We start from the raw sequence: 113,915 nt of genomic DNA, 5'->3' as shown, positions 1-113,915 counted from the left end.
GTCGGTGTCGATCACCTCGGCCTTGGGCAGGAACATCGTCACGGTCTGCGGCACGAAGATCACGATGGCCACCAGCAGCAGCTGCATGATCACCCAGGGGATCGCGCCCATGTAGATGTCGCTGGACAGCACGGGCTTGGGAATGCGCCCCTCCTTGAACAGCGTGTTGGCGATGCCGCGCAGGTAGAACAGCGCAAAGCCGAAGGGCGGGTGCATGAAGCTCGTTTGCATGTTCACGCACAGCAGCACGCCGAACCAGATCAGGTCGATACCGAGCTTGTCGGCCACCGGGCCCAGCATCGGCAGGATGATGAACGCGATCTCGAAGAAGTCGAGGAAGAACGCCAGGAAGAAGATGAACAGGTTCACCGCGATCAGGAAGCCGACCTGGCCGCCGGGCAGGCCCGAGAGCATGTGCTCGACCCACTTGGCACCGTCCACGCCCTGGAACACCATCGAGAACACGCGGGCACCGATCAGGATGAACACCACCATGGCCGTGAGGCGCATCGTGCCCTGCATGGCTTCCCACATCAGCGACAGGCTCAGGCGCCGGTGGATAGCGGCCAGCAGCATGGCGCCGACCACACCCATGGCACCGGCTTCGGTGGGGGTGGCGATGGCAGTGTCGATACCGGGCAGGCCGCCCATGGAGCCCAGCACCGCAAAGATCAGCAGCGCCGACGGGATGATGCCGCGCAGGCACTTGAGCCAGAGCTTGGCGCCCGACATGGTGCGCGCTTCCTTCGGAATGCCTGGCAGGTAGTGCGGCTTGAACACACCCAGGAAGAACGTGTAGCCCGCGAAAATCACCACCTGCAGGATGGAGGGGCCCCAGGCGCCGCGGTACATGTCGCCCACCGAGCGGCCCAGCTGGTCGGCCATGACGATCAGCACCAGCGATGGCGGCACCAGCTGCGTGATGGTGCCCGAGGCGGCCAGCACGCCGGTGGCGTAGCGCATGTTGTAGCCGTAGCGGATCATCACGGGCAGCGAGATCAGCGCCATGGCGATCACCTGGCCGGCCACGGTGCCGGTGATGGCGCCGAGGATGAAGCCCACGATGATCACCGAGTAGCCCAGGCCGCCGCGCACGGTGCCGAAGAGCTGGCCCATCGAGTCGAGCATGTCTTCCGCCAGGCCGCACTTCTCCAGGATCGCGCCCATGAAGGTGAAGAACGGGATCGCCAGCAGCAGCTCGTTGGAGAGGATGCCGAAGATGTTGATGGGCAGGTTGGCCATGAAGACGGGCGGGAACCACCCCATCTCGATGGCGAAGAAGCCCGACGCCAGCCCCAGGGCGGCGAGTGAGAAGGCGACGGGGAAGCCGATCAGCATCACCACCACCAGCCCCGCGAACATGATCGGGGCGAAGTTTTCCATGTGCATTTTATTGTTCCTGAAATTCCGGGAGTGAGAGCGCGGCAGGCCGTCCTAGCAAGCGGGGCCGGGGTGCCGCGGGGTCTTCTTCATGGCGCGTCCTGGAGGGAGCGGCCGAAGGAGCGGGCTGCTTACTGCACCGGCTTTTCGTAGTGGGTGTTCATCTGGTAGATGCCGCGCAGGTAGGCCACGCGCTTGATGATTTCGGCCAGGCCCTGCAGGACCATCAGGGTGAAGCCGACGGGCATCAGGATGATGGCGGGCCAGCGGATCAGGCCGCCGGAGTTGCCCGACATCTCGCCCGACAGGAAGGCGCGCTCGAACAGGGGCCAGCTCAGGTACGCGATGAGCGCCATGGCGGGCAGCAGGAACAGCGCCAGGCCCATGATGTCCACATACACCTGCTTGTTGCCGCGCAGCTTGCCGTAGATGATGTCCACGCGCACATGCTCGTTGAGCATCAGCACGAAGGGCGCGCCCAGCATGACGGTGGCGGCAAACAGGTACCACTGGATCTCGAGCCAGGCGTTGGAGCTCATGTCGATGCCGTAGCGAACGAACGCGTTGCCGGCAGAGATGAGGGCGGCGGCGAGGACGGTCCAGGTGGCGATCTTGCTGAGCTTGCTGGAAATCCAGTCCATGCCCAAGGCCAATTTGAGAAGTGCTGACACGTTGTGTCTCCTGAGTATGAAAATGGGGCGGGCCCAATGCGCTGCCGGGCCCGAGGGTGTCTGAAAGTAACGCGCATCCTACTCCCCAAGCGCTGAAGAAAGCCTGACGCGCCGACATGGGGTTTTCCTCAGGGTCGGGCCCCTTCATCGGCGCATTCCGAGGCTTTGCGCACCGGTATCCCCACACCATTTTCCCTCTTGGCACCACCCCCGCATCATGCCCTTGTGCGGCATGCGCTGCCTGTATGCGTTCTCAAACCGCCTGGGCGCGGGAGGCGCGCTTGGGCTTGGCAAAGCGCCACCAGGGCAGCACCCGGCTCATCGCCAGCACCTCGCCGCAGCGCAGCGGCGTGTAGCCCGGCAGCCCGGCCATCTGCTGCAGCCAGTCGGGCGTCTGCAGCAGGGTGCGCAGGGCCAGGGTGGCGGGCTGGTCCAGGCTCGCCTTGAGGCAGGCCAGGTGGTAGCGCTCGCGCACCAGCGGCACAAAGCCCAGGCCGCGCGCCCGCGCCGCCAGCTCGATGCCCACGCCCACATCGGCCGCGCCGGCGGCCACGGCCTGCGCCACCGCGGTGTGCGATGGCTCGTCGGACGCATAGCCGGTCAGCGCGCCCGGTGCCAGCCCGTCCTGCGCCAGCAGCTCGTCGATGAGCACGCGCGTGCCGGAGCCCAGCGGCCGGTTCACGAACCGTGCCCCGGTGCGGGCCACGTCGGCCAGGGTGTTCAACTGCAGCGGGTTGCCCGGCGCGACGATGAGGCCCTGCGTGCGCTGGGCAAAGCCGATGACCTTGTGCAGGCCCGGCTGTAGCAGGGGCTGGTAGGTGCGCGCGGTCAGCGACTCGGCCTGGGCGTTCTCCACCGTGTGGAAACCCGCCAGCGTGCAGCGCCCTTCATTGAGCGCGCGGATCGCATCCACGCTGCCCGTAAAGCGGATGTCCAGGTGCAGCCCGCCGGTGCGGCCCGGCGTGGCGGCATGCGCCCGCAGTGCGGCCAGCGCGTCGTCGTGGCTGGCGTACAGCGTGAGCACGTGGGCCTGCGGGTCGAAGGCCACGGCGAACGCGCGCTCCAGGTCCGCATGCAGTGCCGCGATCTGCGGCGCCAGGCGGGCCTGGGCCTGCCGCTCGGCCCACAGCAGCTTGGTGCCGAACTCGCTGAGCTGGGCGGACTGCCCCTTGCCCCAGATGATGAGCTCGCCGCCCAACTGCTCTTCCCAGCGCTTGAGCGCACCCCAGACATGGCGGTAGGACAGGTCGAGCGCACGCGCCGCGCCCGAGATGGAGCCATGCTCGGCCACGGCCTGCAGCAGTTCCGGCAACGGGTTGCGAATGAGTGCAGTGCCCGCGTCGCGGCTCAGCGTGTAGTGGAGTTGGACCCTATGCACAGGATTTCATATGGCTGGATATTGGCAGGGTGCCTACGATAGCCCAATTCAATATATGTCCACGCTGACCGAAAGCGCGAGCACAGCGCTGCAACTCACCCTCTCCTTCGACCCGGTCCTGTGGGCCATCGTGGGCCGTTCGCTGTCGGTCAGCGCCACCGCCTGCCTGCTCGCTTGCGGCGTGGGGCTGGTGTTGGGCGCATGGCTCGGGGTGGCGCGGTTTGCGGGGCGCGGCGCGGTGCTGGCGGTGCTCAACACCCTGCTGGCCGTGCCGTCCGTGGTGGTGGGGCTGGTGGTGTATTTGCTGCTGTCGCGCAGCGGGCCGCTCGGGTCGCTGGGCTGGTTGTTCAGCTTCAAGGCCATGGTGCTGGCCCAGGCCATCCTGGTGCTGCCGGTGGTCACCGCGCTCACGCGGCAGGCGGTGGAAGACGCAGAGCGCGCGCACGGCGAGCAGCTGCGCTCCCTGGGCGCGGGCACGCTACTGCGCAGCCTGCTGCTGGCGTGGGACGAGCGCTACGCGCTGCTCACCGTGCTGATCGCATCGTTCGGGCGCGCCATCTCCGAGGTGGGCGCGGTGATGATCGTGGGCGGCAACATCGACGGCTTCACCCGCGTCATGACCACCGCCATCGCGCTGGAGACCAGCAAGGGCGACCTGCCGCTGGCGCTGGCGCTGGGCATGCTCCTGCTGGCCGTGGTGCTGGCGCTCAACGTGGTCATCGCCCTGGTACGCCGATGGCGCGAGCGGGTGGACGGCGCGGCCTCCGGCATGCCGGTGGGGGTGGCCGCATGAGCGCAGTGCACACCACCCAAGGCGTGGAGATGGCCGGCGCGCCAGGCCAGCCAGCCGCCAACGACGGCGCCCCGTGGGTGGACCTGCGCCACGTCTCGGTGCGCTATGGCGCCGTGGTGGCGCTGGCGAATGTCAGCCTGTGCATCGTGCCCGGCGAGCGCGTGGCCCTGGTGGGCGCCAACGGCAGCGGCAAGAGCACGCTGCTGCGCGTGCTGCACGGCCTGGCCGATGCCAACGGCGGCGGAGGCCTGCACTGCAACCGCACGCTGCGCCAGGCCATGCTGTTCCAGCGGCCGCACATGCTGCGCACCAGCGCCCTCAACAACGTGGCGCTGGCCCTGTGGCTGCGCGGCACGCGCTGGCGCGATGCCCGGTTGGACGCGCTCACTGCGCTGCAGCGCGTGGGTTTGCAGGGCATCGCCGCGCAGAACGCGCGCACCCTGTCGGGCGGGCAGCAGCAGCGGCTGGCGCTGGCGCGCGCCTGGGCACTGCGGCCCGATGTGCTGCTGCTCGACGAGCCCACTGCCAGCCTGGACCCGCACGCCAAGCGCGAGGTCGAGTCCCTGATGGCTGACTTCGCCGCCAGCCACGGCGCCGGTGGTCCCGCCCACCCGGTGACCATGGTGTTCAGCAGCCACAACCTGGGCCAGGTCAAGCGCCTGGCCAACCGGGTGATCTACATGGAGCATGGCCGCCTGGTGGCCGACTTGCCGGTGCATGACTTCTTCAACGGCCCCCTGCCCGAGGCCGCCCGTCTGTTTGTCAAAGGAGAACTGGTATGAAAAAAACCGCCCCCCACGCTCGCCACCCCGTGCCGTCGCTGTCGCCCGAGGGCTCCGCTTTCTCGTCCCGGGGTGGCCCGGCGGTGCAGAGTTTCAGGCTTTTGGGCCCTGTACCGCGCATTCAGCAAGCGCTGGTAGCTATTATTTTTGTAGCATCTGGCGTAGCGTCCGCGCAGAGCATCACGATGGCGTCCACCACCTCCACCGAGCAATCGGGGCTGTTTGGCCACCTGCTGCCCGAGTTCAAGAAGACCAGCGGCATCGACCTGAAGGTGGTGGCCCTGGGCACCGGCCAGGCGCTGGACATGGCGCGCCGGGGCGACGCCGACGTGCTGTTCGTGCACGACCAGGCAGCCGAGGAGAAATTCGTGGCCGATGGCTGGGGCGTCAAGCGCTACCCCGTCATGTACAACGACTTCATCCTCGTCGGCCCCAAGGACGACCCGGCAGGCACGCGCGGCAAGGACATCGTGCAGGCGCTGCAAAAGCTCGCGGCGGGCAACGGCAACTTCGTCTCGCGCGGCGACAAGAGCGGCACGCACGCTGCCGAGCTGCGCTACTGGAAGCTCGCGGGCGCCGACGCAGCCAAGGGCAGCGGCTACAAGGAATGCGGCTGCGGCATGGGCCCGGCGCTCAACATCGCGGCGTCGAGCAACGCCTATGTGCTGGCCGACCGCGGCACCTGGCTCAACTTCAAGAACCGCGCCGACCTGGCGGTGCTGGTGGAGGGCGACACCCAACTCTTCAACCAGTACGGCGTGATGGTGGTCAACCCCGCCAAGCACCCGCACGTGAAGGCACAGGACGCACAGAAATTCGTCGACTGGGTCGTGTCGCCCGCCGGCCAGCAGGTCATCGCCAGCTACAAGATCGGCGGCGAGCAGCTGTTCTTCCCGAACGCAGGAAAGTAATCCCCCCTGAGTCGCTGCGCGCCATCTCCCCTGGGGACGGCACCCGTGGCCCGGCGAAGCCGGCTCCACGGTGGCGCTGGATTGGGGCGCGCCGGTTGGCTAACCCCTGCGGGGTTGAAGCACCGTCCGATGGGGACTCAGCCCCACAGGCTCGGCTTGTTCACCATCAGGTAGAACACCACCACCATCGCCACGAACGCCGGGTAGCCCAGGGCCTCCCACCAGCGGGCGCAGCGCCAGTACTGCGGGGGCAGGGGGCTGCCTGTGCGCGCAGCCTCTGCCGCCATGTCGCGCATGCGCAGCTGCAGCCACACCACCGGCAGCCAGCAGGCGCCCGCCAGCACATACAGCCCCAGCGACAGCGTCAGCCACGGCGTTGTCAACGGCAGGCCCAGCATGTACGCCATGCCCAGCCCCGTGGCGGGCTGTACGAACACCGTGGGCGTGGTGAACCACCAGTCCGCCCGCACCACCAGCCGCGTGACCACGGCCTGCGCCTGAACGTTACCGCTGCGGTTGGTGAAGAACATGTAGAACGCCGAGCCCAGGCCCGTGCCCACCAGCAGCATGCTGGAGACGATGTGGATCCACTTGAGGATGAGGTACAGGCTCATGGTCGATCTGCGCGCGCGGCATGCGGCGCGTTGTGCAGCAGCACCCACAGGATGGCGGCGATGGGCAGGTTCTTGGTCAAGGGCCCCAGCGGGTGCAGCCACAGGTCGGGCTGGATCACGGTGGCCAGCACCGTCATGGTGGCCATCAGCAGCAGCGCGGCGGCATACGCGGCGCGGCCCGGGCGTAGCGCCATCCACACGCCCAGCACCGCATCGGCAGCGGCGCCGCCCAGAATGAGTGCCGTGGTCCAGCCGGGCGTCTGCAGCGCGGCCGGCAGGCCGGCCAGCAGGTCGCGGCTTTGACCGTGCAGCTCCCACACGCTGACGACAGCCGTGATGAGCCACACGGCCACGAGGCTGTAGCGCAGCAGGCGCAAGGTTGCTTGCGTGAACATCAGCGGGCTGGGGGCGTTGTGACAGCAGCGTGTACCGACACCACGGGCAGTTCGTGCCGACTTTGCTGCCACGTGTGGATATCGTTCGAATGGTGCTGCAAGAATTTCTCCAGGCGCTGGAAGCGATCACGCGTTTTGCGGATGAAAACCCAGTTCACCAGGGGTTCCATGAACCACCGCAAGAGCCTTGGACGGGTGCGGAATGTGTAGGTATATACCAGCTGCGAATGGCCGGAGCCCACGGGTTCGTGGCGCATCGATGCAGCCCAGTGCACAAACGGGAAAGAACGCCCGACCATGGTTGCCGCTGCCAGTAGGGGGCGGTCGTACTGTATGAAGCGGGTACGCATCGACAACGTGCGCAGAGCGCCTGCACCCGCGTTCTCCGTCATTGCGCCCACGCTGGGGCAGCTCGAACCATCCAGTACCTGCGTATCACGCACCAGAGAATCCCACTGAACTTTCCACTCATGGTAGTGAAATGCATCGAACACGATGTCTGCGCGTGCAGGCATAGGGAACGTCAACTTTCCGTGGGCCATTAGGCTTCTTCCACCACATCGTTCACCATGCCCCAGCGGTCGAATTCAGGCGCGAAGGATTCGAGTGCGAGCAGGCCCGTGCTGGTGTGCGCACCCAGCGGCAAGGGGTTGCCGGCCGCCAGGCGCCGCGCGAGCAGGATGGCGGCCATGCACGGGATCTCCGGGCCGTGGTCGTGGTCGGCCGCGATGTGCCAGGCGCGGCGGCGCGTGTGGCCGTGGGCATCCGTGCCGGCCACGCGCACCACCATGCCGCCCAGCGGCGTGCCCAGCACGTCCAGCACGCCGCCCGCGCGGTGCAGCAGCCCGGCCAGGCGCTCGGGGTGCGGCAGCAGGCCCCAGTGGCGCAGCGCGGCGATGGCGGCGAAGCTGCGCTGCGCCAGGCCCACCTCCAGCGCGGCTCGGAACACCACGCGGTCGCGCACCTGGTAGCGCTGGGGGAACAGCTCCAGGTCCGGGATGTCGCACACCGCGGCCAGGCGGGGGCGCAGCCGCTGGAAGTGCACCGGCACCGGCTCGGACCAGCCTCGCCGGGGCCGCCACTGGCCACCTTCCCACACCGGAATGGGCACGCCGCAGTAGCTCAGCACCGCCGCCAGCGTGGCCTGCCCGCGCGGTGCGCGCTGGGCGGGGGCGATACAGATGTCGATGCTGTCGATGTGGTGCCAGCCGGCGCACAGGCGGTCGATGACGGCGGACGACAGCGCGGGCACGGTGCTCGCGCCCGTGACGGCCGTGCGCTGTGCCGCAGCGAAGGTGCCGTGCACCGCCGCCGGGAAATCGCACACGAAGCGGCGACCGTCTGCCAGGTCGATGTAGTGCGCCCCGGCCTCGGCCGCTGCCTGCGCCACGGCGTAGGCCTGCGCCTGGAACGGGCCGGCCGTGTGGATGACCAGGCCCACGCCCCAGGCGCGCAACTGGTCGGCCAGGCCCGGGGCCTGGTGGTCCAGCGCCACGCCGCGTGCGCCGTGATGCAGCGTGGCTGCCAGCGCTTGCGCGCGGGCTGCATCGCGGCCTGCCACCAGCAGGGTCATGTGGTGGTTGCGGGCCGGGTCGCCCGCCAGGGCGCGGCAGATGCGCGCGCCGAAGTTGCCATAGCCGCCCAGGACCAGTGTGGTGAGAGTTGTCACGAATGAGAGGGATGAACGGAGTGCAGAAAGTCGGGCCCGGAGGCGCGCGACGCGGACAGCACCGGCGCCGCCGCAGCGCTGCCAGCGGCCGCCCGGGTGGTGTGGGAGAGCAGGGCCTGCAGTGCCTTGCGGCGCGGCTGCATCTCGTGGGCGTACCAGGCTGGCACGCTGGCCGATGCCATGGGCTTGCTGTACAGGTAGCCCTGGATGGCGTGCAGGCCCGCGGCCGCCACGGCTTGCAGTTCGCCCGCGGTCTCCACGCCCTCGACCACCACCGACAGGCCGAACTCGCGGGTCAGCGCGCCGATGTGCCGCAGCAGCGACTGCCTGCGCGCATCGCTGGCCAATTGCTGCACGAACAACCGGTCGCACTTGACGCCCGCGATCGGCAGGTCCGCCAGCATGCCCAGCGACGAGTAGCCGGTGCCGAAGTCGTCCATCACCACCGCGATGCCCAGCGTGCCCAGCGCCTGCAGCGCGTCCACCATGGGTGCACCCAGCGCGATCACGGCGTGCTCGGTCATCTCCAGCCGCAGCGCGTGGTGCGGCTGGGCGCGCTGCGCGAGTTCTGCGCGCAGCCAGTCGCAAAAGCCGGGCGCCAGCAGCGTGCTGGGTGCCACGTTCACGCTGATGGTGATCTGAAGCAGCCCCTGTTCGCGCCAGGCCGCCAGGCAGTCCAGCGCGTTGCGCAGGATCATGCGGTCCACATCGCCGGTGCGGCCCTGCAACTCGCAGGCCAGCAGAAAGATCTCGGGGTTGAGCGGGCCCAGGGCCGGGTCTTTCACGCGCAGCAGCGCCTCGAACTGCACGCCGGGCTGGCGCAGGTCCACGATGGGCTGAAAGTGCAGTGCCAGCCGGTCGGGCTGCAGCAGGTCGTGCAGCCGGTCGGCGATGAGCGACAGCTGCATGTCGCGCTCGGGGTTGTGCGCCATGTTGGACGCCCGCATCATCGACAGCCCGCGGCGCAGCAGCTGCTGGCGGCCTGCATCGAAGTGCATGTTGCGCAGCTGCTCCACGGCCAGCGCCGTGCCGAACACCAGCACGCAGACCAGCAGCGCGCTGTTGTGCGCCGTGTCGCCAGCCGGGACGCTGAGCAGGCCGAACGTGTTGACCAGCAGCCAGTGCAGCAGCAGGATGGCCGCGCCGCACACGGCTTTTTCTTCCCACGACCGGCGCAGCAGATGGGGTGTGAGGACGCTCATCTTCACCGCCCGGTGGCGAATGGATGTCCAGGTGGCCAGGCACAGCGCAATGGCAGCCGCCAGCACGATCGCCGTCCAGTTCACCGTGGCGAAGCTGCGCACCAGGTCCTGCGTGATGGTGAAGTGCGCCAGCAGCATGCCCGCCGCCAGGCAGGCCCCCGCCATCGCGATGTGCAGTTTGCGGGCGCTGGTGCTCAGCGTCGGTATGGTCAGGCGCGTGCTCACGGCCATGATGATGAGCCCGCTGAGTGCGGGCACCAGGTCGAGTGCCACCGCGTGGTGCGCCAGCTCTTCATAAAGAAAGAGGCCCACCACGTCCAGCGCCCACACGATGCAGCCGATGCCCAGCGATGCGTGCGATGCACTCACGCGCCGGCTGGGCGGGTCGGCCGAGAACGCCGTGTGCTCCACCAGGCGCTGGCACACGTGCACCACCAAAGACGCAGTCACCCAGAACAGCAGGCCCTGCAGCGGCGCAGGAAAACCCACCCCGAACGCCTGCGCGGCGTCATGCCAGATTGAAACCATGTTGCCCCACCCCCGTTGTAGGCGGTCATCATACGACCCGGGGACGGGCCCACTGTTGCGCTCAGTTGACGATGGCCACGCCCTTGATCTGTGCGTACACCGGCTTGCCCGCCACCAGGCCGAGCGCCTGGGCCGAACGCTCGGTCACCCGCGCCAACAGCCGCGTGGGCCCGGCGTCCAGCGCCACCATCAGCTGGCCCGGGCTGTCGTGCGCCACGTGGGCCACCGTGGCAGGCAGGATGTTGAGGATGCTCGTGCCTGCAGGCGGGGTGAGCGCAATGCTCACGTCCCGCGCCTGGATGCGCAGGCGGATCGGCGCGCCCACCGCATGCGCACCGGGGCTCACCAGCAGCAGCTGTCCGCCCGCGAAAGCCACCGTGGTCACCAGGTCGTGGTCGTCGTGCTGCGTGACGTGACCGTCGATCACCGTGGCGGCAGCGTCGCCATGGGCCAGGGGAAGGTCCAGCCGCACGAGCAGTTCGGCGGTGGGGCCGTGGGCGCGCACGCGGCCATCGTCCAGCAGCACCATGTGGGCGGCCAGCCGCGCCACTTCGTCGATGGCGTGGCTCACGTACAGCACCGGGATGTCCAGCGTGCGCTGCAGTGTATCGAGGTAAGGCAGGACCTCCGCCTTGCGCTGCGCATCCAGCGCGGCCAGGGGCTCGTCCATGAGCAGCAGGCGCGGGCTGGTGGCCAGGGCGCGTGCAATGGCCACGCGCTGGCGCTCGCCGCCCGACAGGGCCTGGGGCTTGCGGTCCATGAGGTGGCCGATGCCCAACAGGTCCACTGCTTGCTCCAGCGCCACCCGGCGGCGCGCGGGCGGCGTGCGCTTTTGGCCGTAGCCGATGTTGCCCTGCACCGTCAGGTGGTCGAACAAGCTCGCCTCCTGGAACACATAGCCCAGCGCGCGCTCGTGCGTAGCCCGCCAGACGTGCAGCGCGTCGTCCTGCCAGGTCTCGCCGTTGACCTGCACGCGCCCCGGCTGCGCACGCTCCAGGCCGGCGATGGCGCGCAGGCACGTGGTCTTGCCGCAGCCCGAGGGGCCGAACAGCGCGGTCACGCCGCGCCCGGGCAGGCGCAGGTCAACATCCAGCGTGAAGCCAGGGCGCGCCAGGTGCAGGCGGGCCTCGATCTGCTGAGAACTCGGTGGGTTGGCGCTCATCACGACACCATCGACGCCCGGCGCCGCGTGAGGTTCAGGCCCAGCAGCACCACGAAGGAAAACACCACCATGCCCCCGGCCAGCCAATGCGCCTGCGTGTACTCCAGCGCCTCCACATGGTCATAGATCTGCACAGACACCACGCGGGTGACACCCGGAATGTTGCCGCCCAGCATCAGCACCACGCCGAACTCGCCCACGGTGTGCGCAAAGCTCAGGATCGCCGCGGTGATGAAGCCCGGCCGGGCGAGCGGCAACGCCACGGTGAAGAACCGGTCCAGCGGCCCGGCGCCCAGCGTGGCCGCTGCCTCCAGCGGGCGTTGGCCAATGCTTTCAAAAGCGTGCTGCAGCGGCTGCACCGCGAACGGCAGCGAATAGATGAGCGAGCCCGCCACCAGCCCCCAGAAGGTAAACGGCAGCGTGCCCAGCCCCAGGCTCTGCGTGAACTGCCCGATGGGCCCATGCGGCCCCATCGTGACCAGCAGGTAAAAGCCGATCACCGTGGGCGGCAGCACCAGCGGCAGCGCTACCACAGCGGACACCGGCCCGCGCCAGCGCGACGGCGTGTGCGCCAGCCACCAGGCCAGCGGCGTGCATAGCACCAGCAGCAGCGCCATGGTGGTGCCGGCCAGGCGCAACGTCAGGCCGATGGCCGCCAGATCGGCGCTGGAAAAGGGCATGGAGCGTTGGAAAGGGTCTTGGGAGTCGAGAAACGGTGCCAGGCGATTTGCGCACGCGCCCTTCAGAAACTATAGCCGTAGGACTTGATGATGGCGCGGGCCTTGTCGCCGCGCAGGTACTGGAGCAGTGCCGTGGCCGCCGCGCTGTCCTTGCCCGGCGTGAGCAGCGCCGCATCCTGGCGGATGGGCTCGTGCAGATTCGCCGGCACCTGCCAGGCCGAGCCGCTGGTGATCTTGCCGTCGGCCATCACCTGCGACAGCGCCACGAAGCCCAGTTGCGCATTGCCCGTGGCGACGAACTGGTGCGTCTGGGCAATGTTCTCGCCCTGCACGAAGCGCGGCTGCAGCTGCGCGGTCACGCCCAGCTTGTCCATGGCCTGCATGGCGGCCAGGCCATAGGGCGCCAGCTTGGGATTGGCGATGGCCAGGTGCTTGAAGTCGCCGGTCTTGAGCACGGCACCCTGCGCATCCACATAGCCGGGCTGCGCGCTCCACAGCACCAGCGTGCCGATGGCGTAGGTGAAGCGCGAATTGGCCACGGCCTTGCCGTCCTTCTCCAGTTTGGCGGGCGTGGTGTCGTCGGCGGACAGCAGGATCTGGAACGGCGCACCATTCGTGATCTGCGCATAGAACTTGCCGGTGGCGCCAAACGACAGCTCGGCCTTGTGGCCCGTGTCGGCCTCGAAGGCGGTGGCGATCTTCTGCATGGGCGCCGTGAAGTTGGCGGCCACGGCGACCGACACGGTGTCGGCATGGGCCGACGGCAGCAGGGCGGCGAACAGTCCCGTGGACAGGCTGGTGGACCAGCCGATGGCAGTGAGGATGCGGGGCAGGGAGGCAAGGCGATGCAGCATGGCGGCGCGGCGCGGGTGGCGCTATTCATGAATTGAATAGCGCGAGTATATGCAGATCGCTGCGGTGTGCTGGTGGGGCCAGGCGACCCGGTGGCGCCGGTCAAGCCGATGGCGGCACATCATCTCCCCCGGCCGCTGTCGGCTGCGTTGTATGCTTTGGCGGATGCAAGAGCAAGAATTTCAGGCGCTGTGCAACGGCAGGGCGCTGCATGGAACGGTTTTTCAACGCACTTCGCCACAACCCCCGCGCATGCTGGCCCTGCACGGCGGCGGGCGCTCGTCGCGCCAGGGTTACAGGCCTCTGCTGACCTACCTGGCGGACCAAGGTCAATCTGCGGCGGCGTTCGATTTTGCGGGCCAGGGCGATAGCCCGGGACTGATGTCCGACTCCAGCCTGAACGACCGCGCGGCACAGGCACTGGCGGTGGTGGAGCGGCTGGGCCTGCAGCCGCCGGTGTCGCTCATCGCCAGCAGCATGGGCGGCCACATCGCGTGCAGCCTCATCCCGCGCCTGATGCCTGCGGCCATCGTGCTGTTCTGCCCGGCCGCGTACGAGGCCGCGGCGCAGCCGGTGGCTTTCGGGCCGGCATTCCAGCAGGTCATTCGCGCCACCACCGCCTTTGCGGCGTCGCCTGCATTCAGCGCGCTGGAACAATTCGAAGGCCGGCTGCTGATGGTGCTGGGCGAGCTCGACGCGGTGATCCCCCGGGAGGTCGAGCACGAATACATCACCCGGGCCACACGGGCGCGCGGCGTCGAGGTGATCCGTCTGGCCGGGGCAGGCCACCATCTGCATGCCTGGCTGCAGGACCACCCCGTGGAACGTGAGCGTGTGTTTGCCCGCGTCCTCGCCACGCTGCGCGGCTAGCGTGGTGCGACACTGCTGCCTCGTTGCAACAGCTTGGCTGCACTGCCCGGCCATCATCCTGAATCTTCCATGCCCTCATCGCTGTCCATTTCGTCCGCACTGACCCACGCCCTGACCGACAAGCGCATCGACATCCTGCGGCAGATCGGTGACACCGGCTCCATCTCGCAGGCGGCGCGCGTGGTGGGGGTGAGCTACAAGGCGGCGTGGCAGGCGGTGGACACGCTCACCAACCTGGCCGGTGCGGCGCTGGTGGTGCGGGCGGTGGGTGGTGCCGGCGGCGGGGGCGCGCGGCTGACCGAGGCGGGGCAGCAGTTGCTGGCGGCTGCGGATGCGATGACCCAGGCGCGGGGCGCCGTGCTCTCGCGCTGGCAGGCCACGCCGCATGCGGGGCCCGCGCTGGCGAGGCTGGCGGTGCGCACCAGCATGCGCAACCAGTGGCCCTGCGTGGTGCAGCGGCTGGAGGTGCTGGGGCAGATCGTGCGCGTGCACCTGGTGCTCGAGGCCGAGCTGGGCGATCTCGCGGGTGCGACGGTGCTCGCATCGCGCATCACCCGCGAGAGTGCGGAGCTGCTGGGCCTGCAGCCGGGGCTGGTGGTGCAGGCGCTGTGCAAAGCCACTGCGGTGCGGGTGGAGCGCAGGGCGGGTTCGCGCACCCATGCTGGCGCGCAGAGCGCTGCCACGGGCAGCTTTCGCCTGCCGGCCAAGGCCGTGCGCGTGGTGCGCGGCGAGTCGGGCGATGAGGTATCGGCCGAGTTGGCCGCGGGCGTGCAGATGGTGGGCTTTGCCGCGGCGGGCAGCGGACTGCGCGCAGGCAGCCAGGTGGAGCTGATCGTGGACGACAACGCGGTGGTGCTGGCGCTGGCGGAAGTCTGAAGGCGCCGCGGTCCGCCGTCCCCGTCGTGCGGCGCAGTCCACGCAGATGCTATGTATTTGATAGCTGGTGGCGCTTGTCTACCCAGCGGCAGGCCACTTTTTTATTCAAGAAATTTGCGTCCCTGCGGGCGTGGTCCCACCGCGCATGCCCACCGCGTGTGCCCGCCGCCTGCGCTCAATGCCCTTTGGGCACCCCCAGCTTGCGGTACACCGTGGCGCGGCTGATGCCCAGGGCGCGTGCAGCCTCGGCCACGTTGCCGCGCGCGTCCTGCACGGCCCGGCGGATGAGGGCGGTCTCGGCCTCGCGCAGCGGGGCGGGCGATGTGGCAATCGGCGCCATGGCCGCATGGCCTGCAGTCCAGCCGCTGCCGGGCGCAGCCTGGTGCGGGGCCTGGGCCAGGCCGGACAGCCGCAGGCCCGACCACAGCGGCAGGTCCAGCGGCGCGGGCGTGCCGCGCGAGCGGGCGGCATCGAAGAGCTGGGGCCAGGGCAGCGCCATCAGGTCGCTGCAGTGCCGCAGGCTGCCGGGCGGGCACAGCGGCAGGGGCAGCAGTTGCCGGGCCATGCTGTTGCAGCCCAGCACGTAGCCGTCGCCGTCCAGCACCAGCAGCCCGTCGGCTTCGCTGCCCAGCGTGCTGCCGGGCCAGTTCACGCGCAGCAGCAGGGCGTGGGGCAGTTGCAGCAGCAGCGCGTCTTCCATGGCGCGGGCGGACCGGGCCACCAGGTGGCGCAGTTCGGGGCGCTCGGGCACATCCACGCCGGTCAGGTCCAGCATGCCGATGCACTGCCCGTCGGGGCCGAAGAGCGGCGCGCCCGCGCAGCTGTAGCTGCCGTTGTCGTCGAAGAAATGCTCGCCCCGGTGCAGCCACACCGGCTGCAGCTCGGACAGCGCCGCGCCGATGGCGGTGGTGCCCACTGCGGCTTCCGACAGGTCGATGCCCACGCGGCCGATGGCGCTGGCGCGCGGGTCGTGGCGGTCGCACGGGCCCTGCACGTCCACCACGATGCCCTGTGCATTGGTCAGGATGGCGAAGTACCGCATGCCGGCAATCGCGCGGGTGAGCTGGTCCAGCACCGGGCGCGCCGCGCGCAGCAGGGCGTGGCTTTGCTCGCGGCTGCGGCGCTGGGCGGGCGCGCTCACCATGTCGAAGGCCACGCGCTGCGCGGGCTGCAGGCCCCGGTCCAGGCAGCGCTGCCACGACCGCGTGATCCACGGCTCCACCGCGGTGCGCGTGGTCAGCGCGCCCTCGTCCAGCAGTGCGCGGCGCGCCTGGGCGATCAGGGCGTGGCGGTCCTCGGCGGGTGATGGCGGTGCGGTGGCGAGCATCGGTATCCCGGGTGGATGGCGGGTGGCGGCGCTGCAGCAGGGGCGGCCGCAGCGGCGTGCCCCGCATGATGCTCCGGTGTGCGGCGCAACATGTTTCATTTTGAGAATTTCCGGCGCGCGCTGCCGGAAATTCAGGGTTCTCCCTAGGGATGGGGCCGGGGGGCGGGCAGAAGATGCAGCGGCTTAGGACAGGTTCACAGCCAAACTCTTCTAGGAGACAGCCAGATGCAAGTCCAGTTCACGGTCAACGGGCGCGCGGCCCGTGTTGACGTTCCACCCAACACCCTGCTGGTCCATGCGCTGCGAGAGCACCTGCTGCTCACCGGCACCCACGTGGGCTGCGACACCAGCCAGTGCGGCGCGTGCACGGTGCACGTCAACGGCCGCGCGGTCAAATCGTGCGCCATGCTGGCCGTGCAGGCCCAGGGCGCCGATGTGCAGACCATCGAGGGCCTGGCCGCGCCGGACGGCACCATGCACCCCATGCAGGCGGCCTTCAAGGAATGCCACGGCCTGCAGTGCGGCTTCTGCACCCCGGGCATGGTGATGAGCGCGGTGGACCTGTGCAACAGCCACCCGCACGCGAACGAAGGCGAGATCCGCGAGCTGCTCGAAGGCAACATCTGCCGCTGCACGGGTTACCAGAACATCGTGCGCGCTGTGCAGGTCGGCCAAAAAGCCATGGCCTCGGCATAACGGAAAACAAGGAGACAGACCATGGGTGCATCCGACTTCTCCAAGCTGCCGCACATCGGCGAATCGCTCCGGCGCAAAGAGGACTACCGCTTCCTCACCGGCGCGGGCCAGTACACCGACGACGTGGTGCTGGCTGCGCAAAGCCATGCGGTGTTCGTGCGCTCGCCGCATGCGCACGCGCGCATCAACAGCATCAACACCACCGCCGCCAAGGCCGCGCCGGGCGTGCTGGGCATCTTTGTGGGCACCGATGTGGCGGCCGACAACATCAACGGCCTGCCCTGCGGCTGGCTCATCACCAGCACTGATGGGCAACCGATGAAGGAGCCACCGCACCCCATCCTGGCGCAGGGCAAGGTGCGCTACGTGGGCGACCACGTGGCCGTGGTGGTGGCCCTCACGCAGCAGCAGGCGCGCGACGCGGCTGAGTTGGTGGAGGTGGACTACGACGTACTGCCCGCGGTGGTCAGCGTGGCCGATGCAGCGGCGGGCACGGTGGCCGGCGCAGGCCTGCACGACGCGGCGCCGGACAACCACTGCTACAAGTGGGCCATCGGCGACAAGGGCGCGGTGGATGCGGCCTTTGCCAACGCGGCGCATGTGACGCAGCTCGATCTGGTCAACAACCGGCTGATCCCCAACGCCATGGAGCCGCGCACGGCCATCGGCAGCTACAGCCGCGCCAACGACGAGTACACGCTGTACGTGAGCAACCAGAACCCGCACGTCGAACGGCTGCTCATGACGGCCTTCGTGATGGGCCTGCCCGAGCACAAGGTGCGCGTGATCGCGCCCGACGTGGGCGGCGGCTTCGGCTCCAAGATATTCTTGTATGCCGAGGACGTGTGCCTGACCTGGGCGGCCAAGAAGCTCAACCGCAACATCAAGTGGGTGGCCGACCGCAGCGAGTCCTTCGTGTCGGATGCGCATGGCCGCGACCATGTGAGCCATGCCGAGATGGCGATGGACAAGGATGGCAAGTTTCTGGCCATGCGCGTGCACACCGATGCCAACATGGGCGCCTACCTCAGCACCTTTGCCAGTGCGGTGCCCACCATCCTGTACGCCACGCTGCTGGCGGGCCAGTACACCACGCCGCAGATCTATGTCGAGGTGGACGCGTGGTTCACCAACACCGCGCCGGTCGATGCCTACCGCGGCGCGGGCCGGCCCGAGGCCACCTACCTGCTCGAGCGCCTGGTCTCGCGCTGCGGCTGGGAAATGAACCTGCCACAGGACGAGATCCGCAAGCGCAACTTCATCACCAGCTGGCCCTACCAGACGCCGGTGGCGCTGCAGTACGACGTGGGCGACTACCACGCGTGCATGACGCAGGCGCAGCAGCTGGCCGATGTGGCGGGCTTTGCGGCGCGCAAGGCGGCCAGCGAGGCCAAGGGCCTGAAACGCGGCATCGGCTACAGCAGCTACATCGAGGCCTGCGGCATCGCACCGTCCAACATCGCAGGCGCCCTGGGTGCGCGCGCGGGCCTGTTCGAATGCGGCGAGGTGCGCGTGCACCCCACCGGCAGCGTGACGGTGTTCACCGGCTCGCACAGCCACGGCCAGGGGCACGAAACCACCTTTGCGCAGGTGGTGGCCGCGCGCCTGGGTATCCCGGTGGAGAACGTGGACATCGTGCACGGCGACACGGGCCGCGTGCCGTTCGGCATGGGCACCTACGGGTCGCGCTCCATCAGCGTGGGCGGCGCGGCCATCATGAAGGCGCTGGACAAGATTGAGGCCAAGGCCAAGAAGATCGCGGCGCATTTGATGGAGGCGAGCGACGCCGACATCGACTTCAGCGGCGGCGAGTTCACCGTGCGCGGCACGGACAAAAAGATCCCGTTCGGCCAGGTGGCGCTCACGGCCTATGTGCCGCACAACTACCCGCTCGACAAGCTCGAACCCGGGCTCAACGAAACGGCGTTCTACGACCCGACCAACTTCACCTTCCCCGCAGGCACCTACATCTGCGAGGTCGAGGTAGACCCCGCCACCGGCAGCACGCGGGTGGACAAGTTCACCGCGGTGGACGACTTCGGCACCATCATCAACCCGATGATCGTGGAGGGCCAGGTGCACGGCGGCCTGGTGCAGGGTATCGGCCAGGCGCTGATGGAAAACTGCGTGTACGACCGCGAGACGGGCCAACTGCTGACGGGCAGCTTCATGGACTACGCCATGCCGCGCGCTGATGACTTCCCCGAGTTCAAGCTGGGCCATGTATGCACGCCCTGCACGCACAACCCGCTGGGCACCAAGGGCTGCGGCGAGGCGGGGGCGATCGGGTCGCCGCCCGCGGTGATCAACGCTCTGCTGGATGCGCTGCACCCACTGGGCGTGAAGGAGTTCGACATGCCCGCATCGCCGCACCGCGTGTGGGAAGCCATTCAAAAAGCCAAGGCCTGAGGAAATACACCATGTACGCCTTCACCTTTGAAAACCCATCGTCCACCGCAGCCGCCGCGCAGCTCATCGCCCAGGGCGGCAAGCTGCTGGCGGGCGGGCAGAGCCTGTTGCCGTCGATGCGCCTGCGGCTGGCCAATCCCGGGAAGATCGTCGACCTGAACAACATCGCCGAGCTGGCCGGCATCCGCCGCGAGGGCAACGCGCTGGTCATCGGTGCCATGACGCGCCACATGGACGTGGCGAACAGCGCAGAGGTTAAAAGCGCCATCCCGGCGCTCGCCGACCTGGCCGCCCACATCGGCGACCGGCAGGTGCGCGCGCGCGGCACGCTGGGCGGGTCCGTGGCCAACAACGACCCCGCGGCCTGCTACCCCAGCGCGGTGCTGGGCCTGGGGGCGACCGTCATCACGAACCAGCGCGAGGTCGCAGCCGATGATTTCTTCGTCGGCATGTACACCACCGCGCTGGAGGAGGGCGAGATCATCACCGCCATCCGCTTTCCGATTCCGAAGCGCGCGGTGTACCTCAAGTTCAAGCAGGCCGCGTCGCGCTTTTCGCTGGTGGGCGTGTTCGTAGCGCAGACGGACAGCGGCGTGCGCGTGGCCATCACCGGCGCGGCCAGCAGCGTGTTCCGGCATGCGGGGCTGGAGGCAGCGCTCAACCAGAGCTTCACGCCCGCATCGGCCGCTGGCGTGAAGATCGACGCGAGCGACCTGAACAGCGACATCCACGCGAGCGCCGCCTACCGCGCCAACCTGATCAGCGTGCAGACGCAACGTGCCGTGGCCCAGTTGGTGGGATAAGCGAGGAGGGGAGTTGGGTGACCCACCACGGGGCCGAGTGTTCTGTGGTGGGCAGGTATTGGATAAGAATGGCCGCTACCGCTGGTTAGGCAAGCGCTAGAAGCTATCAATTAAATAGCAATGAATCCACAAATCCCTCACGTTGCACACCACCCGGCGTCCGCCTCCGTGGACGGGCTGCTGCAGGCCCTGCAGGGCGTGGGCTACTTTGCCGACCGGCGCCTCGCCACGTCGGTGTTCCTGGCCCTGCAACTGCAGCGCCCCCTGCTGCTGGAGGGCGAGCCCGGCGTGGGCAAGACCGCGCTGGCCCGGGCCCTGAGCGCGGTGCTCTCTCGCAGCCTGATCCGCCTGCAGTGCTACGACGGGCTGGAGCAGCGCGAGGCACTGTACGAGTGGAACTATGCCGCCCAGCTGCTGCACATGCGCCTGGCGGAAGGCAAGGCCAACGCCGACATGGCGCAGGTCGAGCGCGAGGTCTACCAGGACCGCTACCTCATCCGCCGCCCCCTGCTGCAGGCCCTGCAGGCCCCCGCGCCCGGCGCTGTTTTGCTCATTGACGAAGTGGACCGCGCCGACGAGCCCTTCGAGGCCTTCCTGCTCGAATACCTGGGCGAGTACCAGGTCAGCATCCCCGAAATCGGCACGGTGCGCGCCAGCGCCACGCCCGTCACCTTGCTCACCAGCAACCGCACGCGCGATTTGCACGACGCCGTCAAGCGCCGCTGCCTGTACCACTGGCTGGACTACCCCGACCGCGACCGCGAACTGGCCATCGTGCGCGCACAGGTGCCGGGCGCCAGTGCGGCGCTGGCGCAGCAGGTCGCAGACTTCGTGGGCCGGCTGCGCAGCCAGCCCTTCGCCAACGCCTTCCAGCGCGCGCCCGGCATTGCCGAAAGCGTGGAATGGGCCAAGGCGCTGGTGGCGCTGGACACCATCGTGGTGGACCCCGAAGTGGTGTCCGACACGGCCGGCATTTTGTTCAAGCAGCGCGAGGACGTGGCGGCGCTGACGAGCGACATGGCGGTGCAGCTGTTGCAGCCTGCCGACGCGTGATGCCAAGCGGCCTTCCAAAATACGCAGCCGTTCACGCTGAGCTTGTCCAAGCGCTGCGCGAGGCTTCGACAGGCTCAGCCCGAACGGCCTGGAATGATCGAATGCGTATCCGTCACCTGTGTGGGAACCTGTGAGGGTGCGACCATGGCGGGAGGCACACCCATCTCTCAACTCGGCGACGCTCGCACCGGCAAGCTGGCCGACAACCTCACCGGCTTTGGCCGCACCCTGCGCCGCGCCGGGGTGCCGGTGGATGCCGCCCGCATGGCGCTGGCGCAGCAGGCCGTGATGCTGGTGGGCGTGGAGCGCGCCGACTTTGGCGCCGCGCTGGAGTCGGTGCTGATCAGCCGCGAGCAGGACCGCCTGGTGTTCCGCGAGCTGTTCGACGCCTACTTCAAGAACCCGAACATTGCGCAGAAGCTGCTCGCCCAGATGCTGCCCAGCGCCGAGACCAAGGCCGAGCCCGCCAAGCGCCGTCCGCGCGTGAGCGAGGCCCTGGCGCCGGTGCACGCCGCGCGCAACGCCCCGCCGGTGCGGGAGGACGAAAAAATCGACCTTGACGCCGCCATGACCGCCAGCGACCGGCAGCGCCTGCACCATGCGGACTTCCACCAGCTGTCGGCCAGCGAATACCTGCTGGTGGAACGCCTGGCCCGGGACATCGCACTGCCCTTGCCGCACTACGCGGCCCGCCGCACCCGCCCCGGCGTGCGCGGCAGCCGCCCGCACTGGCCCGGCGCCATGCAGCAGGCCGCGCGCACCGGCGGCGAGCTGCTGACCCTGCCGCGCCTGCAGCGCCGCCAGCAGCCGCTGCCCTTGCTGGTGCTGGTGGACGTGTCGGGCTCCATGGAGCGCTACGCGCGGCTGCTGCTGGCCTTTTTGCACGCGGCCACCGCACCGCGCCATGCAGGGCCCGGTCTGCGGCGCGACGTGTTCGCGTTCGGCACGGGCTTGACCGACCTCACGCCTGCGTTCCGGCTGGCCGACACCGACGCCATGCTGGAGGTGGCCGGCCAGGCGATTGCCGACTTTGCCGGCGGCACGCGCATGGGCGACAGCCTGGCCGCGCTGCGCCTGCAGCACGCGCGGCGCCTGGTGGGGCGGCGCACGCTGGTGCTGCTCATCACCGACGGCCTGGACACCGGCGCGCCCGAATTGCTGGAGCGCGAGCTGGGCTGGCTGCGCCGCCACAGCGGCCGCCTGCTGTGGCTCAACCCCTTGCTGCGCTTTGGCGGCTATGCGCCCACCGCGCGGGGCGCGGCGGCGCTGCACCGCCAGGCGCACGGCATGCTGGCGGTGCACAACCTCGCGCGGCTGCAGGACCTGGCGGTCAGCCTGGCGGCGCTGCTGCGGCAGTGAGGACTTGGAGCGGACGCGGAGGCGGTGGTGGTTGCCGACGAATGCCATCACCACCGTTCATGCTGGGCCCGTCGAAGCGCGGTGCAGTGCTTCGACAGGCTCAGCACGAACGGTGAAGGGGCTGCGCTGTATCGAATGCAATGGATTTCTGAGACTTGTGAACACTGAGAGGACCCCACCATGGAAATGCAAGCCAGCCGTACCCTTGCCGTGAGCCAGCAGCAGGCTTGGGACGCACTCAACGACCCCGAGGTGCTCAAGCTGTGCATCCCCGGCTGCGAGAAGGTTGAGCCCACCGCCGAGCACCAGTACACCGTGGCCATGGCGCTCAAGATCGGGCCGGTGTCGGCCAAGTTCGCAGGCAAGATCACGCTGTCCGACATCGTGCCGCCCGAGAGCTACACCATCGCCTTCGACGGATCGGGCGGCGTGGCCGGTTTCGGCAAGGGCAGCGCCCGCGTGTCGCTGGTGCCGTTGCCGGCTGACGCCGCAGGGCAGGACAGCTGCGAGCTGCACTACACCGTGCAGGCCACGGTGGGCGGCAAGATCGCGCAGCTGGGCCAGCGGCTGATCGATGGCGCGGCCAAGTCGATGGCCGAGGATTTCTTCAAGCGCTTTGACAACGAGATGCAGCGCCGCCACCCGCGCGCTGTGGCGGACGACGCAGCGGGTGCAGCCGTGCCGCCCGAAGAGCCCGAGCCTGCGGTGGCGGCCCTGGCAGCGGCGACTGGGATGCAGGCAGGCAGCGGGCCCGGTGCGCCCACTGCCGCCGCCATCGTGTCTGCAGCCTCAGGGGCGACTGCCGCCGCAGAGCACAGCGCATTGGCCGCCACAGCGGGTGATGACAATCCCCCCAGCGGCATACCGGTTTGGGTGTGGGCGGTCGGCGCAGGCGCGCTGGTGCTGTTAGCGTGGTGGCTGAATTGACGCCCCCCTGAGTCGCTTCGCGCCTTCCCCCCTGAGGGGGACGCCTCCGGTGGACCGGCGAAGCCGGATCCACGGTGGCGCTGGCGGGGGCGCCGTGCTGATTTGGGGCGCAGCGGGCGTGGTGGATGGCGGTGCAAGACCGTTGAAATGAACTAGCGAAGAAGCAAATGGAAAACCTGGATGTGATGGTGCTGCGCACGCTGCAGGGCTGGCGGGCTGCGGGGCGGCGGGCGCTGCTGGCCACCGTGGTGCGTACCTGGGGATCGTCGCCGCGCCCGGTGGGCTCGATCATGGCGCTGTGCGAAGACGGGGCGGTGGTGGGGTCGGTGTCGGGCGGGTGCATAGAGGACGATTTGATCGACCGCCACACGCGGGCCTATGCGCAGGTGGCCGCCGCAGCCAGTGCGGCCGGTGCAGGCGATGCGGCGGTGGACCGCAGCATCCCGAGCGGCCCGCCCGCCTTCGTGAAGTACGGCATCACGGCGGACGAGGCGCACCGCTTCGGCCTGCCCTGCGGTGGCACGCTGGAGCTGTTGCTGGAGTACGACCCCGACCCGGCCGGCCTGGCCGCGCTGATCCAAGCGCTGGAGGCCGGCCGCCTCATGCAGCGCAGCGTGCGCCTGGCTGATGGCGTGGTCACGCTGCAAGCGGCTGCTGCGCCGCAGGACCTGGTGCTGGACGCGCAGCAGCTCACCAACACCTTCGGCCCCGAATACCGCATGCTGCTCATCGGCGCGGGGCAGCTGGCCGAGTACCTGGCCACCATGGCGCTGTTCAACGGCTTCGCGGTCACGGTGTGCGACCCGCGCGAGGAATACCGCGGCAGCTGGAACGTGCCCGCCGCCACGGTGGTGAGCGACATGCCGGACGACGTGGTGGTCGCCTTCAAGCCCGACCGGCGCAGCTGCGTGGTGGCGCTCACCCACGACCCCAAGCTCGATGACCTGGCGCTGCTGGAGGCGCTGAACACCGAGGCGTTCTACGTGGGCGGCATCGGCTCGCGCCGCAACAACGAGGCGCGCCGCGCGCGGATGATGGAGCACTTCGACCAGACCGCCGAGAGCCTGGCACGCCTGCGCGGGCCTATCGGCATCTACATCGGCAGCAAGACCCCGCCCGAGATCGCGGTGAGCGTGATGGCCGAGATATTGGCGGTGAAGAACGGCGTGGCCCTGCCGCGCGACGTGGAGGTGGCGCAGGCCAAGAACGAGCGGGAGCTGGCGCACAACGACCCCGGTGCGCTGGTGTGCGGCCTGGGCTGACCCGAGCCAGCCGCCCGTTTAGGCCCCCATGACCACCGGCCCGCCCTTGGCGATGCCACGCTGGTACGCGGGACGCGCTTCCATGCGGCGCTTGTAGGCCTGCAGGTTCGGGCAACTGGCGGCCTTGCTGGCGCGGGAGAGTGCGGCCTCGACTGCAAAGCTCATCTGAAAGTCGGCCATGCTCAGGTGCTCGCCCGCGAACCAGGTGTTCTGGCCCAGGTGCTGCTCCATGAAGTCGAGCGCGGTGTTCACGTTGGGGTCGATCGCCTTGTCCTGCACCTTGCCGCACAGCGCTTTGGCGATGGGCTTGACGAAGAACGGCATGGGCTGGGTGGGGATGGTCATGAACACCAGCTTCATCACCAGCCAGTTCATGAGCGAGCCTTCGGCGTAGTGCATCCAGAACCGGCACTGGCGGTAGGCGGGCGTGCCGCGCGCAGGCTGCAGGTAGGCCAGGTCGCCGCCGGCCTGGGCGCCGTAGGTTTCCACCAGGTATTCGACGATGGCGCCGGACTCTGCGATCACCTCGTCGCCATCGGTGATGACGGGGGACTTGCCCAGGGGGTGGATCTTTTTGAGCTCGGGCGGGGCCAGCTTGGTGGCCTTGTCACGCTGGTAGATTTTGAGCTCGTAGGGCAGGCCCAGTTCTTCCAGGAGCCACAGGATGCGCTGAGAGCGCGAGGTTTCGAGATGGTGCACGGTGATCATGGCGTGCATCTTAGAGCGGTTGACAAAACTCTTCTGGCGTCGTTGCCACGTCTTGTCGTACTGCGTGTACTGCCTGCGAAGTGGCGCCTGGCCAGAACCGCTTCGCTGAATATTGTTATCCGCTCCGGGCCGTGGCAACTGGGTGAGCGTGCCATTGCAGCCGGAGCAGATTGCAGACACAAAAAAGCCCTCGCGAGGAGGGCATTCTTTGGCGCGGGGCGCAGGCCCCAGCGGCAGATATCAACCGCCCTTGTGGGTGCGCTTGCCAGGGTTCTTCTTGCTGCGGGTGGAGACGCCACGCTCCAGGCTGTTGCGCTGGCCGCGGCCAGGGGTGGCCAGCGAGTAGCCAGGCAGGGGCTGGGGACGGGGGGTACGCTTGCGGTCTGCTTCGGTAACGATCTTGTTGCCCATGGTGGTTCTCTGTCGAAGTGGAAAAAAGAGTGATTTTAGGCTACGCGCCGCCTGTGGGCTTTTTCAGTGCGTAACCTGCGGGTCTTCGTACCGCTTCCTGCACCTACCGCACAGCCCTGTAGCAGGCCTGGCAGCAGGGCTGTGCACTACCTCAGGGCACCGAAAAATGGTTGCCTGCGATGGTTCCCTGGTCAGTAGACAGGGCCTCCATGCAATGTACGGGCTGCACAAAACCCTGCCCGATGTCTTCGATGGCGGTGGTGCGGATGACCGGTGCATCGGCGCGCACGCCCCCGAAGATAGTGGCAAAGGCCACGTCGGCCGCATCGCGCCCGGTGGAGAAGCGCAGCAGCCCCATCGGTATGGCGGTGCCAGACGGGTCGAAGATGTACCAGCGGTCGCCCAGGTACACCTCGACATAGGCATGAAAGTCGGGCGGGCCCAGGCTCGGGTCTGCGCCGTAGTCGGTGCCGGTGGTGAAGCGCGCGGGGATGTTCACCGCGCGGCACAGCGCAATCATCAGGTGCGCAAAGTCACGGCACACACCCACTTGCTCGATCAGCGTGTCGACGGCAGATGTGTTGGAGTTGGACGTGTTGGATGTGAAGGCCACATGGCGGTTCACCCAGTCACGAATGGCCTGCACGCGGCCGTGGCCTTGCCACAGCGCGCCAAATTCCTTGTTGGCCAGGCGCAGCAGCCGGTCGGACTGGCAGTAGCGGCTGGGGTAGATGTAGCCCATCACCTCCGGCGGCAGTTGACGCACGGGCACTTCGGCCAGCTGCATCGGGTTGGCGCGGTGGTGGGCAATGTCTACCGTGGCCGAGTACGACAGCTCCAGCACGCCGGGTTCGCCATGCAGCCGCAGCGAGCGATTGAGCGTGGCGGGGTCCGTGTGGATCTGGTAGGAGATGTCCTGGTTGATGACCAACCGTTCGTTGCTCACCGTCTGCTGGGGTGTCTTGGCGGCGTGGATGTTGAACACGAAGTCCGCACCGTACTGGTCGATCTCGTAGCGCAACCCGATGTGCAGGTCCATGCGCACGCGGTCTTCCAGAGGGCGCGTGGGCGCGGCACCTGGCGTGCCCGCTGCGCCGGAGAGGGGCCAGACGTCAGAGGTCATCGAAGCACCATAGGGAGGGGTAGACACTGAATGCAGAGAGGTCATGCTGCGCTCCACGATCCGGCCAGAGATGTGGATGGGGCTGCGCCGCAGCGGGCGGCAGATGGGGAACTGAAGGTCTGGAGTGGGCGGTCCATGGGTTGTCCTTGGTGTGCTGCGCATCCGTACACCGGGCGCGACAGCCTGCCATCAGGATAGACCCGCACGTGCCCCGGGCCGTGTAGGCCGACGGCGCGCCGTCGCGCAGGTTGGGCGAGGGATGCGGGGCTGGGCACACCACCATCATGAGATACCGAACGCGCTCCGCAGTGCCGCGCAGAAATCCGTGCTGCCGCTGACCGACAGGGTCAGCGTGGTGCGCGGGGGTGTAGGCGTGCCTGGCGCGCTGTGAATGCTGCCCGTCGCCGCGTCGAAGTCGAGCGCCAACGGGGTGCTGACGTCCTGCACGCCCTGCAGGTCGTACTGCCACTGCCCGCCGTCTTCCGAAGGCCCGCAGGCGTCGGGGAATTCCGAGTGCGCCCACTGCAGCACCTGCGCCACCTCGGCGTGCAGCGCGGCCAGCTGCGCGGGCAGCACGCTGGCCATGGCGTCGAACGTGCCGGTGCCTTCGTCGTCTTCGCTGTAATCAAAGTCCAGGTAGTTCAAGCTCATGGGGCATTGTGCGGCACGGGGCCGGGCCGCCTGCCGTGGTGCCTAGAATCGCTTTTTGTACAAAAAGGGGAACAGGGTGGCCGACAGCTCGATGTTGCAGGTGACGGGGTTGCGGTTTGCCTACCCCGAATGCGCGGTGCTGGAAGGGGTGTCGCTGGCATGGCCGGCGGGCCTGGCGCTGGTGCAGGGCGACGAGAGCACGGGCAAGACCACGCTGCTGCGCGTGCTGGCGGGCGAGCTGGTGCCGCAGGCTGGAGACATCGTGCTGCAGGGTGTGCCGCAGCGCAGCGCGCCCCAGGCCTACCGCGCGCAGGTGTTCTGGCAAGACCCGCGCAGCACGGCGCTGGATGAGATCACGGCCCGGCAGTGGCTGGCAGGCTTGCCCGCGCAGTACCCGGCCTGGGACGCTGCGGCGCTGGCCTCGCATGTCGAAGGCTTCTCGCTGGAGCCGCATCTGGACAAGCCGTTTTTTGCCTTGTCGACCGGCAGCCGGCGCAAGGTGTTGATGGCGGGTGGCTTTGCCAGCGGGGCCGCGCTCACGCTCATCGACGAGCCTGTGGCGGGGCTGGACAAGCCCTCGATCAACTATTTGGTGCAGGTACTGGCCCGGGCGGCCAGCGACCCTGCACGGCTGGTGGTGGTGGCCCACTACGAGGCGCTTCTGGGCGTGGCCTGGGGCAGCACGTTGACCTTGGCCCGGGCTCGCTAAACTGGGCGTTCTCCCGCCCACAGCTTCTCAGATTTTTCTGTTACCTGAAGGAAACACCATGGACGCGCTCCTCTTCGCCCCCGTGGCGGTGGCCATTGCGCTCACGCCCGGCCCCAACAATTTTTGTGGCCTGAACAACGGCATTCGCGCCGGTGTGGGCGCCGCGCTGGTGGCCACGGTGGGCCGGGTGGCGGCGTTCGCCATCTTCCTGACGGTTTCGGCTGTCGGGCTGGGCGCGATGCTGCTGGCGTCCGAGACGGCGTTCACCGTGGTCAAGTGGGTGGGCGCGTTGTACCTGTTCTGGCTGGGCTGGCGCGCGTGGCGCAGCCGCGAGTTCAGCGGGCTGGAGGTGGTGGAGGGCGGCGATGTGAAGGCGTCAGGCGCGCCAGTGAACATGCGGGCGCTGATCACCCAGGAGTTTTTGCTGGGCATCACCAACCCCAAGGCGATCATTTTGTTTGCCGCGATCTTTCCGCAGTTCATCGACCCGGCCCAGCCGGCGGTGCGCCAGTTCGTGGTGCTGGGCGCCGTGTACCTGGCCGCCGAGTTCGTGTCCACGGCGGTGTATGCAGCGGGTGGGCGGCAGATCCGCCGCTTCATCCGCACATCGCGCGGTGTGGTGCGGCTGAACAAGGCCACCGGCGGTTTCTTCATGGGCGCAGGCGGACTGCTGCTGGCCACCAACCGGTAGCGCGGTAACGCGGTAGAGCGAGCAGCGGGGGGCGCAGCCAGGCCAGCGCTGCGCTGCTGCGCTACATCGCCTTGAACAGGTGGGCGTACAGGCGGCTCACGGGCAGCTTCTCGGGCCGGCCGGCCAGCTCCAGGTGCAGCTTGCCCGCCTCGTCACGGGTCACTGTGGTGATGCTGCTGGCGCGCACCAGGGTGCTGCGGTGGATTTGCCAGAACACCTGGGTGTCGAGCTGGCCGATCAGGTCCTTGAGCGGGGTGCGGATCAGGTACTCCCGCGCTGCGGTCAGCACCCGTACATACTTGTCGGCCGCCTCGAAGTACAGCACGTCGGCCACCGGCACCATGTGGATCTGGCTGCCGCTGCTGGCCTGGATCAGCGTGAGCGGCGCGCCCGCCGCGGGCGTGGCAGGCGCTGTTGCGGCTGCGGCTGCGGCTGCGGGTGCGGGTGCGGGTGCCGCCACCCCCGGCGCCACCAGCAGATGGCGCAGTTGCGCCATGGTTGCTTCCAGATCAATAACTGCTGGCGCTTTGCTGGCAAGCGCCAGCTGCAGTTTTTGCACTGTTTTTTGCAGCCGGGCCGCCTGCACGGGCTTGAGCAGGTAGTCCACTGCCTGGGCTTCGAACGCCTGCACCGCGTACTGGTCGTAGGCGGTCACGAACACCAGCGCCGGGAAGGGGCGGCCCGCGGGGCCGTCCGTCGGCCAGGCGTCGGCCAGTTCCACCGCCGCATCCAGCCCGCTCTGGCCGGGCATGCGGATGTCGAAGAACAGCACGTCCGGCTGCAACGCCAGGGCCTGGCGCACGGCGGACAGGCCGTCGCCCACCGTGGCCACCACCTGCAGTTCGGGCCAGGCCCGGGCCAGCTCCTGCTGCAGCGCGGCGGCGAGCAGGGGTTCGTCTTCGGCGATCAACGCGCGCACGGCAGGCTGGGTCATGGGGTGGTGCTCGATGGGCTCGATTTCAAGGGAAAAGTGACCGTAGCGCTTGTCCCGCCATCGCTACCAGCTATCAATTTCAGAGTGCCCGCCGTTCCGTGCAGCGTGGCCAGCCGCTCACGGGCCTGGGCCAGGCCGAAGCTCTGCCCCGGGCCCGGGGTGGGCAGGGTGTCGGGCAGGCCCGCGCCGGTGTCGATGACGTCGAGCACCAGTTGCTGCCCGCCGTCACCCTGCCGGGTGCTGGCGCGCACGGTGATGTGCCCGCCCTCGACCTGCGGCTCCAGGCCGTGGCGGATGGCGTTTTCCACCAGCGGCTGCAGCAGCAGCGGGGGCACGGGCACGTCGCGCAGCGCGTCGGGCAGATCCAGCGTGTACGCCAGGCGCGGGCCCATGCGCACCGCCATCAGCTCCAGGTAGTCGCGCAGGCGATCGAACTCGTGGGCCAGTGGGTGCTGGGTGCTGCGCGACGCACTGAGCGTGGCGCGCAGGTAGCCGATCATGCGGTCCAGCATCTCCTGCGCGCGGGCCGGGTCGGTGCCGATCAGCATGCGCAGGTTGGCCAGGGTGTTGAACAGCATGTGCGGCTCCAGCTGGGTCTCCAGCAGCTTGAGCTGCGCCTCGCTGGCCTGGCTGCGCACCTCGTTGACCTTGGCGTGTAGCCAGGCGCTTCTGCTCTTGGTGTAGAAGTGATAAGTACCCACAAAGCCGGCCACGATGGTGATGCCGATGGAGATGCGCAGTTGCGCCCGGCCGCCCTGCTCCCAGGAGGAGAAGCCGCACCACCAGTCACCCAGCAGGGTGCCGCCCAGGTAACCCAGCACGATGCCGGCCAGCGGCAGCAGCAGCCCCGACAGGCCCGCGGGCCAGCCGGTCTCTTGGGCCGACGGAAAGCAGTGCCGCCCGAAATCGATGACGGCCCAAGTCAGCGCGCCGATGGCCAGCGAATACCGGGCCGGGATGTCATAGGGCTTTTCGGGTTGAAAGGCGTACTGCAAAGCCGCGATGGCCAGGCAGAAGGCCAGCACCTGCAGCAGGTGCTGCAGCTTCTCGATCCAGTCGATTTTCATGGCAGCGCGGGCGGGGTGGTCTGGGGCGCAGGGCCGTGGGCCTAGCGCTGGTTGCGCTCTTGCTGAGCGCGCAGGAGCCGCTCGCGCTCCTTTTGCACCATGCGCTCACGCAGCCCGCTGCCCGTGCCCAGCACGAACACCGAGATGCCGTGCAGCGCCAGCCCCAGGCCCCAGCCGAGCAGCGGGAATATCGACCACGGCCGGTTCCCAAAGCCGTAGCGCGACATGCCGAACAGCACCAGGTTCACCACGACGAAGGCGGCAGCATGCACATACCAGCCCAGCTTGGCGCCGGCGCGGCGGCGGGCCAGTTGTTCGATGTCGTCGGGGGTCATGGGGTGGGGCATGGTGAAGGGTCGATTCTAGGGCGCTGGATGAAGCAGCTCAGGTCTTGCAGGCTTGCGCGACGGCGCGCACGGCGTCGGCATTGAGTGTCAGCCACATGTGGTTGATGCCCGGCAGCAAGGTCACCGGCACCGGTTTGCCCGCCTGCGCAAAAACGTCTGCATAGCGGTCGGCGTAGAAGATTTCGTCGTCTTGGCCGGCCACTACGCAGACGGTGCTGCGCGCGTTGCGGATGTCTCTCTGGTAATCATCCTGGGGGCGAAAGTTCACCGCCAGGGAATACGAGTAGCTGGGCGTCAACCCATCACGGACCGATGGGTCCAACGCAAAACGCAGGACGTGCAGGTCGTTCCACTGCGTAATGCCCCAACGGTTGAGCAAGCTCAGCGCCACAATGCGCGGCATGCCGACGGACGCCCATCCGCCCACGTCCGGCCGCGCGGTGATGGCATTCACACCGATGAAAGGCGATAGCAGCACGTAGCGATCAAACTGATCCTGCCGACTGCTCCCTGCAAAGCGCAGCGCAAACCCGCCGCCCGCGGAAAACCCCATCAGCGTCTGCGGTCCGGCATGCGGCACGCTGCGCAGGAAGTCCTCCAGGTCGTCGTCCAACTGTCCGATATAGGCAGCTTCGCCGCGCGGGCCCGACTCGCCGTGCCCGCGAATGTCGAGCGCCGCCACCGCGAACCCCTCGGCCGCCAGAGCCTTGGCCAGGACGTGCATCGAGCGCGCGCGCGACGACGATCCGTGGACCAGCACCACACGACGCTGTGGCCCGCCCGCCGACGGGCCTGCCGCTGGGTAGTCGTACCAGGCCAGTGAGGTGCCGTCACGGGCGGCGAAGCGCTGCGGCGCAGGGACGCCGCTGAAATCCACGCCTTCGAAGGGCGTGTGGACACTGGCCAGGGGCAGGATGTGCTTGGGGCCACCCAGTGCAATAGCGGCGGCGAGCGCCACGATGCAGGCGATCAGCAGAAAAGCGGGAGTCAGCATGAGGGTAAATCGGCGACGACGGAACATGATCGGAAGGGTGCGCTCAAGATACACGGGATGAATCAGGGTGTGCGCCGCAGCGGCGGCAGGTGCTGGGTGAAGAACGCCACGACCTTGGCATCCACCTGGGGCACGGCGCTGCTGCGATCAAACCCCGGCGGGTCGCCCAGCAGCGCCTGGTGCACGGTGCCGAGCAGGTGCATCGGCGGCAGGGGCGACAGCATCATGCCGTGGCTGGCGCCGGGCAGGTGGGCGACCAGGGTGCAGCGGTCCTGGCAGGCGGCTAGCACGGCGCTGCTGTGAAATTGCGGCACCTGGTTGATGTCTAGGCCCGCCGTGATCAGCCCCAGCGGAATGCGCGGTGTGGCCAGCGTGGCCATGTCGAAGTCGGCGGCAAAGGGCACGGCGGCGATGGCCGCCTGCACGCGCGGGTCGGAGTAGGCGTAGTCCGTGGCGTCGTCGAAGCGCTGGCGGATCACGCCCAGCGCCACGGCTTTTTTCAGCCCGTCCAGCAGGTTGCCGTGCAGCCGGGTGATGAAGCCGACGCACGACGAAAAATCTTCGGCGATGTGGGCCTCGCAATGCGCGCGAAACCGTGCGGGCGACCAGTGGCCCCCTGCGAGCGTCAGCGTAGTGTGGCCGCCGGCCGAGCCACCGAAGGCCCCCACCCTGTCCACAGTCACCAGTGGCGCCAGGCGCGCATCGTGCGCCACGGCGTCGATGGCGCGGGAGGCTTCTGCGGGGCGGCGCTTCCAGCTCTCGGGGCCGGGGGTGGACGGGTCTTTGTAGTTGTCGCCCGCGTGCTCGGGCAGGGCGACGACGAAGCCGCTGGCTACCAGCGCACGCGCCAGGTCGGTGTGCACCCAGGGGCTGCCGCCCGAGCCGTGCGTGATGACCACCAGCCGGCCGTTGCCAGGGGTGGGCGCGCCGTCCGGGGCCAGTTGCAGGGTAAAGGGGCCGCGCTGCACGGGCTGGTCGGCGCTGCCGCTGGGGTAGAACACGGTGACCGGGCCGTCGCCCTGCAGGCCGGGCAACTCCCGGAGGCCCGTGCCGGCGTGGGCGGCGCTGGCGGTGGCAAGGACCAGCATTCCCGCGGCCAGCAGTCGCCACGCCGGGGTGCGCGCTGTGGCCGGCGTGCGGCTCACAGGCGCTGCTCCTGTTGAAGGGCCAGCCGGTTGCGCTCGGCCTGCACCATGCGTTCGTGCAGCCCGCTGCCCGACACCAGGAACACCACCATCCCGTGAATGGCCAAGCCCAGGCCCCAGCCCAGCGCGGGGTACACCGCCCAGTGCCTGCCGCTGGTGGCAGACAGGGTCACGAGCAGCAGGTTGACCAGCAGATACACACCGGCGTGCATGTACCAGCCCAGCTTAGCACCGGCACGTCTGCGGGCCTGGCGTTCGATGGGGTCGATGGCGGTGTCGTGGTCGTAACGGTGGTGGCGCATGGGGAACTCCTGGGGATCAAGTGAGTGGTGGGAATGGGGGGACGGCCGCCCTCAGGCGCCGGCAGGCTGGCTGGCAAAGCCCGTGCTGCTGCGCACCAGGCGCCACAGCCGCAGCGACCGGGCCGCGAACAGGCCGTTGAACACGCCATAAAGCGCAGCGATCTGCAGGGCAAAGCTGCCGTCGCGGGCCAGTGCAGACTGCATGGCCAGCTCGACGCCGACCAGGTACTTGGTCAGGAAGATGCCCATGATCAGTGCCAGCGGCATGGCGCTGCCCGGCAGTTGAAAGCAGCGCGAGGCACCGTCGTACAGCGTGCCGGCTGGCGCCGTGGGCTGGAACCACAGGGCCAGGAAGGTGGCAGCAGCTGCCGCTGCGACCCAGGCGCCCACCGCGGTGCCGGTATGGCCCGCGCCGCCGAAGGCCGAGGCCAGCCCGTAGATCGAAAAGCCCGTCATGGCCACTGGCATGACCGTCACCCGCACCAGGCTGGCGGTGCGGTCGAACAGCTGGCTGGCGCCCAGCCACACCAGCGCGGCCAGCAGGCCCCAGACCCAGTAGGGTGTTTGCTGAATGATCTGGCCCAGTGCCTGGGGCTGGTGAACGAGGAGTTGGAGCAGCATGGTGTAGTCCTTGGAAGGTTCGGTGAATGGGGTTGGTGCGGGGTGACGGGTGGCGTGGCGGGCAGTCAGACACGCGGATTGTTCAGAGCACGCCCAGCTGGGTCCACAGCGAATGGCCCAGCAGCCGGTCGGGCAGCAGCGTGAAGGCGCCGGCCACCACGCAGGCGCCGAAGTACACCCGCTGCATGGCCTTGCGGTGGCCGGCGATGTTGCGGCGGGCCAGATAGACGAACGACAGCACCAGCATGCCCAGCGTGACGGGGATGAGCAGGTGGATGAGGCCGAAGCTGCCCCAGCGCGGGCCGCTGCCGCCGGTGATGAAAATGGCGGAGATGGCCGTAGCCACCATCAGCGTGACCCAGGCGTAGCCGGCCGCGCGGTGCAGGCGGGGGCGCTGGGTGGCGCCCTTGCGGGCCCACAGTGCGACCGGCCCGATGGCGATGGCCGCCAGCGCGGCGGCGGCATGGATGGCGATGACGGGGGTGAGTTGCATGGTGAGGTCTCCAGGGCGTTCGATGGGGTGGACTGTGCCGCTGCGCCTGTGCCGCCGCCAGCGGCGTGCGACGAAATGCAGCCTGGCGGGCGTGAAATGCAGGCACCGGGAGCGGCCGGTGGTCAACATTCGGAACTGGCCTACGGCCGGCCGCGGGTTTGGGACGCTGTGCCAGGCCCCAAGAGCAGGCAAACTACCGGGTGGTCGTCCGGGCCGGTAGGCGGGCGAGACAAGTACCCTGCCGTGCAATCTGGCGTGGCCTGGCTTCGCGTCAGCCCTTGCACGCAGGTTTCAGCCCGTCAGGTTTACTTTTCTTCGCACAGCGTTCAAGGCAGACCGTGAACTGGCCCCCTACGATGCGCTGACCCGGCCGTACAAGATCGCGAACTCGTTCTCAGAACACCCCATAGCACCGCCATGAATCCGCAAGAAGAAGTCCACGCGCCCGTCCCGCCACCGGCTGTCCCTCCCGAGCCACCCCGGGCCCCGCGCCCTCGGCGACGCTGGATGGGCAGTGTGCTGGCCCTGCTGCTGGTGGCGCTGGTGGGTGGCGCAGCCTGGTACCTCGTCAAGCGCGCCAACGACCCGAGCGAAGCGCCGGGCCCGGGCCGCGGCGGCCCCGGCGGCGGGCGGGCCATGGTCACGGTGGGTGATGCGCTGGCCCGCAAGGCAGAGCTGCCGGTGGTCATCGACGCCCTGGGCACCGTCATCCCGACCATCACGGTCACGCTCAAGCCCCAGGTGTCGGGCACGCTGACCGAGGTTCTGTTCACCGAAGGTCAGATGGTCAAGAAGGGGCAGCTGCTGGCCCAGATCGACCCCCGCCCCTTCGAGCAGGCGCTGATGCAGGCGCAGGGCACCCGCCAGCGCGACGAAGCCCAACTGGAAAACGCACGACTGACGCTGGCGCGCTACCAGACCCTGCTGTCGCAGGACTCCATCGCGCGGCAGGACGTGGACACACAGGCCGCGCTGGTCAAGCAGCTCGAGGGCACGGTGATGACCGACAAGGCCCAGGAGGGCACGGCACGCCTGAACCTGAGCTATACGCGCATCACCTCGCCCGCAACAGGGCGCATCGGCCTGCGCACGGTGGACCCCGGCAACCTGGTGTCGTCGGGCGATGCCACCGGCATTGCCACCATCACGCAGGTGGCGCCCATCGACGTGCAGTTCGCTGTGCCGCAAGACCGTGTGGCCGACGTGCTGGCCGCGCAGCGCGAATCCGACGCGCTGGCCGTGACGGCGCTCGACCGCACGCGCAAGTCCGAGCTCGACAAGGGGCGCTTTTCCACACTCGACAACCAGATCGACACCACCACCGGCACCGTGAAGGCCAAGGCCCGCTTCGACAATGCAGCGGGCGGCCTGTTTCCCAACCAGTTCGTCAACGTGCAGCTCTTGCTGCGCAACGTGCCGGCCATCGTGGTGCCGGTGACGGCCGTGCGCACCGGGGCCAATGGCGACTATGTGTATGTGATCAACGAAGACCGCACGGTGACGCTGCGCAAGGTCAAGCGCGGCCAGGCCACCGTGGGCCTGATGGCGATTGCCGAAGGCCTGAAAGAGGGCGAGCGTGTGGTGACCGAGGGCGGCGACCGGCTGCAGGACGGCATGGCCGTGCAGACGGCGGATACCCAGGGTGCGCGCGGGCCGCGTTCGGGCGCCAGCGGGCCGCGCAGCGGTGCGTCGGGCCCCCGTGGAGAGCGCGGCGAGCGCCGCCAGCGTCCACCGCAAAATCCTTGAGCGCGCGCTGACACCATGAGTCCTTCGCGCCCGTTCATCGAGAGGCCCGTCGCCACCGCCCTGCTGATGCTGGCCATCGTGCTGGCGGGGCTGCTGGGCTTTCGCTTTCTGCCCTTGTCGGCCCTGCCGGAGGTGGACTACCCCACCATCCAGGTCCAGACCCTGTACCCCGGCGCCAGCCCCGAGGTGATGAGCCGCACGGTGAGTGCGCCGCTGGAGCGCCAGTTCGGCCAGATGCCGGGGCTGGAGCGCATGGCCTCGACCAGCGCGTCGGGCGTGTCCATCATCACGCTGCAGTTCGGCCTGGGCCTGGCGCTCGACGTGGCGGAGCAGGAGGTGCAAGCCGCCATCAACGCCGGCAACTCGCTGCTGCCGGCCGACCTGCCTGCACCGCCGGTGTATGCGAAGGTCAACCCGGCAGACGCACCGGTGCTCACGCTGGCCATCAGCTCCGACACGCTGCCGCTGACCGAGGTGCAGAACCTGGTCAACACCCGCCTGGCGCAAAAGATCAGCCAGGTCACCGGCGTGGGCCTGGTGTCGCTGGCGGGCGGGCAGCGGCCTGCCGTGCGCATCCAGGCCGACACCAAGGCGCTGGCGTCGTACGGCATCGGCCTCGACACGCTACGCACTGCCATCACGTCCGCCAATGCCAACAGCGCCAAGGGCAGCTTCGACGGGCCGCAGCGCTCCTACACCATCAACGCCAACGACCAGCTGCTCACGGCGGACGACTACCGCAACCTCATCGTGTCGTGGCGCAACGGCGCGCCGGTGCGCATGATCGAGGTGGCGCGTGTGGTGGACAGCGCCGAGAACAACCGCCTGGGCGCCTGGGCGGGGCTCAACGAGCTGCCCGGCGCTGCGCCCGACCGCCGCCAGCCAGGCAGCGGGACCGTAGGGGCTGATGCAGACGCCAAGGAGTCCGGGGCCACCCTGACCCCGGCCATCATCCTGAACGTGCAGCGCCAGCCGGGCGCCAACGTGATCGCCACGGTGGACAGCATCAAGAAGCTGTTGCCCGAGCTCGAAGCGGGCCTGCCCGCATCGCTGAAGGTGCAGGTGCTGTCCGACCGCACCACCGGCATCCGCGGGTCGGTGCACCATGTGGAGATGGAGCTGCTGCTGGCCGTGCTGATGGTGGTGCTGGTGATCTTCTTCTTCCTGCACAGCCTGCGCGCCACCATCATCGCCAGCCTGGCCGTGCCCATCTCGCTCATCGGCACCTGCGGGGTGATGTACCTGCTGGGCTACAGCCTCAACAATCTGAGCCTCATGGCGCTGACCATTGCCACCGGCTTCGTGGTGGACGATGCCATCGTGATGATCGAGAACATCTCGCGCTACCTCGAAGAGGGTGAGCCGCCGTTTCAGGCCGCGCTCAAGGGCGCCACGCAGATCGGCTTCACCATCATCTCGCTCACGGTGTCGCTGATCGCCGTGCTGATTCCGCTTTTGTTCATGAGCGACGTGGTGGGGCGGCTGTTCCGCGAGTTCGCGATGACGCTGGCCATCACCATCCTGATCTCGGGCGTGGTGTCGCTCACGCTGGTGCCCATGATGGCCGCGCGCTGGCTGCGGCCCGAGCCGGTGGGCGGACAGCACGGCGTGGCGGGCCGCATCAACCGCGGTTTCGACCGCGTGATCGCGGGCTACGACCGGTGGTTGGTGTGGGTGCTGCGGCACCAGGGCGCGACCATGGTGGTGGCGGTGCTGACGCTGGTGCTCACCGCGCTGCTGTACGTGGTGATCCCCAAGGGCCTGTTCCCTACGCAGGACACAGGACAGTTGCAGGCGCGCATCGAGGCGTCGCAAGACGTGTCGTACGCCCGCATGAGCGAGCTGCAACTGGCAGCCTCGCGCGCCATCCTGCAGGACCCGGACGTGCAGTCGCTCAGCTCCTTCGTGGGCGTTGATGCGGCCAACAACACCATGCTCAACGCCGGGCGCATGCTGATCAACCTCAAGCCCGACCGCGACGGGCAAGAAGCCATCATGCAGCGCCTGCGCGAGCGGGTGCAGTCGGTGGCGGGCGTCACGCTGTACCTGCAGCCCACGCAGGACTTGACCATCGACGCCGAGACCGGGCCCACCGAATACCGCGCGTCCATCGGCGGTGTGGATGCGGCGCAGGTCAACGACTGGACGCGCAAGCTCGCCGAGCGCCTGAAGACCGAGCCCAAGGTGCGCAACGCCACCACCGATGCGGGCGCGCAGGGCCTGTCGGCCTATGTGGACATCGACCGCAATACCGCCTCGCGCCTGTCGGTCACGGCCAGCAGTGTGGACGACACGCTGTACAGCGCCTTCGGCCAGCGCATCGTGTCCACCATCTTCACCGAGACCAACCAGTACCGCGTGATCCTGGAGGCGCAGCAGGACCAGCTCAACACGCCCGAGGCGTTGGGCACGCTGCAACTGCGCACCGGCTCGGGCGCGCCCACGCCGCTGTCGGCCATTGCCACCATCCGCGAGCAACCTGCGCCGCTGCAGGTCACGCGGGTGTCGCAGTACCCTGCGGCCACGCTGGGCTTCGACAAGGCGCCGGGTGTGTCGCTGGGCGCGGCGGTGGATGCGATCCGCGCCGCTGCCAAGGAGATCGGCATGCCCGCCGGGCTGTCGATGGAGTTCCTGGGTGCGGCGGGCGCGTACGAAAAGTCGCTGTCCAGCCAGCTGTGGCTCATCCTCGCGGCGATGGTGTGCGTGTACATCGTGCTCGGTGTGCTGTATGAGAGCTACATCCACCCGGTCACCATCCTCTCGACCCTGCCGTCCGCGGGCGTGGGCGCGCTGCTCGCGCTGATGGTCACCGGCAACGACCTGGGGGTGATCGGCATCATCGGCATCATCTTGCTGATCGGCATCGTCAAGAAGAACGCGATCATGATGATCGACTTTGCCATCGACGCCGAGCGCAACCAGGGCAAGTCGCCGCAGGAGGCCATTCACCAGGCCGCGCTGCTGCGCTTTCGGCCCATCCTCATGACCACGCTGGCGGCGCTGTTCGCAGCGCTGCCGCTGATGCTGGGCTGGGGCGAGGGCGCCGAGCTGCGCCGGCCGCTGGGCCTGGCAATCTTCGGCGGGCTGATCCTGAGCCAGATGCTCACGCTGTTCACCACGCCGGTGATCTACCTGGCGTTTGACCGCATGGGCCGCCGCGTCACGGGCCGGGGCACTGCCGCGGCGCCGCAGCAGGGTGCGGGGCCTGAAGCCGTTGCCGGTGTGGGCACCGGTGCGGGTGCGGGAGACGTGCGGTGAACCTCTCGCGCCCCTTCGTGGAGCGGCCAGTGGCCACCGTGTTGCTGACCATCGGCCTCGCGCTGGCCGGCATCGCGGCGTTCTTCGTGCTGCCGGTGTCGCCGCTGCCGCAGGTGGACTACCCGGCCATCTCGGTGTCGGCCAGCCTGGCCGGTGCCAGCCCCGAGACCATGGCCACCAGCGTGGCCACGCCGCTGGAGCGGCGCCTGGGCGTGATCGCCGGAGTCAACGAGATGACCTCGTCGAGCTCCAACGGCTCGGCCCGCGTGAGCCTGCAGTTCGACCTGAACCGCGACATCGACGCCGCAGCGCGCGAGGTGCAGGCCGCCATCAACGCGTCCCGCGCCGACCTGCCTGCCACGCTGCGCAGCAACCCCACCTACCGCAAGCGCAACTCGGCGGCGTCGCCCGTCATCATCCTGGCGCTCACGTCCAAGACCCGCACGCCGGGTGAGATCTACGACGCGGTGTCCAACGTGGTCAGCCAGCGGCTGTCGCAGGTGGACGGCGTGGGCGAGGTGGAGATCGGCGGCGGCTCGCTGCCTGCGGTGCGGGTGGAGCTGCTGCCGTTCGCACTCAATCGCTACGGCATCAGCACCGAAGACGTGCGCGCCGCCATTCAGGCATCGAACGCCAACCGCCCCAAGGGCGCCATCGAAGGCGACGGGCGCCGCCTGCAGATCTACACGCCGTCGCCCGCGCGCAAGGCGTCTGAATACGAGTCGCTGATCGTCGCCTGGCGCAACAACGCGGCCGTGCGGCTGGGCGATGTGGCGCGGGTGGAAGACGGTGTGGAAAACCGCCGCACGGTGGGCCTGTTCAACGGCGAGCCGGCCATCATCGTGCTGGTCACGCGCCAGCCGGGCGCCAACATCATCGAGACCGTGGACTCGGTGCGCGCGCTGCTGCCCGACCTGCAGGCCCAGCTGCCGCAGGACATCCAGGTGGCGGTGGCGTCGGACAGCACCAACTCCATCCGCTCGTCGCTCAAGGAGATCGAGCTCACGCTCATGGTCTCCATCGCGCTCGTGGTGCTGGTGGTGGGGCTGTTCCTGCGCAAGGCGCGGGCCACGGTGATCCCGGCGGTGGCCACGGTGGTGTCGCTGCTGGGCACCTTCGGGGTGATGTACTTTTTGGGGTTCAGCCTGAACAACCTGAGCCTGATGGCGCTGACGGTGGCCACCGGCTTCGTGGTGGACGATGCCATCGTGGTGCTGGAGAACACCATGCGCCACATCGAGTCCGGCATGGACCGCATGCAGGCGGCGCTGCAGGGCGCGCGCGAGGTGGGCTTCACGGTGCTGTCCATCAGCCTGTCGCTGGTGGCGGTGTTCATTCCGCTGCTGTTCATGGACGGGCAGGTGGGCCGGCTGTTCCGCGAGTTCGCCATCACGCTGTCGGCGGCGGTGATGATCTCGCTGGTCATATCGCTCACCACCACGCCCATGATGTGCGCGTGGTTGCTGCGCGCGCACGACCCCGCCAACGACAAGCCGCCGTCGCGCCTGGCGCGCTGGACCGAGCGCGGCTACCAGGCCGTGCTGCGCACCTACGCCAGCAGCCTGGACTGGGCGCTGGCCAGCAAGGGGCTGGTGGTGCTGATCCTGCTGGCGGTGATCGGCCTGAACGTTTATTTGTTCGCCAAGATCCCCAAGGGCTACTTTCCAGAGCAGGACAACGGCCAGCTCAACGCCGGCCTGCGCGCCGACCAGAGCATTTCGTCGGACGCGCTGGCGGCCAAGCTGCGCCAGGCGGTAGAGATCATCCGCAAGGACCCGGCGGTGGACACGGTGGTGGGTTTTTCGGGCGGCAGCCGCGCGGGCGGCGGCTTCATGTTCGTCAACCTGAAGCCCCTCAAGCAGCGCACCGACAGCACGCCTGCGGTCATCGCGCGGCTGCGGCCGCAGCTCAACCAGATCACGGGTCTCAGGGTCTTCTTGAACCCGGTGCAGGACCTGCGCATGGGCGGGCGGTCGAGCAATTCGACCTACCAGTACACCTTGAAGAGCGACAACATGGCCGACCTCAAGCTGTGGGCGGGCAAGCTGGCCGACCGGCTCAAGGACGAGCCGCTGCTCAAGGATGTGGACACTGACCTCGCCGAGAACGGCGTGGAGACGTACATCGAGGTGGACAAGGCCACCGCGTCGCGCCTGGGCGTGACGTCGTCGGCCATCGACAACGCGCTGTACAACGCGTTCGGCCAGCGCTCGGTGGCCACCATCTATGGCGACCTCAACCAGTACGCCGTCATCATGGAATGGGCGCCGGAGTACACGCGTGGCCCGCCGGCCCTGAAGGACATCTACGTGGCCGCCAACCCCACGGGCGCCACCGGCACGGTGGCCAACCCGGGGCAGCGCGGTGCGTCCACCGGGCAGGTCATCAGCACTGCGGCATCGACCATGGTGCCGCTGAGCGCGATCGCCAAGGTGGTGGAGCGGGCGTCGCCCACCTCCATCAGCCACCAGGACGGCGAGCTGGCCACCACGGTGTCGTTCAACATCGACCCGGGCACGTCGCTCGGCCAGGCCCAGCAGGTCATCGCGCAGGCCGAGGCCGACATCGCCATGCCCACCAACGTACGCGGCAGCTTCCAGGGCACGGCGCTCAGCGCGCAGCAGTCGCAGGGGCAGCAGGCCTTCCTCATCATCACGGCCATCATCGTGATCTACATCGTGCTCGGCGTGCTGTACGAAAGCCTGATCCACCCGATCACGGTGCTGACCACGCTGCCCTCGGCCGGCGTGGGAGCGGTGCTGGCGCTGCTGCTGTTCAACATGCAGTTCACCATCATTGCGCTCATCGGCGTGTTTTTGCTGATCGGCATCGTCAAGAAGAACGCGATCATGATCATCGACTTTGCGCTGGAGGCCGAGCGCGCGCGCGGGCTGTCGGCGCTCGATGCCGTGCGCGAGGCCTGCATGATGCGCTTTCGGCCCATCCTCATGACCACCATGGCGGCCGCGCTGGGCGCGCTGCCGCTGGCCATCGGCTTCGGCCAGGGCTCGGAGCTGCGCCAGCCGCTGGGCGTGGCGATCATCGGCGGGCTCATCGCAAGCCAGCTGCTCACGCTCCTGACCACGCCCGTGGTCTATGTGCTGCTGGACAAGCTGCGCACACCCGCCCCCAACGAACAACATCTGAGCCGCGCCGGTGTCCCCGGCACGGCCACCTGATCGGTGCCCATGACCTACCTCCACGCCCCGTTCACACCCGGCGCACACGCCGCTCGGCTCCCCACGGCCCGACCCACGACGCTGGCACTGGTGCTGGCCGCCGCCGCGCTACTGTCGGCGTGCTCGGTCACGCCGCCCTACCAGCAGCCCGACATGGCGGTGCCCGCCGCTTTCAAGGAAGCCGGTGCCACCTGGGCCCCCGCAGCGCCCGCCGACGCGCTGGACCGCGGCCCCTGGTGGGAGCTGTTTCAGGACGCCGAGCTCAACCGCCTGGCCGAGCAGGTGCAGCTGTCCAACCAGAACATCGCCGCCGCCGTGGCGGCCTATGCGCAGGCGCAGGCCGTGGTGCGCCAGCAGCGGGCGGGGCTGTTTCCGTCGGTGAGCCTGTCGGGCGGTGCCACGCGCAACGGCGGCGAGGGCGCTGCGCGCTCGGGCCTGACCACCCAGGCATCGCTGGGGGTCGACTGGGCGCCTGACCTGTGGGGGCGCCTGCAAAGCGGCGTCACTGGCGCCCAGGCCAGCGCGCAGGCGAGCGAGGCCGACCTGGCCTCGGCACGCCTGTCGGCCGTGGGCACGCTGGCCTCGGCGTACTTTCAGCTGCGCGAGGCGGATGCGGAGATCGAGCTGCTGGACGCCACGGTGGACGGCTACGAGCGCAGCCTGCAGATCGCCCGCAACCGCTACAGCGCGGGCGTGGTGGCGCAGACCGACGTGCTGCAGGCGCAGACCCAGCTGGCCAACGCCCGAGCGGACCTGGCTACCGTGCGGCAGAACCGCGCCCGCTTCGAGCATGCGCTGGCCGTGCTGACCGGGCGCGCGCCGGCCGATTTTTCGCTGCCGCGCGCGCAGTGGTCGGCCCAGGTGCCCGATGTGCCGCTGGGCGTGCCCTCGACGCTGCTGCAACGCCGGCCCGACATCGCAGCGGCCGAGCGCGCGGTGGCGGCGGCCAATGCGCAGATCGGCATTCAGCGTGCGGCGTATTTCCCGGGCCTGAGTCTGGGCGGGTCGGTGGGCAGTGGCGGCAGCAGCGTGGCCGATTTGTTCAAGGCATCCACACTGGTGTGGTCGCTCGGCCTGTCGGTGGCGCAGACGATCTTCGATGCGGGCGCCACGGCGGCCCGGGTGGAAGAAGCCCAGGCCGCGCGCGAGGGCCGCGTGGCGGTGTACCGCCAGACGGTGCTCACGGCGTTCCAGACGGTGGAAGACCAGCTCACGGTGCTGCGCACCTTGCAGGAGCAGGAGCCCCTGCGCCGCGAGGCGGTGGCCGCGGCGGAGCGCACGGCGCAGCAGCTGCTCAACCGCTACCGCGAAGGGCAGGTGGGCTACACCGAGGTGGTGACGGCCCAGGCCTCGGCGCTGTCCGCACAGCGTGCGCTGCTGCAGCTGCAGGTCAACCGCCAGCTGGCGGCGGTGACGCTGGTGCAGGCCCTGGGCGGCGGGTGGCAGTCGCCGTGGCAGGCATCGGCACAGACGCCTCAGCAGGCGTCTGCACAGGCGCGGCCCTGAAGGGCGGCAGCCCGCTGCGCATATACTCCTGTTTTGATAGCTGCTAGCGCTTGCCTGGCAAGCGGTAGAGGCATATTTGAATTAAATTTTCCTTAAGGAGTGCGCGTGGACGTTCTATTGCTGGCCAAGGCCGCCATCATGGGCGTGGTCGAGGGCCTGACCGAGTTCCTGCCCATTTCCTCCACGGGACACCTGATCCTGGCGGGCTCGCTGCTCGGGTTCGACGACGCCAAGGCCAAGGTGTTCGACATCGCCATCCAGACGGGCGCCATATTCGCCGTCATCCTGGTGTACTGGCAAAAGATCCGCGACACGCTGGTGGCCCTGCCCACCGAGCGCCAGGCCCAGCGGTTCGCGCTCAACGTGTTCATCGGCTTCCTGCCGGCGGTGGTGCTGGGCCTGCTGTTTGGCAAGATGATCAAGGCGCACCTGTTCACGCCGGTGGTGGTGGCCAGCACCTTCATCCTGGGCGGCTTCATCATCCTGTGGGCCGAGCGGCGCTCGCCGGCCGCCACGCGCATCCAGACGGTGGACGAGATGACGCCGCTCGATGCGCTCAAGGTCGGCCTGGTGCAGTGCCTGGCCATGGTGCCGGGCACCAGCCGCAGCGGCGCGACCATCATCGGCGGCATGCTGCTCGGCTTGTCGCGCAAGGCCGCCACGGACTTCTCGTTCTTCCTGGCCATCCCCACGCTGATCGGGGCCGGGGTGTACAGCCTGTACAAGGAGCGCGCGCTGCTGTCGGCGGCCGACATTCCGATGTTCGCGGTCGGGCTGGTGTTCTCGTTCATCAGCGCCTGGCTGTGCGTGCGTTGGCTGCTGCGCTACATCAGCAGCCACAGCTTCGTGCCTTTTGCGTACTACCGCATCGTCTTCGGCATCATCGTGCTGGTGACCGCCTGGACGGGCTGGGTGCAGTGGGCGGAATGACTTTGCGCATCCGGATGGATTGGTTATAGAACGAAAGTGATAAGCTGACGGCACACCCTGCCGCTCGGCGCAGGGGCCGAGGCGCGCGGCGGTGACCTTTCTGGAGGACTGGCGCGCGGGGCGTTCCACCGATGACCCTGCCCGCTGGGGCTTTCGCCGCATGAAGCAAGACGATCCAGAGTTGTCCGACTATCGGGCCATCGCCCCTGGCCACAGCCTGTCCAAGGGCGAATTGCTGGATGTGATCACGCGCAGCGCTGGCGCCACCATGGCGGTGGTGGACCGCAGCCTCACCATGCTGTATGTCAACGATGAGTACGCGCGCTGGTTCGGCACGGTGCCCGAGCAACTGGTGGGCAGGTCGCTGACCAGGATGTACGGTGATGCGGCTGTCACCGCTTTCATGCCTTTCGTGGCCCGCGTGCTGTCGGGCGAGCGGGTGCAGTACCAGCGCCTTCTGCGCACGCCGTATGGGTTTGACGAGTGGCGCACCATCTGCCTCACGCCATGGCACAACGCCGAGGGCTCCATCGAAGGCTTCATCACCACCGCTCTCGACGTGCACGAACTGCAGGTCGCCATGGATGCGCTGCGGGCCGCCAACCAGCGCCTGTCGTCGCACATGGAGAACAGCCCGCTGTCGGTCTTTGAGATGGATCACAACCTGCGGCTGCTGCACTGTTCGCAGCGTGCCGTGCAGCTCATGGGCTGGGTGCATGTGGCGGGTCTGGAAGGGCAACTGCTGCCCGAGCTGTTGCACCTCTCGCCTGCCGACACCAGCCTGCTGCTGGCCCTGCAGCGCCTGCAGTCAGGGCAGGAGTCACAGAACCGGGCCGAAACCTCGTTCCTGCGCGACGACGGCACCGAGGTGCACTGCGAGTGGTTCAACTCCGCGCTGACCGATGCGGATGGCCAGGTCACATCGATCATGGCGCTGGTCGAGGACGTGTCCGCCAAGATCGAGATTGCGCGCCAGCAGCACTACCTGGCCCACCACGATTCGCTCACCGGCCTGTTCAACAGGGCCGCATTTCAAAAGCAGCTGGAGAAGGCATTGGACGCCGTGCGGGACAGCAGTGCGGGGTCGGTGGCCTTGCTGTTCATCGACCTGGATGGCTTTAAGGGCGTCAACGACACCGAGGGCCACCGGGCCGGCGACGAGGTGCTGCGCATCGTGGCGCAGCGCATTGCCAGCACCGTGCGCCTGGGCGACACGATGGCGCGGCTGGGAGGTGACGAGTTCCTGGTCATGCTGGAGCACGAAGTCACGCGCGATGTGACGGACACCATCGGCCACCGGCTGCTGCATGCGTTGCAGCAGCCGATGCAGGTGGAGGGGCGAGACCTGGTCATCGGCGCCAGCATCGGTGTGGCGATCTGCCCCCCGCTGGAAGGGCACATCGACGAACTCATGAACCGCGCCGACCAGGCCATGTACAGCGCCAAGCGCGCGGGCAAGGGTCGCCTGCATTACGCCGACACGGATTGACGGACTGCGGAATGATGGATCGGCTGATTGGCTGGTTTGCTAATTGGCCGATGGGTTGGGTGACTGGCGGGCGTGCGGCCCCGGTCGGTGCCATCGCCGTGCCGCACCAGGGCGCCGGGCCCTGGTGGGAACCGGCACTCTAGTCCGGCAGCGCGATGCTCTGCGCGAAGTGGAAGAAGTTGGTCGGGTCGTACTGCGCCTTCACTTTGCGCAGGCGCGGGTAGGCGGGCCCCCAGTAGGCCTCGGCAAAGTTCGCCAGGCTGCCGTCCGGGTAGTTCTGGTAAACGTGCCCGTTCAGGAAAGGCTTGACCAGCTTCATGAAGCCCGCAAGCCATGCCTCCATCTGGGCCCGCTCGGCAGGGTTGCGCCAGAACACGTCCACCACCAGGTCGGCATCCGCGTTGCGGTGGATGAAGGCGCTGTCCCCCACCGGGTAGCGGTTGATGGCCCCGCCGTAGGGCTCCAGATACGCCAGCGACCAGGGGTTGGGCGAGGTCTTGAAGTAGTCGATGATGCGCTGCCAGTCTGCCTTGGACAGCCGCGTGCTGATGTACCCGCTGGCCTTGGACTCTGCCACGCCATTGGGCAGGTTGTCGGGCAGGCTGTAGGGATGGTCCTCCAGCCAGGTGTTCATGGCCGGGTAGCTGCCCGACTTGTCGACCAGCAGCTGTGCGCTAGGGATGGCCAGCAGGGGCGCAATGGCCTGCAGGCCAGCCTCGCGGGTGCCGCAGAACATGCCCTGCACCATGTACACCGGCACGTTGTTCTGAAGCCCCAGGTTCATCATGTAGCCCAGCGCATCGGGCGCGCCGGTCTTCATGAAGTCGCGCTGCATGAGCGTGAGCACGTCGGCGGCATGGGCCTCGTCCCAGCTGATGGCCCAGGCCCAGACGTCGTCCAGGCGCACCATGCGGTAGGTCACTTGCAGCAGCACGCCGAAGTTGCCGCCGGTGCCGCCGCGCATCGCCCAGTACAGCTCGGGGTTCTCGGCCGCGCTGGCCAGCACGATCTTCCCGCTGGCCAGCGCCACGCGAAACGATTCCACCACGTCGCTCTGGATGCCGAAGGCGCGCGACGTGTAGCCGTAGCCGCCGCCCTGCACGAAGCCGCCCACGCGCACGTTGCCGCAGGCGCCGGTGGGCACGTGCCAGCCGGTGCCCTTCATGGCGCCGTTGAAGGTGTCGAAGTCGGTGCCGGGCAGCACGTGAACACGCTTGGCCAACGGGTCGAGCGTGACGCCCGCGATGCCGCTCATGTCGATCACCATGCCGCTGTTGACCGAATAGCCCGCCGTGCTGTGGCCGCCGCTGCGCACCGCCACCCACAGCCGGTACTTGCGCGCCACGGCCAGGCATTCGAGCACGTCGCCTTCGCACACGCAGTAGACGATGACCTGGGGGTAGGCCTGGAACGCGGGGTTCGATTCCTGCCGGTCTTTGTCGTAATTGCGGTCCGACGGCAGCACGACGCGCCCGACGATGTGGTATTCGAGCTCGGCGATGGCCTCCCACGACATGGCTTCACCAGCGCCGTCGACGGCGACCACGGCAGCCGTATTCAACGCGGCGTGCGACCTGTAAAGTGCGATGCGTTCATCCTTGGCATGACGGGCAGGGCTCTTGCGATGGGGCATGGCGAACGGTCCTCCAGAGTAAATGGAGCCCCGTGTTTATCGCAGCTAGGGTTTTTTGACTAGTTCTGAATGACCGGTGCGACCATGCAGCACATGCAAGGGACAGGGACAGGCTTTTGTGCACGAAGGCCACGCTCAGAGAGGCAGCCATCAAGGGCCCGCCTGGAGTCAGGTCAGGATGACGACAACGCCAGATCGCCCGTGTTGCGGCGCAGGCAGAACTTGCCGCCCTGCTTGCCGCTGTACATCGCTGCATCGGCGAGCTTGAGCAGGCCCACGGCGTCGTTGGTGTCCTCCGGCGCCAGGGCGTAGCCGATGGTCAGTCCGACGGAGACCTGCAAATGCCCCAGCGAGAACGGCGAGCGGAAGGCATCGAGCAGCTTGTGCCCCAGCTCATGGGCCTGCTGCGCATTGCCCAGGTCGCCCGTCATCACCACGAACTCGTCGCCGCCAAGACGCGCCACCACGTCGCTTTGCCGCAGGTGGCCCTGCAAGCGGCGCGTGACGGCCACCAGCAGCTCATCGCCCACATCGTGGCCGTGCCGGTCGTTGACGGGCTTGAAGCCGTCGAGGTCCATCACGTACACCGCCAGCAGCTTGTCGGGGCCGCAGCGGGGCAGGGCCGAGGCCAGCGCGATGTTCAGCCCGCGCCGGTTGGGCAGCCCGGTGAGTGGGTCGGTGTGGGCCAGGGAGCGCATGGCGTCGCGTTCGCGGTTGGCGTCGATGGCCTCGGTGCGCAGCGCCTTGGTGCGCACCCCCAGCACCCGCATGAAGAGCAGCATGTCCAGCGTGGCGCCGAAACCGAACGAGTGCATGGTCCAGAAGTTCACCGGCACCCAGCCGCGGATGACGCCGATCACCGTAGCGGTGGCAGCAAAGTAGATCAGCCAGGCCAGCAGCAGGCTGGTGCCCACCGGGTCGCCCTGCCGGGCGCGGCGCACGGCGCCGGGTATGCCCATGAGCGCGGGCACCAGCCCGAGGATGCTGACCACGGCGGCAATGGCCGCTGTGCTCAGGACATCCAGCGCATGCACCACCGCCAGCAGCACGCACAGCACAGCGCCCCCCCGCATGGCGCGCAGCAGCCGGCTCTGCGGCCGGTGGCCCATGAGGGCCTGGCCGATGAAGAGGAACGACCCGCAGGTGGCCATCAGCGCCGACAGGCCTGCGGCATGCAGCTCGAGCCAGATGTTGTCCTGCCAGAGGTACTGCGACCCCAGGCCGAACAGGTGCAGCGAGAACAGCGTGCTGCCGGTGATGAGCAGTGCGTACTGCAGGAACAATACGTCCCGCAGGTTGATCCACTGCGCCAGGCTGTAGATCAACAGGCACAGCGCCAGGCCGGTCAGAATGCCTTGCAGCATCTGCTCATTCATGGCGGCGCTGTGCCACGCGGTGGGCTTGTTGATCGTGATGGGCAGCACCATCGCGCCGGTGGTTTCCACGCGCAGCAGCACGTCGTAGTGCTGCCCCGGTTGCATCACGAGCGGCAGGGCGTGCGTGCGGGTGCGCAACGGGCGTTGCGAGAACGGCTGCAGGCTGCCGAGCGTGGCCTGTTGCGTCACGTGGCCCCCATGGGTCAGGTACACCTCGATGCGCTGCAGCACGGGGTAGTCGATGTCCAGTACCCAGTTGCCGTCGGAGCTGGGCGCCACGGTGACCGGCACGCGCACCCACACCGCGTCGGTCCGCACGCCCAGCGTGCCGCTGCTGCGCGGGGGCGCGGTGAACTCGGCGGTCCGCGCCATGACATCGTTCACGGACAGCACGCGGGACGCATCGTTCAGGATGGTGACTGCGGGCCAGGCCTCGTGCGAGTGCACGTCATCGCGCAGCAGGATGCGGCCGCTGGTGCCGTCGCCCTGCGCCCAGCCGCTGTGGCACCACAAGGCCACCAGCAGCAGAACACAGCCTGCCAGCCAGCGCCTGAGGAGGGCCGGCAACCGTTGCCACGGTAGCAAAAGGAAGGCGGTGCACATGGGGTGGATGGACGCTCAGGCAGTATAGGAGGGCAGCAGGGGCTTGGTGTGTGGGGTGGCGTGGCTCAAGCTGCTCAAAGGGACGGCGCCAGTTCGTTGCTGCCGCGGCGGACCGAGCGTTTGCCGTTTTGCTTGCCCGTGTACATGGCCGCATCGGCCAGCCGGATCAGCCCCAGCGGGTCTTCGCTGTCCAGCGGCGCGATGGCGTAGCCCGCCGTGAGTCCCACGTGCAGCTGGAGGTGGCTCAGCTGGAAGGGCTGCTCGAAGGCGCGCAGCAGTGCCTGCCCCAGCTCATGCGCCTGCTCCGGCGTTTCCAGTCCTTGCGCCATGATGATGAATTCATCGCCACCCAGCCGGGCCACCATGTCCGAGTGGTGGCGCACGCTGCGCTGCAGGCGGTGGCCCACGGCCACCAGCAGGTCGTCGCCGACGTCGTGGCCGTGTGCATCGTTCACAGGCTTGAACCCGTCGAGGTCCATGAGGTAGACCGCCACCAGCCGCTGCGCAGAGCACTGCGCCAGCGCCGCATGCAGCGCATGCTGCAGGCCGCGCCGGTTGCTCAGGCCGGTGAGGTGGTCGGTGTGGGCCAGCGAGCGCATCAGGTCACGCTCTTGCATGGCCTCCTGGGCTTGTGCCTGGGCTGCGTTGGCGCGAAGGCCCAGCACGCGAAAGAAGAGCAGCATGTCCAGCGTGGCGCCGAACTGGAACGAATGCAGCGTCCAGAAGTTCGCTGGCACCCAGCCCTGGACCAGGCACACCATGACCGCGGCGGCCACGCCGAACGCGATCCATGCCGCCAGCAAGGTGGCGCCGATCGGGTCTTTGTGCCGCACCCGCGTGATGGCGGCGGGCAGGCTGATGAGGGAGGGCAGGGCGCCTGCCAGGCTCATGTACGCGATGCCGAAGGGCACGCTCACCCAGCCCAGCACCAGTGCAGCGCAGACCGCTGCGGTGATCGCCGCGCCGGCCCGCATGGTGCGCGCGTACCGGCTGTGCGGTGTGTCGCCGGCCAGCGTGTGGCCCAGGAACAGGAACGAGCCCGCCAGGGCCATCAGCCCTGCTGCCAGGCCTGCATACCGGCCCATCCACACATTGTTCGGCCACAAAAACTGGGCCCCCAGGCCGAAGAACTGCAGCGAAAAAATCGCGCTGCCCACCACCACCAGCGCATAGAAGCCGAACATCCGGTCGCGCTGCGTGACCCACTGGACCAGGCTGTACGCGAGCAGGAAGAACGCCAGCCCGTTGAGCAGGCCCTGCAGCATCTGCTCACTGAGGGCGGCATGCATCTGGTAGGGCATCTCCCCCACCGTGATGGGCAGGATCAGCGGCCCCGTCGCCTGCACCCGGATGAGCAGGTCGTACGGCTGCCCGGCCTGCAGGTCGAACGCCATCGCAGGGGTGCGGCTGGACAGTTGCCCCTCGCCCGGCTGGCGGGTGCTCACCTTCTGCAGTACCTGGCCACCGCGGGTCAGGTAGATCTCGGCCTGCAGCGAGCTGTAGCCCAGATCGACCACCCAGGGGGTGCGCAGCGCCTCGGGCGCAACGACGGGAATGCGCAGCCATATCGCTGCCTTGTGCACACCCAGTGATCCCCCGCGCTGGGCGGGCGCCTCGAACTCGTCCAGGCGCGCGAGCATGTCCTCGACCGAGAGGCTGTACGTGGTGTCGGCCTTGAGCGTGATGGCCTCCCAGGCATTCACCTGGGGCCTCGTCTGCGTGAGCACCAGGGGCTCGTCGGCCTGCACCTGCAGCGGCAGGGCCATGGGTACGAGCAGGCACAGCAGGGTCGATAGAAAGCCTGCGTGCGCGCGCCAGAGCCGGGCCGGCATCAGGAGGGTGTACAGCAGCAGGTCCATCAGTATCGGGGCCCCGGTCACGCGGATCGCTGAGCCTGCGCGGAGCCCGTGGCCTGCATCTTCTGCGCCCGGCCCAGGCCCGGGCTCCAGCTGCCGCGGGTGGTGAGCCGGTCTTCCAGGCGGTTGAGCCACCGCGGCGCGTGCGGGTCGTCGCTCCATGCATGGACCACGTCGTCGACCTGGTTGAGCAGCTCGGTGGGCAATTGCAGCGGCCGTGTCTGGCTCATCAGGACATGGCTCATGAAGTGGTAGCCCAGCACCCGGGTGAGCGCGCGCACCAGCGAAAACCGCGGCATCACCAGGCGTGCCACCGCATCGAGCACGCGGGCCACGGTCAGCACCACCCAGAACAGCAGCGCGGACGACCAGGGCACGGGCTGGGTCAGCCCCAAGTCGCTGGCCGTTGCGCTCCCGCAGAGGTAGCGGGTCATGAGCCGGGGGAACGGTTTGACGATGTCCCAGGGCAGGTACTTGGCCATGGTCTGCATCAGCGCCTGGCCCAGGGCGGGGCGCGGGTCGGGTGCGATCGGGTCTGCGCGCCCGCGCGCCTGCATCTGCGCCATCAGCACCTTGCCATGCTCCATGGTCTCGACCATCAGCGAGCGCTCGATGCCGAGGACATGGCCCACCACGTTCCAGGTGTGCAGGTAGGCCTCTTCATCGTGGCGGGGCAGGCCGATGCCCAGCTTGTGCAGGCTGCGCAGAAACACATAGCCAAAGGTCAGCAGCGTGTAGGCCAGCTCTTCCTGGTTGCAGGGCAGGCCGTCGTCGGCCACGTCCCAGCCGCGCGCGTGCAGCATCTGGAACATCGTCACGCGGGCGCCGGGCGGCAGCGCGGTAGGGGGCACCACGCTGTCATGGCCCGAGCGCAGGTTGGCCACGGCGCTCTGCGGGCTGCCATGCAGGATGAGGTTGCGGATGGTGGCATGGATGAGCCGCACCTTGAGGATCTGGGCAACGCCCGCGCCGCGCTCGGTCATGCCGCCGTGCAGCATCACCGGGAAGATCATCGCGGCGGTGGAGCGGATGCGGTACTCGGTGTTCTGCTCCAGTTGCCCTGCAGTGTGCAGCACGGCCGACAAATCCGGGATCACGTAGCACTCGGGCAGGCTGGCGCAAAACAGCAGGATGCACGACAGCGCGCCGTGCTCCATGAAGAGTTTTTCGGCGCGCTCGATCTTGCGGGGGTCGGCCCAGTCGGGCAAGGCCTGGGCGGTGCGCACGTAGTGGTTCAGCGCGTCGGCCATGGCCTGGTCCACATAGCCACTGACAGGCTTGCCGCCCACGGTGCCGTGCACCGGGCCCACCGCAACGGTCCACTGCGCAATGCCCGCGTTGTCCGCCCACTGGCCCAGCAGGATGTTCACCGTGTCCAGGCGCTTCCATTGCTCGGCGTCGGCATCGACGGTGCCGGGCGGCCACGGGCCCAGCATGTCGGCGACCGTCTGGTCTGCCAACGGGTCGGCGTGGTGCTGCATGCCGGCCAGCTCGGCCTCGGGAAGAGGGGGCACGCGGGTGGCGGGGGCAGGGGTGTCGATGGTGATGGTGGCAGTGTTCATGCGCCAGTTCCTGATGAAGGTGCGCGCCAGCGCTGAAAGCCGGCGACCGCGCACAGCAGTGGTATGCCCATGGCAAACGGCGCGATCGAGCGGATCTCCACCGGGTTGCCCAGGATCATCTGGAACACCATGCCGCACGCGTAGATGGCCAGCGGGACCAGCGCGTGGCGCCGCAGAAAGGGGCTGCTGGGCCGAAGCGGAAGTTTGCGCACCGACATGCGAAAGCTGAAGATGATGCAGAACGCGACGAACACCCAGCCGAAAAAGCCCTGCACGGTTTCGCCGAACCAGGCGCCATCGGTCTTGGCCATGATCCAGGCCTTCAGGGTGTAGACAAGGTACGGGTCGGCGCCCAGGTCGAACGCGGTGACGATCATCGCCGCCAGAAACGACAGCATGGCGGCATTGCCCAGCCCCGGCGCGCCGTCCACCGGCGACTGCCAGACGATCAGGTTGCTGATCACATAGCCGGCGTAGGTCAGCGAGAACCACATCATGGGGATGACGATGGGCACATTGACGAGCCGGGCCCCCAGCACCTCGGTGTACGTGTAGTGCCCGAAGAACCAGCCGTGCGTGCTGCCCATCTGCTCTGCGAACCAGCCCAGGCCCACGGCGATCAGCATGAACTGCAGCGCCGGCCGGGCGCCCAGCAAATGCGTGGCACTGGCCCAGCAGCACGCGAACATGAGCACCGATGCCGTGACGATGGCAATGGTGGTGTAGTTGTATGTGCGCACTGCGGTGGCTACCAGGAAGGCAGCCAGCAGGGCGAAGGTCAATGCTGGCAGTCGGGCCACCAGAGGATTCTGTGCAGGCATGTTGTCTGTATCACGCTGTAACAAACCCCCAGTGTAGAGGATGCACCCCTTATTCGCGCCCCCTGTTTTTACAGAGACTGCAATGCCTTTTCTGTGCTTTTACCGTCTGTTTTGGTGTTATATCGCCGTCAGTTCACAATTTTCATTTCACCGACGTCACTGGTTCAGCGATGCGAGGTTCAGCAGCGCCGCCTCGATGGCGGCCGCCGTGGCCACCGGCTGCTCCATGGGGAACAGGTGGCTGCCGTCCAGCATCATCGTGCGGCCTTCGGTGATGCGCAGCGTCATGGCCATGCCGACCTGCTTCATCTCCTCCGAATCGCGTCCGCCGATGAAGGCCGCCGGGCACATCAGCGGATGGGCGCTGAGCAAGCGCCCCAGGTTGTGCGGCAGCGTGTTGTAGATGGCAGTCTCCACGGCGCGATCAAAGCCCAGCACGCGCTTTCCATCGTGGTCCACCAGGCCGTGGGTGACGTAATCGTGCAACACCTCCGGGTCCCAGCGCGCAAACGCTTTCTTCTTGCGAAAGTGCTCCAGCGCTTCGTCGGTGCTGGCCCAGCTGAAGCGCCGCTGCCGGCTGATCTTGCCGGGCGATATCGAGCCCACCACCTGCGTGCGTTTGGCCACGCCCACGGCGTTGGCCTTCCAGCCGCCCAGCAGGGGCGAGTCGATCAGCAGCACGCCCCGCACCAGTTCAGGGTGGCGTGCGGCGGCCATCACGCTGAGAAAACCGCCCAGGGAGTGGCCCACCAGGAACACCGGCTCGCCCAGTCGCTGCACGTGGGGCGTGGCGAAGTCGGCCAGTTGCTGCACCAGGTGCGGCCAGTTGTTGGTGACGGGATACTGCGCGTCGTGGCCGTAGCGGTCCACGGCATGCACATCGAACCCGCGGGCCTTGAGGTGCTTGAACAGGACGCGGTAGGTGCTCGCCGGGAAGCTGTTGGCGTGCGAGAAAACGATGGGGAGCATGAATGGGAGATGCCCGCCCGCAAGGGCGGGAGAAGTGCGCGCGGGCCGGCCGGAGCGGCCCGGCACGCTACCGTTCAGATGAGCTTGTCCAGGTGGGTGGTGATCTTCTTGAGCGGCTTGCTGCGCGCAGGCGTCACCATGATGGGCACGCTGGTGGCGCCGCCGCCCCAGGCCGGGTCCTCGATGCTGTCGAAGACTTCGCGCAGCTTCTGGCCCCAGCTGTCGTGCAGCATGCGGAAGTACGGGTTGTGCTCGTCGATGCAGACCACCTTGGAGGTGGAGAAGCTGTCCACCTCGTACACCACCAGGTCCAGCGGCAGGCCGACGGACAGGTTGGACTTGAGCGTGCTGTCCATGGACACCAACGCACACTTGGCGGCTTCGTCCAGCGGGGTCTCGGGCGTGAGCACGCGGTCGAGCACGGGTTTGCCGTACTTGGACTCGCCCACCTGGAAGTACGGCGTCTCGGACGTGGCCTCGATGAAGTTGCCGGCCGAGTAGACCTGGAACAGGCGCATGCCCTCGCCCTTGATCTGGCCGCCGAACACCATCGACACGTTGAAGTCCACGCCCGAGCGCTTGAGCGCCAGGCCGTCGCGCTCGTGCACGTGGCGCACCGCGGCGCCCAGCACGCGGGCGGCGTCGAACATGCTCTTGGCGTTCCAGATGGAGATGGTCTCGCCCGAGTCTCCGTCCTTGAGCTGCTCGGTCTGCAAGATTTCGCGCACCGATTGGGAGATGGACAGGTTGCCGGCCGACAGCAGCACCATGAAGCGGTCGCCCGCCTTCTCATAGACCATCATCTTGCGAAAAGAACTGATCTGGTCCAGGCCGGCGTTGGTACGGGAATCGGACAGGAAAACCAGCCCGGCGTTGAGTTTGATGGCGACGCAATACGTCATGGAGCAGATGGTGGGTCGGTGGTGGGGGAACCCGCAAGTTTAGTCCGGCTTGCGCTCCAGGTTGGTGCATGGCCTGTGCAAGGCCCTGCGCGCAGCACGGCGCTGGCGCAGTTTTCAATGAATTGCTATTGAAATAATAGCTGGTAGCGCACGCCAGACATGCGGCAGGTGGCATTTACGCTCAAATAGCCAGCATTTTCCTGAGTTGGTAGAGCGCGTCCAGCGCCTCGCGCGGGCTCAGCTGATCGGGGTTGATGCCGGCGAGGGCTGCTTCGATGGGGCTTGCGCCCGCGCCCTCGGGCGCCTCCGGCGTGGCGAACAAATCCACCTGCAGGTCGTTCTCGCCGGCGCGCTCTTCCAGCGCGGCCAGCGCATGGCGGGCATGGTGCAACACCGGCGACGGCATGCCCGCCAGCTTGGCCACCTGGATACCGTAACTGCGGCTGGCCGGGCCGGGCTGAATCTCGTGCAGAAACACGATGTCCGCACCAGACTCGGTGGCGCTCACATGCATGTTGATGGCGTGGCGCGCCTTGGCGGGCAGCTCGGTCAGCTCGAAGTAGTGCGTGGCGAACAGGGCAAAAGCGCGCGTCTTGTCGTGCAGGTGCGTGGCGATGCCGCTGGCCAGCGCCAGGCCGTCGAAGGTGCTGGTGCCCCGGCCGATCTCGTCCATCAGCACCAGGCTGTGCGGCGTGGCGGCATGCAGGATCTGCGAGGCCTCGGTCATCTCCAGCATGAAGGTGGACTGCGCGTTGGCCAGGTCGTCCGCCGCACCGATGCGGGTGTGGATGGCGTCGATGGGCCCCAGGCGGCAGTGCGACGCGGGCACGTGGCTGCCGATACACGCCAACAGCACGATGAGCGCCACCTGCCGCATGTAGGTGCTCTTACCGCCCATGTTGGGGCCGGTGATGATCTGCATGCGCGTGTTGGCGTTCAGGCGCGTGTGGTTGGCGATGAAGCTGCCGCTCGATGTTTCGGCAAGGCGGGCCTCGACCACCGGGTGGCGGCCGTTTTCGATCTCGATGCAGGGCTCGGGCACGAACTGGGGCGCGCACCAGTTGAGCGTGAGCGAGCGCTCGGCCAGGGCGCACAGCACGTCCAGCGCGGCCAGGGCCTGGGCCAGTCGGGTGAGGGCGGGCACGTGGGGCTGCAACTGGTCCAGGATCTGCTCGTACAGCCATTTTTCGCGCGACAGGGCGCGCTCGTTGGCCGACAGCGCCTTGTCCTCGAAAGTCTTGAGCTCGGGCGTGATGAAGCGCTCGGCGTTCTTCAGGGTCTGGCGGCGGCGGTAATCATGGGGCACCTTGTCCACATGGCTGCTGGTCACCTCGATGTAGAAGCCATGCACCTTGTTGAACTGCACGCGCAGGTTGGGGATGCCGGTGCGGGCTTTTTCGCGCGTTTCCAGGTCGAGCAAGAAGGCATCGCAGTTGGTCTGGATGGCGCGCAGCTCATCGAGTTCGGTGTCGAAGCCGCTGGCGATCACACCGCCGTCGCGCACCAGGGCCGCGGGCTCCTCGTCGATGGCCGCACACAGCAGCGCGGTGCAGCCCTCGGGCGGGTGCAGGTGGCTGAAGATCTGAATCAAATAGGGCTCTGGCGCCTGCCCGGAAAGCGCAAGGTGCTCTGATTTTTGTAGCGTCTTGCACAAGGCGACCAGCTCGCGCGGGCGCACCTGGCGCAGCGCGATGCGGGCGGTGATGCGCTCCACATCGCTCACGCCCTTCAGTTCGCCGCGCAGCAGCGACCACGGGCCGCTGCCCCCGCCGGCCCCATGCGCATCGCCGCGCAGTGCCGTGGTGGCCGACAGCCGCTGGCGCGCCTGGTCGCGGTCGCGCTGGGGCTCCAGCAGCCAGGTCTTGAGCAGGCGGCTGCCCATGCCGGTCATGCAGGTATCGAGCAGGGAGAAGAGGGTGGGCGCATCGTCGCCGCGCAGGGTCTTGACCAGTTCGAGGTTGCGGCGCGTGGTGGCAGGCAGGTCGATCAGATCGTCGCCGCGCTGCACCTGCACGCTGTGCACGTGCGTGAGCGTGCGGCCCTGCGTGTGCTCGGCATAGGCCAGCAGGCCCGCGGCGGCGGCGTGCGCCTCGCCCAAGTCCTGCGCGCCCCAGGCCTGCAGGCTGGCCGCGCCCAGGTTCTCCAGCAGCTTGCGCTCGCCCAGGGCGCTGTCGAACTGCCAGTCGGGCCGCGGGCTCATGGGGCAGGTGAAGGCGCCGCCCTGGCGCAGCACCTGCAGTTGCTGCTCGAAGCGCTCGGTCACACCGGCGCTGTAGATGAGCTCGCTGGGCGCCACACGCGCCAGCCAGCCGCCCAGCTCGTCGTGCGCGCATTCGGCCAGGTACACGCGGCCCTGCGTCACGCTCAGCCAGGCCAAGCCGCAGCGCGCGCGCGGCGCCTGGTGCACGGCCATGAGCAGCGATTCGGATTTGTCGGGCAGCAGCTCGGTGTCGGTCAGCGTGCCGGGCGTGACCACGCGCACCACCTTGCGCTCCACCGGGCCCTTGGCCGCGCCGACCTCGCCCACCTGCTCGGCAATGGCCACCGACTCGCCCATCTTGATCAGGCGCGCCAGGTAGTTCTCGAGCGCATGAAACGGCACCCCCGCCATCAACACCGGCTGGCCACCCGACTGGCCACGCTGCGTGAGCGTGATATCGAGCAGGCGCGACGCCTTCTCGGCGTCCTGCCAGAAGACTTCGTAGAAGTCGCCCATGCGGTAGAGCAGCAGCGTGTCGGGGTACCCGGCCTTGAGCGCTAAATATTGCTGCATCATCGGGGTATGACCGGCGAGGTCCTGCTCCCCTGCGGGTGTTTGGGATTTGTCTTGTGTGTTCAACAACTTAACCAGCTATTTCTTGGTCTTGCATTGCCAGGGATTTTCGATGGCCGTCAGCCCTGCCGATGCTTTGGGGAGGGGCTGTTGTGGACCGAAGCGCATTTTCGTTGATCTGGCCATCGCTTGGAGCCCGCCTTTGAACTGCAGTGAAAAATCCCGATGTTCTCGGCATCTATGAAAGACAACACCGTCTGCCGGATGCCCTCAATGCTCATGCGCCAGATGTCGGCCAGCAGGTGATCCGTTCTTGCCCGCTTCAGCGGCCTGGGACCATCTACAGATTACGGGGAGGGTATCCGCTGAAATTTCCAGGCTGGACGAACTCATCGCCCAGACACATGGCCTTCAGGCGTTGCTGGACCAACCCAGACCGCTCCGGCTCGGCAATCAAGCCTGGCAGCACGTTTGCGAAGTCCGGGCTCGCCAGCAGTTGAGTCAACGCTGCGCTCACGGCCTGCCGCAGCGCGGCGGGCGCCACAGCCATCTCACCGGCCAGCTCCTCGCGTCCATCGACGATGTTGAGCACGTCTTCGATGTCGTGGCTGCTCAGGTAGTCGCCCCCGCCACGGCCTGCAAAGGCTTCCAGCTTGGTGGCGACGAAGGCCACGGCGCTGACCAGCCGAATCGTGATCCCCGACCCCAAATTCGCAGGCGCCGCACTTTCGACCGCATACGGATACCAGCGGTTGGAGAACCCCAGCACCTCCGGCTGTACCGGCATCAGGTCGAGCAGCAGGCCCGACTCCTTGTGCACCCAGCGGCAGATCACATCGCTGCCCATGTCGCGCGCGAAACCGCGCTGCGCCACTGCTTTCTCGATGCGATAAAACAGGGCTCGACTGGCGTTCACTACCGCGTCGACGTCGCGGGTGGCACGCACGGGGTCGGCCAGCGGGTCCGTCACCAGCAGGCCGGCGACGGCGCCGCCGACGAACACCACTTGTTCACGCAGATCGCCCAGTGCCTCGGCGATCTGGCGCAGTTGCGGCAGATTCGGATCATCGGCCCGCATCGGGTGCCTCAGCGTGTGAGCGCATCAGTTCGGCTTCCAGGAGTTGGGCCGCAAGGTTGCGCTCGCGCGCCCTGCCTGTGCGCAAGGCATCGAGCAAGGCCAGCAGGCGATGCAGCGACGGGTCGGCCAGAGCCGCCTGTGGCGCGGTGCGGTAGAGCGGTGACAGCGTGGGCCCCTTGGCCTTCCCCTCGGGATGCACCCACACGGGTGCCTCTCCGGGGGCGGCCGTCAACTGGCTGGCCAGCGGCTCGGCTCCGAATGCCGTCGGGACACCGCGCTTGACGGGGCCCATCGTGGCCGGCCAGACGTAGCGCACGCCATGCAGCATGAACTCAAGCAGGTTCGGCCGGACCGGTGACCATTCGACGCGTGACGGCGCCACGGCGAGGCCTGATGCCACGGCCCGCTTCACGCTGGCATGCGCTTCCGACGCGCTCATGCTCAGCGACTCGCCCAGGGCGGCGTAGGGCCACCGTTGGGGCGGGCGGGCTGCGACCTTCAGCAGCACCAGCAGGTCTTGGGGTTTGAGGTCCATGGATGATGTGAATTCGCTATTCGTGAATTGCGAATATCGCTGATGCACAAGCGTTTGGCAAGCTTTGGAGAAGCTACGCGGATGGGTAGGGACAGGGTAGGGGCAAGAGTGACAGGTTGGAGGCTATAAAAAATGAGGGGGCTGCGTCAGTGGCACTGATCGACAACCGCATGCCCTGTCGCTGACCTGTACTGGCGCATCGTGGGTATGTAGCGCTCTAACGTCTCGGACATGCAGTGAGGCCAGCCATTCAACCCCCTGGGGTTTCCCCTCACGCGGTTACACGTCTGTTTGCCCCGGCGTTACGTTTTGACATACTCTTGCCTGTATGCTGTGACATGGCCTGGCGCAGTGGCCGCCAGGGCGTTGCGCCGTGCCGTTTCGCGTGCGCAGACTCCCCTTCTCTCAGAGGTTTCGACCGACCGTGATTTCGTCCGAACTGCTGACCGACCTTCTGGCTCCCGCTGGCGAAGGGGCCATCGAGCCCATGGCGCAGGCGCGCCTGCAGGCCTTGGTGGATGCGGTGCCGGTAGCGTTGATGGAGTTCCGGCTGCAGGGCGGCCGCCTGCTGCTGCTGGCCGCCAACGCAGCGGCGCGCCGCATGCCGGGGCTGGGCGCGGTGCGCCACGCCGGCGCTGATGCCAGCGAAGTGTTCGACCTGCTGGCCGGCACCCAGTTGCTGGACCAGCTGCAGGGCGTGGTGCGGGTGGGGGCGCCGCTGGAGTGCCGCCAGGTCGTGCGCGAAGCCGGCCGCCTGCTGCTGGCGTGGGACCTGTCCGCACGCCGCGTGACCAACGATTGCATCGTCGTCACGGTGCGCGACGCCACCGAGGCAGAGACATTGCGTGCTGCGCTGGCCAACGCCGAGCACGCCCTCGAAGAAGTGCGCCGTGAGCTGCGCGAGCAGACCGACGTCTTCAACACCATGGAAAGCCTGGCCCGCGCAGGGCACTGGCGCCGCATCGAGGACCCGGGCGAGACCGTGCTGCTGTGGTCGCCCGGCCTGTGCAACATCGCCGGCTTCGAGCAGCAGGAGTGGGTGGACCCGGAGCGCGCCGTGAGCGGCATCCTGCCCGAGGACCGCGGCGTGTTCGACAAGGTGCGCGAGCGCGGCCAGGGCCTGGACGTGGAGTACCGTTGGCGCCGGCCCGACGGCGAGGTGCGCTGGATGCGTTCGCGCGTGCAACGCACGCTGCCGCGCGACGGCGTGCAGGTGGTGATGGGCGTGGTGCAGGACGTGACGGACGAGCACCGCGCGGCCGAGCAGCTGCGCGAGCAACTGCTCTTCATCCAGCGCATCGCCAGCCGCATTCCGGGCTTCATCTATGAGTACCGCCTGCATGCCGATGGCACCACCAGCGTGCAGTACATCAGCGATGCGGTGCGCGAGTTCATGGGGGTGGAGCCGCACGAGGTGACGGCCGACCACGAAGTGCTGATGCTGCGCGTGCTGCCCGAAGACTTGCCGCATGTGCAGAAGTCTGCCATCACCTCGGTGCGCAAGCTCGTGCCCTGGCAGTGCGAATACCGCGTGCGCATGCCGGATGACAGCATCCGCTGGCACATGACGAATGCCATTCCGCACCGCGAGCCTGATGGCACGGTGGTCTCCCATGGCTTCACGATGGACATCACCGACCGCAAGCGCGCAGAACAAGAGATCGAGCGCCTGGCCTTCTACGACGCACTCACCGGCCTGCCCAACCGCCGCCTGCTGCTCGACCGCCTGCAGCGCTCCATCGCCGCCTGCCAGCGCACCAGGAACCTCGGCGCCCTGCTGTTCATCGACCTCGACAACTTCAAGGACCTCAACGACACCCTGGGCCACGACATGGGCGACCAGCTCTTGTCCCAGGTGGCCGCCCGCCTGGTGGGCAGCGTGCGCGAGGCCGACACCGTGGCCCGCTTCGGCGGCGACGAATTCGTCGTCATGCTCGAAGCCTTGTCCCCGGACCTGGCCGAAGCCGCCGCCCAGGCCGAGACCGTGGCCGAGAAACTGCTGGCCCACCTGAACCAGCCGTTCGAACTCGACGGCGCCCAGCACTACAGCACCCCCAGCATCGGCATCACCCTCTTTGGCGACGAACGCCTGTCGGTGGATGAACTCTTGAAACGCGCCGACCTGGCCATGTACCAGGCCAAGGCCGCCGGGCGCAACACCCAGCGCTTCTTCGACCCGGACATGCAGGCCGCAGTGAATGCCCGCTCCAACCTGGAAGCCGACCTGCGCCAGGGCCTGGCGCGGGGCGAGTTGCTGGTGCACTACCAGCCCGTGGTGGACCACCAGGCCACCCTGCTGGGCGCCGAAGCCCTGGTGCGCTGGNTGCGCCAGGGCCTGGCGCGGGGCGAGTTGCTGGTGCACTACCAGCCCGTGGTGGACCACCAGGCCACCCTGCTGGGCGCCGAAGCCCTGGTGCGCTGGCGCCACCCCCAGCGCGGCATGATCAGCCCGGGCGACTTCATCCCCCTGGCCGAGCAGACCGGGCTCATCCTGCCACTGGGCCAGTACGTGCTGCAGACCGCCTGCGCGCAGCTGCAGCGCTGGGGCCAGCACATCGAGACGGCGCATTTGTCCATNGCGGCATAGGCTGGCTGGAGCAGTCCGCCACACGGGACTTCATCCCGCTGGCCGAGCAGACCGGGCTCATCCTGCCACTGGGCCAGTACGTGCTGCAGACCGCCTGCGCGCAGCTGCAGCGCTGGGGCCAGCACATCGAGACGGCGCATTTGTCCATCTCGGTGAACGTGAGCGCCCGCCAGTTCCGCCAGCCAGGCTTCGTGGCCGAAGTGCTGCAGACCCTGAGGGAGCACGGGGCCGACCCCCGAAGGCTCAAGCTCGAACTCACAGAAAGCCTGCTGCTGGGGGACATCGAAGACACCATCGCCCGCATGGTGCAGCTCAAGAGCGAAGGCGTGGGATTCGCGCTCGATGACTTCGGCACCGGCTATTCATCCCTGTCCTACCTCAAGCGGCTACCACTGGACCAGGTGAAGATCGACCAGAGCTTTGTGCGGGACGTGCTGTCGGACCCGAACGACGCGGCGATCGTGCGGACGATTTTGGCGCTGGCCAAGAGCAACAACGCGCCCACGCCCGTGAGCATGGCCAGCAGCGCCAGGCCGGGCAGGTCGNCCACTGGACCAGGTGAAGATCGACCAGAGCTTTGTGCGGGACGTGCTGTCGGACCCGAACGACGCGGCGATCGTGCGGACGATTTTGGCGCTGGCCAAGAGCCTGGACCTGGAGGTGGTGGCCGAGGGGGTGGAGACGACGGGGCAGCTGGGGTTCTTGCGGCTGCATGGGTGCGAGGGGTTCCAGGGGTACTTGTTTGGGCGGCCCGGGCCGGTGGAGGACATCGATGCTTTTTTGTTTGCCACACGCTGACGCAGCGCTGCGCGCACCACGACGATGGTGCTCGTCCGCGCCCGGCGCCAGTTGGCAGTGCAAGAGGTGCACACACCGCAGTGATGCGTGTCCGCCAACGGGCAGGGGCCGGGTGTGAAGCGCGCGGGCGGAGGTGTTGGCATGTTTCTGGACAAAGTGCTCGACAGCAATGCCCCCGGCAAGCGGGGCCTGGCCCTGGTGGCGGCGCTGGCCATGTTCGGCGCCTGGCTGGTGGTCCAAGGGGTCGTGCACTGGCGCGCAGGCGAGCGTGAGGAAGACCGGGCCCGCCAGCTGCAGCAGACCTCCGACCTGCTGATCAGCCAGACCACCGGCGGCAGCATGCTCGGTGCCGTGTCGCTGCTGGGCCTGAGCGAGCCGCTGCTCAAGGACATGGCCACCGGCAAGCTCCCACCCGACCACCCTGAAGCGCTCAGCCGGCTGGGCGTGGCCCGCGGCCGGTTCCTGGTCAATGGCGTGTACGTGATGTCGGTCGACGGTACGGTGGTGGCCCACGAAACGGCCGGCGCCCGCTCCACCGGCATCAATCTGGGCTACCGCCCGTATTTCCAGCAGGCGGTGGAGGGCGCGGTGAGCGTCTACGCAGCCATTGGCAGCAACTCGCAGGAGCGCGGCCTGTACTACGCCGCACCCCTGTACGACCGCGACACGCCGGCCAGCTCGATCATCGGCGTGGTGATGTTCAAGGTGGGCTTCGAGGTGGTGGACGAGCTGCTCAGGCGCACCGAGTTGCCCTCGGTGCTGCTGTCGCCACAAGGTGTGGCGTTCTCGTCCACCCGGCCCGAGTGGCAGTTTGCGGTGGCACCGCCGCTGACCCAGGCGCGCATCGATGCGATCCGCGCGACACGCCAGTTCGGCAACCATTTCGAGAACGGCGTGGCGTCCGCGCTGCCTTTCTCTCCCGATGCCAAGGAAGTGCTTCTGAACGGCGTGACCTACGCACTCAGCCGCAGCAGCATCGACTGGAAGGACCCGGGAGGCCCCTGGCAACTGGTGGTGTTGGACGACATCAGCGCGCTGATGACGCCCACCCAGCGCATCCAGGTGGGCGGGGCCACGTTCGTGCTGCTGTTTTTGCTGGGCCTGTTGCTGCTCGATCTGCTGCGCAGCCGGGCGCGGGTGGCGGCTGCGCTCGAGCGCTTCAGGCTGCTGGGCGCTGCGCTGCAAACCAGCCCGGTGTCGGTGGTGATCACCGATGGGGAAGGGCGCATCGACTGGGTCAACACCCAGTACGAGCGCAACACGGGCTATTCGCTGGCCGAGGTGCGCGGCAAGAAGCCATCCATCGTGGCCAGCGGCCAGACGCCTGCCCAAACCTACCAGGCGATGTGGTCCACGCTGCTGTCGGGCCGGTCCTGGCAGGGTCATTTCGTGAACCGCCGCCGGGACGGTAGTACCTACCACGACGAGGCCACGCTGTCGCCGGTGCTCGACGAGAACGGCAAGCGCATCGGCATCGTGGGCCTGCATGAAGACGTCTCCGAGCGCATCCAGTCGCACAAGGAATTGGAGCGGCGCGAGCGCCTGCTCAACGAGCTGCTGGAGCAGCAGACCGCCATCTTCGACAACGCCCCGCCCATCCTGCTGGTGTGCGACGGGCACTTCCGGCAGTTCAACCCGTCCTTCGTGGAGCTGATGGGGGGCGAAGCGTCGGAGCTGCTGGGCATGAGCATGTCGCGGCTCTTTGGCACCCCTGCGGCTGCCGAACAGTTCTTTGCCCGCGTGGGCCCGGGGCTGGCCGCTGGCGAAGCGCTGCGCGAGACGGCCGCACTGAGCCGCCTGGATGGCAGCAGCTTCGAGGCACGCCTGGCAGGCCGCAGCCTTCAGATGGAGGGGTTCAAGACCGCGTCGATCTGGGTGATCGAGGACGTGAGCGAGCAGCGGCGTGCCGAACTGGCCGTGCAGCAGGCCCGCGACCGCCTGGAGATGGCGCAGGAGGCCGGCAAGATCGGCGTGTTCGACATCGACCTCGTGACCGACCAGGTGCTGTGGAGCGAAAAGCTGGTGTCCATGCTGGGCCTGCCACCGGGCGACCAATTGCGCAACCGGCACGACTGGACCGAACGCCTGCACCCCGAGGACCGCGACCGCGCCCTGGAGCATTTCGGCCAGTGCCTGGCAAGCAGCGACACCCACCTGCGCGACTCGTGGCGCATCGTGCGGCCCGACGGCGAGGTGCGCTGGTTCCTGTCGGCAGCGCGCATCTTCCGCGACGCGGCGGGCAAGGCCGTGCGGGTGGTGGGTGTCAACGTGGACATCCACGACCAGAAGGTGCTGGAGGCCCAGGTGGCCGAGCAGCTCGACTTCCAGCAGGCGCTCATCGACGCCATCCCGGTGCCGCTGTTCTACAAAGGCGCGGACGGCCGCTACATCGGCTTCAACCGCGCGTACGAGCAGTCGTTCGGCGTACAGCGCGAGACGCTGATCGGCAAGACGGTGATGGACCTGACCTTTTTGCCCCAGAGCGAGCGTGCGCAGTTCGACGATGACGCGCAGGAGGCGCTGCACGGTGTGCAGTCGGTGCACAAAGAGGTGGACATGCCATACGCCGACGGCAAGATCCACCACACGCTGTTCTGGCTGCACGGCTTCTCGCGGCCGGACGGATCGCCGGGCGGCGCCATCGGCACTTTCGTCGACATCACCGACCGCCAGCGCGCCGAGGAAGAATTGCGCCGCGCCAAGGAGCTGGCCGAGGAGTCCACCGCGCTCAAGTCCAACTTCCTGGCGAACATGAGCCACGAGATCCGCACACCGATGAACGCGATCATCGGCATGTCGCATCTGGCGCTGAAATCGGGCCTGTCTCCCCGCCAGCACGACTACGTGAGCAAGATCCAGCAGGCCGGCCAGCACCTCTTGGGCGTGATCAACGACATTCTGGATTTCTCCAAGATCGAGGCAGGCAAGCTCACGGTCGAAAAGCAGCCCTTCGTGCTCGATCGCATGCTCGAGAGCGTGTCGGACGTGGTGGGCTACAAGGCGGGCGCCAAGGGCCTGGAGCTGGTGTGCGACGTGGCGGCCGACGTGCCTCCCAACCTGGTGGGCGACTCGCTGCGGCTGGGGCAGATCCTCATCAACTTCGCCAACAACGCGATCAAGTTCACCGACTCCGGCGAGATCAGCATCGCCGTGCGGCTGCTGGAGGCCGCGGGCCACCGCGTCATGCTGCGCTTTGAAGTACGCGACACCGGCATCGGCCTCACGCCCGAGCAGATGGGGCGGTTGTTCCAGAGCTTTCAGCAGGCCGATACCTCCACCACCCGCCGCTACGGCGGCACGGGCCTGGGCCTGGCCATCTGCAAGAGCCTGGCCGAGCTGATGGGCGGCGAGGTGGGGGCCGACAGCGCATTCGGCAAAGGCTCCACCTTCTGGGTGTCGCTGCCGCTGGAGCGCGGCGCACCGGCCCGCGTGCTGCTGCCGCCGCCTGACCTGCGCGGGCGGCGCGTGCTGGTGGTGGACGATAACCAGACCGCCGCCACGGTCCTGTCCGACATGCTGCAGGCCATGGGGTTCGAGGTGGACCAGGCCCATTCCGGGCTGGAGGCGCTGGAGCGCCTGCGCGAGTCGATGGCGCAGCGCCGCCCGTTCGGCCTACTACTGCTCGACTGGCACATGCCGGGCATGGACGGCGTGGAGCTGGCCGGCCACATCCGCGGCCTGGGCATGGCCGAGGTGCCCAAGATGCTGATGATCACCGCCTACGGCCGCGAGGACGTGATGCGTGCGGCGCGCTCCCAGGGCATCGAAACCGTGCTCATCAAGCCGGTCAACGCATCGCTGCTGTTCGACACGCTGATGCAGCCCCAGGAGCATTCCACCTTCAGTGCGCGCCGCATGGTCACCCCGGCGCCCGCTGCCGAAGAGCTGCCGCTGGCGATCCGCGGCGCCTGGGTGCTGCTGGTGGAAGACAACGAGCTCAACCAGATGGTGGCGGTCGAGCTGCTGCAGGAGGCGGGGTTTGCCGTGGATGTGGCGGAGAACGGCCAGGCCGCCATCCAGTGCATCGAACGCAAGGCCTACGACGTGGTGCTGATGGACATGCAGATGCCCATCATGGACGGCGAGACCGCCACGCGCCAGCTGCGCAGCAACCCGCGCTTTGCCCGCCTGCCCATCGTGGCCATGACCGCCAACGCCATGGAGGCCGACCGCCAGCGCTGCTTTGCCGCCGGCATGAACGACCATGTGGCCAAGCCCATCGAACCGGCCGCGCTGTGGGCGGCGCTGACTCGCTGGATACGGCCGCGCCCCGGGCTGGGCAAGGCGCCGACTCCGGCCGCGGTGGTGGGCTTGGAGGAGCCGGGCGCCAGGCCGCCCGGCGAGGCGACCCCCACGGTCCCCGTCGTGCCGCCTGTGGCCCCGGGGCTCGACACGGTGCTGGGCCTGCAGCGCGCCCTGGGCAAGCCAGGGCTCTACGCAGAGATGCTGCGCCGGTTCGCCCAGGGCCAGGCATCGGTGATGGGGGATGTGCAGCAGGCGTTGGCCATTGGCGATTTTGTGCTGGCGGAGCGGCTGGCACACACGCTACGATCGGTGGCGGCGAACATCGGCGCCCAGGCCGTGGCAGACCAGGCCCAGGCGCTGGAGCAGGCACTGCGCAGCGGCCAGCGGGGCGACAGCGTGACAGCCTTGCTGGTGCCGCTGGCCACGGCCTTGCAGCCCCTGCTGCAGGCGCTGCAAAGCTGGGCGCAACAGGCGGCGGCAGGGCCCCGCGCCGCTCTGGAGGCCCCGGCCGCAGCGGGTGCGCCTGCGCTGTCATCGGCAGATGCCTTACAGCGCCTTCGCCGGCTGCTGGAGCAGGATGACCCTGCGGCGACCGAGTTTTTACAACACAATGGCCCTGTGCTGAAGTCTGCGTTGGGACCTGCGTTTGCGCAGGTAGAGGTGCACACCCTCAACTTCGACTTCGAGCAGGCCTTGGGGGCCATGGCAGCGGTGCCAGGCTCCGAACACCCCGCTGCTCATTGACACCGAGCAGAGCACTACGCAGGACCCGACTCCATGGACAACGCGCCCTTTGCCCCCCAGCAATCCGCACTCGTCGATAAGCCGATCGCGACGGTGCTGGTGGTGGACGACACGCCCGACAACCTCACCCTGATGGGCAGCCTGCTGCGCGAGCACTACCTGGTGAAGGTGGCCAACCATGGCGAGAAGGCCCTGAAGATCGCGCAGTCGGGCACGCCGCCCGACCTGATCCTGCTGGACATCATGATGCCGGAGATCGACGGCTACGAGGTCTGCCGCCGCCTGAAGGCATCGCCCGCCACGCGGGACATCCCGGTGATCTTCCTGACCGCGCGCTCGGACCCCAACGACGAGCGCATGGGCCTGGCGCTGGGGGCCGTGGACTACATCACCAAGCCCATCAGCCCGCCCATTTTGCTGGCGCGCGTGAACACGCACCTGGCCCTGAAGGCCACGGCCGACTTCCTGCGCGACAAGAGCGCTTACCTGGAGCGCGAAGTGGCCATGCGCACGCTGGAGGTGCAGGCCATCCAGGACGTGACCATCATGGCCATGACCTCGCTGGCCGAGACGCGCGACAACGAGACCGGCAACCACATCCGCCGCACGCAGCTGTACGTGAAGACACTGGCCGAGCGGCTGCGCAGCCACCCGCGCTTCGAGCATGCGCTGACCGACCGCATGATCGAGCTGCTGTACAAGTCGGCGCCGCTGCACGACATCGGCAAGATCGGCATCCCGGACTCCATCCTGCTCAAGCCCGGCAAGCTCACGGTAGAGGAGTTCGAGATCATGAAGACCCACACCACGCTGGGCCGCAACGCCATCGACGAGGCCGAGCGCCGCCTGGGCATGCGCGTGGCCTTCCTCAGCGTGTCCAAGGAGATCGCCTACAGCCACCAGGAGAAGTGGGACGGCTCGGGCTACCCCGAGGGTCTCAAGGGTGAGGACATCCCTGTCGCCGCCCGCCTGATGGCCGTGGCGGACGTGTACGACGCGCTGATCAGCAAGCGCGTCTACAAACCCGCGTTCTCGCACGACCAGGCCTGCAACACCATCGTGCGCGGCAAGGGCACGCATTTCGATCCGGACATGGTGGATGCGTTCGTGGACATCGCGGAAGACTTTCGCAACATCGCGCAGAAGTATCCTGACCCTTCTTGATGGCTGGTGAGGGTGTGGCGCGCCAGCCTGCAAGCTGTGCGGCCAGTGAACGCATGCCGCACAAAAGAGGGCTTTTCACCGGCTGCCCGGGCGGGCGGGACAAGAGGCCCATGTCTCCAGGGCCGCAGGCTCACCTGCAGTGATCTCGCAAAACCAAAAAACCGTTCACGCTGAGCTTGCCGAAGCGCTTCGCAAGGCTTCGACAGGCTCAGCCCGAACGGTTCAGGCTGCAGGTTGCGGATGTCAGAAAGGCGCGTCTTCGCTCTTGCCGCCGCCATTCTTGGCTGCATGGTTGTCCTGGGCGTCATTGCCAGCATTGTCCGCTTCCGCAGGCTCTTGCTCATCGATCGGGTCTGCACCGCTGCCGCCTTCTGCTACAGCCGCCTGGCGCACCGCCGCCTTGTCGCCTGCACTCGCGAACTTGCTGTACTTGCCCAAAATGGGCACCAGCTGGCCGTAGATGCGGGGGTTGCCGGCCAGGCACTCGCGCTGCTCCAGAAAGTCCGCTTCACCCGTGAAGTTGCCCACCAAGCCACCCGCCTCGGTCACCAGCAGCGAGCCTGCGGCCACGTCCCAGATCGACAGGCCGGTCTCGAAGAAGCCATCGGTAAAGCCCGCGGCCACATAGGCCAGGTCCAGCGCGGCGGCACCAGGGCGGCGCAGGCCGGCGGTGCGCTGCATCACGTCGGCCATCATGTTCAGGTAGCTCTTGAAGTTGTCGCCCGGGCGGAAGGGGAAGCCGGTGGAGATCAGGCAGTCCTTGAGCTGGGTGCGCTTGCTCACGCGGATGCGGCGCTCGTTCAGGTAGGCGCCGCGGCCCTTGGTGGCGGTGAACAGGTCGTTGCGGCTAGGGTCGTACACGACGGCCTGCTCGACCTTGCCCTTCACGGCGAGCGCGATGCTGACGCAGTAGACGGGAAAGCCGTGGATGAAGTTGGTGGTGCCGTCCAGCGGGTCGATGATCCAGACGAATTCCGAATCCTTGGCGCCGTATTCCGTACCCGATTCTTCGGCCAGGATGCCGTGGCCGGGGTATGCCGTGAGCAGCGTCTCGATGATGATCTTCTCGGACGCGTGGTCCACTTCGGTCACGAAGTCGTTGATCTGCTTTTGCGAGATCCGCACCGATTCCACGTCCAGGGCCGCGCGGTTGATGATGGCGCCGGCGGCGCGTGCAGCCTTGATGGCCACGTTGAGCATGGGGTGCAGATTGGACGACATAAATTGTGGTGGTGAGCAGGGCGCCCGGCACAAAAAGGGCGTGGCGGCCTGCGAATCATGAGCGGGTCGGTCCGTCCCGGCGATGCGGGCGGCGACAATGAGGGCGGGATTTTACCCGGACCGCCTTTTTTTGCCTAACGCACGGCTTTTCTGCGCCGTTGCGCTCCTACCGTTCCTGCGCCATGAAGACCCGTTTTGTCCTGATCAACACCAGCCACGCCGGCAATGTGGGCGCTGCCGCCCGCGCCATGAAAACCATGGGCTTCGACGACCTGGTGCTGGTGGCGCCCCGCTGGGCCAACGTGCTGCGGCGCGAGGAAACCATCCAGCGCGCCAGCGGCGCCCTGGACGTGCTGAACAACGCCCGCATCGTCGCCACGCTGGACGAGGCGCTCGATGGCATCAGCCACCTGTGCGCCACCGCCATGACCCCGCGCGACTTCGGCCCGCCCACAGCGTCACCCCGGGATCACTTCGAGATGCTCCTGAAAAGTGAGCTGGCAGCGCAGTCGCAGCAAGCGGTAGGGCCTGATACAGCATCAGATCTGGATGCAAAACCGGCCAGCCAGGCCGGCGTGGCCTTCCTTTTCGGCTCCGAGCGCTTCGGCATGGCCAACGAAGACGTCTACCGCTGCCATGTGGCGCTCTCCATCCCCACCAACCCCGGCTTCGGCTCGCTCAACCTGGGCGCGGCCATCCAGGTCATCGCTTACGAGTGGCGCCTGGCGCTGGGCGGCTTTGCGGTGCAGGACGCCACCACCGAGCGCAGCCTGGCCGACGCCGCGCAGGTGGCCGGCATGCTGGGCCACTGGGAGCAGGCGCTCACGGCCATCGGCTTTCTGGACCCGGCCGCGCCCAAGAAGCTCATGCCGCGCCTTAACCAGCTTTTCAACCGCGCGCAGCTCAGCCCCGAAGAAATCCACATCCTGCGAGGTGTCGCCAAATCGATGATCGAGGCCGGCGGGTCAAAACGATAGACTGTGCGGCCATAAACACATAACGAAAACAACCGATGCTCGCCCGCCTGCGTTCCGATATCCAGTGCATCCTCGACCGCGATCCTGCCGCGCGCAGCACGTGGGAGGTGATCACCTGTTATCCGGGCCTGCACGCGATCTGGCTGCACCGGCCCGCGCACTGGTGCTGGAACAACGGCCTGAAGTGGCCGGGGCGTTTCATCTCGCACTTTGCGCGCTGGTCCACCGGCATCGAGATCCACCCCGGCGCCAAGATCGGCGAGCGCGTGTTCTTCGACCATGCCATGGGCGTGGTGGTGGGCGAGACCGCCGAAATCGGCGACGGCTGCACCATCTACCAGGGCGTGACGCTGGGCGGCACCTCGCTGTACAAGGGCGCCAAGCGCCATCCCACCCTGGGCCGCGACGTGGTGGTCAGCGCGGGTGCCAAGGTGCTGGGCGGCTTCGAGGTGGGTGACGGCGCCAAGATCGGCAGCAACGCCGTGGTGATCAAGCCGGTGCCGCCAGGCGCTACGGCGGTGGGCATTCCGGCCCGCATCATCCCGTCCAAGGCCGGCGAGAGCGCCGACGTGACCGAGCCCCAGCAGGCCCGCAAGTTCACGGCCTACGGCATCACGCAGGAGGACGACCCGCTCTCGCAGGCCATGCGCGGCCTGATCGACAACGCCTCGTCGCAGGAGCATCAGATCGCGCTCTTGTGGCGGGCCATCGAGAAGCTCTCCGCCTCATCGCACCAGGCCCAGGACTGCGTGCCCTGCGACGCGGCGATCAAGGAGCAGTTCGAGGCGGGCAAGTTCAACGAGCTGGTGGGCAAGTAGCGCCGGGGCCCTCAGTCAGGGCGTGACCACGATCAGGACTCGGTCACGCCTTGATCAGTGCGTTGAGGTGCTTTCCCAGTGAGCCAAGCGTCACAAAGGTCAGCTCGTACATGGTGGTGAGGCCCGCGGCCTGTTCCTCGTTCAAGTCGGTGGCGCAAATGATGAAGCGGCTGCGGTCCACGCCCAGTCGCTTGCGCAGTCGCAAGTATTTGTCGATGTCTCGGCGGAATTCGCCGGATTTGCATTCGATGCAGATCGGCGCCTGGCCTTCAGGCAGGGCAATGACATCGAGCTCGTGCAGGTCTTCATTCGGGAACACGACCTTGACGCTTCGGGCGCACGAGGCAGCGCGCCCGCGCTGGCGCAGTTGCGTCAGCAGCTCGATGAAGGCATACCATTCCAGCCAGCCGCCATCGAAGAACTGCCGCACGGCCGGGGCGGTCTGCAAGGTCAGCCTGACGATCTTTTCGGGCTTTTGATAGTGATAGCGCGAGAAAAACGTGTGGCTGTAGAGCTGGCGGCACAGTGTGTTGATGGCCTGTGCGTCCTTTTGCGACAGGTTGGCCAGCTCCAGATTCACCCAACCATGGCTCTTGCGGTAGGCAAACCGCACGCGGTCGATCAGCTCGGCATACAGCTCGTAGCCTTCACCAAGCATCTTCGCGGCGTCATCGAAGAAGCCGCTGGTATCTACCAAGGCATAGTCGAAGCGGGCCTCGATCTGGCGCGCTGCAAACCATGCGCTCAGCGGAGCATGCTGTTCTGCCGTGGCGAGCGCGGTGGTGTTGTTGTGATCGATACCTGCCAGCGTATCGATCTTCGCCGCTGCGTCCTCCACGGGTGCGGGACCGCCGGTGTCGGCCGCAACCGGCTTGTCTGCCTGCTGTAGCGCCGCCACCTCACGCAAGGCTGCAAAGTACCGCTCGACCAGCTTTTCCACATAGAACACCGTGCCGTAGACCATGCTGGGCGTGCCACAACGGCCGCAGGCGACTCGTGTGCCCACCGGGGTTGTGGCGTCCTCCGAGACGAAACTGCATTGGTTGCAACGGTAGATGGGCATGTTCGGAAGTGGCAGGTTTTGTTCGACGGGCCCGCCTTGGCGCGGGTAGTCGTTCTGGCAGTCGGAAAGATTTGGGGCGCAGGCGTCTATGCCGCCGTCCTGGGCGGCCGCACCGCGCTCTTGGGCCGGAACGCCTTGCACACCGCATCCCGCGTCTCCAGGTACGGCCCGCCGATCAGGTCGATGCAGTAGGGCACGGCCGCGAAGATGCCGGGCACGATCTGTCCGCCCTCGGCGTCCTTCAGGCCTTCCAGCGTCTCGGCAATCGCCTTTGGCTGGCCGGGAAGGTTGATGATCAGGCTCTGGCCGCGGATCACCGCCACCTGGCGCGAGAGGATGGCCGTGGGGACGAACTTGAGACTGATCTGGCGCATCTGCTCGCCAAAGCCCGGCATCTCCTTGTGCGCCACGGCCAGCGTGGCCTCGGGCGTCACGTCGCGCAGTGCGGGGCCAGTGCCGCCGGTGGTGAGCACCAGGTGGCAACCCGCCGTGTCCACCAGCTCGATCAGCGTGGCGCTGATGCGCTCCTGCTCGTCGGGGATCAGGCGCGGCTCGAAGGCGATGGGGTTGTGCAGCGCGCGGGCCAGCCAGTCCTGCAGTGCCGGCAGGCCCTTGTCTTCATACACACCGGTGCTGGCGCGGTCGCTGACCGAGACGATGCCGATGCGCACGGCATCGTGCAGCGCGCCGCCCATGCCTGTGGGGGTGTCAGTCATTGCCGTCCTCGTCGCCGTCTTCGTCCAGGTCGCCGTGGTCATCGGCGTCGCCGGCGCCGCCGCCCAGGTGCTCGCGCACCAGCTGGAACAGCTCGCGGTACGCGCGGCCCTTGCGCGGCGCCAGGCCCTGGGAGGCCTGGACATTGGCGACCTTGCCGGCCGGTTGCGCATCCTTGCGCGCCTGGCGGATCAGGGCGCGCAGCTGCTGCGTGTCGGTGCCGGGGTGCTCGTCCATCCACTGGGGCAGGGCGTCGTCGTCGGCGATCAGGCGGTCGCGCCACTGCTCGGCCAGGTGCAGGGCCAGCTTGTCGGAGGCCGAGCCGGTGCGCTGCACTTCCAGCGCCTGGCGGGCGGCATCCACCAGTTGGGGCTCGAGCTTGCGCATGAGCTTGCCCACAAACTGCATCTGGCGGCGCTTGCCCTCGAAGTTGGTGATGCGCTTGGCTTCGTTGATGGCATCCACCAGCTTGTTGGGCAGCCCCACGTTGTTGAACAGGTCGGCGCGCAGGCCCAGCAGTTCCTTGCCCAGATCCTGAAGTTCATCGCTCTCGCGCTTCATATCCGTGCGGCTGGCATCCGGCGTGCCTTTGAGTTCGGCCTTGAGTTGAATGTCCAGTTCGCTGCCTTCGGCAACGAACTGGCCTCTCACAAAGTAGCCTTTTTTGGGTTTGCGTGACATGGGGTGGGGGCAAATGGGAGGTGGCGCAGCGCGCGCCACAGCGGCAAGTATCATAGCCGTCGCTATGAACAAACCCTCCCAAAGCGCCGCGCGCGCGCCTGGCGCTGCTGCCGCAGCCACCGCCCCCCGCACTCCCGACTCGGGCTTCAGCTACAGCCGCCCCTTCTTTGAAGAGCTGGTGGACCGCGCCCTGGCGCACGCCAAGAAGCTGGGCGCCACCGATGCCGGCGCCGAAGCGTCCGAAGGCTGCGGCCTGTCGGTCAGCGTGCGCAAGGGCGAACTTGAAAATGTCGAACGCAACCGCGACAAGTCGCTGGGCGTGACCGTCTACCTCGGCAACCGCCGCGGCAACGCCAGCACCTCCGACTTCTCCACGAAGGCCATCGAGCAGACCGTGCAGGCGGCGTACGACATCGCCCGCTTCACGGCTGAAGACCCGGTGGCGGGCCTACCCGATGCCGATGACATCGCGCCCACCGACACCCACCGCGACCTGGACCTGTTCCACCCCTGGGCCGTCGACAGCGAGCAGGCGGCCCAGATGGCCATGGAATGCGAGGCCGCGGCGCTCAAGACCCACCGGCGCATCACCAACAGCGAAGGTGCGGGCGTGTCGGCGCAGCAAAGCCATTTCTTCAGCGCCCACACGCGCGGCTTTCGGGGCGGCTATGCCAGCTCGCGCCACAGCTTCTCGGTGGCGCCCATCGCATCGCTGCCCGGCCGCAATGCCGAGATGCAACGCGACGCCTGGTACAGCTCCATGCGCGACGCGGCCGAGCTGGCCTCGCCCGAGGCCGTGGGCCGCTACGCCGCGCAGCGCGCGCTGAGCCGCCTGGGCAGCCGCAAGATCCCCACCACGCAGTGCCCGGTGCTGTTCGAATCCACGCTGGCCGCGGGCCTGCTGGGCGGCTTCGTGCAGGCCGTGAGCGGTGGCTCGCTGTACCGCAAGAGCAGCTTCTTGCTCGACTCGCTGGGCAAGATGGTGTTCCCCAAGCACATCGACATCGCCGAAGACCCGTTCGTGCTGCGCGGCAAGGGCAGCTCTCCGTTCGACGAAGAGGGCGTGCGCGTGGCGCCGCGCAAGGTGGTGCAGGGCGGGCGCGTGCAGGGCTACTTCCTGTCGAGCTACTCGGCGCGCAAGCTGGGCATGAAGACCACGGGCAACGCCGGTGGCTCGCACAACCTGACGCTGACGTCGCGCCTGACGCAACCGGGCGACGACCTCGATGCCATGCTGCAGAAGCTGGGCACCGGCCTGTTCGTGGTCGAGCTCATGGGCCAGGGCGTGAACTACGTGACGGGCGACTATTCGCGCGGCGCGAGCGGCTTCTGGGTGGAAAACGGCCGCATCGCCTTCCCCGTGCACGAGATCACCATCGCGGGCAACCTCAAGGACATGCTCAAGGGCATCGAGGCCGTGGGGGCGGATGTGTACAACTACGGCGCCAAGTCGGTGGGCTCGGTGCTGGTGAACCGGATGAAGGTGGCGGGCAGCTAATGCCTATGCGTTGATGCCCCGCCGTGCCGGCGAGTTCGGCGCCACGGTGCTTTCGCCAAAGACCCAAGGCTCCCGCATCTGCCGGAGCCTTTTTTCATAGCCGCCCATGGTCAGGGCGCGTCAGCGGTCCGTGAGGTCCGCCACCACGCTGCGCACCGTTTGCAACGCAGTGCGCAGTTGCTCGTGCGCTACCGAGCCGAGTGCCAGCCGTATGGCGTGGGGCACCTGGCGCGAGGTGGCGAACGGCTCGGCGGTGGAAACGGAAACGCCGCTCTTCAGCAGCGCCGCCGCCACGCGGTCGGCGCGCACGCCCTCGGGCAGGGGCAGCCAGCTGAAGTACGACGCAGGGTGGCCCACCAGCGGCAGCCCGGCCAGCACCTTGCGCGCGATGGCTTGCCGCACCGTGGCGTCGCGGCGCTTTTCTGCCTCCAGCCGGCGCACGGTGCCGTCCTGCAGCCAGCCGCAGGCCAGGGCGGTGACCACGCCGGCCGTGTTCCACGTGGTGGTGCGGATGGCGCGCTGCAGCAGCGGTGCCCACTGCGGCGGCGCGGCCGTGAACCCGAAGCGCAGCCCGGTGGCCACGCTCTTGGACAGGCCGGACACGTACACCGTGGACTCGGGGGCGACGGTGGCCAGGGGCGCGGGCGCATCCTTGGCCAGAAAGGCGTACGCCGCATCCTCGATGGCCACCAGGCCATGCTGGCGCACGATGGCCGCCAGGTCCTGCCGCCACTGCGCGCTGCAGACCCAGCCCAGCGGGTTGTGCAGGGTGGGCATGGTGTAGATGGCCTTCACACGCCGGCGGGCGCACAGGCGCCGCAGCGCGTCCAGGTCGGGGCCCTCGGTGCCGTTTGCTGCGGCGGGCAGCGGCGCCATGGTGAGGTGCAGCATGCCGGCCAGCGCCTTGAACCCCGGGTAGGTGAGCGCGTCCACCGCCACCACGTCGCCCGGCTGCAGCAGCGCCATGCAGGCCACGGCCAGGCCGTGCTGTGCGCCATCCACGATCAGCACCTGGGCGGGGTCCACCACCAGGCCGCGTGCGCTGGCCAGATGGTGTGCCACGCACGCGCGCTCGTGCTGGCGGCCGCCGTGCGGGGCGTAGCGCAACAGAGCCTCCAGGTCGCCACCGGCCACCAGTCGGCGCAGGCCGCTGGCCAGCATCCGGGCCTGCCCAGGCAGCGATGGGTAGTTGAAGTTCAGGTCCATCACCCCGGCCGCGACGGCCTGCTGGTCCACGGCTTGGCCGGCAGGCACAGTGGTCTCGCGCACAAAGGTGCCGCGGCCGACTTCGCCAATGGCCAGTCCCAGCGCCTGCAGTTCGGCATAGACCCGCGTGGCCGTGGTCAGCGCGATGCCGTGCTGGCGCGCCAGCTGGCGGTGCGTGGGCAGGCGGGTGCCGGGCGGCAGACGGCCTGCGCGAATCTGCGCAGCGAGGTCGTCCACGACGGGTTGGAACAAAGGTGGTGTCATGTGGCACGGCGTGTGATGCAGGGCGGTACGCGATAGGCGGTACGTGACTGCGGGATGTACTCAGGACAATTTTTTGATTGTATGGGGCAGCTTGCCTACGATGGGCTTTGTTCTTCAACCCCACACCACACGCCCGCTGCGGCGCACCTCCCATGCACATTGCCATCCTGACCTTCGACGGCTTCAACGAACTCGACTCGCTCATCGCGCTGGGCATCCTGCACCGCATCAAGCGCGCGGGCTGGCGCGTGAGCCTGTGCTGCCCCACGCCGGAGGTCACGTCGATGAACGGCGTAACGGTGCGCGCGCAGTCGCTGCTGGACGAGGCACGCACGGCCGATGCCGTCATCGTGGGCAGCGGCGTGCGCACACGCGAGGTGGTGGAAGACGCAGCGCTGATGGATCGGCTGGCGCTGGACCCTGCGCGCCAGCTGATTGCCGCGCAGTGCTCCGGCACGCTGGTGCTGGCCCGGCTGGGCTTGCTGGGCACAGTACCGGCGTGCACGGACCTCACCACCAAGCCGTGGGTGCAGGCGGCGGGGGTGAATGTGCTGAACCAGCCGTTCTACGCGGAGGGCAACGTGGCCACCGCGGGGGGCTGTCTGGCATCGCCTTATCTCGCAGCCTGGATCATCGCCCGCAGCGAGGGCCTGAAGGCCGCCACGGACGCGCTGCACTACATGGCCCCGGTGGGCGAGAAGGAGGCCTATGTAGCGAATGCGCTGAAGTACCTGGGGGCTTATCTGCCTCAACCTGAAGCTGCGTAGGTAGCAGTATGGGCAGTGGCGGTTTTGGCGTCTGCGCATCGGCACCGCGGATGCCTGCGGGCCGCAGCGCGGATCAGATTCAGATGGGCGCTACCGCAGTTTGCGGCTGATCCAGAGACCTGCAAAACCCAGCGCCACGGCGATCCACCCGGCCGTGTAGCCGCCGCTGTTCGACTCGGCCAGCTTGTGTTTGTACGCAGCGGTATCGCGGTAGGTGATGACCTGCCGGCTGGGTGTACTGAGGCTGAACACAGCCTTGTCGTCGTTGGGGTCGTACTTGGCCGTCACGGTTTCTCCGCTCAAGCCGGCCAGCACGCGCTCTGAATGGGGATCTCCCACCCGCACGGTCACCACGCCGGCAGGGCTTTTGATGTCCAGCTCGGAAAAGCGGCTGGCCAGCACGTTCTTCTGGGCCTTGCGCTCGATCACGCGCGCGTCGATGGCTTTGCCGGACACCGTACTCAGCTCGGTTTCGGCAGGAACCTTCAGCCGCGAAGGCCGCTTGCGGTTCTCCGCATATTCGGCACCGATCCAGACGAGTCCTCCAATGATCAGCACCAGGGGGAGGGCATTGAGGCTCACGGCAAGTCTCCGACCAGAGGTGGCAGCAGCCACGAAGCCTGCAGTCTGCCATCCAACGCACAGATCGGCTCGCTGGCGCTGCCTGAAGCCTGGCTGCGCGCCCGCATTTCAGCCAACGCGCTGCGTATTTAGTTGCGTGCCACCAACGCTGCCACCGCCTCGCCCACCTGCGTGGTGTTGGCGCTGCCGCCCAGGTCTGGCGTGCGCGGTCCGCTCTTGAGCACTTCTTCGATCGCGCCCACGATGGCATCGTGCGCGGCGCGGCCTGCGCCTTGGCCCTGCGTGAGGAAGTCCAGCATCAGCGCGCCGGACCAGATCATGGCGATGGGGTTGGCGATGTTCTGGCCGTAGATGTCGGGCGCCGAGCCGTGCACGGGCTCGAACAGGCTGGGGAAATTGCGCTCGGGGTTCAGGTTGGCCGAGGGCGCCAGGCCGATGGTGCCGGTGGTGGCGGGGCCCAGGTCGCTCAGGATGTCACCGAACAGGTTGGTGGCGGCCACCACGTCGAAGCGGCCGGGCTGCAGCACGAAGCGGGCGGTGAGGATGTCGATGTGCTGCTTGTCCAGCTTGACGTCGGGGTAGGCCTTGGCGACGTCGTCGGCGCGCTGGTCCCACCAGGGCATGCTGATGGCGATGCCGTTGCTCTTGGTGGCCAGGGTCACGTGCTTCTTGGCGCGGCTCTGGGCCAGGTCGAACGCGAACTTGAGCAGGCGGTTGGCGCCGTGGCGCGAGTAGACCGACTCCTGGATCACGATCTCGCGGTCGGTGCCCTCGTACATGATGCCGCCGAGCGACGTGTACTCGCCCTCGGTGTTCTCGCGCACCACGTAGTAGTCGATGTCGCCGGGCTTGCGGCCGGCCAGGGGGCAGGGCACGCCTTCGAACAGGCGCACGGGGCGCAGGTTGATGTACTGGTCGAACTCGCGGCGGAACTTGAGCAGCGAGCCCCACAGCGACACATGGTCCGGCACGGTGGCGGGCCAGCCGACGGCGCCGAAGAAGATCGCGTCCATGCCCGACAGCTGCGCCTTCCAGTCGTCGGGCATCATTTTTCCGTGGGCGGCGTAGTAGTCGCAGCTGGCCCAGTCGATGGTGGTGGTTTCGAGCTGGATGCCGAAGCGCTGGGCGGCGGCCTGCACCGCGCGCAGGCCTTCGGGCATGACTTCCTTGCCGATGCCGTCGCCAGGGATGACGGCGATCTTGTAGGTGGGGCTGGTGCTCATGCGGGTTCCTTTGGGTCTGGAGAGAGGAAGAAAAAATCAGGGTGTAGCAGGATTGTTCGGCAGGCCACCAAAAAATACAATCCGGCAACTGTGCTCTTATTCTTCACACATCGTGCATAAAAACCCGGCCACCGACGACCTGCGCGTGTTCACCGTGGTCGTGCGCAAAGCCAGCTTTGGCGATGCGGCCACGGAGCTGGGCGTCTCGCCCGCGTACGTGAGCAAGCGCATCCGCCTGCTGGAGCAGGAGCTGGCCGTGAAGCTGCTGCACCGCACCACCCGGCGCGTGGCGGTGACGGAGGAGGGCGAGCGCGTCTTCCACTGGGCGCAGCGCATCCTGGACGACATGGACCAGCTGCTGCAGGAGGTGGCCATCACCCGGCGCGAGCCGCGCGGGCAGCTGCGGGTGAGCAGCAGCTTCGGCTTTGGCCGCCAGATCGTGGCGCCTGCGCTGTCGCGCCTGGTGGAGCAGCACCCGGGCCTGCAGGTGCGGCTGGAGGTCTTTGACCGGCTGGTGGATGTGGCGGGCGAGGGGTTTGACCTGGACGTGCGCGTGGGCGACGAGATCGCGCCGCACCTGATCGCCCGCCGCCTGGCCGACAACCACCGGGTGCTGTGCGCCGCCCCCGCCTATCTCGCGCGCCACGGCACACCCCGCACGCTGGCCGAGCTGCCCAGCCACGACTGCCTGGTGATCAAGGAGCGCGACCACCCGTTCGGTGTGTGGCGGCTGCGCAGCGGCGCGGTGGACGAGACGGTGAAGGTGCGCGGCCCGCTCTCGGCCAACAACGGCGAGATGGTGGTGCAGTGGGCCGTGGATGGCCGCGGCATCGCGCTGCGCTCGTTGTGGGATGTGGGCGTGCACTTTCGCTCTGGTCGGCTGGTGCAGGTGCTGCCCGATTGGTACCAGGAGGCCAATGTATGGGCCGTGTACCCCACGCGGTTGGACCGGTCGGCCAAGGTGCGGGTGTGTGTGGAGTTTCTGGAGGAGTACTTCCGCACGGAGTGGGGCAAGGTGCAGCCGCAAGGCGGGCAGGTCTTGGACGCACAGGGGGCGGGGTCTGCAGGCGCAGGCCCGGCGGTCGCTCAGCCCTTGATGAAAAAATAGCCGCTACCGCTTGTCCATCAAGCGCTAGCAGCTATTATTTTGATAGTGGATGGCCGAGGCCACCCGCAGCGCCGCAGCGCCGCAGCGCCGCAGCGCCGTGGCGCCGTGGCACCGCGTTGCGATCAGCCCGCCAGCGCAGCCTTCACGGCGGCAGAGACCTGGCCCATGTCGGCCTTGCCGGCCAGGCGGGTCTTGACCACGCCCATGACCTTGCCCATGTCGCCGGGGCCTGCAGCGCCCAGCTCGGCCACGATGGCCTTGACGGCGGCCAGCGTCTCGTCGGCCGACATGCGCTCGGGCAGGTAGGCCTGCAGCACGGCCATTTCCGACTTTTCCTTGTCGGCCAGGTCCTGGCGGCCCGCGCCTTCAAAGGCGGTGATGGAGTCCTTGCGCTGCTTGATGAGCTTGTCCACGATGGCCACGACCGCAGCGTCGTCCAGCTCGATGCGTTCGTCCACTTCCTTTTGCTTCATCGCGGCCTGCAGCAGGCGGATGGTGCCCAGGCGCTCGCTGTCCTTGGCGCGCATGGCGGTCTTCATGTCTTCGGTGATCTTTTCCTTGAGGCTCATGGCAGCTTCCTTTTTTATTAAGTCAGGCAGAGAAGGAGGGTTTGCACAAAGCCCCTCTGGCTAGGCGCAGCGCCGCAGACAGTAGTCTCGATACGGCAAGGCGCTGCAACGACGCCAGAGGGGCTTTGTGCAGACCCGAAAAAACAAAAACCCGCGCTTGGCGTCCCTAGCGCGGGTTTGGCGGCTGCCCGGTGAGGGGCAAAGCCGAAGTTGTACTTAGTACAGCTTCTTGGGCAGTTGCATGCTGCGAACGCGCTTGTAGTGACGCTTCACGGCGGCTGCCTTCTTGCGCTTGCGCTCGGCGGTGGGCTTTTCGTAGAACTCACGGGCGCGCAGGTCGGTCAGCAGGCCGAGCTTTTCAATGGTGCGCTTGAAGCGGCGCAGTGCGACGTCAAAGGGTTCGTTTTCTTTTACGCGGATCGTAGTCATTAGCTAAATGGTTTCCAAAATGTGCCCACAGAGGGACTCCAGGAGATCGAGCCTGAAGGCCGTGTGTGGCGGGTTCCCCGTCTGTAACTAGTATTTGGCCGACGGGGCATTGCCAGCAAAGCCGGAGATTATAGCCCTTGTCCCGCCAAGTAGTGCAAGCAGTTGGAGCGCACCCCTGATCGCAACGTGCCCGGGCGGCTCATTGGCTACCCTGTACGCGGAGAAGGAAAGCGCACCGAACCTTGCTGGGCCGGGCTCAAAGGCGCCGCGTGGCGTGGAATTTGCTTCATGTTGTAACAGCAACATTCACCGCGAACGCGGGCCCTCTTGACCGGGGCCCGCCACGCGCAGACACCAAGACCATGGCATTCATGCACCGCGTTTCGGGCTGGCTGGGCCGCCTCAGTGTGGGCCGCAAGCTCATGCTCATCTACCTGCTGGACCTGTCGGCGGTGATCTACGTCTCCAGCATCCTGATCCACGAGAAGTACGTGGCCATCGACTTCACGCGCAAGGAGATCGTGGGCACCACCTACGCCGCCGTGCTGCGCGATGGGCTGATGGGCCAGTTCCTCGCCGCGCCGCAGCAGCAGCCGCCCGTGGTGGCCGATGTCCTCACGCGGCTGGCGGGTGTGCGCCAGGCCTACGACGACCAGCTGCGCACGCACGATGTGGGCGAACGCTTCAGTTCGGTGCTGCAGCAACTGGTGCAAAGCCCGCCGCCGGCCACCGACACCATCGCGCTGACCCGGCTGCGCAGCCAGTTGCTGCGCGAAGGGCGCGAGCTGCTCACCACGGTGGGCAACCAGTCCAACCTGATCCTGGACCCGGACCTGGACAGCTACTACGGCATGTCGCTGGTGGTGCTGCGGTTTCCCGAGCTGCTGCAGGCGGTGCACGACACCGTGGTGTTCCTTCACGCGGCGCCCACGGGGCGCGGGCCGCAATGGTCGTCGGAGCTGCTCACGCTGGTGGGGCGGCTCGACGCAGTGATGCTGGGCATCGAGTCCGACTACAACCAGGCGTTCATTGCCGGGTCGCCGGAGATGCGCACTGCCCTCATGGTCCAGCGCGAGGCATTGAAGACGTCGCTGGAGGGTTTTCAGGCGCTGCTGCAGGGCGTGGCGTCCGGCGAGTCGCGCCTGACGCTGGCGCAGGTGGAAACGCAGCAGGTCCAGGTGCTCGGTGCCCTGCGCGATGCGTGGACGGTGGGCATTGCGGACCTGGAGCGTTTGCTCAACCGCCGCGTGGAGGGCCTGTTTGCCCGCATGTGGCTGCACCTGGGCACGGCGCTGGTGCTGCTGGGCTGCATCCTGAGCCTGGTGACGCTGGTGGCCCGGCAGATCGCCAAGCCGCTGCAGCAGCTGGCGCGCGTGGCCGACGAGGTGCGCAAGAGCGGCGACCACACGCTGCGCGCGCACTGGTCGAGCCGCGACGAGATCGGCCGCCTGGTCACCGCGTTCAACGAGATGCTCTCGCAGCTCGACCGCGACCGCGTGCTGCAGCAGGAGCTGGCCGCCAGTGCCCGCGCGGCCGAGGCGCAGCGCGAGCTGGTGGAGGCGTTCCCGATCCCGATGGTCGTCACCTCGGTGCCCGAGCACGAGGTGCTGCATTCGAACGCGCCGGCCGGCCACTGGCTGGGCGGGCGCAAGACCGACCCCTGGGCCGTGGGGCTGGAGCCCGGCGTGCGGGCGCGGTTCTTCCAGCGCCTGGCGGACCAGGGCTCGGTCGATGAGTTCGAGGTGCGCTGGAAGGGCAGCACCGAGCCTTCGTGGGCCGTGCTGTCGGCGCGGCGCCTGCAGTTCCAGGGCCGCGACGCGGTGCTCACGGCGTTCACGCCGATCAACGTGCTCAAGGTCATGGAGCAGCGGCTGGAGCTGTGGGCCAAGGTGTTCGAGGCCTCGTCCGAGGGCATCATCATCATGAACGCCGAGCAGCAGATCATCAGCGTGAACAAGGCGTTCTGCCGCAGCACGCACTACGACTTCTACGAGGTCATCGGCGAGGACCTGGGCTTCTTGCTGGAAGAGGCGGGCGGCGAGCCGCTGTCGGCGCAGATCAGCCGCACCATGCTCGACAAGGAATCCTGGCAGGGCGAGGTGCGGTTTCGCCGCCGCTCCGGCGAGACCTACCCGGCCTGGCTCATGGTGTCTGCCGTGCGCGAGAGCAAGGGCGGGGCCGTGGCCAACCACATCGGCATCGCCATCGACATCACCGACCGCAAGCTCAACGAAGAGCGCATCCAGTTCCTGGCGCACCACGACGTGCTGACCGAGCTGCCCAACCGGTCGCTGTGCGTGCAGCGCCTGCAACTGGCGCTGGCGCAGGCGCCCATCACCGGCGAGAAGGTGGCGGTGCTGTTCATCGACCTGGACCGCTTCAAGGCCATCAACGACACGCTGGGCCACCACATCGGCGACGGGTTGCTGCGCTCGGTGGCCGGGCGCCTCACACAGGCCGTGCGCAGCCGCGACACCGTCAGCCGCCTGGGCGGCGACGAGTTCGTGGTGGTGATGCGCGACGTGGCCGGGCACGACGACGTGCAGCAGCTGGTGGAGCGGCGTCTGATCCCGCTCATCCGCCAGAGCCACCCGGTGGAGGGGCACGAGCTGAACGTGTCGTGCAGCGTGGGCATCGCCGTGTACCCCGAGGATGGCGGCGACATCGACGAGCTCATGCGCCGCGCCGACGCTGCCATGTACGAGGCCAAGACCACCGGCCGTGACGCGGCGCGCTTCTATTCGGTGGAGACCGACCAGCGCGCCCTGGCGCGCCAGACCATGGAGCAGCACCTGCGCCGCGCGCTGGAGCGCCACGAGCTGAGCCTGCACTACCAGCCGCGCCTGGCGGCCAAGGGCGGGCGCCTGCTGGGGGTGGAAGCCCTGCTGCGCTGGAACAACCCGTCCATCGGCGCCATACCGCCCAGCGAATTCATCCCCATCGCCGAAGAGACGGGCATGATCCGCGCCATCGGCAGCTGGGTGCTGCAGCAGGCTTGCGAGCAGTGGGCGCGCTGGCAGGCGCTGCCGCGCTCAGCGGGGGATGGCAGTGGTGGCGGTACTGGTGGCGCCCGGCACCCGCTGGCGGACATCTCGGTGTCCGTCAACCTGTCGGCCGCGCAGATGGCCGACCCGCTGCTCGTGCCCGACATTGAGGCGCTGCTGGCCCGCACCGGCATGCCCGCCCACCGGCTGGAGCTGGAGATCACCGAGTCGCAACTGATGGACAACGCCCACGCGGCCGAGCAGCAACTGGCGGCGCTCAAGTCGCTGGGGGTGCAACTGTCCATCGACGATTTCGGCACGGGGTATTCGAGCCTGGCCTACCTCAAGCGCTTTGACATCGACCGCCTGAAGGTCGACAAATCCTTTGTGCGCGACATGCTGAACAACCCCGCCGACATGGCCATCACGCGCGCCATCATCGCGCTGGGCCACACGCTGGGGCTCAAGATCGTGGCCGAGGGCGTGGAAGACCTGGCCACCGCGCAGGTGCTGGGCGTGCTCGACTGCGAGGAGCTGCAGGGCTACCACTTCAGCCGGCCCTTGCCGGTGGCGCAGCTGGAAGACTGGGCGTTGCAGCAGCGGGCGCTGCAAGTGAGGGCGGTTGCGACGGCGTAGCGGCCGAACATGCGCTGCGCAGGCGAGGGACGCCGAGCAAGGGCCGCCCCGCAGCGAGGGCGTCGTCCCCCTGCCCGCAGCGCTCTGGCGCTGCGAGAGCGGGGGGAAGGCCCGCAGGGCCTCAGGGGGGTGTCGCCTTCAACGCCTGCGCGCACGCATGGCCGCTGGCCCAGGCCCACTGAAAGTTGTAGCCGCCCAGCCAGCCGGTCACGTCCACCACCTCGCCGATGAAGTACAGGCCCGGTTGCGTCTTGCACTCCATGGTCTGCTGCGATAGCGCTTTGGTGTCCACGCCGCCCAGGGTCACTTCGGCTTTTTTGTAGCCCTCGGTGCCGGTGGGGGTCAGCTCCCAGCGGGCCAACTGCTCGGCCAGCCGCGCCAGGGCCTTGTCCGAGGCCTCGTTCACCGGGCGCTGCCAGTCGGCTTCGCGGCCGGCCCAGGCATCGGCCAGGCGGCTCGGGACCAGCGTGGCCAGTTCGTTGGCGATCAGCTTGCGCGAGCGTGACTTGGCCTGGGCCAGCGCAGCGGGCAGGTCCACGGTGGGCGCCAGGTTGACGGCCAGCGGAGTGCCCTCGCGCCAGTAGCTCGATATCTGCAGCACCGCCGGGCCCGACAGGCCGCGGTGGGTGAACAGCAGGTCTTCATGAAAGGCCATGCGTTCTTTCTTGGCACCGGTGCTGATGTCCACCGGCAGCGCCAGGCCTGCCAGTTGCACAAACGGCGCCCAGGCATCGCCGTCGAACGTCAGCGGCACCAGGCCGGGCCGGCGCTCGACCAGCGGCAGGTTGAACTGCTGTGCCATCCGGTAGCCAAAGTCCGTCGCGCCGATCTTGGGGATCGACAGGCCGCCGGTGGCGATGACGACCGAGCGCGTCTGCACGGGGCCTCGGTCCGTATCAATTTGATAGCTGCGAGCGTTTTCTGGACCAGCGGTACAGGGCAAAAAGGCTAATTTTTTGACGCCACACGGCTGCCAGTGCGTCACTCCGCCCGCTGCGCATTCGGCCAGCAGCATGGCGATGATGTCCTCAGCCGACCGGTCGGCAAACAGCTGGCCCTTGTGCTTTTCTTGAAAGGCGATGCCGTGCTTTTGCACCAGCGCGATGAAGTCCGCCGGCGTGTAGCGCGACAGCGCCGAGCGGCAGAACTGCGGGTTCTGGCCGACAAAGTGCTTGTGCGGCGCAGCCGGGTCCAGGTCGCGGTTGGTGAAGTTGCAGCGCCCGCCACCCGAGATGCGGATTTTTTCGGCCACCTTCTCGGCATGGTCGATGAGCAGAACCTTCAGGCCCCGCTGGCCCGCCTGGCCCGCGCAGAACAGGCCGGCAGCGCCGGCGCCGATGATGATGGCGTCAAAGAATGGGGTGGTCATGGGAGCGGCGGATTGTAGGGTGTCGCCATTGGACCATCGGCCGTGTGGCGCTGTAGGATGGCCATCGGCACGCGCCGCCGTATTCCGAGGACAGATCCATGCACCCCACCATCCGCTATGCCGCCTGCGCCCTGGCCCTGGGCTTTCTGGCCCCGGCCTGGGCCATCAACAAATGCACGGGTGCCGATGGCAAGGTGGCGTTCCAGGATGCGCCGTGCGTGGGTGGGCAGAGCGAGAAGATCGAGGCGCGGCCCGCCATGGAGGGCGCCACGCCCATCGCGCCCGCGCAGTCCACCGGGAAAGAGGGCGCATTCGGCCCATCGTGGCAACGCAAGAACTACCTGCAGAACCAGGGTGTGCCCCAGGCACGTGCTGCTGTTGATCGCAACCAGCGGGAGTGCTCAGCAGCCCCGGCAGAGGCCGTGGCCACTGCCGGGCCGTTGCGCAAATCCATTGCGTCCGGCAATCAGTTCGCGCAGGAAGCGGCGGCTGCGGTGGCCAAGGGAAAGTCTGCCTGCGAGGCCCGTACCGAGGAGCTGCGCGAGCAGTTGAGGACGCTCGAGAAGGAACTGAGCACGCTCTGACCGCGCCATTCTTCGATCGCGCGACGGACGCCGTTTCAGCCCTTCCAGGTGAACGGAAACTTGAACTGCTTCACAAACCCGTTGGGCACGTAGTCGCCCAGCACGCCGTACTTCTCGGGCCAGAGCTTGTCGCTTTTCACGGCCGTGCCGAACAGGTAGTCCAGAAACGCGAAGTGCGCTGAATAGTTCTTGTCCAGCGCCTCCTGATCCTGGCTGTGGTGCCAGTGGTGGAAGTTGGGCGTGACCAGCACGTAGCGCAGCGGGCCCAGGCGCACGCTCACGTTGGCATGGTTGAACACCGCCTGGAAGCCCACGACGACGATGTACGCGTCAATCACTTCCTTCGAGAACCCGAACACGTAGATGGGCGCCAGCACCAGGGTGCGGGTGATCAGCAGCTCCAGGATGTGCTGGCGCGAGCCGGCCATCCAGTCCATGCTCTTGACGCTGTGGTGCACGGCATGCAGGCGCCACAGCACCGGCACCTCGTGGTAAGCGCGGTGCGTCCAGTACTGCACCAGGTCGGCCACCAGCACGATGAGGAACAGCGCCACCCAGAAGTTCAGGCCCTGCACCCAGCCGCGGATGCCGTCGCTGGCCGCCCAGCCGAAGAACTTGTGCACGATGAGGTTGGTGGCCAGCAGCACGAAACCCACGACCATGTGGTTCACGATGAAGTGGTGAAAGTCGGTCTGCCACTCCTCGCGGAAGATGGGCTGGTCCTTGCGCAGCGCGAACAGCTTCTCGATGAAGATGAAGATGAGCGAGCTGCCCAGCAGGTCGAGGATGAACCAGTCCAGGCCGATGTAGGGCGTGTTGTCCGGGAAGTTGGGGTCCACCTCGACCTTGTGGCCGCCCAGGAAGGCGGCAAGCGCCACGATGGCGAAGGCGAAGGTGGCCAGCCAGCGGGAGCGGTTGAAGAGGATGTTGACCAGCGAGATGCCGCCTGCAACGGCCATCGCGCCCAGCATGATGTTGCGGATGACCGTGACGTCGTAGCTCTTGCGCAGCTGCGGGGTCGTCAGATATTCGGGGAAGTGAAACGCCAGCACTCCCAGAAAGCACAGGATGGCCAGCGTGAGGGCGATCACCCCCGAGACGAGGCCGCGCCCGCGCCGCAGCGCGCCGTGGCTTTCGGTGAATTCATTGAGCTTGTCAATTTCGAGCATGTTGTAGTTCCCTCCGGCATCGTGTGCCTGGTATCGGTATGGGCCGCGTGCCGGCGGTGGCCTGGGGCGGCGGGGGTGACGGTCTGCAGTGACCGGCCGGTCGCGCCGTGGCATGGGTTGTGCTGCCCCAAGTTTAGCGGTCGCGGCGTTGCGAGGGCGCGACGCACCCCATCCCACCCCCACCTAAAATTCCAGCATGAACATCCCCTCACACCAACTCAGCATGACCGTGCTGATGTCCCCCGACATGGCCAATTTCTCGGGCAATGTGCACGGCGGGGCCATCTTGAAGCTGCTGGACCAGGTGGCGTATTCCTGCGCCAGCCGCTATTCGGCCTGCTACGTGGTCACGCTGAGCGTGGACCAGGTGATGTTCCTGCAGCCCATCCATGTGGGTGAGCTGGTGACCTTCCTTGCCAGCGTGAACTACACCGGCTCTTCGTCGATGGAGATTGGTATCAAAGTGGTGGCCGAAGACATCCGCACGCAGGTGGTGCGGCATGTGAACAGCTGCTTTTTCACGATGGTGGCAGTGGACGAGTCGCGCAAGCCGGTGAAGGTGCCGCCCTTGTCGCCCACCACGGCAGACGAGAAGCGCCGTTGGGAGGCCGCCCTGCTGCGCAAGGCCTTGCGCAAGGAGCTGGCCGAGCGGTTCACGCAGGTGCGGGAGACGGCAGGCACCTAGCCTGCAGTCCCCGGCAAGCGCCGCGCCTTGACAGCGCGGCTCGCCGTGGTGACCGTGGCCGCAGTGGCCAGCTGTGAAGCCGCTGGCCCGTGGTGCAAGCCGCCGTTCAGCGCGCCGCGCAAAAGCCGAACTCGGCCGTGGCGCCCGCGGCCAGGGTTTTGTTCCAGGCCACACCCGAAGCGCTCAAGCGGCCTGCGGATTGCGTCCAGGTGGCGTTCCACAGATTGTTGATGGTGCCGCTGACGGGGATGTTGACGGCCCAGTTGCCGGACGCCGAACCCATGTTGATGACTCGGACGCGCTGGCAATAGCCGGCGCTCCAGTCGCTGTCCATGATCTGCACGACCGAGAAATTGGGTGCGGGTGCTGGCGTAGGTGCTGGTGCCGGGGTGGGGGCCGGAGCGGGAGTCGGAGCCGGAGCCGGCGTGGGTGCGGGCGCGGGAGCTGGTGTCGGAGCCGGTGCTGGCGTAGGTGCAGGTGCAGGTGCCACGCTGCCCCACAGTCGCTGCAGCAACTGCACCTTGTCCGCGCGCACGGTACCCCAGTCGTCGTTCAGAATGCCGCCGGTGTCGCCGCTGTTGGGGTTCCACGACCAGTAAAAGCCGCTGCGCATGCCCTTGGTCACGAGGTAGTCCACCAGCGCGTTCTGCCACAGCACGTCGCGTGCATCGCCCCGGCCGTACTTGCCGCCGAACTCGCCCAGCATCACCGCATAGCCGGCCTGCGCAAACCGGCCGAAGTGCCGGTCCCAGATGGCCGGCATGTTGGCCGGGAAATCCGCCGCATTGAAATACTGCTGCACATACACGTCGGGGCCGTAGACGTGCGGTGCCAGCAGCAGGCGGTTGGCGGGGATGTTCAGCGGCGTGCATTCCAGCGGCTCCAGGTTGCCACCCCAGAAGTGGCCCGTGTTGCTGGAGCACACGGGGTTCTCGCCGATGCCTTCCACCGCAATCAGCCAGTGCGGCGCCACCTGCAGCACAGCGGCGGAAGCGCGTTCTGCCGCGCGGTTCCAGTCGGTGGCCTGGTTGCCCGTGCCCCAGGTGGCTGCGCCGTGGGGTTCGTTCTTGATGTCGATGCCGATGACGCCGGCCACTCCGCCGTAGCGCTGCGCGAGGAAGGTCAGGTCCGCGATCCACTGCTGCTCGCTGTAGCTCGGCGTGTACCAGAGCTCGCTGATCGACTGGCAGTCCGGCGTGTGGTGGTCCAGCAGCACATACATGCCCCGGCGGCTGAGCTCCTGCACGATGGTGTCCATCACCTGGATGGCCGACAGGCCCTGCAGGTCGGCGTTGCGGCTGTAGTCGATGCTGTTGGGGGCATTGCCGCGCAGCGTGGCGGGGCAAAACGGCAGCCGCACGGCGTTGAATCCGCTTTGCTGCATCTGGGTGATCATGTCCTTCCAGTTGCGGGCCCACAGGCCGTGCACCACGTTCGTCTGGGTCTCGAAGCCGAACCAGTTGACGCCGCGCAGCTGCACCGCATTTCCGGCGCTGTCGGTGACCTTCCCGGCGTTGATGGAGTAGCTCCAGGCGCCGCTGCAGGTGGCGAGCAGACAGCCGGCGAGCGCCAGGCGTTGGCAAAGTGTGGTGAGCTGCATGGAATCCTCTCTGGCTGGGTGTTGGGTGCCGTGCGTCTCCCGATCAGGGAGTCCAGCGGGTGGCCGGGCAGGCAATTTCTACGGAAATCATAGGTCCGCCAAGCACGCAAATGCCGAGGTATTGGGCCCACCTTGTAAGCGCCTGTTAGGGACGCGCCGGGGTGTTGGCCGCGTCCCACATACGCTTTGTCGATCACGGTGCAACGGCACCGAGCCAAGGGCGACGGTTCGCCATGCAGCGGTGTACAGCTCGGTGCCACACCACACCACACCACACAACGCGACGCCGTCCGACGTTTTGCGTGTCAACGAGCCAGCGGACCACGCTGCGGCGAGTGGCCCGAGCGAGCCCCGCTCAGGCGGCGCTGCGGCTGCGCCCCGCCAGCGACACGGCCTGGAGCGAAAGGCCGTCGATTTCGTTGGTGATGCCCGACAGCACATTAGCGACCACCGCAAACTCCCGTCCATGCTGGCCCGCGCGGGCGGCCATCACCTGGGCGTTGAAGCTCACCACCTTGGCCTCGCGCGCCACCGTCTGGATGGAGGCCACGATGCCAGCCATCTCCTTCATGAGGACCTCGGCCTTGGCCTTGCCCACCTGGTCGAACACCGTGGTGGCGGTGTTCAGCGCTTCGAGCGCGGCATCGGTGCTTTCCACCAGCCGCGCCAGTGCGTCCTCCACGCGGGGGCTGCGGGCTTCGGTCAGGTCCAGCGCCGTGCCGACCTGGCGGGCAAAGGCATCGATGGTGGCACCGACGCCGCCAGGGGCACCGTAGACCTTGCGGACGCGCTCAGCGTCTGCTGCATCCAGGTGCCGCGGCGTGTCGACCAGGCGGGCCTGGCTGGCGGTGAACAGGGCCAGCGTGGTGCGCGCAGCCTTCAAGTGCAGCTCGCTGCCACCGGCGGCCAGCACGGTCTGCAGCACCATGCGCTGCGACAGCATGCGCTGGCGTGCGGCAAGGTTGACCAGCGACATGTCGGTGTCGCGCGAGGCGGCGGGGGACGGTGCCGGCAGGGTGGAGGGCGATGCAGGCATGCCGGTGCGAGAGGGAACGGGATAGGCTGCCATGGTGGTCCTTGTGCTTGTTGCATTCAGATACGAACAACAAGCAATAGCCGGGCCAATGTTCATTCGACGAGCAAGCGATGCAGCGGGGCAGCCCGGCCATCAGCCAAGGCGCCGCTGGCCGCCCGCTGCGCTACGCAGCCGTGGGCGCAAGGCCGCGCACGCACCGCGGCCGCGGGGTATTGTGGGTCAGCATTGGCGCCGCAGCAGTGCACTGCGGCCCGCCCTGGCCGCCAGTCCATGCCGTACCTGACGCGCTAGCCCGCGCGGCGTGCCATCGGCACATCCTGCGATGCCAGCGCCACGCCGCGCACCACATCGCCCACCACGATCACCGAGGGGCTGGCCAGCCCCTCGCGGGTGATGGTGGCGTGCAAGGCGCCCAACGTGGTGATGGCGTGGCGCTGTTGGGGCAGGCTGGCGTGCTGGATGATGGCCACGGGGGTGTGGGCGGCCAGGCCGGTGAGCAGCTCCTGCTCGATGGTCCCGGCGCCGCTCACGCCCATGTAGATCACGAGCGTGAGCTTGGCATCGCGGGCCGTGGCCGCCAGCTGGCGCCAGTCGGTGCCCGCATCGCCAGGCTTCGCATGCCCGGTGACGAACACCACGCCGTGCGCATGCTCGCGGTGGGTCAGCGGCACGCCCAGCGAGGTCAGCCCTGCCAGGCCCGAGGTGATGCCGTTGATGACCTCGACCTGCACGCCCGCGGCGCGCAGGTGCTCCACCTCTTCGCCGCCGCGGCCAAAGATGAAGGGGTCGCCGCCCTTCAGGCGCACCACGTTCTCGCCCTCGTTCACGGCCATGAGCATCAGCTTTTCGATGAAGGCCTGCGGCGTGCTCTTGCAGCCGCCGCGCTTGCCCACGTAGACCACGCGGGCGGTGGGCGGGGCGTGGGCCACGATGGCGTCGCTCACCAGGTCGTCCACCAGCAGCACCGTGGCCGCCTGGATGGCCTTCAGGGCCTTGATGGTCAGCAGCTCCGGGTCGCCCGGGCCGGCGCCGACCAGCGTGCAGCGGCCGCCGGTGCCCAGGTGGGGCGTCAAGGTGACTGCGGCGGCAGTTGTGGAGGGACTGGCGGGTGGCGTGGGGCGGCTCATGGCGATGTCTCCGGGGCTGTTTGATCCGCAAGGTGCAAGATGTGTTCCACCTGTTTTTCGATGGCGGGCGGAATGGGCAGCTCGCCCGCCAGCACGCGGCGCGTGTAGTCGGCAGTGGTGGCCACGTCGATCTCGGCGGGTAGGCCGGGCACCTCGCTGGCGGTGCCGGGCTGCTGGGCGTCCAGCACCTCGTGTGCGCCGTGGATGAAGCCGTCGTAGCGCGGGGTGCGGCGCGGGTCGGTGGCGACTTCGCCTTCCAGCCCGCGCGAGAGCAGGGCGGTCATGCCCAGCGTGCGGAAGGTGGTCTGCAGCATCTCGAAGTATTCGGGGTGGGTGTACGCGGTGACCACCACCGACGGCCCAGCGCACGGGCTCATCAGCTTGACCACGCTGTGCCCCGGGTTGCGCAGGCCCACCACCTCGCGCACGGCCAGCAGGCGGGCAAGGCCTGCGTGCAGGTGCTGGGTGTGGATGTGGCGCACGGTTCCATTTGCTATTTTTTCAGGAGCTGTCAGCGCAGGTATATCGAGCGCCAGCAGCACATCCGATGCCAAAATGCGGCGCGCCTCGGTGCGCATGCCGTGCAGCAGCACGGGCAGGCCCTTGCGGGCCAGCAGCAGGGCGAGCAGCGGGGTCAGCACCGGCAGCTTGCGCGCGCCGTTGTAGCTGGGCAGCACGATGAGCGGGCGGTCGGTGGCAGGCAGCAGGGCCAGGCGCTGGTGCGTGGCATCAAGAAAGCCGCACATCTCCTCGGCAGTCTCGCCCTTGATGCGCATGGCCAGGCAGAAGGCGCCGATCTCCAGGTCGCTCGCGTGGCCGTCCAGCACTTGGCCGAACAGGTCGGTGGCCTGGTCGCGCGTGAGTGGCTTGGCGCCACGCGCGCCACGCCCAATTTCCTTGATGTACTGACTGATGCCCATGGTATTTTTTTAGCGGGACTTGTGAAACAGGGCTCCAGCGTCGTTATTTCGGCTTGCCGTACGCAAGTACTGTCTGCGCCGAAAATGCCTAGCTGGAGCCCTGTTGCACAAGTCCTTGTGGGGGTTCGAAGGGAACTGAGGCGCTATTTTCCTTTAAGCCAGACAACTTTTGGTTATATGGTGGCCTGCGCCAGCGGTTTGGGTGCCAGGGGGCCGGTGGCGCGGACCATGCGTTTGAGTTCGGGCAAGCAGGAGCCGCAGTTGGTGCCGCAGCGCAGTGTGCCTTGCAGCTGGGCCAGGCGGTCGGCGTCGGTGCCGTGGCAGCGGGCCAGTTCGGTGGTGATGGCGATGTCCGCCACGTTGAAGCAGGTGCACACCGTCTTGCCGCGCGACTGCACGGCCACCGGGGCCTTGGCGCCGGGGACCAGCAGCAGGCGGCCGTAGCTTTGGGCGGGCAGTTCTTCCTGCAGGAGGGTCTTGAGCCACCCTTCGGCGCTGGTGTCGCCGGCCAGCACGATGCCTTCCAGGGTGGTGGCGTCGGCCCGGCGCATCAGGCGCGCGGCGCGGCGCTGGCCGCGCTTTTTGTCGGCGTAGCGCTGCGTGTCGGTGCCGGCCAGGCCCATCAGCGATTCGATGCGCTCGATGATCGCGTCCGGCGGGGCCTCGTGCGCAGCGGCGCGCAGCAGCACGCCCACGCGCTCGCGGCCGGGTTCATTCAACGGCGTGTTGTTGCTGAAGGGCACGCAGCTGGCAAACGGAAACTGCGCCATCAGCGCAGACAGCGCCTCGCGCGTGGCCTGCGCCGTGCCGGCGGGCAGCCAAGCCATGGCCAGCAGCGTCCAGGGCAGCTCGGCCTTCAAAATCTTGACGGCTGCGTGCTTGAGCTCGGGCTGTTTGGACGTGGGGCAGTAGGCCGAGGTGGTCAGTGCATTCACGCCCGCCAGCCGCTCGCCGGTGGACGAGCATCCGCTCAAAAATTCGCTGCCCCAGTGCATGGCCATGAAGGCCTGCGAAACGCCCACGGTGGTGTCGCCCTGCACGGGCACGACGATGGTGCCGCGCTTGCTCGTCACGTAGACCAGGTCGCCGTTCTGCAGGCTGCGCCGTTCCATGTCCTGCGGGTGCAGTTGCACGCTGGGCTCTGCCACGTGGCCGAAGAGGCGGCCCAGGGTGCCGGTGCGCGTCATGCCGTGCCACTGGTCGCGCAGGCGGCCGGTGGTCAGGCTGAAGGGGTAGCGCGACTCGCGCGGCTCGGCCACGGGCTTCCAGGCGTGGGCGGCAAAGCGGGCCCGACCGTCTGCGGTGGGGTAGATGCCGTCTTCGTACAGGCGGGCCTTGCCGGTGGTGGTGCCCTCCGGCAGGGGCCACTGCTGGGGGCCGGCGGTTTCGAGCAGGCTCCACGACAGGCCGGTGATGTCCAGGTCGCGTCCGCGCGTGCTCTCGCGGTGCTCCTGCCATACCTTTTCAGCGCCTGCGTCGGCGTGGTCTGTGGTGTAGGGGAAGAGGGTGGGCGCGCCGGGGCGCAGCCGCGCCTCGAGCTGCTGGGCGAACTGCACGGCAATCGCCCAGTCATGCCGCGCGTCGCCCGGCGCAGGCACGGCGCTTCGCACGCGCGAGATGCGGCGCTCGCTGTTGGTCACCGTGCCGGTCTTCTCGCCCCAGGTGGTGGCGGGCAGCAGCAGGTCGGCGTACGCGCAGGTGGCGGCGGTGGCAAAGGCCTCCTGCACCACCACGAACTCGGCGCGCTGCAGGGCGCGGCGCACGGTGGCCTGGTCGGGCATGCTCTGCGCGGGGTTGGTGCAGGCAATCCACAGCGCCTTGATCTCGCCGTCGGCGGCGGCCTGGAACATCTCCACGGCTGTCTTACCCGGTGTGGCGGGCACGTCGGCCACGCCCCACAGCGCGGCGACTTCGGCGCGGTGCTGGGGGTTGGCCAGGTCGCGGTGCGCGCTGAGCAGGTTGGCCAGGCCGCCCACCTCGCGCCCGCCCATGGCGTTGGGCTGGCCGGTCAGGCTGAAGGGGCCGGCGCCGGGCTTGCCGATCTGCGCGGTGGCCAGGTGCAGGTTGATGAGCGTGGCGTTCTTGGCCGTGCCGCTGCTGCTCTGGTTCAGGCCCTGGCAGTACAGGCTCAGGGTCGATGCCGAGGTGGCAAACCACTTTGCGGCGGTGGTCAGGTCAGCGACCGAAATGCCGCACACCTCGGCCACGCGCTCGGGTGTGGCTTCGCGCACCAGCGCCTGCAGTTCGGCAAAGCCGTTGGTGTGCGCGGCGATGTACTTCGCATCGGTCCAGCCCTCGCGCAGCATCAGGTGCAGCATGCCGTTGAACAGCATCACGTCGCTGCCCGGTTGCAGCGGCAGGAACAGGTCGGCCATGCCCGCGGTGTCGGTACGGCGCGGGTCGGCCACGATGACCTTCATGCCCGGGTTGGCGGCGCGCGCATCTTCGATGCGGCGGAACAATATGGGGTGCGCCCAGGCCGCGTTGCTGCCCACGATGAAGAGGCACTGCGCGTGCTTCACGTCGTCGTAGCAGGCGGGTGGTGCATCGGCACCCAGGGTCTGCTTGTAGCCCGCCACGGCGCTGCTCATGCACAGGCGCGAGTTGGTGTCGATGTTGTTGGTGCCGATCAGGCCCTTGGCCAGTTTGTTGAAGACGTAGTAGTCCTCGGTCAGCAACTGGCCGCTGACGTAGAAGCCCACGGCGTCCGGGCCGTGCTGCTGGATGATGTCGGCGAATTGGCCGGCCGCCAGGCCCAGGGCCGCGTCCCAGGATAGCGGCTGGGGCGTATCGGTGCGCTGCAGGCGCTGCTGCGGTTGCAGCAGGCGCGTCTGCAGGGTGACGGGGCTGCTGGCCGTGAGGTGCAGGGTGGAGCCCTTGGTGCACAGGCGGCCGAAGTTGGCGGGGTGGTGCGGGTCGCCGCGCACACCGATGATCTGCGGGCCGTCGCTCTCGATGATCACGCCGCAGCCTACGCCGCAATAGGGGCAGGTGGATCGGGTCTCTGTCATGCCGTGGTCTTGTGGTGATGGTGTGGGGCGGTGGGCGATGGCGGCCCTGTCAGTTGGCCAGGGCCGCATAGAGGCCCGTCACCTTGTCCATGCTGGACAGCAGGTTCTCGCTGGCGACGAACACATCGGACACCAGCCTCGCCGTGTTGCCCGTGGCATTGCCGGCCTGCATGCGCTGCAGGGCCGCGTCGAAGAACACCCATTGCCCGTCGGCCAGCTGCAGCTCCTGTCGGATGCGGTCATTGGCCTCGGGTGCCTTGCGTAGTACCTCGTTGGCCGCCACGAACTCGGTGCGCGCCTTGGCGATTTCGGACGCAGCCGCTGCAGCGTCCACTGGCAGCAGCGCCGCCAGGTAGAACTTGGCCATGCGCTGGCTCAGCATGCGCTGGCGCCCCGCCACGTTGACCAGGTGGCCCACAGGTTTGCCCGAAGCGGCCTCGTACTGCACGGTGCCCAGATGGGCCAGGGCCAGCACCTTGGCGTCGGCCTGCAGCATGGCGGCGGCGCCGGCCAGTGCGGGCGTGCCGGCCATCAGCGTGGCCTTGTGGGCGGCCCAGGCGGTGTCGAGCTGGCCGTAGGTCTCGCGGATCACCGGGGTGGGCGCGTAGGACTTGAGTTCGGCCAGCTGGCGCTCGAACAGCGCCACGGACTGCTCCAGCACCTGGCGTGCGGCGTTCTCCTGCACCTTGTGCGCCAGGGCCAGCCAGGCCTTGCCCATGCGCTGGCTGAGCATGCGCTGGCGGCCGGCCTTGTTGATGGCGTCGTTGAGGTTGGCGACCTGTGCGTGTGCTGGCCCCGGCACCCAGGCCAGGGCGCAGGCCACGGCACCGGCGCCTGCGGTGGTCAGCAGGGTTCTGCGGTGCAGGGCGGCGGACAGGCGGGCGGCGGCAGTCTTCATCGTGGTGGCCTTGGGGTAGCGTTGCGCAAGTGGGTTGTGGATGGAGGCGGTCAGTCCGCGCTCGACGGGCCGAACATCAGCTGGTCGCGGATCTCTTCGACCGCGCGGCCCTCGCGCAGCAGCTCGAAGTACCAGCTGCCGTCCACCGTGTCGCCGTACAGGCAGGCGCCCACCAGTTTGTTGTCCTTAATGACGAGCTTCTTGTACATGCCGGTCATGGGGTCGCTCATCACGATCTCTTCGGTGTGTTCGTCACCCTGGAAGTCGCCCGCCGAAAACAGGTCGATGCCCGTGACCTTGAGCTTGGTGGACGTCTGCGAGCCCTGGTAGCGGTCGATGCCCATCTCTGCCAGGTGGTTGGCCAGCACCTTGCCCTGCTCGAACAGCGGGGCCACCAGGCCGTACGCGACGCCGCGGTGCGCGGCGCATTCGCCCACGGCGTAGATGCGGGCGTCGGTGATGGTCTGCAGGGTGTCGCTGACCACGATGCCGCGGTTCACGTGCAGGCGCATTTTTTCGGCCAGCGCGGTGTTGGGGCGCACGCCCACGGTCATCACCACGAGGTCGGCGGGCACCGTGCGGCCGTCCTTGAACTTCACGGCCGTGACGCGGCCGTCGGCGCCGCCCACCAGCTCTTGCGTCTGGGCGTTGAGGAGGAAATTCATGCCGCGCTCCTGCAGCGTCTGCTGCAGCATGCGGCCGGCCACGTCGTCGAGCTGGCGTTCCATGAGCGTGTTGCCCACGTGCACCACGCTCACCGTCATGCCGCGCTTCATGAGGCCGTTAGCGGCCTCCAGGCCCAGCAGGCCGCCGCCGATGACCACGGCGTGCTGGTAGGTGGCGGCAGCGTCGATCATGGCCTGCGTGTCGGCAATGTCGCGGTAGGCGAGCACACCGGCCAGGTCCTTGCCGGGCACGGGCAGGATGAAGGGGTTGGAGCCGGTGGCGAGGATCAGCCGGTCGTACTCGGCCGTGACCAGATCGCCCGCGCTGTTGCTGGCGCTGACCACGCGGCGCACGCGGTCCACCTCGTTCACCGTGAAGCCGGTGTGCAGCGCGATGTGGTGATCGGTGTACCAGGCCCAATCGTTCAGGATGATCTCGTCGAGGGTCTGCTCGCCCGCCAGCACGGGCGACAGCATGATGCGGTTGTAGTTGGGGTGGGGCTCGGCGCCGAAGACCGTGATGTCGTACAGGTCGGGGGCAATCTTGAGCAGCTCTTCGAGGGTGCGTACGCCGGCCATGCCGTTGCCTACCATCACCAGTTTGAGCTTTTTCATTCATGACTCCTTCTGCGCCACTGCGGGGCCAGTGCGAAAAACAAAAAAGGCGTCCCTCACGATGCTGCCTCGATCCATCTCGAAACGGCATGTGGGGACGCCTTTGTCCGGGCAGCTCTTCCGTGCGCCATTGCAAGGGGGAGCCGCGAGACCCCGAAGGGTCGTTGGTGGTGTAAAGCAATGCCTGTGCCAGTCGCTGCGCACTGATGTGGGGCGGCACACGGCGGAACGGCTGGGTGGTGGTGCGCATCGGCCCCAGGGCTGCGCAGGCGCTGGGTGCGGGCGCCCTGGCCTGGCGCGGCATGCACCACCTTGGGCATGAAACCTGCATGGAGCTGGTGCATGAGTTTTGAACTGGACTTTGGCTACACCTCCGAGGCAGGGCGCAAGCCGCTGAACGAGGACTTTGCCGCGCTGGTGGCCGGGCAGGGACGCGACCGCGAGCGGGGTGCCATTGCTGCCATTGCCGATGGTGTGAGCACCGGCGGCAATGGCCGCGAGGCCGCGCAGACCACCGTGAACACGCTGGTGAACGACTACTTCGCCACGCCCGACACCTGGGACACCACCGTGGCGCTGGACCGCATCTTGAGTGCGCACAACGGCTGGCTGGCGTCCATGAACCGGCGCCGCCAGCCCGCGGTGGGGCTGACCACGCTCACGGCCCTGGTGCTGCGGGGGCAGTCGTACACGCTGGCCCATGTGGGCGACACGCGCGCCTACCTGCTGCGTGGTGGCCGCCTGCAGTTGCTGACCACCGACCACGTGATGGCGCAGCGCGACTTCGCGCACCAGATCACCCGTGCCATGGGGCTGGATGACCACGTGGTGGTCGACTACAGCCAGGGCGAGCTGCACAGCGGCGACCTGTTTGTGCTGCTGTCCGACGGCGTGCATGGCAGCGTGCCCGAGCGCGAGCTGCGCCACCTGCTGCGCGAGGGAGGCACAGCGCAGGCCTTGAGCGATGCGCTGACCGAAGCCGCACTGCGCCGCGGCAGCAACGACAACGTGACCGCGCTGGTGGTGCGCGTGCAGGGCGTGCAGGAGGCCACGCTGCAGGACGAGTCCCGCCGCGCCCAGGACCTGCCCGTGCTGCCGCTGCTCAAGGTGGGCGACCAGGTCGACGGCCTCACGGTGACAGCGTTGGTGGCCGACAGCGGCATCCACCGTATCTACCAGGTCCGCGATGCCGGGCGCGAGGGCGCCACGCAGCGGCTGTACGCCCTCAAGACCCTGCTGCCGTCGCGCGCCCATGACGCCGAAGAACGCGCTACGCTGGCCCACGAAGCCTGGGTGGCGCGGCGCATGCAGTCCGGCCAGGCGGCCACGCATCTGGCGCGGCTGAACGACTGGCCGCCCCACGACGCCGCCACCGCTGCCAGTGCCATCGCGGACGAGGCCGCGCCCCCCGGCGCCAGCGCCTTCTACCTGCTGTACGACTGGCATGCAGGCGCCACTCTGGGCCAGCGCCTGCGCCGCCGCGAGCACCTGAGCGTGGCCCAGGCCCTGGCGGTCACCGTGCAGGCCGCGCGGGTGCTGGGCTGGCTGCACCGCCAGGGCGTGGTGCACCGGGACATCAAGCCCGACAACCTGCACCTGGGCGACGACGGCGTGCTGCGCGTGCTGGACCTGGGCGTGGCCCTGTCCGGACGCGAACCCGCCGCCACGCGCCGCCTGCACGCAGGCACGCCCACCTACATGAACCCCGAGCAGTGGCCGGGCTACGAGCGCAGCGCGGACACAGAGGGGCAACTGCCCGATGCCGGCAGCGACCTGTTCGCCCTGGGGGTGACGCTGTACCAGCTGCTCAGCCAGGGCCGCCTGCCGTATGGCGACGTCGTGCCGTACCAGCTGGGTCGCTACCACCGCGATCCGGTGGCCCCCAGCCGCCACCACCCGGGTGTGCCGATCTGGCTCGATCACATTGCCTTGAAGGCAGTGGCGCGCCAGCGTGCGCAGCGGTTCGAGACGGCAGAAGAAATGCTGCTGGCGCTGGAGCGTGGTGCGTCACGTCCGTTGGGCTCTACCGGTCCCCAGCCTTTGATGCAGCGCGACGCCATGGCGCTGTGGAAGATCGCGCTGGTCGTGAGTGTGTTGGTGAATGTGCTGCTGGTGTATTGGCTGGTGTTCTTGCCGAGGTAGGGCGGGGATGGTTCTGCTATCAAAAAAGTAGCTGGTAGCGCTTGTCCAGAAAGCGTTAGGGGCATTTTTAGTTTGAAGTGCAGCGCTTTGCTGCGCCTTGAGCCGCCCCAGCGCTTAACCACCTGGCGCGGCGGTGCCTTGACTCCCTCTCCCCTTGCGGGAGAGGGCGGGGGGAGAGGGGGGTGCTACTACGGGGCGCACTGCCTGTTCTGCCCTCTCTCCCCAACCCTCTCCCGCGAGGGGAGAGGGGGTTTTCAGGGCGCTGCATGAAGCGTGCGGACGCGGAGGGTTGGGGCCCCTCAAACCTTTGTATGAACGCCCTTTTACCGAAAGGTCGGCAAGCGTTGCGCGCTTACGTGCTCACGCACGTCATGCGCTGCGCGCCCGCCCACCCTTCTCCGCCCACGTCCGTGTCCAGCGCTGCTGCATCACCCGCAGCAGCACCAGCATGGCCAGCGCGCACACCGCGATCCCCACGAAGCCCCACAGGTACGTGCCCGTGTACTGGCGCGAGATACCCATCCCGTTGGGGATCAGCCCGCCGCCCAGTGCGCCGATCTCGCCGATCATTGATCCCGCCACCGCCGTGGTCAGCGGCCAGCGCAGGGGCACCAGTTGGAACAGTGCGCCGTTGCCTGCGCCCAGGGCTGCAAAGCACAGCAGGAACAGCAGCATGGTGACGGGCAGCGAGTTTTCCGCCAGGCCACACAGCACCATGCTCACGGCGGTGATGGCCAGCACGCCGGTCAGTGTGTTGACGCCGCCCCAGTGGTCCGACAGCCAGCCGCCGAAGATGCGCAGGGCCGCGCCCAGAAAGGCCGCCATCATCGTCAACTGCCCCGCCTGCACTTTGCTCACGGCGAACTGGTCGCTGAAGTAGCTGGGCAAAAACGTGGTCAGGCCGATAAAGCCGCCAAAGGTCACCGCGTAGATCAGACTGAACGCCCAGCCGTCCTTCTCGAACAAACAGGCGATGTGGTCGCGAAAGCTCGAATGCGCTGCCAGGTCAGGCGGCTCCTTGGCGTAGATGGCCATCACCAGCGCGGGCACGGCCACGCTCACCGCAGCAAAGCCATACACGGCCTGCCAGCCAAACTTTTGCGCCAGTGCGGGTGCGAGCAGGGCTGCCACCGCCGTGCCCACATTGCCCGCGCCCACGATGCCCATGGCCAGGCCCTTGTAGCGCGGCGGAAACGAGCCCGAGCCCAGCGACAGCGCCACGCCGAAGCTCGCACCCGCCACGCCCAGCAGCACGCCCATGGCCAGCAGGTCGTTGTAGGTGTGCACGAACAAGAAGCCATAGCCCATGGCGAAGAAGATGCCCGCCATCTCGACCAGCGTGGCGTTCTTGCGCCCGATGTACTGCGCGAGGATGCCCAGCGGAAAGCGCATCAGCGCACCCGCAAAGATGGGGATCGACAGCATCATGCCCATCTGCGTGGGCGTGAGGTTGAAGGTCTCGCGGATGAAGGGCGCCATCGCGCCGTTGATCACCCAGATGGCGCACGAGAAGCCGAAGTAGAGAAACGACGACCACAGCGTGGGTGCGTGGCCGGATTTGAGGAACTCTCGGAATTGAAGCATGGCTGTCGTGTGCGAAGAGCGAGAAGGCTGCGATGGCGGGGGTTCCATCTGCAACCGGGCCAGAAAAACAAAAAAGGCGCCTGCACGGACCACGCAGGCTGCTGTGTGCAGCCTGTACGCATTCCATGAAGACGCCGACGTCCTGTTCGCCCAATCCGCCATTGAACCGGGCTGACATGCAGCCAGCTTTGGCTGCAGCCTCAACGAAGCAATGGCTATGCCAGCTGCTGGTGCTGCGCTTATTCAAGCTCTTTCAGGTCGTGCCGCTTGATATGTATGAATTCTTTGCTATCTATTTTGATGTCACGCCCCTGCAGATCTCTGCAATGGTGCGCTGCAACGTGGTGGCCGGGCCTGCAGTTGGTGCGTTGCACCAGGATGGTGATTTTTTGCACCCAGCACATTTAATAGTTTCAAAAAACCTGTTTCGCGTCTTAGCATGTGCCTGGCTTTCAGAACGGCCGCGTTCTCCCAATGGGGTGCGAGGCATCTCCACGAAAGGGTTTTCCATGCGCGTCAATCTCCCGGTCAGCACGCAAGAATATGCCTTCCCCAAGGGTGAGACCCTGGTCTCGACCACCGACCTCAAGGGCCGCATCCTCTACTGCAACCCGATGTTCATCGAGGTCAGCGGGTACGAAAAGGAAGAGCTTCTGGGCCAGCCCCACAACATGATCCGGCACCCGGACATGCCCGAGGAGGCCTTCCGCGACATGTGGGAGACCATTGCCAGCGGGGCGCCCTGGTCGGCTGTGGTCAAGAACCGCCGCAAGGACGGCTCCTTCTACTGGGTGATGGCCAACGTCACACCGCTGATGCAGGGCGACCAGCCCACCGGCTACATGTCGGTGCGCACCGAGGCCACGCGCGAGCAGATCAACGCGTCCGACCAGCTGTACCGACAGATGCAGGCTGAAAAACAGGCGGGCGCGCAGGTGCACGTGCTGCGCGCCGGCCAGGTGGTGAAGAACACCTCCTGGGGGCGGCTGGCCAACGCGGTGCGCCTGGGGCCCATGGGCAAGATGATGCTGTGCACCTTGCTGCTGGTGATCGCATCTTTTGGCGCCGCCTGGCTGGGCGGGCACCAGATGACGGTTGCATCCACCGTGGCATGGGTGGCGGTGGCGCTGCTGGCGTTGGGCGTGGCGTCGTACCTGCACAAGGCAACGGTCGCGCCACTGGCGCAGATGCTGCGCTGGGCCAACCGCATGGCCGCCGGCGACCTCACGCAAAAGATCACCGCGTCGCGCAGCGACACCGTGGGCGACCTGCAAAAAGCGCTGGCGCAGCTCAACGTGAACCTGCTGTCCATCGTGCGCGACGCGCGCCAGGAAAGCGAGCACATGCAGGTCTCTACCCGCGAGATCGCCCAGGGCAACCAGGACCTGTCGTCGCGCACCGAGGCCCAGGCCAGCAACCTGCAGCAGACCGCCGCATCCATGGAGGAGATCACCGGCACCGTCAAGCAGACGGCCGAGTCCGCGCGACAGGCCACCGTGCTGGCCACTCAGGCCACCCAGGTGGCCGAGCGCAGCAGCGAGGCGGTGGATGGCGTGGCCAGCACCATGAAGCAGATCCAGGCCGCGTCCGGCCGCATCAGCGAGATCACGCAGCTCATCGACTCCATCGCGTTCCAGACCAACATCCTCGCGCTCAACGCTGCGGTCGAGGCTGCGCGCGCGGGCGAGCAGGGCCGGGGCTTTGCGGTGGTGGCGTCGGAAGTGCGCAGCCTGTCGCACCGCACGCAGTCGGCCGCCAAGGAGATCCGCCAGCTCATCGACGACTCGGCCCACAAGGTGAGCGAAGGACACGAAAAGACCGACGCCGCCCAGAAGACCATGACCGAATCCCTCGAGCTGGTGCGCCGCGTGAACACGCTGATCGGCGAGATCCACAGCGCCTCCAACGAGCAGCTCAGCGGCATCTCGCAGGTCAACTCGGCCGTGGCGCAACTGGACACCATCACGCAGCAGAACGCCGCGCTGGTGGAGGAAAACGCCGCCTCGGCCATGCAGCTCAACGGCCAGGCGCAGACCATGACCGAGACGGTGCAGGTATTCCGCATCGACGCGTCGGCGCCAAACCAGGCGCGGGATGCGGTGGCACTGCGCAAGGAGATGAAGGGCAAGACCGAGTCGTCTTCGAGCCGCGAGCTGGCAGCGGTGTAAGGCCCCAAGCTCGCCGGCACAGCCTGCCCCCAGGCTGCAGCGCGTTCGCAATGGGCGCTGCCACGACCAGCAATGCCCGGAATGCGGCTGCGCGTGCCACCGGTAGCCTCCCCCGGAGGACGCCGCGAAGCGGCCGTGCCTGGGGCTACGTGCTCCCGCGCACCGTCAGCTCGAAGCCCAGGTCCACCGAGTTCTGATCCGGCAATTCGCCCCGCATCAGCGCCAGCAGCATCTGCGCACTGGCCTCGCCAATCGCCGAACGCGGTGTGCGCACGGTGGTCAGCGGCGGCAGCATCTGGTCGCTGCCCGCCAGGTCGTTGAACCCTGCAATCGCAACCTGCGCCGGTACGGACAGCCCCAGCCGGTGCGCCGCCAGCACGCCGCCTTGCGCCAGATCGTCGTTGCAGAAGAACACGGCATCCACGCCGGGGCGGGTGCGCAGCACTTCTTCCAGCAGCTCGGCGCCCAGTCGGATGGAGGACGGCTGGGCGCTGAGCAGCTCCAGCCGCGGGTCGTAGAGGCCCGCCTCGCGCAGGCAGCGGCGGTAGCCTTCGGCGCGCTGTAGGGTGCGCGGGTCCAGCTGCGCCGCGACAAACGCGATGTGCTTGCGGCCCTGCGCGAGCAAATGGGCCGTCATGGCATGGCCTGCGTCCTGCTGCGAAAAGCCCACGCAGTACACGCCGGGCGCGGACGTCATCTCCATCAGGTGCACGCAGGGCACGCCGCTGGCGACAATCATCTGGCGCGATGCCTCGGTGCGGTCAAAGCCCGTCACCAGCAGGCCCGCCGGGCGGTGGGCCAGGTAGGTGCGCAGCAGTTGCTCTTCTTCCTGCGGGTCGTAGTGCGTGACGCCGATCAGCGCCTGGTACCCGTGCGGGAACAGCGTGCGGTGCACGGCGTCCAGCACATCGACGAACAGTGCGTTGGACAGCAGCGGCACCAGCACCGGCACCTGCACGCTGCGTTGCGACGCGAGGGCGCGGGCCGCGGGGTCGGGCACATAGCCCAATTGCTGCGCGGCATCCTTCACACGCTGCACCAACTCCTGGGCCACACCCCGCTCGCCGCGCAGTGCGCGGGACGCGGTGATGGGGCTCACCCCGGCAGTTTTGGCCACGTCGCTGAGCGTGGTGCGGCCGCTGGAGCGGCGGCGGGACTCTGGTTTGTTCAAAGGGTTAACCCGGATTGGTGTGGGCTGTGATCTGGTTAGGATAGCGCTGTCCATTGGCTTGAACAAGGCGAATGCCTGATTTTTACCCGAAGAGGCTGAAATTTCCTCTGTATTTTGAGCATCCCGCAAGGATGCTTTTTCAAAATTTCGTTGGATAGCGCTACCAATATGAATTTTGTACCGTCATCGGTGTTTCTGGTGGTCATGGGCGTGGCAGGTTGCGGCAAGTCCAGCCTGGGCTCCGCCCTGGCCCAGGCCGAGCGCCTGCCCCTGATCGAAGGGGACGACCACCACAGCCCCACCAGCCGAGAAAAGATGCGCCAGGGCATCGCGCTGACCGACGCCGACCGCGAGGGCTGGCTCGCCACGCTGGGCCGGCTGCTGCAGGCGCACCCGCAGGGCGTGGTGCTGACCTGCTCGGCGCTCAAGAAGGCGTACCGCGACCGCCTGCGCGCTGCGTGCCCCGGCCTGCGCTTCGTGTTTCTGGAGATTGACCGTGTCAGCGCCGGCCAGCGTGTGGCGGCGCGGGCGGGTACGCACTTCTTTTCGACCGCACTGGTGGACAGCCAGTTCGCCACGCTCGAGTCGCCTGTGGGCGAGCCCGGGGTGTTGCGGCTCGATGCCACGGTGGACTTGGCAACCCTTCAACAACAGGCGTCAGCCTGGATTGCAGCCACGGAGGCAGCATGAGCAACACATCGGCCCCACCCGATTCCCCCACACCCCGGCCGACCGGGCGCTTGACGCGCACCGCCGAGGCCCTGATGGCCGCCTGCCTGGGCGTGATGGCTGTGGCCGTCTTCGTCAACGTGGTACTGCGCTACGGATTTGGCAGCGGCGTGGTGGCCAGCGAAGAGCTGTCGCGCCTGCTGTTCGTCTGGATGGTGTTCATCGGCGCGGCAGCCGCCTACCCGGCGGGTGAGCACATGGCCTTTACCACGCTGGCGGGCCTGCTGGCGCGCCGCCCTGCCGCTTTCGCCGTACTGACTGCGGTGATCCGCCTGCTGGTGATCGCGGCCTGCGCAATGCTTGCATGGGGCGCCTGGCAGCAGGTGGTGGTGGGTGCGGACAGCCATTCTGTGGTGCTCGGGTATTCGTCGGCCCTGCTACCGCTGCCGGCCTTTTTGTGTGCGGTGGCCATTGGCGTCATGGCGCTGGTCGAACTGATTCAACGCAAGCCGCTGGACCTCGGTCACGGCGCCGAGCTGGAGTGATGGCCATGGGTGCAGAAGCGCAAGCTTTCATCGTTTTTTCTGTCGGCATGCTGGCCTTGATGGCCACCGGCATGAACATGGGCCTCGCCCTGGTGCTCACCGGGGCCGGCATGGCCTGGGTGCTGGATTTCTGGGATACGCAGCTGTTGGCCCAGAACCTGGTGGCCGGGGTCGACAGCTTTCCGCTGCTGGCGGTGCCATTCTTCATTCTTGCGGGCGAGTTGATGAACTCGGGCGGCATCAGCCGCCGCATCATCGACATGGCGCAGGCCTGGGTGGGGCATATCCGCGGCGGCCTGGGCTACGTGGCTATCGGCGCGGCGGTGCTGCTTTCGGCCATGTCGGGCTCGGCCCTGGCTGATGCGGCGGCCATGTCCGCCATCCTGCTGCCCATGATGCGCAAGAACGGCTACCCGGTGGATTCATCGGCGGGCTTGATCGCCGCGGGCAGCGTGATCGGCCCCATCATCCCGCCGTCCATGGCCTTCGTGATCTACGGCGTGACCACCAACACGTCCATCTCGGCACTGTTCGTCTCGGGCGTGGTGCCCGGGCTGATCATGGGCGCGGGCCTGATCGTGGCGTGGCGCTGGGTGCTGCGCGGCATGGTGCTGCCGGCCGGCCCCGCGCCGCTGCCGATGCGCGAGCGCTGGCGCTCCACCGGCAAGGCCTTCTGGGCGCTGCTCATGCCGGTGATCATCATCGGCGGCATGAAGTCGGGCATCTTCACGCCCACCGAGGCGGCGGTGGTGGCTGCGTTCTACGCGCTGAGGTGGCGCTCTTCGTGCACCGCGAGATTCGCGTGCCTGAGATCTATGGCGTGCTGGTGCGCGCCGCCAAGACTACGGCCATCGTGATGTTCCTGTGCGCTGGCGCCCAGGTGGCCAGCTACATGATCACCCTGGCCGACCTGCCCAGCGTGCTGACCGGCTGGCTCGGGCCGCTGGTCGAGAACCCTCGCCTGTTGATGACGGTGATGATGATCGTGCTGGTGCTCATCGGCACGGCGCTCGACCTCACGCCCACCATCCTGATCTTCGCGCCCGTGATGCTGCCCATCGCCGTCAAGGCGGGGATCGATCCGGTTTACTTCGGCCTGATGTTCGTGCTCAACGGCTCCATCGGCTTGGTCACGCCGCCGGTGGGCACCGTGCTGAACGTGGTGGCGGGCGTGGGGCGCATCTCCATGCCCACCGTGATCCGCGGCGTGAACCCGTTCCTCTTGACCTATGTGCTGATCATGGCGCTGCTGGTGGTGTTCCCGCAGATCGTGACCGCACCTGTGCACTGGATGAGGTAACGCCTCGCACTGATTTTTTCCGTGTATTTCTTTCGTTCGCCAATGGAGACAACCATGAAGACTTTCCGCCGTACCCTGCTGGCCGCCCTGTCGGTGGCCGCCTTTGCCGCCTCGTTCCAGGCTGCAGCCCAGGACTTCAAGCCGCGCATCATCCGCTTTGGCTATGGCCTCAACGAAGTGTCCAACCAGGGCCGCGCCACCAAGCTGTTTGCGCAAGAGGTCGAGAAGGCCTCGGGCGGCAAGATGAAGGTGCGCGCCATCGGCGCCGCGGCGCTGGGTTCGGACCTGCAAATGCAGCAGGCCCTCATCGGCGGCGCGCAGGAGATGATGGTCGGCTCCACCGCCACGCTGGTGGGCATCACCAAGGAAATGGCGATCTGGGACACGCCCTTCCTGTTCAACAACGCCAAGGAAGCCGACGTGGTGCTGGACGGCCCCGTGGGCCAGAAGGTGATGGACAAGCTGCAGGAAAAGGGCCTCGTGGGCCTGGTGTACTGGGAGAACGGTTTTCGCAACCTGACCAACAGCAAGCGCCCCGTCACCAAGCTCGAGGACATGAACGGCATCAAGCTGCGCGTGATGCAGAACAACGTCTTCCTCGACAGCTTCAAGACCCTCGGCGCCAACGCCGTGCCGCTGCCGTTCTCTGAGCTGTTCTCGGCGCTGGAGACGAACACCGTCGACGGCCAGGAGAACCCCTACAACACCATCCTGTCGAGCAAGTTCTACGAGGTGCAGAAGTACCTCACGGTGACCAACCACGTCTACAGCCCCTGGATCGTGCTGGTCAGCAAGAAGTACTGGGACGGCCTTTCGAAGGCCGAGCAGAAGGTGCTGCTCGATGCCGCCAAGAAGAGCCGCGACTTCGAGCGCCAGGACACGCGGGATGAGGCCAACAAGGCACTGGCCGATTTGAAGGGCAAAGGCATGCAGGTCAACGAACTGTCATCCGCCGAAGCCAGCCGCATGCGCGAGAAACTGGGCGCCGTGAATGCCAGCATCGCGACCAATGTGGGTGAAGACCTGTGGAAGGAAGTACAGGGCGCGGTGGCTGCGGCGCGCGGCGGGAAGTAAGCCAGGCTTCAGACCAAAGAAAAGGCCGAGGCCCCTGGGGGCCTCGGCCTTTTTTGCATTGCAGCCAGAGCTGCAGTCTGCGGATTACAGCGAACCGATTTCGCCCGACGAGATGCGGCCGGTGCGCAGGGCTTCTGCTGCCTGGGCCTGCACGGCAGCGCGGTCGGCCGTGGAAGTAAAGGACAGGACGCGCGAGCCGGAAGGAATGGTGCTGCTGGTGGCGGCAACGGTCGAGGCTTCGACCATGACTTCGGCACGGGTGCGGTTGGTGTCGTACTTGGCGGCGAATTGCGAAGCGTCGGCTTCGTCAGCGTGGGCGCCGAAGGCAGCGAAAGCGGACACAGCGGCGATGGAGAGGAAGCGTGCGGTCTTGTTCATGATGGAACTCCAGGGTAATTTTTAGAAATCAGGTTGTTTACTTGTCAGCGAGAGGCAGGCGTTGAATCCGTGGGATTCAGATCAGCCTTGCTCACCCGAAGGAATCTGGCCAGTGCGCACGGCGTCAGCAGCCTGGGCACGCACGGCAGCGCGGTCGGCCGTGGACTTGTAGGTCACCACGCGGGAGCCTGCGGGCTCGATGCTGCGGGTCTGAGCAACGCTCGAAGCTTCTGCAGCCACTTCAGCGCGGGTGCGGTTGGTGTCGAACTTGGTGGCGAATTGCGAAGCGTCGGCTTCGTCGGCTTGTGCACCGAAGGAAGCGAAAGCGGCAACTGCGGCAATGGAGAGGAAGCGTGCGGTGTTGTTCATGATGAAAGTCCTTGAAGTTAAAAAAGCGTCTCAAAAAAACCGGTAACCAGTGCAGGAACGAAAGGTGTCCATCGCCAGATCCCGGGTTCGGTGAGTCGCCTTGCGGGTTCGGCTCATCGATGGGTTGAACTGTACGCCGGGGCTGTTCAGAGAAAAACTAGCTGGTCGCAAACTGACTGTTCCAGTATTGGAAACAATCGATGAAGCGTTCAGTTGCCGGATGCAGCGCGTGTCTTGCGACGACGACAACGACAACGGGAGCTTCGTGCCACCAGGCGTTGAACCCAAGAGAAGTGCGTTGAACATGGGCTCTATCGTGCCCATGACTGCGCGCTGCGTCGTCTCGTCGCGGTTTCGGTTCTTTTCAGTTTGTTTCGCTGCGGGCCGAATGCAACAGGCACGAAACAACTGATGCGGCGGATCGCCGACAAAGCACCGCAAATCGGGCTTGCGCGGGTTGCGCTGGCGGGGCTTATGGGCTGAAATCTCTTTGCACCTGTTCCAGGTTTCAGAGGGAGGTTCCATGACCATCGTCTCCAAGATTCTCGAGGCCAAGCCTGACGCCACCGTTCACACCATCCGGCCCACCGATTCGGTGCTGGCGGCCTTGCAGCTCATGGCTGACAAAGGCATCGGTGCGCTGGTGGTCACCGAGGGCGATGCCATTGTGGGCATCTTCACCGAGCGTGACTATGCGCGAAAGATTGCGCTGCTGGGCCGCACTTCTGCCGCCACCATTGCGCGGGATGTGATGACATCGGCCGTTCGATTTGTGCGGCCCGACCAGACCAGCGAGCAGTGCATGCAGATGATGAGCACCGGCCGTCTGCGACATCTGCCCGTGGTGGACAACGGCAAGCTGGTCGGCATGATTTCCATCGGCGATCTGGTCAAGGACATCATCTCCGAACAGAAATTTATCATCGAGCAGCTGGAGCAGTACATCAGCGGCAGTCATTGACTACTGCCCGCTGAGGCGCTGCGCGCCTTCGCCCTGGAAGGGCACGCCGCCCCTGCGGCGGGGCGGCCCTTGCACCGTGGCACTGGCTTGGGCCGCGCGCGTTCAACCTGCGGTGCGTATCAGGGCCGAATGAAAAAGGCGCTGACCGGAACCGGCCAGCGCCTGGGGTGTGCTGCCACGCCTGGCAGCGCGGGGCTTCAAGCCGCTTTCTCGACGTGCCCCTGGCGGGTGTACAGAAAGTCGATCACGGCTTTGCGGTAGTGCACGTACTGCGCGTCTTCGGCCAGCTCCACCCGGCGGCGGGGGCGGGGCAGGTCGACGGCCAGCACCTCGCCAATCGTGGCGGCGGGGCCGTTGGTCATCATCACGATCTTGTCGGACAGCAGCACGGCCTCGTCCACATCGTGCGTGACCATGACCACGGTGCTCTGCGTGCGCGCCACGATCTCCAGCAACTCGTCCTGCAGCTTGGCGCGCGTCAACGCGTCCAGCGCGCCGAAGGGCTCGTCCATCAGCAGCACCTGCGGTTCCATCGACAGGGCGCGGGCGATGCCCACACGCTGCTTCATGCCGCCGGAGATTTCGC

The 113,915-nt window shown here is 67.6% G+C and carries 94 protein-coding genes and 5 pseudogenes (2 of these 99 only partly in view); 41 read left to right on the top strand and 58 right to left on the bottom strand.

Annotated features, from left to right (window positions below):
• The 3 genes from ASF16_RS18550 to ASF16_RS18540 all read right to left on the bottom strand — a co-directional run.
• Positions 1–1,389: the 5' portion of a TRAP transporter large permease subunit gene (locus tag ASF16_RS18550; RefSeq protein WP_056170575.1), read on the bottom strand. Its footprint begins 150 nt before the window's first position; the window shows 1,389 of its 1,539 coding nt (coding positions 1–1,389); the start codon lies at positions 1,387–1,389; its stop codon lies beyond the left edge, outside the window.
• Between the two features lie 122 nt (positions 1,390–1,511).
• The gene (locus ASF16_RS18545) at positions 1,512–2,051 is read right to left on the bottom strand and encodes a TRAP transporter small permease subunit (protein WP_056170573.1); all 540 of its coding nucleotides are present in this window, start codon (positions 2,049–2,051) and stop codon (positions 1,512–1,514) included.
• A 253-nt stretch (positions 2,052–2,304) separates the two neighbouring features.
• Complete coding sequence (locus ASF16_RS18540) at positions 2,305–3,429, bottom strand: substrate-binding domain-containing protein (RefSeq protein ID WP_056170570.1); 1,125 nt, start codon at positions 3,427–3,429, stop codon at positions 2,305–2,307.
• 55 nt (positions 3,430–3,484) lie between these two features.
• Here ASF16_RS18540 and ASF16_RS18535 point away from each other — a divergent pair, with 55 nt between their 5' ends.
• From ASF16_RS18535 to ASF16_RS18525, 3 genes are read left to right on the top strand one after another with little or no spacing between them, the layout of a single operon-like run.
• On the top strand, positions 3,485–4,222 hold the full coding sequence (locus ASF16_RS18535) for an ABC transporter permease (RefSeq protein ID WP_056170568.1): 738 nt from the start codon (positions 3,485–3,487) through the stop codon (positions 4,220–4,222).
• A gap of 29 nt (positions 4,223–4,251) precedes the next feature.
• Positions 4,252–5,004, top strand: a complete 753-nt coding sequence (locus ASF16_RS18530) for a phosphate ABC transporter ATP-binding protein (RefSeq protein WP_056170819.1) — start codon at positions 4,252–4,254, stop codon at positions 5,002–5,004.
• Positions 5,001–5,915, top strand: a complete 915-nt coding sequence (locus ASF16_RS18525; protein ID WP_369817174.1) for a substrate-binding domain-containing protein — start codon at positions 5,001–5,003, stop codon at positions 5,913–5,915. The genes ASF16_RS18530 and ASF16_RS18525 overlap by 4 nt, the downstream gene beginning before the upstream one ends.
• A 137-nt stretch (positions 5,916–6,052) precedes the next feature.
• On the opposite strand, the gene ASF16_RS18520 is transcribed toward ASF16_RS18525, so the two are convergent.
• From ASF16_RS18520 to modA, 8 genes are all read right to left on the bottom strand, one after another.
• Positions 6,053–6,529 carry a DUF2269 domain-containing protein gene (locus tag ASF16_RS18520; RefSeq protein ID WP_056170565.1) on the bottom strand — a complete coding sequence of 159 codons (477 nt, stop codon included), beginning with the start codon at positions 6,527–6,529 and terminating at the stop codon, positions 6,053–6,055.
• Positions 6,526–6,924: a DoxX-like family protein gene (locus tag ASF16_RS18515; RefSeq protein WP_056170561.1), complete on the bottom strand. Its 399-nt coding sequence runs from the start codon at positions 6,922–6,924 to the stop codon at positions 6,526–6,528. The genes ASF16_RS18520 and ASF16_RS18515 overlap by 4 nt, the downstream gene beginning before the upstream one ends.
• Positions 6,924–7,439, bottom strand: a complete 516-nt coding sequence (locus ASF16_RS18510) for an SRPBCC family protein (protein ID WP_235507431.1) — start codon at positions 7,437–7,439, stop codon at positions 6,924–6,926. The genes ASF16_RS18515 and ASF16_RS18510 overlap by 1 nt, the downstream gene beginning before the upstream one ends.
• Positions 7,440–7,465: 26 nt before the next feature.
• Positions 7,466–8,593, bottom strand: coding sequence for a saccharopine dehydrogenase NADP-binding domain-containing protein (locus ASF16_RS27050; protein WP_056170557.1), 1,128 nt, complete (start codon positions 8,591–8,593; stop codon positions 7,466–7,468).
• Positions 8,590–10,323: an EAL domain-containing protein gene (locus tag ASF16_RS18500; protein ID WP_082517023.1), complete on the bottom strand. Its 1,734-nt coding sequence runs from the start codon at positions 10,321–10,323 to the stop codon at positions 8,590–8,592. Before ASF16_RS18500 ends, ASF16_RS27050 begins: the two co-directional genes overlap by 4 nt.
• A 61-nt stretch (positions 10,324–10,384) precedes the next feature.
• The gene (gene modC, locus ASF16_RS18495) at positions 10,385–11,485 is read right to left on the bottom strand and encodes a molybdenum ABC transporter ATP-binding protein (RefSeq protein ID WP_056170554.1); all 1,101 of its coding nucleotides are present in this window, start codon (positions 11,483–11,485) and stop codon (positions 10,385–10,387) included.
• Positions 11,485–12,165: a molybdate ABC transporter permease subunit gene (gene modB, locus ASF16_RS18490; RefSeq protein ID WP_056170552.1), complete on the bottom strand. Its 681-nt coding sequence runs from the start codon at positions 12,163–12,165 to the stop codon at positions 11,485–11,487. Before modB ends, modC begins: the two co-directional genes overlap by 1 nt.
• 62 nt (positions 12,166–12,227) lie before the next feature.
• The gene (modA, locus tag ASF16_RS18485; protein WP_082517022.1) at positions 12,228–13,019 is read right to left on the bottom strand and encodes a molybdate ABC transporter substrate-binding protein; all 792 of its coding nucleotides are present in this window, start codon (positions 13,017–13,019) and stop codon (positions 12,228–12,230) included.
• A gap of 250 nt (positions 13,020–13,269) precedes the next feature.
• On the opposite strand from modA, the gene ASF16_RS18480 reads away from it, so the two are divergent.
• Positions 13,270–13,887: an alpha/beta fold hydrolase gene (locus ASF16_RS18480; protein ID WP_235507430.1), complete on the top strand. Its 618-nt coding sequence runs from the start codon at positions 13,270–13,272 to the stop codon at positions 13,885–13,887.
• A 69-nt stretch (positions 13,888–13,956) separates the two neighbouring features.
• Positions 13,957–14,763, top strand: a complete 807-nt coding sequence (locus ASF16_RS18475; protein ID WP_056170548.1) for a TOBE domain-containing protein — start codon at positions 13,957–13,959, stop codon at positions 14,761–14,763.
• Between the two features lie 175 nt (positions 14,764–14,938).
• Here the strand turns inward: ASF16_RS18475 and ASF16_RS18470 are convergent, their stop codons facing one another.
• Positions 14,939–16,090, bottom strand: a complete 1,152-nt coding sequence (locus ASF16_RS18470) for a helix-turn-helix domain-containing protein (RefSeq protein WP_056170545.1) — start codon at positions 16,088–16,090, stop codon at positions 14,939–14,941.
• Positions 16,091–16,315: 225 nt separating this feature from the next.
• On the opposite strand from ASF16_RS18470, the gene ASF16_RS18465 reads away from it, so the two are divergent.
• The 7 genes from ASF16_RS18465 (at position 16,316) to ASF16_RS18435 (ending at position 24,599) form a co-directional block, all read left to right on the top strand.
• A complete protein-coding gene (locus ASF16_RS18465; RefSeq protein ID WP_056170543.1) occupies positions 16,316–16,786 on the top strand; it encodes a (2Fe-2S)-binding protein in 471 nt (156 codons plus the stop codon).
• A 21-nt stretch (positions 16,787–16,807) separates the two neighbouring features.
• Positions 16,808–19,195, top strand: coding sequence for a xanthine dehydrogenase family protein molybdopterin-binding subunit (locus ASF16_RS18460; protein ID WP_056170540.1), 2,388 nt, complete (start codon positions 16,808–16,810; stop codon positions 19,193–19,195).
• An 11-nt stretch (positions 19,196–19,206) separates the two neighbouring features.
• Entirely contained in the window at positions 19,207–19,998 is a 792-nt protein-coding gene (locus tag ASF16_RS18455; RefSeq protein ID WP_056170539.1) for a xanthine dehydrogenase family protein subunit M, read from the top strand.
• A 120-nt stretch (positions 19,999–20,118) separates the two neighbouring features.
• The gene (locus ASF16_RS18450; protein ID WP_056170536.1) at positions 20,119–21,051 is read left to right on the top strand and encodes a MoxR family ATPase; all 933 of its coding nucleotides are present in this window, start codon (positions 20,119–20,121) and stop codon (positions 21,049–21,051) included.
• Between the two features lie 144 nt (positions 21,052–21,195).
• Positions 21,196–22,410 (top strand): VWA domain-containing protein, encoded by a 1,215-nt coding sequence (locus ASF16_RS18445; RefSeq protein ID WP_056170533.1) that lies wholly within the window; start codon positions 21,196–21,198, stop codon positions 22,408–22,410.
• A 180-nt stretch (positions 22,411–22,590) separates the two neighbouring features.
• A complete protein-coding gene (locus ASF16_RS18440; RefSeq protein ID WP_056170530.1) occupies positions 22,591–23,337 on the top strand; it encodes a CoxG family protein in 747 nt (248 codons plus the stop codon).
• Positions 23,338–23,504: 167 nt separating this feature from the next.
• Positions 23,505–24,599 carry an XdhC family protein gene (locus ASF16_RS18435; protein ID WP_056170527.1) on the top strand — a complete coding sequence of 365 codons (1,095 nt, stop codon included), beginning with the start codon at positions 23,505–23,507 and terminating at the stop codon, positions 24,597–24,599.
• A gap of 18 nt (positions 24,600–24,617) precedes the next feature.
• Here ASF16_RS18435 and ASF16_RS18430 read toward each other — a convergent pair whose 3' ends face one another.
• The 4 genes from ASF16_RS18430 to ASF16_RS18420 form a co-directional block, all read right to left on the bottom strand.
• A complete protein-coding gene (locus ASF16_RS18430; RefSeq protein ID WP_056170809.1) occupies positions 24,618–25,307 on the bottom strand; it encodes a glutathione S-transferase family protein in 690 nt (229 codons plus the stop codon).
• A gap of 240 nt (positions 25,308–25,547) precedes the next feature.
• Positions 25,548–25,718, bottom strand: coding sequence for a hypothetical protein (locus ASF16_RS26580; protein WP_200926930.1), 171 nt, complete (start codon positions 25,716–25,718; stop codon positions 25,548–25,550).
• A gap of 151 nt (positions 25,719–25,869) precedes the next feature.
• A complete protein-coding gene (locus ASF16_RS18425; RefSeq protein ID WP_056170805.1) occupies positions 25,870–26,757 on the bottom strand; it encodes a transglutaminase family protein in 888 nt (295 codons plus the stop codon).
• Positions 26,758–27,123: 366 nt separating this feature from the next.
• Positions 27,124–27,492, bottom strand: a complete 369-nt coding sequence (locus ASF16_RS18420; RefSeq protein WP_056170524.1) for a hypothetical protein — start codon at positions 27,490–27,492, stop codon at positions 27,124–27,126.
• A 76-nt stretch (positions 27,493–27,568) separates the two neighbouring features.
• Between ASF16_RS18420 and ASF16_RS18415 the strand changes: the two genes are divergently transcribed.
• Together ASF16_RS18415 and ASF16_RS18410 are read left to right on the top strand one after the other, a co-directional pair.
• Positions 27,569–28,201, top strand: coding sequence for an ATP-binding cassette domain-containing protein (locus ASF16_RS18415; protein ID WP_056170521.1), 633 nt, complete (start codon positions 27,569–27,571; stop codon positions 28,199–28,201).
• Positions 28,202–28,259: 58 nt separating this feature from the next.
• Complete coding sequence (locus tag ASF16_RS18410; RefSeq protein WP_056170518.1) at positions 28,260–28,892, top strand: LysE family translocator; 633 nt, start codon at positions 28,260–28,262, stop codon at positions 28,890–28,892.
• Positions 28,893–28,953: 61 nt separating this feature from the next.
• Here ASF16_RS18410 and ASF16_RS18405 read toward each other — a convergent pair whose 3' ends face one another.
• From ASF16_RS18405 to ASF16_RS18370, 8 genes are all read right to left on the bottom strand, one after another.
• A complete protein-coding gene (locus ASF16_RS18405; RefSeq protein ID WP_056170516.1) occupies positions 28,954–29,826 on the bottom strand; it encodes a LytTR family DNA-binding domain-containing protein in 873 nt (290 codons plus the stop codon).
• Entirely contained in the window at positions 29,823–30,893 is a 1,071-nt protein-coding gene (locus tag ASF16_RS18400) for a sensor histidine kinase (protein WP_056170513.1), read from the bottom strand. Before ASF16_RS18400 ends, ASF16_RS18405 begins: the two co-directional genes overlap by 4 nt.
• 41 nt (positions 30,894–30,934) lie before the next feature.
• Positions 30,935–31,240, bottom strand: a complete 306-nt coding sequence (locus tag ASF16_RS18395; RefSeq protein ID WP_056170510.1) for a 2TM domain-containing protein — start codon at positions 31,238–31,240, stop codon at positions 30,935–30,937.
• Positions 31,241–31,277: 37 nt separating this feature from the next.
• On the bottom strand, positions 31,278–32,288 hold the full coding sequence (locus ASF16_RS18390; RefSeq protein ID WP_235507429.1) for an alpha/beta hydrolase: 1,011 nt from the start codon (positions 32,286–32,288) through the stop codon (positions 31,278–31,280).
• Positions 32,289–32,296: 8 nt separating this feature from the next.
• Positions 32,297–33,322, bottom strand: a complete 1,026-nt coding sequence (locus tag ASF16_RS18385; protein ID WP_056170802.1) for a dienelactone hydrolase — start codon at positions 33,320–33,322, stop codon at positions 32,297–32,299.
• Between the two features lie 53 nt (positions 33,323–33,375).
• Complete coding sequence (locus ASF16_RS18380) at positions 33,376–33,681, bottom strand: 2TM domain-containing protein (RefSeq protein ID WP_056170504.1); 306 nt, start codon at positions 33,679–33,681, stop codon at positions 33,376–33,378.
• A 51-nt stretch (positions 33,682–33,732) separates the two neighbouring features.
• Positions 33,733–34,302 (bottom strand): DUF6622 family protein, encoded by a 570-nt coding sequence (locus ASF16_RS18375; protein ID WP_056170502.1) that lies wholly within the window; start codon positions 34,300–34,302, stop codon positions 33,733–33,735.
• 82 nt (positions 34,303–34,384) lie between these two features.
• Positions 34,385–34,795, bottom strand: a complete 411-nt coding sequence (locus tag ASF16_RS18370) for a DUF2306 domain-containing protein (RefSeq protein ID WP_056170799.1) — start codon at positions 34,793–34,795, stop codon at positions 34,385–34,387.
• A gap of 417 nt (positions 34,796–35,212) precedes the next feature.
• Between ASF16_RS18370 and ASF16_RS18365 the strand changes: the two genes are divergently transcribed.
• From ASF16_RS18365 to ASF16_RS18340, 6 genes are all read left to right on the top strand, one after another.
• Positions 35,213–36,541, top strand: a complete 1,329-nt coding sequence (locus tag ASF16_RS18365; RefSeq protein ID WP_056170500.1) for an efflux RND transporter periplasmic adaptor subunit — start codon at positions 35,213–35,215, stop codon at positions 36,539–36,541.
• A gap of 15 nt (positions 36,542–36,556) precedes the next feature.
• Positions 36,557–39,799 carry an efflux RND transporter permease subunit gene (locus ASF16_RS18360; RefSeq protein ID WP_056170497.1) on the top strand — a complete coding sequence of 1,081 codons (3,243 nt, stop codon included), beginning with the start codon at positions 36,557–36,559 and terminating at the stop codon, positions 39,797–39,799.
• The gene (locus tag ASF16_RS18355) at positions 39,796–42,978 is read left to right on the top strand and encodes an efflux RND transporter permease subunit (protein WP_056170494.1); all 3,183 of its coding nucleotides are present in this window, start codon (positions 39,796–39,798) and stop codon (positions 42,976–42,978) included. The genes ASF16_RS18360 and ASF16_RS18355 overlap by 4 nt, the downstream gene beginning before the upstream one ends.
• Positions 42,979–42,987: 9 nt before the next feature.
• Positions 42,988–44,484, top strand: a complete 1,497-nt coding sequence (locus ASF16_RS18350; RefSeq protein WP_082517019.1) for an efflux transporter outer membrane subunit — start codon at positions 42,988–42,990, stop codon at positions 44,482–44,484.
• 105 nt (positions 44,485–44,589) lie between these two features.
• Complete coding sequence (locus ASF16_RS18345; protein WP_056170795.1) at positions 44,590–45,414, top strand: undecaprenyl-diphosphate phosphatase; 825 nt, start codon at positions 44,590–44,592, stop codon at positions 45,412–45,414.
• A gap of 160 nt (positions 45,415–45,574) precedes the next feature.
• Positions 45,575–46,903, top strand: coding sequence for a diguanylate cyclase domain-containing protein (locus tag ASF16_RS18340; RefSeq protein ID WP_056170792.1), 1,329 nt, complete (start codon positions 45,575–45,577; stop codon positions 46,901–46,903).
• Between the two features lie 139 nt (positions 46,904–47,042).
• Here the strand turns inward: ASF16_RS18340 and ASF16_RS18335 are convergent, their stop codons facing one another.
• From ASF16_RS18335 to ASF16_RS18290, 10 genes are all read right to left on the bottom strand, one after another.
• On the bottom strand, positions 47,043–48,536 hold the full coding sequence (locus tag ASF16_RS18335) for an FAD-binding oxidoreductase (RefSeq protein WP_056170491.1): 1,494 nt from the start codon (positions 48,534–48,536) through the stop codon (positions 47,043–47,045).
• A gap of 173 nt (positions 48,537–48,709) precedes the next feature.
• Complete coding sequence (locus tag ASF16_RS18330; protein ID WP_082517018.1) at positions 48,710–50,515, bottom strand: diguanylate cyclase; 1,806 nt, start codon at positions 50,513–50,515, stop codon at positions 48,710–48,712.
• 74 nt (positions 50,516–50,589) lie between these two features.
• Positions 50,590–52,347, bottom strand: coding sequence for a diguanylate cyclase (locus ASF16_RS18325; RefSeq protein WP_056170786.1), 1,758 nt, complete (start codon positions 52,345–52,347; stop codon positions 50,590–50,592).
• Positions 52,348–52,391: 44 nt separating this feature from the next.
• Positions 52,392–53,933: an oxygenase MpaB family protein gene (locus ASF16_RS18320; RefSeq protein WP_082517017.1), complete on the bottom strand. Its 1,542-nt coding sequence runs from the start codon at positions 53,931–53,933 to the stop codon at positions 52,392–52,394.
• Positions 53,930–54,733, bottom strand: a complete 804-nt coding sequence (locus tag ASF16_RS18315; protein ID WP_235507427.1) for a carotenoid biosynthesis protein — start codon at positions 54,731–54,733, stop codon at positions 53,930–53,932. The genes ASF16_RS18320 and ASF16_RS18315 overlap by 4 nt, the downstream gene beginning before the upstream one ends.
• Positions 54,734–54,910: 177 nt before the next feature.
• Positions 54,911–55,723: an alpha/beta fold hydrolase gene (locus ASF16_RS18310; RefSeq protein ID WP_056170487.1), complete on the bottom strand. Its 813-nt coding sequence runs from the start codon at positions 55,721–55,723 to the stop codon at positions 54,911–54,913.
• A gap of 74 nt (positions 55,724–55,797) precedes the next feature.
• Positions 55,798–56,625, bottom strand: a complete 828-nt coding sequence (locus ASF16_RS18305; protein WP_056170484.1) for a proteasome-type protease — start codon at positions 56,623–56,625, stop codon at positions 55,798–55,800.
• 181 nt (positions 56,626–56,806) lie between these two features.
• Positions 56,807–59,401 (bottom strand): DNA mismatch repair protein MutS, encoded by a 2,595-nt coding sequence (gene mutS / locus ASF16_RS18300; RefSeq protein ID WP_056170482.1) that lies wholly within the window; start codon positions 59,399–59,401, stop codon positions 56,807–56,809.
• A gap of 337 nt (positions 59,402–59,738) precedes the next feature.
• Positions 59,739–60,476, bottom strand: a complete 738-nt coding sequence (locus ASF16_RS18295; RefSeq protein ID WP_200926929.1) for a hypothetical protein — start codon at positions 60,474–60,476, stop codon at positions 59,739–59,741.
• Positions 60,463–61,011: a hypothetical protein gene (locus ASF16_RS18290; protein WP_056170478.1), complete on the bottom strand. Its 549-nt coding sequence runs from the start codon at positions 61,009–61,011 to the stop codon at positions 60,463–60,465. Before ASF16_RS18290 ends, ASF16_RS18295 begins: the two co-directional genes overlap by 14 nt.
• 487 nt (positions 61,012–61,498) lie before the next feature.
• Here ASF16_RS18290 and ASF16_RS18285 point away from each other — a divergent pair.
• The 6 genes and pseudogenes from ASF16_RS18285 to ASF16_RS18270 form a co-directional block, all read left to right on the top strand.
• Positions 61,499–63,334: pseudogene (locus tag ASF16_RS18285) on the top strand (putative bifunctional diguanylate cyclase/phosphodiesterase); the annotation flags it as partial.
• Between the two features lies 1 nt (position 63,335).
• Positions 63,336–63,588 (top strand): annotated as a pseudogene (locus ASF16_RS26875) (EAL domain-containing protein); the annotation flags it as partial.
• A gap of 1 nt (position 63,589) precedes the next feature.
• Positions 63,590–64,143, top strand: a pseudogene (locus ASF16_RS25585) (EAL domain-containing protein); the annotation flags it as partial.
• A 1-nt stretch (position 64,144) separates the two neighbouring features.
• Positions 64,145–64,396 (top strand): EAL domain-containing protein (locus ASF16_RS18280; protein WP_156372132.1); only part of this gene is annotated, 252 nt, incomplete at its 5' end.
• Between the two features lie 141 nt (positions 64,397–64,537).
• Complete coding sequence (locus ASF16_RS18275; protein WP_056170474.1) at positions 64,538–69,385, top strand: PAS domain S-box protein; 4,848 nt, start codon at positions 64,538–64,540, stop codon at positions 69,383–69,385.
• 33 nt (positions 69,386–69,418) lie between these two features.
• On the top strand, positions 69,419–70,549 hold the full coding sequence (locus tag ASF16_RS18270) for a two-component system response regulator (RefSeq protein WP_056170471.1): 1,131 nt from the start codon (positions 69,419–69,421) through the stop codon (positions 70,547–70,549).
• A 243-nt stretch (positions 70,550–70,792) separates the two neighbouring features.
• Here ASF16_RS18270 and ASF16_RS18265 read toward each other — a convergent pair whose 3' ends face one another.
• A complete protein-coding gene (locus ASF16_RS18265; protein ID WP_056170468.1) occupies positions 70,793–71,770 on the bottom strand; it encodes an inositol monophosphatase family protein in 978 nt (325 codons plus the stop codon).
• A gap of 182 nt (positions 71,771–71,952) precedes the next feature.
• On the opposite strand from ASF16_RS18265, the gene ASF16_RS18260 reads away from it, so the two are divergent.
• Positions 71,953–72,747 carry an RNA methyltransferase gene (locus ASF16_RS18260; protein ID WP_056170466.1) on the top strand — a complete coding sequence of 265 codons (795 nt, stop codon included), beginning with the start codon at positions 71,953–71,955 and terminating at the stop codon, positions 72,745–72,747.
• Positions 72,748–72,782: 35 nt separating this feature from the next.
• The gene (gene cysE / locus ASF16_RS18255) at positions 72,783–73,565 is read left to right on the top strand and encodes a serine O-acetyltransferase (protein ID WP_056170463.1); all 783 of its coding nucleotides are present in this window, start codon (positions 72,783–72,785) and stop codon (positions 73,563–73,565) included.
• Positions 73,566–73,608: 43 nt separating this feature from the next.
• Here the strand turns inward: cysE and ASF16_RS18250 are convergent, their stop codons facing one another.
• From ASF16_RS18250 to yjgA, 3 genes are all read right to left on the bottom strand, one after another.
• Positions 73,609–74,505 (bottom strand): hypothetical protein, encoded by an 897-nt coding sequence (locus tag ASF16_RS18250; protein WP_235507426.1) that lies wholly within the window; start codon positions 74,503–74,505, stop codon positions 73,609–73,611.
• A 209-nt stretch (positions 74,506–74,714) separates the two neighbouring features.
• Entirely contained in the window at positions 74,715–75,323 is a 609-nt protein-coding gene (gene mog / locus ASF16_RS18245; RefSeq protein ID WP_056170456.1) for a molybdopterin adenylyltransferase, read from the bottom strand.
• 13 nt (positions 75,324–75,336) lie between these two features.
• On the bottom strand, positions 75,337–76,023 hold the full coding sequence (gene yjgA, locus ASF16_RS18240; protein ID WP_056170453.1) for a ribosome biogenesis factor YjgA: 687 nt from the start codon (positions 76,021–76,023) through the stop codon (positions 75,337–75,339).
• A 64-nt stretch (positions 76,024–76,087) separates the two neighbouring features.
• On the opposite strand from yjgA, the gene pmbA reads away from it, so the two are divergent.
• Entirely contained in the window at positions 76,088–77,521 is a 1,434-nt protein-coding gene (gene pmbA, locus ASF16_RS18235) for a metalloprotease PmbA (protein ID WP_056170450.1), read from the top strand.
• Positions 77,522–77,641: 120 nt separating this feature from the next.
• Here pmbA and ASF16_RS18230 read toward each other — a convergent pair whose 3' ends face one another.
• Positions 77,642–78,991, bottom strand: a complete 1,350-nt coding sequence (locus ASF16_RS18230; RefSeq protein ID WP_056170447.1) for a PLP-dependent aminotransferase family protein — start codon at positions 78,989–78,991, stop codon at positions 77,642–77,644.
• Positions 78,992–79,143: 152 nt separating this feature from the next.
• Here ASF16_RS18230 and ASF16_RS18225 point away from each other — a divergent pair, with 152 nt between their 5' ends.
• On the top strand, positions 79,144–79,758 hold the full coding sequence (locus ASF16_RS18225; protein WP_056170780.1) for a DJ-1/PfpI family protein: 615 nt from the start codon (positions 79,144–79,146) through the stop codon (positions 79,756–79,758).
• A 90-nt stretch (positions 79,759–79,848) separates the two neighbouring features.
• Here ASF16_RS18225 and ASF16_RS18220 read toward each other — a convergent pair whose 3' ends face one another.
• Both ASF16_RS18220 and ASF16_RS18215 read right to left on the bottom strand, forming a co-directional pair.
• Positions 79,849–80,340, bottom strand: a complete 492-nt coding sequence (locus tag ASF16_RS18220) for a hypothetical protein (protein ID WP_235507425.1) — start codon at positions 80,338–80,340, stop codon at positions 79,849–79,851.
• 128 nt (positions 80,341–80,468) lie between these two features.
• Positions 80,469–81,563, bottom strand: a complete 1,095-nt coding sequence (locus ASF16_RS18215) for a tartrate dehydrogenase (protein ID WP_056170444.1) — start codon at positions 81,561–81,563, stop codon at positions 80,469–80,471.
• A 112-nt stretch (positions 81,564–81,675) separates the two neighbouring features.
• On the opposite strand from ASF16_RS18215, the gene ASF16_RS18210 reads away from it, so the two are divergent.
• On the top strand, positions 81,676–82,671 hold the full coding sequence (locus ASF16_RS18210) for a LysR substrate-binding domain-containing protein (protein ID WP_235507424.1): 996 nt from the start codon (positions 81,676–81,678) through the stop codon (positions 82,669–82,671).
• Between the two features lie 122 nt (positions 82,672–82,793).
• Here the strand turns inward: ASF16_RS18210 and ASF16_RS18205 are convergent, their stop codons facing one another.
• Both ASF16_RS18205 and rpsU read right to left on the bottom strand, forming a co-directional pair.
• Positions 82,794–83,240, bottom strand: a complete 447-nt coding sequence (locus ASF16_RS18205) for a GatB/YqeY domain-containing protein (protein ID WP_056170441.1) — start codon at positions 83,238–83,240, stop codon at positions 82,794–82,796.
• Positions 83,241–83,456: 216 nt separating this feature from the next.
• Positions 83,457–83,669 carry a 30S ribosomal protein S21 gene (gene rpsU, locus ASF16_RS18200; RefSeq protein WP_007833691.1) on the bottom strand — a complete coding sequence of 71 codons (213 nt, stop codon included), beginning with the start codon at positions 83,667–83,669 and terminating at the stop codon, positions 83,457–83,459.
• 362 nt (positions 83,670–84,031) lie between these two features.
• Here rpsU and ASF16_RS18195 point away from each other — a divergent pair, with 362 nt between their 5' ends.
• Entirely contained in the window at positions 84,032–87,289 is a 3,258-nt protein-coding gene (locus ASF16_RS18195) for an EAL domain-containing protein (RefSeq protein ID WP_056170439.1), read from the top strand.
• A gap of 121 nt (positions 87,290–87,410) precedes the next feature.
• Here the strand turns inward: ASF16_RS18195 and ASF16_RS18190 are convergent, their stop codons facing one another.
• Positions 87,411–88,658: an NAD(P)/FAD-dependent oxidoreductase gene (locus ASF16_RS18190; protein WP_056170436.1), complete on the bottom strand. Its 1,248-nt coding sequence runs from the start codon at positions 88,656–88,658 to the stop codon at positions 87,411–87,413.
• A 98-nt stretch (positions 88,659–88,756) separates the two neighbouring features.
• On the opposite strand from ASF16_RS18190, the gene ASF16_RS18185 reads away from it, so the two are divergent.
• On the top strand, positions 88,757–89,242 hold the full coding sequence (locus ASF16_RS18185; RefSeq protein ID WP_056170434.1) for a DUF4124 domain-containing protein: 486 nt from the start codon (positions 88,757–88,759) through the stop codon (positions 89,240–89,242).
• Between the two features lie 35 nt (positions 89,243–89,277).
• On the opposite strand, the gene ASF16_RS18180 is transcribed toward ASF16_RS18185, so the two are convergent.
• Positions 89,278–90,411, bottom strand: coding sequence for a sterol desaturase family protein (locus ASF16_RS18180; RefSeq protein ID WP_056170431.1), 1,134 nt, complete (start codon positions 90,409–90,411; stop codon positions 89,278–89,280).
• Between the two features lie 196 nt (positions 90,412–90,607).
• Between ASF16_RS18180 and ASF16_RS18175 the strand changes: the two genes are divergently transcribed.
• Positions 90,608–91,096 carry an acyl-CoA thioesterase gene (locus tag ASF16_RS18175; protein ID WP_056170428.1) on the top strand — a complete coding sequence of 163 codons (489 nt, stop codon included), beginning with the start codon at positions 90,608–90,610 and terminating at the stop codon, positions 91,094–91,096.
• Positions 91,097–91,202: 106 nt separating this feature from the next.
• Here ASF16_RS18175 and ASF16_RS18170 read toward each other — a convergent pair whose 3' ends face one another.
• From ASF16_RS18170 to ASF16_RS18140, 7 genes and pseudogenes are all read right to left on the bottom strand, one after another.
• Positions 91,203–92,696: a cellulase family glycosylhydrolase gene (locus tag ASF16_RS18170; protein WP_056170425.1), complete on the bottom strand. Its 1,494-nt coding sequence runs from the start codon at positions 92,694–92,696 to the stop codon at positions 91,203–91,205.
• A 355-nt stretch (positions 92,697–93,051) separates the two neighbouring features.
• Positions 93,052–93,765 (bottom strand): type IV pili methyl-accepting chemotaxis transducer N-terminal domain-containing protein, encoded by a 714-nt coding sequence (locus tag ASF16_RS18165; protein ID WP_056170423.1) that lies wholly within the window; start codon positions 93,763–93,765, stop codon positions 93,052–93,054.
• A 254-nt stretch (positions 93,766–94,019) separates the two neighbouring features.
• Positions 94,020–94,859, bottom strand: a complete 840-nt coding sequence (gene cobA / locus ASF16_RS18160; RefSeq protein ID WP_200926927.1) for a uroporphyrinogen-III C-methyltransferase — start codon at positions 94,857–94,859, stop codon at positions 94,020–94,022.
• Entirely contained in the window at positions 94,856–95,779 is a 924-nt protein-coding gene (ybiB, locus tag ASF16_RS18155; protein ID WP_056170418.1) for a DNA-binding protein YbiB, read from the bottom strand. The genes cobA and ybiB overlap by 4 nt, the downstream gene beginning before the upstream one ends.
• Positions 95,780–95,952: 173 nt before the next feature.
• Complete coding sequence (locus ASF16_RS18150; RefSeq protein ID WP_056170414.1) at positions 95,953–98,790, bottom strand: nitrate reductase; 2,838 nt, start codon at positions 98,788–98,790, stop codon at positions 95,953–95,955.
• A 49-nt stretch (positions 98,791–98,839) separates the two neighbouring features.
• Positions 98,840–99,688, bottom strand: coding sequence for a type IV pili methyl-accepting chemotaxis transducer N-terminal domain-containing protein (locus ASF16_RS18145; protein ID WP_082517015.1), 849 nt, complete (start codon positions 99,686–99,688; stop codon positions 98,840–98,842).
• A 59-nt stretch (positions 99,689–99,747) separates the two neighbouring features.
• Positions 99,748–100,968 (bottom strand): annotated as a pseudogene (locus ASF16_RS18140) (NAD(P)/FAD-dependent oxidoreductase); the annotation flags it as partial.
• 342 nt (positions 100,969–101,310) lie between these two features.
• On the opposite strand from ASF16_RS18140, the gene ASF16_RS18135 reads away from it, so the two are divergent.
• On the top strand, positions 101,311–103,110 hold the full coding sequence (locus tag ASF16_RS18135) for a bifunctional protein-serine/threonine kinase/phosphatase (protein ID WP_056170410.1): 1,800 nt from the start codon (positions 101,311–101,313) through the stop codon (positions 103,108–103,110).
• A 369-nt stretch (positions 103,111–103,479) separates the two neighbouring features.
• Here the strand turns inward: ASF16_RS18135 and ASF16_RS18130 are convergent, their stop codons facing one another.
• Positions 103,480–104,694, bottom strand: a complete 1,215-nt coding sequence (locus tag ASF16_RS18130; RefSeq protein ID WP_056170407.1) for a nitrate/nitrite transporter — start codon at positions 104,692–104,694, stop codon at positions 103,480–103,482.
• Positions 104,695–105,203: 509 nt separating this feature from the next.
• Here ASF16_RS18130 and ASF16_RS18125 point away from each other — a divergent pair.
• On the top strand, positions 105,204–106,862 hold the full coding sequence (locus tag ASF16_RS18125; RefSeq protein ID WP_056170404.1) for a PAS domain-containing methyl-accepting chemotaxis protein: 1,659 nt from the start codon (positions 105,204–105,206) through the stop codon (positions 106,860–106,862).
• 145 nt (positions 106,863–107,007) lie between these two features.
• Here the strand turns inward: ASF16_RS18125 and ASF16_RS18120 are convergent, their stop codons facing one another.
• The gene (locus ASF16_RS18120) at positions 107,008–108,033 is read right to left on the bottom strand and encodes a LacI family DNA-binding transcriptional regulator (RefSeq protein ID WP_056170400.1); all 1,026 of its coding nucleotides are present in this window, start codon (positions 108,031–108,033) and stop codon (positions 107,008–107,010) included.
• A 204-nt stretch (positions 108,034–108,237) separates the two neighbouring features.
• Between ASF16_RS18120 and ASF16_RS18115 the strand changes: the two genes are divergently transcribed.
• The 4 genes and pseudogenes from ASF16_RS18115 (at position 108,238) to ASF16_RS18100 (ending at position 111,621) form a co-directional block, all read left to right on the top strand.
• The gene (locus tag ASF16_RS18115; protein ID WP_056170771.1) at positions 108,238–108,723 is read left to right on the top strand and encodes a gluconokinase; all 486 of its coding nucleotides are present in this window, start codon (positions 108,238–108,240) and stop codon (positions 108,721–108,723) included.
• On the top strand, positions 108,720–109,247 hold the full coding sequence (locus ASF16_RS18110; protein ID WP_056170396.1) for a TRAP transporter small permease: 528 nt from the start codon (positions 108,720–108,722) through the stop codon (positions 109,245–109,247). Before ASF16_RS18115 ends, ASF16_RS18110 begins: the two co-directional genes overlap by 4 nt.
• 5 nt (positions 109,248–109,252) lie before the next feature.
• Positions 109,253–110,547 (top strand): annotated as a pseudogene (locus tag ASF16_RS18105) (TRAP transporter large permease).
• 54 nt (positions 110,548–110,601) lie between these two features.
• Positions 110,602–111,621, top strand: a complete 1,020-nt coding sequence (locus ASF16_RS18100; protein ID WP_056170393.1) for a TRAP transporter substrate-binding protein — start codon at positions 110,602–110,604, stop codon at positions 111,619–111,621.
• 84 nt (positions 111,622–111,705) lie between these two features.
• Here ASF16_RS18100 and ASF16_RS18095 read toward each other — a convergent pair whose 3' ends face one another.
• The 3 genes from ASF16_RS18095 to ASF16_RS26265 all read right to left on the bottom strand — a co-directional run bounded on the left by ASF16_RS18095 (position 111,706) and on the right by ASF16_RS26265 (position 112,893).
• Positions 111,706–111,999 (bottom strand): hypothetical protein, encoded by a 294-nt coding sequence (locus tag ASF16_RS18095; RefSeq protein ID WP_056170390.1) that lies wholly within the window; start codon positions 111,997–111,999, stop codon positions 111,706–111,708.
• Between the two features lie 81 nt (positions 112,000–112,080).
• The gene (locus ASF16_RS18090; protein ID WP_056170388.1) at positions 112,081–112,368 is read right to left on the bottom strand and encodes a hypothetical protein; all 288 of its coding nucleotides are present in this window, start codon (positions 112,366–112,368) and stop codon (positions 112,081–112,083) included.
• A gap of 30 nt (positions 112,369–112,398) precedes the next feature.
• Complete coding sequence (locus ASF16_RS26265) at positions 112,399–112,893, bottom strand: hypothetical protein (protein WP_156372124.1); 495 nt, start codon at positions 112,891–112,893, stop codon at positions 112,399–112,401.
• On the opposite strand from ASF16_RS26265, the gene ASF16_RS18085 reads away from it, so the two are divergent.
• Entirely contained in the window at positions 112,892–113,329 is a 438-nt protein-coding gene (locus ASF16_RS18085) for a CBS domain-containing protein (protein ID WP_056170385.1), read from the top strand. The genes ASF16_RS26265 and ASF16_RS18085 overlap by 2 nt on opposite strands.
• A 197-nt stretch (positions 113,330–113,526) precedes the next feature.
• Here ASF16_RS18085 and ASF16_RS18080 read toward each other — a convergent pair whose 3' ends face one another.
• A protein-coding gene (locus ASF16_RS18080; RefSeq protein WP_056170382.1) for an ABC transporter ATP-binding protein crosses the window boundary here: on the bottom strand, positions 113,527–113,915 show its end. Its footprint extends 424 nt past the window's final position; the window shows 389 of its 813 coding nt (coding positions 425–813); the start codon falls outside the window, past its right edge; it ends in the stop codon at positions 113,527–113,529.

The organism is Acidovorax sp. Leaf78 (assembly GCF_001422735.1).
Classification (GTDB): Bacteria; Pseudomonadota; Gammaproteobacteria; order Burkholderiales; family Burkholderiaceae_C; genus Acidovorax.
The sequence above is the reverse complement of the archived record's forward strand: the minus strand, read 5'-3'. Positions and strand labels throughout refer to the sequence as shown.

Excerpts from the sequence above, each read along its gene's own strand:
- ASF16_RS18480 (WP_235507430.1), top strand. The coding sequence starts at position 13,270 with ATGCTGGCCCTGCACGGCGGCGGGCGCTCGTCGCGCCAGGGTTACAGG.
- ybiB (WP_056170418.1), bottom strand. The coding sequence starts at position 95,779 with ATGGGCATCAGTCAGTACATCAAGGAAATTGGGCGTGGCGCGCGTGGC.
- ASF16_RS18360 (WP_056170497.1), top strand. The coding sequence starts at position 36,557 with ATGAGTCCTTCGCGCCCGTTCATCGAGAGGCCCGTCGCCACCGCCCTG.
- ASF16_RS18515 (WP_056170561.1), bottom strand. The coding sequence starts at position 6,924 with ATGTTCACGCAAGCAACCTTGCGCCTGCTGCGCTACAGCCTCGTGGCC.
- ASF16_RS18455 (WP_056170539.1), top strand. The coding sequence starts at position 19,207 with ATGTACGCCTTCACCTTTGAAAACCCATCGTCCACCGCAGCCGCCGCG.
- ASF16_RS18350 (WP_082517019.1), top strand. The coding sequence starts at position 42,988 with ATGACCTACCTCCACGCCCCGTTCACACCCGGCGCACACGCCGCTCGG.
- ASF16_RS18125 (WP_056170404.1), top strand. The coding sequence starts at position 105,204 with ATGCGCGTCAATCTCCCGGTCAGCACGCAAGAATATGCCTTCCCCAAG.
- yjgA (WP_056170453.1), bottom strand. The coding sequence starts at position 76,023 with ATGTCACGCAAACCCAAAAAAGGCTACTTTGTGAGAGGCCAGTTCGTT.
- ASF16_RS18330 (WP_082517018.1), bottom strand. The coding sequence starts at position 50,515 with ATGTGCACCGCCTTCCTTTTGCTACCGTGGCAACGGTTGCCGGCCCTC.
- ASF16_RS18400 (WP_056170513.1), bottom strand. The coding sequence starts at position 30,893 with ATGAAAATCGACTGGATCGAGAAGCTGCAGCACCTGCTGCAGGTGCTG.
- ASF16_RS18370 (WP_056170799.1), bottom strand. The coding sequence starts at position 34,795 with ATGCAACTCACCCCCGTCATCGCCATCCATGCCGCCGCCGCGCTGGCG.
- ASF16_RS18195 (WP_056170439.1), top strand. The coding sequence starts at position 84,032 with ATGGCATTCATGCACCGCGTTTCGGGCTGGCTGGGCCGCCTCAGTGTG.
- pmbA (WP_056170450.1), top strand. The coding sequence starts at position 76,088 with ATGAACAAACCCTCCCAAAGCGCCGCGCGCGCGCCTGGCGCTGCTGCC.
- cobA (WP_200926927.1), bottom strand. The coding sequence starts at position 94,859 with ATGAGCCGCCCCACGCCACCCGCCAGTCCCTCCACAACTGCCGCCGCA.
- ASF16_RS18420 (WP_056170524.1), bottom strand. The coding sequence starts at position 27,492 with ATGAGCTTGAACTACCTGGACTTTGATTACAGCGAAGACGACGAAGGC.
- ASF16_RS18375 (WP_056170502.1), bottom strand. The coding sequence starts at position 34,302 with ATGCTGCTCCAACTCCTCGTTCACCAGCCCCAGGCACTGGGCCAGATC.
- ASF16_RS26265 (WP_156372124.1), bottom strand. The coding sequence starts at position 112,893 with ATGGAACCTCCCTCTGAAACCTGGAACAGGTGCAAAGAGATTTCAGCC.
- ASF16_RS18440 (WP_056170530.1), top strand. The coding sequence starts at position 22,591 with ATGGAAATGCAAGCCAGCCGTACCCTTGCCGTGAGCCAGCAGCAGGCT.
- ASF16_RS18130 (WP_056170407.1), bottom strand. The coding sequence starts at position 104,694 with ATGCTTCAATTCCGAGAGTTCCTCAAATCCGGCCACGCACCCACGCTG.
- ASF16_RS18465 (WP_056170543.1), top strand. The coding sequence starts at position 16,316 with ATGCAAGTCCAGTTCACGGTCAACGGGCGCGCGGCCCGTGTTGACGTT.
- ASF16_RS18205 (WP_056170441.1), bottom strand. The coding sequence starts at position 83,240 with ATGAGCCTCAAGGAAAAGATCACCGAAGACATGAAGACCGCCATGCGC.
- ASF16_RS18525 (WP_369817174.1), top strand. The coding sequence starts at position 5,001 with ATGAAAAAAACCGCCCCCCACGCTCGCCACCCCGTGCCGTCGCTGTCG.
- ASF16_RS18175 (WP_056170428.1), top strand. The coding sequence starts at position 90,608 with ATGAACATCCCCTCACACCAACTCAGCATGACCGTGCTGATGTCCCCC.
- ASF16_RS18145 (WP_082517015.1), bottom strand. The coding sequence starts at position 99,688 with ATGAAGACTGCCGCCGCCCGCCTGTCCGCCGCCCTGCACCGCAGAACC.
- ASF16_RS18530 (WP_056170819.1), top strand. The coding sequence starts at position 4,252 with ATGGCCGGCGCGCCAGGCCAGCCAGCCGCCAACGACGGCGCCCCGTGG.
- mog (WP_056170456.1), bottom strand. The coding sequence starts at position 75,323 with ATGGGCGGCGCGCTGCACGATGCCGTGCGCATCGGCATCGTCTCGGTC.
- ASF16_RS18230 (WP_056170447.1), bottom strand. The coding sequence starts at position 78,991 with ATGACACCACCTTTGTTCCAACCCGTCGTGGACGACCTCGCTGCGCAG.
- cysE (WP_056170463.1), top strand. The coding sequence starts at position 72,783 with ATGCTCGCCCGCCTGCGTTCCGATATCCAGTGCATCCTCGACCGCGAT.
- modB (WP_056170552.1), bottom strand. The coding sequence starts at position 12,165 with ATGCCCTTTTCCAGCGCCGATCTGGCGGCCATCGGCCTGACGTTGCGC.
- ASF16_RS18270 (WP_056170471.1), top strand. The coding sequence starts at position 69,419 with ATGGACAACGCGCCCTTTGCCCCCCAGCAATCCGCACTCGTCGATAAG.
- ASF16_RS26580 (WP_200926930.1), bottom strand. The coding sequence starts at position 25,718 with ATGGGCAACAAGATCGTTACCGAAGCAGACCGCAAGCGTACCCCCCGT.
- ASF16_RS18295 (WP_200926929.1), bottom strand. The coding sequence starts at position 60,476 with ATGCGGGCCGATGATCCGAATCTGCCGCAACTGCGCCAGATCGCCGAG.
- ASF16_RS18170 (WP_056170425.1), bottom strand. The coding sequence starts at position 92,696 with ATGCAGCTCACCACACTTTGCCAACGCCTGGCGCTCGCCGGCTGTCTG.
- ASF16_RS18090 (WP_056170388.1), bottom strand. The coding sequence starts at position 112,368 with ATGAACAACACCGCACGCTTCCTCTCCATTGCCGCAGTTGCCGCTTTC.
- ASF16_RS18460 (WP_056170540.1), top strand. The coding sequence starts at position 16,808 with ATGGGTGCATCCGACTTCTCCAAGCTGCCGCACATCGGCGAATCGCTC.
- ASF16_RS18535 (WP_056170568.1), top strand. The coding sequence starts at position 3,485 with ATGTCCACGCTGACCGAAAGCGCGAGCACAGCGCTGCAACTCACCCTC.
- ASF16_RS18165 (WP_056170423.1), bottom strand. The coding sequence starts at position 93,765 with ATGGCAGCCTATCCCGTTCCCTCTCGCACCGGCATGCCTGCATCGCCC.
- ASF16_RS18290 (WP_056170478.1), bottom strand. The coding sequence starts at position 61,011 with ATGGACCTCAAACCCCAAGACCTGCTGGTGCTGCTGAAGGTCGCAGCC.
- ASF16_RS18260 (WP_056170466.1), top strand. The coding sequence starts at position 71,953 with ATGAAGACCCGTTTTGTCCTGATCAACACCAGCCACGCCGGCAATGTG.
- ASF16_RS18445 (WP_056170533.1), top strand. The coding sequence starts at position 21,196 with ATGGCGGGAGGCACACCCATCTCTCAACTCGGCGACGCTCGCACCGGC.
- ASF16_RS18430 (WP_056170809.1), bottom strand. The coding sequence starts at position 25,307 with ATGATCACCGTGCACCATCTCGAAACCTCGCGCTCTCAGCGCATCCTG.
- ASF16_RS18320 (WP_082517017.1), bottom strand. The coding sequence starts at position 53,933 with ATGAACACTGCCACCATCACCATCGACACCCCTGCCCCCGCCACCCGC.
- ASF16_RS18190 (WP_056170436.1), bottom strand. The coding sequence starts at position 88,658 with ATGACCACCCCATTCTTTGACGCCATCATCATCGGCGCCGGCGCTGCC.
- ASF16_RS18265 (WP_056170468.1), bottom strand. The coding sequence starts at position 71,770 with ATGTCGTCCAATCTGCACCCCATGCTCAACGTGGCCATCAAGGCTGCA.
- ASF16_RS18425 (WP_056170805.1), bottom strand. The coding sequence starts at position 26,757 with ATGGACCTGCACATCGGGTTGCGCTACGAGATCGACCAGTACGGTGCG.
- ASF16_RS18085 (WP_056170385.1), top strand. The coding sequence starts at position 112,892 with ATGACCATCGTCTCCAAGATTCTCGAGGCCAAGCCTGACGCCACCGTT.
- ASF16_RS18395 (WP_056170510.1), bottom strand. The coding sequence starts at position 31,240 with ATGCCCCACCCCATGACCCCCGACGACATCGAACAACTGGCCCGCCGC.
- ASF16_RS18275 (WP_056170474.1), top strand. The coding sequence starts at position 64,538 with ATGTTTCTGGACAAAGTGCTCGACAGCAATGCCCCCGGCAAGCGGGGC.
- modA (WP_082517022.1), bottom strand. The coding sequence starts at position 13,019 with ATGCTGCATCGCCTTGCCTCCCTGCCCCGCATCCTCACTGCCATCGGC.
- ASF16_RS18335 (WP_056170491.1), bottom strand. The coding sequence starts at position 48,536 with ATGCCCCATCGCAAGAGCCCTGCCCGTCATGCCAAGGATGAACGCATC.
- ASF16_RS18520 (WP_056170565.1), bottom strand. The coding sequence starts at position 6,529 with ATGAGCCTGTACCTCATCCTCAAGTGGATCCACATCGTCTCCAGCATG.
- ASF16_RS18365 (WP_056170500.1), top strand. The coding sequence starts at position 35,213 with ATGAATCCGCAAGAAGAAGTCCACGCGCCCGTCCCGCCACCGGCTGTC.
- ASF16_RS18100 (WP_056170393.1), top strand. The coding sequence starts at position 110,602 with ATGAAGACTTTCCGCCGTACCCTGCTGGCCGCCCTGTCGGTGGCCGCC.
- modC (WP_056170554.1), bottom strand. The coding sequence starts at position 11,485 with ATGAGCGCCAACCCACCGAGTTCTCAGCAGATCGAGGCCCGCCTGCAC.
- ASF16_RS18500 (WP_082517023.1), bottom strand. The coding sequence starts at position 10,323 with ATGGTTTCAATCTGGCATGACGCCGCGCAGGCGTTCGGGGTGGGTTTT.
- ASF16_RS18385 (WP_056170802.1), bottom strand. The coding sequence starts at position 33,322 with ATGCTGGTCCTTGCCACCGCCAGCGCCGCCCACGCCGGCACGGGCCTC.
- ASF16_RS18110 (WP_056170396.1), top strand. The coding sequence starts at position 108,720 with ATGAGCAACACATCGGCCCCACCCGATTCCCCCACACCCCGGCCGACC.
- ASF16_RS18185 (WP_056170434.1), top strand. The coding sequence starts at position 88,757 with ATGCACCCCACCATCCGCTATGCCGCCTGCGCCCTGGCCCTGGGCTTT.
- ASF16_RS18380 (WP_056170504.1), bottom strand. The coding sequence starts at position 33,681 with ATGCGCCACCACCGTTACGACCACGACACCGCCATCGACCCCATCGAA.
- ASF16_RS18135 (WP_056170410.1), top strand. The coding sequence starts at position 101,311 with ATGAGTTTTGAACTGGACTTTGGCTACACCTCCGAGGCAGGGCGCAAG.
- ASF16_RS18310 (WP_056170487.1), bottom strand. The coding sequence starts at position 55,723 with ATGCTCCCCATCGTTTTCTCGCACGCCAACAGCTTCCCGGCGAGCACC.
- ASF16_RS18215 (WP_056170444.1), bottom strand. The coding sequence starts at position 81,563 with ATGAGCACCAGCCCCACCTACAAGATCGCCGTCATCCCTGGCGACGGC.
- rpsU (WP_007833691.1), bottom strand. The coding sequence starts at position 83,669 with ATGACTACGATCCGCGTAAAAGAAAACGAACCCTTTGACGTCGCACTG.
- ASF16_RS18180 (WP_056170431.1), bottom strand. The coding sequence starts at position 90,411 with ATGCTCGAAATTGACAAGCTCAATGAATTCACCGAAAGCCACGGCGCG.
- ASF16_RS18225 (WP_056170780.1), top strand. The coding sequence starts at position 79,144 with ATGCACATTGCCATCCTGACCTTCGACGGCTTCAACGAACTCGACTCG.
- ASF16_RS18150 (WP_056170414.1), bottom strand. The coding sequence starts at position 98,790 with ATGACAGAGACCCGATCCACCTGCCCCTATTGCGGCGTAGGCTGCGGC.
- ASF16_RS18115 (WP_056170771.1), top strand. The coding sequence starts at position 108,238 with ATGGGCGTGGCAGGTTGCGGCAAGTCCAGCCTGGGCTCCGCCCTGGCC.
- mutS (WP_056170482.1), bottom strand. The coding sequence starts at position 59,401 with ATGATGCAGCAATATTTAGCGCTCAAGGCCGGGTACCCCGACACGCTG.
- ASF16_RS18475 (WP_056170548.1), top strand. The coding sequence starts at position 13,957 with ATGCCCTCATCGCTGTCCATTTCGTCCGCACTGACCCACGCCCTGACC.
- ASF16_RS18340 (WP_056170792.1), top strand. The coding sequence starts at position 45,575 with ATGAAGCAAGACGATCCAGAGTTGTCCGACTATCGGGCCATCGCCCCT.
- ASF16_RS18405 (WP_056170516.1), bottom strand. The coding sequence starts at position 29,826 with ATGACCCAGCCTGCCGTGCGCGCGTTGATCGCCGAAGACGAACCCCTG.
- ASF16_RS18470 (WP_056170545.1), bottom strand. The coding sequence starts at position 16,090 with ATGCTCGCCACCGCACCGCCATCACCCGCCGAGGACCGCCACGCCCTG.
- ASF16_RS18325 (WP_056170786.1), bottom strand. The coding sequence starts at position 52,347 with ATGCCGGCCCGGCTCTGGCGCGCGCACGCAGGCTTTCTATCGACCCTG.
- ASF16_RS18435 (WP_056170527.1), top strand. The coding sequence starts at position 23,505 with ATGGAAAACCTGGATGTGATGGTGCTGCGCACGCTGCAGGGCTGGCGG.
- ASF16_RS18095 (WP_056170390.1), bottom strand. The coding sequence starts at position 111,999 with ATGAACAAGACCGCACGCTTCCTCTCCATCGCCGCTGTGTCCGCTTTC.
- ASF16_RS18510 (WP_235507431.1), bottom strand. The coding sequence starts at position 7,439 with ATGCCTGCACGCGCAGACATCGTGTTCGATGCATTTCACTACCATGAG.
- ASF16_RS18305 (WP_056170484.1), bottom strand. The coding sequence starts at position 56,625 with ATGACGTATTGCGTCGCCATCAAACTCAACGCCGGGCTGGTTTTCCTG.
- ASF16_RS18410 (WP_056170518.1), top strand. The coding sequence starts at position 28,260 with ATGGACGCGCTCCTCTTCGCCCCCGTGGCGGTGGCCATTGCGCTCACG.
- ASF16_RS18450 (WP_056170536.1), top strand. The coding sequence starts at position 20,119 with ATGAATCCACAAATCCCTCACGTTGCACACCACCCGGCGTCCGCCTCC.